The 91,856-nt window shown below is 45.7% G+C and carries 81 protein-coding genes, 9 tRNA genes and 2 pseudogenes; 60 read left to right on the top strand and 32 right to left on the bottom strand.

The window, feature by feature from the left end:
* Window positions 1-214, top strand: a pseudogene (locus L5M10_RS07690) (IS30 family transposase); the annotation flags it as partial.
* Here L5M10_RS07690 and L5M10_RS07695 read toward each other — a convergent pair.
* Complete coding sequence (locus L5M10_RS07695; protein ID WP_263255142.1) at window positions 211-945, bottom strand: ABC transporter transmembrane domain-containing protein; 735 nt, start codon at window positions 943-945, stop codon at window positions 211-213. The pseudogene L5M10_RS07690 and the gene L5M10_RS07695 overlap by 4 nt on opposite strands.
* A gap of 319 nt (window positions 946-1,264) precedes the next feature.
* Here L5M10_RS07695 and L5M10_RS07700 point away from each other — a divergent pair, with 319 nt between their 5' ends.
* The 9 genes from L5M10_RS07700 (at window position 1,265) to L5M10_RS07740 (ending at window position 11,871) form a co-directional block, all read left to right on the top strand.
* On the top strand, window positions 1,265-3,382 hold the full coding sequence (locus tag L5M10_RS07700; protein ID WP_263255143.1) for a TonB-dependent receptor: 2,118 nt from the start codon (window positions 1,265-1,267) through the stop codon (window positions 3,380-3,382).
* Window positions 3,383-3,474: 92 nt separating this feature from the next.
* Entirely contained in the window at window positions 3,475-4,185 is a 711-nt protein-coding gene (locus tag L5M10_RS07705; RefSeq protein ID WP_219234616.1) for a TetR/AcrR family transcriptional regulator, read from the top strand.
* Between the two features lie 72 nt (window positions 4,186-4,257).
* Window positions 4,258-5,199: an ABC transporter permease gene (locus tag L5M10_RS07710; RefSeq protein WP_287480675.1), complete on the top strand. Its 942-nt coding sequence runs from the start codon at window positions 4,258-4,260 to the stop codon at window positions 5,197-5,199.
* Window positions 5,196-6,146 (top strand): iron chelate uptake ABC transporter family permease subunit, encoded by a 951-nt coding sequence (locus tag L5M10_RS07715; protein ID WP_263146845.1) that lies wholly within the window; start codon window positions 5,196-5,198, stop codon window positions 6,144-6,146. The genes L5M10_RS07710 and L5M10_RS07715 overlap by 4 nt, the downstream gene beginning before the upstream one ends.
* Entirely contained in the window at window positions 6,143-6,925 is a 783-nt protein-coding gene (locus L5M10_RS07720; protein ID WP_263146848.1) for an ABC transporter ATP-binding protein, read from the top strand. Before L5M10_RS07715 ends, L5M10_RS07720 begins: the two co-directional genes overlap by 4 nt.
* Window positions 6,922-7,923 carry a siderophore ABC transporter substrate-binding protein gene (locus tag L5M10_RS07725; protein ID WP_263146849.1) on the top strand — a complete coding sequence of 334 codons (1,002 nt, stop codon included), beginning with the start codon at window positions 6,922-6,924 and terminating at the stop codon, window positions 7,921-7,923. The genes L5M10_RS07720 and L5M10_RS07725 overlap by 4 nt, the downstream gene beginning before the upstream one ends.
* A 154-nt stretch (window positions 7,924-8,077) precedes the next feature.
* Window positions 8,078-8,368 carry a DUF2607 family protein gene (locus L5M10_RS07730; RefSeq protein WP_028761491.1) on the top strand — a complete coding sequence of 97 codons (291 nt, stop codon included), beginning with the start codon at window positions 8,078-8,080 and terminating at the stop codon, window positions 8,366-8,368.
* A gap of 85 nt (window positions 8,369-8,453) precedes the next feature.
* Window positions 8,454-10,625, top strand: a complete 2,172-nt coding sequence (locus L5M10_RS07735; RefSeq protein ID WP_263255144.1) for a TonB-dependent siderophore receptor — start codon at window positions 8,454-8,456, stop codon at window positions 10,623-10,625.
* Window positions 10,615-11,871 (top strand): DUF1624 domain-containing protein, encoded by a 1,257-nt coding sequence (locus L5M10_RS07740; protein WP_263146855.1) that lies wholly within the window; start codon window positions 10,615-10,617, stop codon window positions 11,869-11,871. Before L5M10_RS07735 ends, L5M10_RS07740 begins: the two co-directional genes overlap by 11 nt.
* Window positions 11,872-11,964: 93 nt before the next feature.
* Here the strand turns inward: L5M10_RS07740 and dpsA are convergent, their stop codons facing one another.
* Window positions 11,965-12,432: a DNA starvation/stationary phase protection protein DpsA gene (gene dpsA, locus L5M10_RS07745; protein WP_263146858.1), complete on the bottom strand. Its 468-nt coding sequence runs from the start codon at window positions 12,430-12,432 to the stop codon at window positions 11,965-11,967.
* A 243-nt stretch (window positions 12,433-12,675) separates the two neighbouring features.
* On the opposite strand from dpsA, the gene L5M10_RS07750 reads away from it, so the two are divergent.
* Together L5M10_RS07750 and L5M10_RS07755 are read left to right on the top strand one after the other, a co-directional pair.
* On the top strand, window positions 12,676-13,041 hold the full coding sequence (locus L5M10_RS07750; RefSeq protein ID WP_028761487.1) for a hypothetical protein: 366 nt from the start codon (window positions 12,676-12,678) through the stop codon (window positions 13,039-13,041).
* Between the two features lie 47 nt (window positions 13,042-13,088).
* The gene (locus L5M10_RS07755) at window positions 13,089-13,676 is read left to right on the top strand and encodes a GNAT family N-acetyltransferase (protein WP_028761486.1); all 588 of its coding nucleotides are present in this window, start codon (window positions 13,089-13,091) and stop codon (window positions 13,674-13,676) included.
* A 152-nt stretch (window positions 13,677-13,828) separates the two neighbouring features.
* On the opposite strand, the gene lipA is transcribed toward L5M10_RS07755, so the two are convergent.
* The 14 genes from lipA to leuS form a co-directional block, all read right to left on the bottom strand.
* Complete coding sequence (gene lipA, locus L5M10_RS07760) at window positions 13,829-14,794, bottom strand: lipoyl synthase (protein WP_028761485.1); 966 nt, start codon at window positions 14,792-14,794, stop codon at window positions 13,829-13,831.
* A complete protein-coding gene (gene lipB, locus L5M10_RS07765; protein WP_028761484.1) occupies window positions 14,791-15,444 on the bottom strand; it encodes a lipoyl(octanoyl) transferase LipB in 654 nt (217 codons plus the stop codon). The genes lipA and lipB overlap by 4 nt, the downstream gene beginning before the upstream one ends.
* A 93-nt stretch (window positions 15,445-15,537) precedes the next feature.
* A complete protein-coding gene (gene ybeD / locus L5M10_RS07770) occupies window positions 15,538-15,804 on the bottom strand; it encodes a DUF493 family protein YbeD (RefSeq protein ID WP_006082758.1) in 267 nt (88 codons plus the stop codon).
* A 121-nt stretch (window positions 15,805-15,925) separates the two neighbouring features.
* The gene (locus L5M10_RS07775) at window positions 15,926-17,101 is read right to left on the bottom strand and encodes a serine hydrolase (protein ID WP_028761483.1); all 1,176 of its coding nucleotides are present in this window, start codon (window positions 17,099-17,101) and stop codon (window positions 15,926-15,928) included.
* Between the two features lie 141 nt (window positions 17,102-17,242).
* Window positions 17,243-18,088, bottom strand: coding sequence for a septal ring lytic transglycosylase RlpA family protein (locus L5M10_RS07780; RefSeq protein WP_212599339.1), 846 nt, complete (start codon window positions 18,086-18,088; stop codon window positions 17,243-17,245).
* Entirely contained in the window at window positions 18,072-19,142 is a 1,071-nt protein-coding gene (gene mltB / locus L5M10_RS07785; protein ID WP_263146862.1) for a lytic murein transglycosylase B, read from the bottom strand. The genes L5M10_RS07780 and mltB overlap by 17 nt, the downstream gene beginning before the upstream one ends.
* 16 nt (window positions 19,143-19,158) lie before the next feature.
* Window positions 19,159-20,265, bottom strand: a complete 1,107-nt coding sequence (gene rodA, locus L5M10_RS07790; protein ID WP_028761480.1) for a rod shape-determining protein RodA — start codon at window positions 20,263-20,265, stop codon at window positions 19,159-19,161.
* Window positions 20,262-22,118 carry a penicillin-binding protein 2 gene (mrdA, locus tag L5M10_RS07795; protein WP_131523225.1) on the bottom strand — a complete coding sequence of 619 codons (1,857 nt, stop codon included), beginning with the start codon at window positions 22,116-22,118 and terminating at the stop codon, window positions 20,262-20,264. Before mrdA ends, rodA begins: the two co-directional genes overlap by 4 nt.
* Window positions 22,119-22,179: 61 nt before the next feature.
* The gene (gene rlmH / locus L5M10_RS07800) at window positions 22,180-22,650 is read right to left on the bottom strand and encodes a 23S rRNA (pseudouridine(1915)-N(3))-methyltransferase RlmH (protein WP_006082752.1); all 471 of its coding nucleotides are present in this window, start codon (window positions 22,648-22,650) and stop codon (window positions 22,180-22,182) included.
* Complete coding sequence (rsfS, locus tag L5M10_RS07805; protein ID WP_006082751.1) at window positions 22,650-22,979, bottom strand: ribosome silencing factor; 330 nt, start codon at window positions 22,977-22,979, stop codon at window positions 22,650-22,652. The genes rlmH and rsfS overlap by 1 nt, the downstream gene beginning before the upstream one ends.
* A gap of 107 nt (window positions 22,980-23,086) precedes the next feature.
* Window positions 23,087-23,737 carry a nicotinate-nucleotide adenylyltransferase gene (gene nadD / locus L5M10_RS07810; protein WP_168822788.1) on the bottom strand — a complete coding sequence of 217 codons (651 nt, stop codon included), beginning with the start codon at window positions 23,735-23,737 and terminating at the stop codon, window positions 23,087-23,089.
* 24 nt (window positions 23,738-23,761) lie between these two features.
* Window positions 23,762-24,793, bottom strand: a complete 1,032-nt coding sequence (holA, locus tag L5M10_RS07815) for a DNA polymerase III subunit delta (RefSeq protein ID WP_198573615.1) — start codon at window positions 24,791-24,793, stop codon at window positions 23,762-23,764.
* Window positions 24,794-24,810: 17 nt separating this feature from the next.
* Window positions 24,811-25,305, bottom strand: a complete 495-nt coding sequence (gene lptE / locus L5M10_RS07820) for an LPS assembly lipoprotein LptE (RefSeq protein WP_012089938.1) — start codon at window positions 25,303-25,305, stop codon at window positions 24,811-24,813.
* 100 nt (window positions 25,306-25,405) lie between these two features.
* Window positions 25,406-27,985, bottom strand: coding sequence for a leucine--tRNA ligase (gene leuS / locus L5M10_RS07825; RefSeq protein ID WP_263146867.1), 2,580 nt, complete (start codon window positions 27,983-27,985; stop codon window positions 25,406-25,408).
* Window positions 27,986-28,106: 121 nt separating this feature from the next.
* On the opposite strand from leuS, the gene L5M10_RS07830 reads away from it, so the two are divergent.
* Window positions 28,107-28,607, top strand: a complete 501-nt coding sequence (locus tag L5M10_RS07830) for a zinc ribbon-containing protein (RefSeq protein ID WP_028761474.1) — start codon at window positions 28,107-28,109, stop codon at window positions 28,605-28,607.
* A gap of 100 nt (window positions 28,608-28,707) precedes the next feature.
* Here the strand turns inward: L5M10_RS07830 and L5M10_RS07835 are convergent, their stop codons facing one another.
* The 7 genes from L5M10_RS07835 to miaB form a co-directional block, all read right to left on the bottom strand.
* A complete protein-coding gene (locus L5M10_RS07835) occupies window positions 28,708-29,367 on the bottom strand; it encodes a class I SAM-dependent methyltransferase (RefSeq protein ID WP_263146870.1) in 660 nt (219 codons plus the stop codon).
* 188 nt (window positions 29,368-29,555) lie between these two features.
* Window positions 29,556-30,059 carry a type II secretion system protein gene (locus tag L5M10_RS07840; protein ID WP_173497498.1) on the bottom strand — a complete coding sequence of 168 codons (504 nt, stop codon included), beginning with the start codon at window positions 30,057-30,059 and terminating at the stop codon, window positions 29,556-29,558.
* 10 nt (window positions 30,060-30,069) lie between these two features.
* Window positions 30,070-31,644 carry an apolipoprotein N-acyltransferase gene (gene lnt / locus L5M10_RS07845; RefSeq protein WP_263146873.1) on the bottom strand — a complete coding sequence of 525 codons (1,575 nt, stop codon included), beginning with the start codon at window positions 31,642-31,644 and terminating at the stop codon, window positions 30,070-30,072.
* A 6-nt stretch (window positions 31,645-31,650) separates the two neighbouring features.
* On the bottom strand, window positions 31,651-32,526 hold the full coding sequence (corC, locus tag L5M10_RS07850; protein ID WP_006082742.1) for a CNNM family magnesium/cobalt transport protein CorC: 876 nt from the start codon (window positions 32,524-32,526) through the stop codon (window positions 31,651-31,653).
* 40 nt (window positions 32,527-32,566) lie between these two features.
* Complete coding sequence (gene ybeY, locus L5M10_RS07855) at window positions 32,567-33,028, bottom strand: rRNA maturation RNase YbeY (RefSeq protein WP_105251690.1); 462 nt, start codon at window positions 33,026-33,028, stop codon at window positions 32,567-32,569.
* Window positions 33,018-34,067 carry a PhoH family protein gene (locus L5M10_RS07860; RefSeq protein WP_173243248.1) on the bottom strand — a complete coding sequence of 350 codons (1,050 nt, stop codon included), beginning with the start codon at window positions 34,065-34,067 and terminating at the stop codon, window positions 33,018-33,020. Before L5M10_RS07860 ends, ybeY begins: the two co-directional genes overlap by 11 nt.
* A gap of 219 nt (window positions 34,068-34,286) precedes the next feature.
* Window positions 34,287-35,711: a tRNA (N6-isopentenyl adenosine(37)-C2)-methylthiotransferase MiaB gene (miaB, locus tag L5M10_RS07865; RefSeq protein ID WP_173243250.1), complete on the bottom strand. Its 1,425-nt coding sequence runs from the start codon at window positions 35,709-35,711 to the stop codon at window positions 34,287-34,289.
* 364 nt (window positions 35,712-36,075) lie between these two features.
* Between miaB and L5M10_RS07870 the strand changes: the two genes are divergently transcribed.
* From L5M10_RS07870 to L5M10_RS07915, 10 genes are all read left to right on the top strand, one after another.
* On the top strand, window positions 36,076-37,353 hold the full coding sequence (locus L5M10_RS07870) for an FAD-dependent monooxygenase (protein WP_263146879.1): 1,278 nt from the start codon (window positions 36,076-36,078) through the stop codon (window positions 37,351-37,353).
* 165 nt (window positions 37,354-37,518) lie between these two features.
* Complete coding sequence (gene pth, locus L5M10_RS07875; protein WP_028761467.1) at window positions 37,519-38,106, top strand: aminoacyl-tRNA hydrolase; 588 nt, start codon at window positions 37,519-37,521, stop codon at window positions 38,104-38,106.
* 132 nt (window positions 38,107-38,238) lie between these two features.
* The gene (ychF, locus tag L5M10_RS07880) at window positions 38,239-39,330 is read left to right on the top strand and encodes a redox-regulated ATPase YchF (protein ID WP_028761466.1); all 1,092 of its coding nucleotides are present in this window, start codon (window positions 38,239-38,241) and stop codon (window positions 39,328-39,330) included.
* Between the two features lie 208 nt (window positions 39,331-39,538).
* Window positions 39,539-39,615: transfer RNA gene (locus tag L5M10_RS07885), tRNA-Met, on the top strand.
* 94 nt (window positions 39,616-39,709) lie between these two features.
* Window positions 39,710-39,794 (top strand) — tRNA-Leu (locus L5M10_RS07890).
* Window positions 39,795-39,854: 60 nt separating this feature from the next.
* Window positions 39,855-39,929: transfer RNA gene (locus L5M10_RS07895), tRNA-Gln, on the top strand.
* A 24-nt stretch (window positions 39,930-39,953) separates the two neighbouring features.
* A tRNA-Gln gene (locus L5M10_RS07900) sits at window positions 39,954-40,028 on the top strand.
* 2 nt (window positions 40,029-40,030) lie between these two features.
* A tRNA-Met gene (locus L5M10_RS07905) sits at window positions 40,031-40,107 on the top strand.
* Window positions 40,108-40,182: 75 nt separating this feature from the next.
* A tRNA-Leu gene (locus L5M10_RS07910) sits at window positions 40,183-40,267 on the top strand.
* Window positions 40,268-40,307: 40 nt separating this feature from the next.
* A tRNA-Gln gene (locus L5M10_RS07915) sits at window positions 40,308-40,382 on the top strand.
* 208 nt (window positions 40,383-40,590) lie between these two features.
* Here the strand turns inward: L5M10_RS07915 and L5M10_RS07920 are convergent.
* Window positions 40,591-41,325 carry a hypothetical protein gene (locus tag L5M10_RS07920; RefSeq protein WP_263147019.1) on the bottom strand — a complete coding sequence of 245 codons (735 nt, stop codon included), beginning with the start codon at window positions 41,323-41,325 and terminating at the stop codon, window positions 40,591-40,593.
* 470 nt (window positions 41,326-41,795) lie between these two features.
* On the opposite strand from L5M10_RS07920, the gene L5M10_RS07925 reads away from it, so the two are divergent.
* The 7 genes from L5M10_RS07925 to secF all read left to right on the top strand — a co-directional run bounded on the left by L5M10_RS07925 (window position 41,796) and on the right by secF (window position 48,492).
* Window positions 41,796-42,392, top strand: a complete 597-nt coding sequence (locus L5M10_RS07925; RefSeq protein WP_212599331.1) for a PepSY-associated TM helix domain-containing protein — start codon at window positions 41,796-41,798, stop codon at window positions 42,390-42,392.
* Between the two features lie 16 nt (window positions 42,393-42,408).
* Complete coding sequence (locus tag L5M10_RS07930; protein ID WP_219251198.1) at window positions 42,409-42,921, top strand: DUF2271 domain-containing protein; 513 nt, start codon at window positions 42,409-42,411, stop codon at window positions 42,919-42,921.
* 55 nt (window positions 42,922-42,976) lie between these two features.
* Complete coding sequence (locus tag L5M10_RS07935; RefSeq protein ID WP_263146882.1) at window positions 42,977-43,795, top strand: DUF4198 domain-containing protein; 819 nt, start codon at window positions 42,977-42,979, stop codon at window positions 43,793-43,795.
* A gap of 299 nt (window positions 43,796-44,094) precedes the next feature.
* Window positions 44,095-44,571 (top strand): transcription elongation factor GreA, encoded by a 477-nt coding sequence (gene greA / locus L5M10_RS07940; RefSeq protein ID WP_028761461.1) that lies wholly within the window; start codon window positions 44,095-44,097, stop codon window positions 44,569-44,571.
* Between the two features lie 399 nt (window positions 44,572-44,970).
* Complete coding sequence (locus tag L5M10_RS07945; RefSeq protein WP_263146883.1) at window positions 44,971-45,546, top strand: hypothetical protein; 576 nt, start codon at window positions 44,971-44,973, stop codon at window positions 45,544-45,546.
* Window positions 45,547-45,772: 226 nt separating this feature from the next.
* Window positions 45,773-47,587 (top strand): protein translocase subunit SecD, encoded by a 1,815-nt coding sequence (gene secD, locus L5M10_RS07950; RefSeq protein WP_263146884.1) that lies wholly within the window; start codon window positions 45,773-45,775, stop codon window positions 47,585-47,587.
* A 2-nt stretch (window positions 47,588-47,589) separates the two neighbouring features.
* Window positions 47,590-48,492 (top strand): protein translocase subunit SecF, encoded by a 903-nt coding sequence (gene secF, locus L5M10_RS07955; RefSeq protein ID WP_028761458.1) that lies wholly within the window; start codon window positions 47,590-47,592, stop codon window positions 48,490-48,492.
* Window positions 48,493-48,581: 89 nt separating this feature from the next.
* Here the strand turns inward: secF and yhbY are convergent, their stop codons facing one another.
* On the bottom strand, window positions 48,582-48,881 hold the full coding sequence (gene yhbY, locus L5M10_RS07960) for a ribosome assembly RNA-binding protein YhbY (protein ID WP_006082725.1): 300 nt from the start codon (window positions 48,879-48,881) through the stop codon (window positions 48,582-48,584).
* 90 nt (window positions 48,882-48,971) lie between these two features.
* On the opposite strand from yhbY, the gene rlmE reads away from it, so the two are divergent.
* The 14 genes from rlmE (at window position 48,972) to rpsO (ending at window position 62,360) form a co-directional block, all read left to right on the top strand.
* Complete coding sequence (gene rlmE / locus L5M10_RS07965; protein ID WP_006082724.1) at window positions 48,972-49,601, top strand: 23S rRNA (uridine(2552)-2'-O)-methyltransferase RlmE; 630 nt, start codon at window positions 48,972-48,974, stop codon at window positions 49,599-49,601.
* A 29-nt stretch (window positions 49,602-49,630) separates the two neighbouring features.
* On the top strand, window positions 49,631-51,601 hold the full coding sequence (gene ftsH, locus L5M10_RS07970; RefSeq protein WP_263146886.1) for an ATP-dependent zinc metalloprotease FtsH: 1,971 nt from the start codon (window positions 49,631-49,633) through the stop codon (window positions 51,599-51,601).
* A gap of 211 nt (window positions 51,602-51,812) precedes the next feature.
* Complete coding sequence (folP, locus tag L5M10_RS07975; RefSeq protein WP_263146889.1) at window positions 51,813-52,646, top strand: dihydropteroate synthase; 834 nt, start codon at window positions 51,813-51,815, stop codon at window positions 52,644-52,646.
* 80 nt (window positions 52,647-52,726) lie between these two features.
* Window positions 52,727-54,064 carry a phosphoglucosamine mutase gene (gene glmM, locus L5M10_RS07980; RefSeq protein ID WP_263146892.1) on the top strand — a complete coding sequence of 446 codons (1,338 nt, stop codon included), beginning with the start codon at window positions 52,727-52,729 and terminating at the stop codon, window positions 54,062-54,064.
* A 194-nt stretch (window positions 54,065-54,258) separates the two neighbouring features.
* Window positions 54,259-55,041 (top strand): triose-phosphate isomerase, encoded by a 783-nt coding sequence (tpiA, locus tag L5M10_RS07985; protein ID WP_006082720.1) that lies wholly within the window; start codon window positions 54,259-54,261, stop codon window positions 55,039-55,041.
* Between the two features lies 1 nt (window position 55,042).
* A complete protein-coding gene (secG, locus tag L5M10_RS07990; protein WP_028761453.1) occupies window positions 55,043-55,378 on the top strand; it encodes a preprotein translocase subunit SecG in 336 nt (111 codons plus the stop codon).
* Window positions 55,379-55,389: 11 nt separating this feature from the next.
* Window positions 55,390-55,476 (top strand) — tRNA-Leu (locus tag L5M10_RS07995).
* A gap of 82 nt (window positions 55,477-55,558) precedes the next feature.
* Window positions 55,559-55,635 (top strand) — tRNA-Met (locus L5M10_RS08000).
* 173 nt (window positions 55,636-55,808) lie between these two features.
* Entirely contained in the window at window positions 55,809-56,264 is a 456-nt protein-coding gene (gene rimP, locus L5M10_RS08005) for a ribosome maturation factor RimP (RefSeq protein ID WP_006082718.1), read from the top strand.
* Between the two features lie 29 nt (window positions 56,265-56,293).
* Entirely contained in the window at window positions 56,294-57,793 is a 1,500-nt protein-coding gene (nusA, locus tag L5M10_RS08010; protein WP_028761452.1) for a transcription termination factor NusA, read from the top strand.
* 25 nt (window positions 57,794-57,818) lie between these two features.
* Window positions 57,819-60,461 carry a translation initiation factor IF-2 gene (gene infB / locus L5M10_RS08015; protein ID WP_105251699.1) on the top strand — a complete coding sequence of 881 codons (2,643 nt, stop codon included), beginning with the start codon at window positions 57,819-57,821 and terminating at the stop codon, window positions 60,459-60,461.
* 57 nt (window positions 60,462-60,518) lie between these two features.
* The gene (gene rbfA / locus L5M10_RS08020; protein ID WP_105251700.1) at window positions 60,519-60,977 is read left to right on the top strand and encodes a 30S ribosome-binding factor RbfA; all 459 of its coding nucleotides are present in this window, start codon (window positions 60,519-60,521) and stop codon (window positions 60,975-60,977) included.
* Window positions 60,977-61,942, top strand: coding sequence for a tRNA pseudouridine(55) synthase TruB (truB, locus tag L5M10_RS08025; RefSeq protein WP_113939302.1), 966 nt, complete (start codon window positions 60,977-60,979; stop codon window positions 61,940-61,942). The genes rbfA and truB overlap by 1 nt, the downstream gene beginning before the upstream one ends.
* A gap of 148 nt (window positions 61,943-62,090) precedes the next feature.
* Complete coding sequence (gene rpsO, locus L5M10_RS08030; protein WP_028761447.1) at window positions 62,091-62,360, top strand: 30S ribosomal protein S15; 270 nt, start codon at window positions 62,091-62,093, stop codon at window positions 62,358-62,360.
* Between the two features lie 188 nt (window positions 62,361-62,548).
* Here the strand turns inward: rpsO and L5M10_RS08035 are convergent, their stop codons facing one another.
* The gene (locus L5M10_RS08035; RefSeq protein WP_105251701.1) at window positions 62,549-64,603 is read right to left on the bottom strand and encodes a putative bifunctional diguanylate cyclase/phosphodiesterase; all 2,055 of its coding nucleotides are present in this window, start codon (window positions 64,601-64,603) and stop codon (window positions 62,549-62,551) included.
* Between the two features lie 195 nt (window positions 64,604-64,798).
* Between L5M10_RS08035 and pnp the strand changes: the two genes are divergently transcribed.
* From pnp to deoD, 11 genes are all read left to right on the top strand, one after another.
* Window positions 64,799-66,898 (top strand): polyribonucleotide nucleotidyltransferase, encoded by a 2,100-nt coding sequence (gene pnp / locus L5M10_RS08040; RefSeq protein ID WP_105251702.1) that lies wholly within the window; start codon window positions 64,799-64,801, stop codon window positions 66,896-66,898.
* A gap of 192 nt (window positions 66,899-67,090) precedes the next feature.
* A complete protein-coding gene (nlpI, locus tag L5M10_RS08045) occupies window positions 67,091-67,993 on the top strand; it encodes a lipoprotein NlpI (RefSeq protein ID WP_168822816.1) in 903 nt (300 codons plus the stop codon).
* A 99-nt stretch (window positions 67,994-68,092) separates the two neighbouring features.
* A complete protein-coding gene (gene prfC / locus L5M10_RS08050) occupies window positions 68,093-69,673 on the top strand; it encodes a peptide chain release factor 3 (RefSeq protein WP_105251704.1) in 1,581 nt (526 codons plus the stop codon).
* A gap of 91 nt (window positions 69,674-69,764) precedes the next feature.
* Window positions 69,765-69,968, top strand: a complete 204-nt coding sequence (locus L5M10_RS08055) for a hypothetical protein (protein ID WP_173497506.1) — start codon at window positions 69,765-69,767, stop codon at window positions 69,966-69,968.
* Window positions 69,969-69,978: 10 nt separating this feature from the next.
* Window positions 69,979-70,743, top strand: coding sequence for a TatD family hydrolase (locus L5M10_RS08060; protein ID WP_173497507.1), 765 nt, complete (start codon window positions 69,979-69,981; stop codon window positions 70,741-70,743).
* Between the two features lie 176 nt (window positions 70,744-70,919).
* Window positions 70,920-72,215 carry a NupC/NupG family nucleoside CNT transporter gene (locus tag L5M10_RS08065; RefSeq protein WP_105251707.1) on the top strand — a complete coding sequence of 432 codons (1,296 nt, stop codon included), beginning with the start codon at window positions 70,920-70,922 and terminating at the stop codon, window positions 72,213-72,215.
* Between the two features lie 347 nt (window positions 72,216-72,562).
* Complete coding sequence (locus L5M10_RS08070; protein WP_113939307.1) at window positions 72,563-73,402, top strand: outer membrane protein OmpK; 840 nt, start codon at window positions 72,563-72,565, stop codon at window positions 73,400-73,402.
* Between the two features lie 422 nt (window positions 73,403-73,824).
* Window positions 73,825-74,595 carry a deoxyribose-phosphate aldolase gene (gene deoC / locus L5M10_RS08075; protein ID WP_006086931.1) on the top strand — a complete coding sequence of 257 codons (771 nt, stop codon included), beginning with the start codon at window positions 73,825-73,827 and terminating at the stop codon, window positions 74,593-74,595.
* 184 nt (window positions 74,596-74,779) lie between these two features.
* Window positions 74,780-76,111, top strand: coding sequence for a thymidine phosphorylase (gene deoA / locus L5M10_RS08080; RefSeq protein WP_263178727.1), 1,332 nt, complete (start codon window positions 74,780-74,782; stop codon window positions 76,109-76,111).
* Window positions 76,112-76,120: 9 nt separating this feature from the next.
* Window positions 76,121-77,335 (top strand): phosphopentomutase, encoded by a 1,215-nt coding sequence (locus tag L5M10_RS08085; protein WP_263146910.1) that lies wholly within the window; start codon window positions 76,121-76,123, stop codon window positions 77,333-77,335.
* 91 nt (window positions 77,336-77,426) lie between these two features.
* Window positions 77,427-78,137, top strand: a complete 711-nt coding sequence (gene deoD / locus L5M10_RS08090; RefSeq protein ID WP_006086929.1) for a purine-nucleoside phosphorylase — start codon at window positions 77,427-77,429, stop codon at window positions 78,135-78,137.
* A 189-nt stretch (window positions 78,138-78,326) separates the two neighbouring features.
* On the opposite strand, the gene L5M10_RS08095 is transcribed toward deoD, so the two are convergent.
* Complete coding sequence (locus L5M10_RS08095) at window positions 78,327-79,361, bottom strand: YtjB family periplasmic protein (protein ID WP_263255145.1); 1,035 nt, start codon at window positions 79,359-79,361, stop codon at window positions 78,327-78,329.
* A 79-nt stretch (window positions 79,362-79,440) separates the two neighbouring features.
* On the opposite strand from L5M10_RS08095, the gene serB reads away from it, so the two are divergent.
* Window positions 79,441-80,421 carry a phosphoserine phosphatase SerB gene (gene serB, locus L5M10_RS08100; RefSeq protein ID WP_263255146.1) on the top strand — a complete coding sequence of 327 codons (981 nt, stop codon included), beginning with the start codon at window positions 79,441-79,443 and terminating at the stop codon, window positions 80,419-80,421.
* Between the two features lie 115 nt (window positions 80,422-80,536).
* Complete coding sequence (locus L5M10_RS08105) at window positions 80,537-81,523, top strand: alpha/beta fold hydrolase (RefSeq protein WP_263146915.1); 987 nt, start codon at window positions 80,537-80,539, stop codon at window positions 81,521-81,523.
* Here L5M10_RS08105 and L5M10_RS08110 read toward each other — a convergent pair.
* Window positions 81,520-83,901 carry a PilZ domain-containing protein gene (locus L5M10_RS08110; protein WP_263146917.1) on the bottom strand — a complete coding sequence of 794 codons (2,382 nt, stop codon included), beginning with the start codon at window positions 83,899-83,901 and terminating at the stop codon, window positions 81,520-81,522. The two genes, L5M10_RS08105 and L5M10_RS08110, sit on opposite strands and share 4 nt — an antisense overlap.
* Before the next feature lie 100 nt (window positions 83,902-84,001).
* On the opposite strand from L5M10_RS08110, the gene radA reads away from it, so the two are divergent.
* Window positions 84,002-85,366: a DNA repair protein RadA gene (gene radA, locus L5M10_RS08115; RefSeq protein WP_219234633.1), complete on the top strand. Its 1,365-nt coding sequence runs from the start codon at window positions 84,002-84,004 to the stop codon at window positions 85,364-85,366.
* A gap of 80 nt (window positions 85,367-85,446) precedes the next feature.
* Here the strand turns inward: radA and L5M10_RS08120 are convergent, their stop codons facing one another.
* Window positions 85,447-85,818, bottom strand: a complete 372-nt coding sequence (locus L5M10_RS08120; RefSeq protein WP_028761430.1) for a PilZ domain-containing protein — start codon at window positions 85,816-85,818, stop codon at window positions 85,447-85,449.
* A gap of 682 nt (window positions 85,819-86,500) precedes the next feature.
* Here L5M10_RS08120 and L5M10_RS08125 point away from each other — a divergent pair.
* A complete protein-coding gene (locus L5M10_RS08125; RefSeq protein ID WP_105251716.1) occupies window positions 86,501-87,853 on the top strand; it encodes an NCS2 family permease in 1,353 nt (450 codons plus the stop codon).
* Between the two features lie 62 nt (window positions 87,854-87,915).
* Here L5M10_RS08125 and L5M10_RS08130 read toward each other — a convergent pair whose 3' ends face one another.
* From L5M10_RS08130 to L5M10_RS08140, 3 genes are all read right to left on the bottom strand, one after another.
* Window positions 87,916-88,347: a CBS domain-containing protein gene (locus L5M10_RS08130; protein ID WP_113939315.1), complete on the bottom strand. Its 432-nt coding sequence runs from the start codon at window positions 88,345-88,347 to the stop codon at window positions 87,916-87,918.
* Between the two features lie 115 nt (window positions 88,348-88,462).
* A complete protein-coding gene (locus tag L5M10_RS08135) occupies window positions 88,463-90,349 on the bottom strand; it encodes a lysophospholipid acyltransferase family protein (RefSeq protein WP_263146924.1) in 1,887 nt (628 codons plus the stop codon).
* Window positions 90,339-91,436, bottom strand: a complete 1,098-nt coding sequence (locus tag L5M10_RS08140) for a UDP-2,3-diacylglucosamine diphosphatase (RefSeq protein ID WP_263178733.1) — start codon at window positions 91,434-91,436, stop codon at window positions 90,339-90,341. The genes L5M10_RS08135 and L5M10_RS08140 overlap by 11 nt, the downstream gene beginning before the upstream one ends.
* Window positions 91,437-91,755: 319 nt before the next feature.
* Between L5M10_RS08140 and L5M10_RS08145 the strand changes: the two are divergent.
* Window positions 91,756-91,856: pseudogene (locus L5M10_RS08145) on the top strand (integrase); the annotation flags it as partial.

The raw sequence follows: 91,856 nt of genomic DNA on the forward strand, positions 1-91,856 counted from the left end.
ACAGGTATATTTTGCGCACCCTTATCGTTCTTGTGAACGAGGAGCGAATGAAAACGCCAATGGATTACTGCGGCAGTACGTCAAAAAAGGGGTTGATTTGAGGCTAGTGAGTGATGAATTAATCGAATTTGCTCAGAATAGAATTAACTATCGACCCAAAAAGTGTTTGAAGTTTAAGCAGCCTGCCGTGGTGTTTCACCAGTTAGCTGCTTAATTGTCGAGTGTCGCACTTCGGGGTTGAATTCGGGCCCGCTCAAGAATATCCCCAATAAAATGTGTCGTTGCCTTTTGGTAATCGGCCATAGCACCAGTTTGTACGCCATAAATGCGAAATACAGGCGCACCACGGGCGTAGTCATCTACTGCTGCAGTGATATTTCCCATCACATTGACTCGTGCTTCCCCCTGTTTTGCTGCAAGCCTTGGGATCACCACCAAATAGAAAAGTGCGGCGACTAGACCTGGGATAAGGGCAAGTAATGCCACTAAGCCCGCACTTAAGATCAGCAAACCAATAGTGATAGCAGGGACAATGATAAAGGTCGCTAGCTCAGAGGGTAAATGCGCGATCATATGATGCAATGACGCTATGTCATCGACCATTAATCGCTTTAACTTTTCGCCCTTATATTTTGCCAAGGTACTTGGTGGCAACCTGACAAAATGCGCTGCAACATGACGCCTTAATCTTCCAGAAAATTGCGCCTCAGCATTGTGGTTAACCCAAGATGCGCCAGCTGATAGCAACGCTGACACGACCCCAAATATGAGCGCCCCCGCTAACCATAGCGAGTGATGACCAGCAATAAGTTGAATCATGCACCAGAGTGCACCTAGTGTCGTCACGCCAGCACCTGCCGCTAGCAGCATTCCGAAAGTGAGTGCGGGAATCGCCGGACGTAGGGCGAAGGCTAATGTTGAAGTGGGACTGAAAAGTCGCTGCATTTTAATGTTCACCTAAAAAATCGAAGTGGAACAGGCTGGGCTTCGGTCTGGAAAGTGTGATTAACACAAGGCCAATGAAGCGATGAAGTCTTGATATTGCAGAGTAAAAAAGAGTCTGAGTGCCAGAGTTTATGGGCAAATGAACATCCACGAGCCAAATTCCTTGTTTCATAAAAATTGAACCGCCATGAGATGGCGACCATATTAAGCGGTCATTTTTATTTATCAACACAGTGTTGATAAATGTTTTGAACGGCGATAATATAATTGATAACTATTCTCATTGGCAACAAATCTTTCGTATAAGGAGTTATTACACATGCCCCGATTTGGTAAGTTTTACCCACAATCAAAGTGGGTTATCGGTTCTCTTGCGCTGGGGCTTAGCGCTATTTCAGGCTCAACTATTGCTGACAGTGGAACTGCTCCGGATAAGCAATCCAAGCAACAAGATGCAGCGGGAAATATTGAAGTCATCACAGTTTACGGTCAGAAAATCGAGCGCACGCTGAAAGAAACGGCTAGCTCAGTGACAGTGATCACTGAAGAACAGTTGAGGAAAAATGCCGACCAATCAACGATTTCTGAAATTCTCGGCGGTACGCCAAACTTAATTTATGCCGGAAATACCGATGCGCCCATTATCCGCGGAACGGATACTAAAGAGCCTGTTGCAGCGGGTAATGCCTACTTATCTAAGCCTGTGCCTGGGGCAACTATCAGTGTTGATGGTAAATATCTGAGCCCCGCAGAACTGGATTTAGGTGCCGCAGGCGTGTGGGATGTGTCGTCTATTGAAGTCTACCGTGGTCCGCAAACGACCAGTCAAGGAGCCAACAGTATTGCTGGCGCCGTAGTCATCCATACCCATAACCCCACTTATACGCCAGAATTTGCAGCGCAAGCACTTTATGGCAGTCGGAATAAGCAGCGCTTTTCGGTCATGGCGTCCGGTGCGCTAAGTAATGACTTTGCCGCAAGAATTAGCGCAGATTACAGCGCTAGAGATACCTTTGTTGATTACGTTAACCCAGAGTTTACTGCCCATGATTTAGATTTTGAGTTTAAAAACCAAAATCTACGGGCGAAGTTGCTATGGGAACCCGAAAAATACAGCAACTTTTCCGCCATGCTGACTTATTCCTCCACTGAGGCTAAACGTCCCAGAAACGAGGTGGTATCAGAACCCTATGATGACTTAGAAAATCGTTCAATTTTTCAGGATAATCAAGAAGTCAGTAATCATGTCGGGATTTTTGATCTTGAATATGTGTTCGACAATGGGATGAAGTTGCATAACCAACTGCAGTATTCAGAAGGGCAGTTTGATTATCGCTTCGCAGCACCTTATCAAGGGATCGCAAAACGAGATAATGAAAACTTTTCGAATGATATAAGGCTGAACTTTGGTGACAAAAGTTCAGAGTTTAGTGGGGTTGCCGGTGTCTTCTACTGGGATGATAAAACCAACAACAAGCTGAACAACGTATTTGGTAATGCCGACGCAGACCTGAGGCATACCAGTTTTGCCCCCTACGGTGAAGTCATATGGCGCTTCTCACCTAAGTGGGCATTCACCAGCGCTCTTCGTTATCAGTCTGATGAAATTAGCCACGATGGTATTGCCAGCTACATCCCAGGTGTGCGCCATCAATATAAAGAAACGTTTACGGCGTTATTACCTAAGGTTGCCCTGTCCTATGATCTGACAGATAACGTCTTAGTCGGCGCTATGATCAGTGAAGGTAACATTCCTGGGGGCACAGGCATTAACTTCCGCGGCGGCGAATATTATACATTCGATGCCGAATCGGCATGGAACTATGAACTTTTTACCCGTATCGATCTGCTTGAACAACGCTTGATCATAAATAGCAATCTCTTTTACACCTGCTTTAAGGATTCACAACGTTCAGTTACTGATTACCTCGATGGGCGTCCCTTTGGTTCTGTCATTATTAATGCTGATGAAGCGCAGAGCTATGGGATTGAATTAGATTGGAACTTTAAAGTGGCCGATAGTTTTAGCCTATATGGTGGGCTGGGTTTACTTGAAACTGAGATAAGTGAATTTAATGACTACCGTGGCGAGGAGTTTGTCGGCAACGAGTTTAGTAAAGCGCCGGGATATATGTTCAATATAGGGTTTGACTATTCAATCACAGACGCCATTAAAGTGAGCGGTGATGTGCGCCATACGGATGGATACTTTTCAACGGATACCAATGAGCCAGAGTTAAGAGTGGGATCTTACACTACGGTAAACCTGAATTCTTCCTATCAAATCAACCAATATTTTGAAGCCTTTGTTTATGCACGCAATTTGCTGGATGAACGTGCACCCGTGGCAAAAATGGCTGACAGAAGTACCGGAGGCGTGGATGCATATTTACTTGAACCTCGAGAAATAGGTGTAGGCGTTAGGGCGAAGTTTTAGCGGCTAGATTCTACCCGCGGTATTGGCTATTGCCATGCAGCGGGTAGCAAGAGCGGTTAGAATGGCTTTTTTGCCTTGGAAACCTTATCGATATGACACAAGTACCGGATCAACCCACTCAAAAACGCCAGCGTGGCAGACCTAGCCGTATTTCCCGTGAGGCTATCGCCAGAGCTGCGTTGGAGATTGGGGTTGATCAAGCGACCATCCCTGCTATAGCCGCGCATTTAAAGGTCGATCATTCTTCCCTCTACCATCACGTAGCAGGTCGGAATGATGTTATCTCCATTGCTGCTGAGCTTGCAATTAATGAGCTGGACTGGCGAGCGCCAGCGGCCACAGATTGGCGGAGCGAATTGATCATATTGACCGATGCCATTTGGGCACTCTATGAGCGTCATCCTGGCCTCGCTGAGTCTATCCATCAGGCCAGTGTTACGCCGTCATCGGGTATACGTTCTTTTGCTGAATCGGTCGAAAAGCTGCAACGCAAAGGCTTCTCCCTCGATGAAGCAGTGCTGGCCGTTGATATCTTAGTTGACATGGTGGGGGAGTGCTTTTTGGGATGGTGGTCAACCACTAAACCAGAAGCCGATGGTCGGACACGTAAAGAGCGAATTATCGCAATTTGGGAAGATGAAGCCACCAAGCTCCCTGATAAAGCTGAGCAGATAAATGCGATGGTAGACATTATGAAGGTGGGCGCTCGCAAATGGTGGGAGCGAAAACGTGACTTAGTGTTAGCGGGTATTGCCGTTACCCATGCCCAAAAGGCTGGGGGATCCGATAAGGCTCAAACATAGCGCGTCGATATGAAAACCTCATAGCGGCTGCAGATTAGTACAAGATTTATTGCGTATAGGAAGTATCAGTTTGTGAAGGTGGTTTATGCACTGACGTGCTTTTTTGTGCTTTGTTTTGCCTCATTGCTGCTAGGCGCAAAGTATGCCTCTGTGGCGCAGATGCTGACGTTATCGGATGATGTTTGGTTGGTGTTATCTGCTAGTCGTCTGCCGCGGCTCTTTGCCTTGATTTGCTCAGGTGTCGGGCTCGCAGTCTGTGGCGTGATATTACAGCAGATTGTGCAAAACAAGTTTGTTGAACCTGCTACTTGTGGCGGGCTTGATGCCGCCAAACTAGGCATATTAATTTCAATCATTCATGCCCCGAGTATGGGGGTTACCGCCAGAATGTTGGGGGCTTTGGTTTTTTGCCTGCTTGCGAGCTTAGCCTTTATTCTGATTATTCGTGGTATTCGGTATAAGAGTCCGGTGCTCATTCCAATTATTGGGATTATGTTTGGCAGTGTACTCAGTGCGATAGCGGAACTTTATGCTTATCAAAACAATATGATGCAGAGTATGCAGGGATGGATGCTGGGTGATTTTTCAAAAATCGTGCAGGGCAACTACGAAATCATCTATCTGATCCTTCCCGTGGTCATACTGACCTACCTTTATGCACAGCGCTTTACCATAGTGGGAATGGGCGAAGGCTTGGCTACCACACTAGGCCTGAGTTATTTCAACCTAGTTATCTTAGGGTTAGTGCTGGTTTCCCTGACTATAGCGACCACAGTTATCACAGTCGGGAGCATTCCATTTATTGGTTTGATTATTCCTAATCTTGTCGCTATGCGTTACGGCGATAATTTAAAACGTACCTTGCCTATTATCGCCTTTGCTGGCGCAACGCTTCTGATTATCTGTGACTTGCTTGGTCGGATTATTTTGTATCCCTTTGAAATTCCTATAGGTCTAACGGCAAGCTGTTTAGGTGGACTCATATTTTTAGTTATCGTTTGGAAAATCAAATGAAAGACAGTGCATGGCGTTTTTTGAGCTGGGGGCTGCCTATTATGTTGGCAGTCACATTTTTATTGATGGGCTCAGGCTTTGATTTTGACTATGTCATACCGAATAGATTGGTGCGTTTAGCTACAATTTGCCTTGGTGGTGTCTGTATTGCGTTTTCTTCGATACTGTTTCAGACCTTAGCCGGAAATCGCATTTTAACGCCATCTATCATGGGGTATGAAGGGGTTTACTTGATTTTGCAGGCACTGTTGATCCTTATCTTAGGGACGGGCAGCAGTATTCTGATCACCGCTAACAGCAATTTTTCTGTCTCAGTCGTGGTGATGTTGCTTTACTCAATGGCGATTCACCGCTGGCTATTTAGTGGGGATCGACATGATGTGTTCTTCCTACTGCTTGTGGGCTTAGTGCTCACTGTGGTGTTAGGCAGTTTTACTCAGTTAATCCAATATTCTATCAGTCCCGGTGAGTTTTCTATTTTCCAGAGCTACAGCTTAGCGTCGTTCAACCGCGCTCAACCAGAGCAATTGCTTATCTCTCTAGTACTTGTTAGTGCCGTGTGTATTGCCGCTTGGAGAGTGCGTGCTGTACTTGATGTATTACTGATGGGGCGGGAGCAAGCTATCTCTCTTGGTATTGATTATCAAAAAGTGGTGCGCCTGCTATTGGGTCTTATCGCGGTATTGGTCGCAATATCAACCAGTTTAGTGGGGCCGACTGCTTTTATGGGGATATTTGTCGCGAATATGGCCTATGCACTGGCAAGGCATCCGTCGCACTCATTTACCTTGATAACAGGATGCGCTGTTGCTATCTCGGTTTTTCTGATCGCGCAAATGCTTGTTGAGCATCTGTTTAATTATCAAACCAGTGTTGGGCTGTTAATTAATCTATTTTGTGGCGCCTATTTCTTTGTCTTAATTCTTAAACCTCGGAGCGCAGTGTGATAACCGTCAATAACTTATATCAGTCTTATAGCGCGAAACCTGTGCTAAAAAATGTCACGGCACAATTTCCCGAACATCAGATGACTTCTCTCATCGGCCCTAACGGTGCCGGCAAAAGTACCTTACTGATGTCGATTGGTCGGTTACTGAATATCCAGCAGGGCGAGGTATTACTCAAAGGTACTGCTATCCACAATATTCCCTTGAAGGATTATGCCAAGCAAGTGGCAACCATGCGTCAGTTTAACAGCCTCAATTTACGCCTGACGGTCAGGGAGTTAGTGGCATTTGGTCGTTTTCCCTATAGCCAAGGGGCACTCACAAAGGAAGATCATCGCGCCATTGATGAAGCGCTGTCGTTTTTAGCTTTACAGTCATTAGCCAATGTATTTATTGATGAACTTAGCGGCGGACAACGCCAAATGGCTTTTCTGGCAATGGCGATTGCGCAGCAAACGGATTATTTATTGTTAGATGAACCGCTCAACAATCTGGATATGAAACATGCCGTTAGCATAATGCGGGCACTTCGCCATCTGTGTGACGATTACAAACGAACGGTAGTGTTAGTGGTTCACGATATCAATTTTGCGGCGAACTACTCCGACTATATTGTCGGTATGAAGCAAGGCGTTGTGCACTGCGCTGGACCCGTTGAAGAGGTCGTCACAGCACAAAGGTTAAAAGCACTGTACGAACTGGATCTTGAGGTGCTGAAAACGAGTCAAGGAACAGTATGTAACTATTTCAACTTCAACTTACAAGGAGAATACAAGTGACGTCGAAATGTAGAAGTGGGACTAAAGTGATAGCGATTCTGTTATTTAGCTCGGCTTTTTTGCTGGCCTGCGACAATAAAACTGAATCAGTACAACTTGCATCATTGGATACGAGTGCTTCAACGGCTGAGTTGGATTTTGCCCCGATAGAGGTAGAGCATAAGCTGGGCACTACTGTTATTACAAAACGGCCAGTACGTGTTGCGGCCCTAGATATGAATGAAGTCGACTATCTCGAACAGTTGGGTATTCCCATTGTCGGTATGCCAAAGGATTTTGTTCCTTACTACCTGAAAGACTACAGCAACAATAGTGATATTGTTGATTTAGGTGCTATCGTTCAACCCAATATGGAACGTATTTATGCACTTAAACCCGATTTGGTGCTGATGTCATCCGTTCAAGCTAGTCATTATCAAGCGCTTTCCAATTTGGCTCCGACCATTCATTTGGATATTGATTACCAAGACAGCAACAGCGATTACTTTGATATAGTCAAACAGCACTTGTTGGTGCTGGGTAAATTATTCGATAAGCAAACCTTGGCAAAACATAAAGTGGATGAACTGGAAAGTAAGATCCAAGCCGCCAGAATGGTGATTAAGGACAGGCCAGAAAAAGCCTTGGTGGTGCTACATAATAATGGCGCTTTTCGATTTTTAGGTATTCGTTCTCGGTATGGGTTCATTTACAGTGCGCTAGGGGTTAAACCCGCTAGCTTGTCAGAGCAGATGGGATTACACGGTCAACCTGTATCAAGCGAGTTTATTCTTGAAAACAATCCCGACATCATTTACGTGGTTGACAGAACCGCAGTGATGGAGCGAAGCCCTGTATTGGATAAACAATCTATCGATAACCCTCTCTTGCGTGAAACTAACGCTTGGAAGACGGGGAATGTTATTTTTGTGGATCCCGAGGCTTGGTATATCACAGGTGCGGGCATAACATCCCTTAATATCATGATTGATGATGTGTTAAAGGGTTATGTAAAGTAGCTGGCTGCAAATAGTCTATGGACGGCATAGCTAATGACTCATGAGATAAGTTACCTCTTGTAACATTTAAGCCCTACGGCTTAGGTAAATCGGTTTGCAACTTTAGTAGTGCTTAACATACAATCGCCTGCCAAATTATCTGAGGAAGTAGGGTTTGAATAGTGTGATACAAACAAGACGCACCCTAGCGATATGGCTTGCTGCCATATTGGTGCTATTGTCTGTTGCCATTGCTGTTCACAGTGTTTCTCATGCTAGTGAAGACTCTAAGGCCAATTGTTCGCTGTGCTTACATCAGCACCAGTTGCAACATGCGCTAACCAGTACACCCTTTCATTTCCAACTCGCTCAACAGGGTTATATTTCGGTTGAGTTTCAGGCAGTTTCCTTTAAGCGACCTTTTAGTCGTTTCTTCAATAGTCGTGCTCCGCCCATAACAGCATAAGTTACTGTTTATTCAATTTATCTTAATTAACTTTGAGCGCCTTGGCTTAGCTAAGGCGCCTATGCTGTTTATTTTCGGAGTGAAAATGACTTCTTTTTATGTCCCTAAGCGCACTGCGCTGTTGCTGGGCGCCTTGTTTGTGCTCAATCCTATTTCAATGCTGTTGGCCGCAGAAAGCAGTCAATCGAGTTCACAAGCTATTGATACTATGAGTGACGCAGTGCTTGACACTGATATTGAACGTTTAAGTATCCACTATCGCCAAGCCTATCGTGGCAATGTGTCCTCAACTGAACTTCCCCAAGCGATCAGTGTGTTAGACGAGCAATTGATAAAAGACGCGGGGCTGACGCGGTTTCAAGATGTACTGGACTATTCTGCCAGTGTGGCGCGGCAAAACAATGGCGGTGGTTTATGGGATAGTTTTTCCCTACGCGGCTTTCCGGGCAACGAAAACATGCCATCGGGGTATTTAATCAATGGCTTTAATGGTGGCCGAGGTTTTAGTGGTCATAGAGATTTATCAAACGTTGCCTATGTCGAGATTTTAAAAGGCCCAGGTTCGGCACTTTATGGCCGCTCGGAGCCCGGTGGCACAGTTAATATCGTCACTAAGAAACCCCAATATGAAACCAATGGTTATTTAAAAGCATCGGCTGGGAGTTTCGACCAATATCGGTTAGAAGGTGATGTGACCTCAGGTTTAACCGATAACTTGGCATTTCGGATTAATGGCGCTTGGCAGGAACACGATAGTTTTCGTGATTATGTGTTTAGCGATAAAAAAATAGTTACGCCGTCTGTGCGTTGGCAGATTTCCGAAAAAGCTTCCTTGCTGTATGAAATGGAATACCTCAAGCAGGAACAGCTATTCGATCGCGGTATTATTGTGCTCAATAACGATATTAATACCGTACCACGCTCGCGTTATTTAGGTGAGCCTAATGATGGCGCAACGGAGGTGAATGCCACTGGGCATCAGCTGACCTATGACTATGAATTAAATGATGATTGGTCATTAACTGCTGGCTATAACTATCGAGACTCTAGCTTGAAGGGGTATTCGTCTGATGCCGAGTTAGCAAAGGGGCGGCAATCGCTATTTGATGATGGTCGCACGCTGACTAGGCAGCACAGATATCGTGACTACGCCTCTGAGGATAATTCACTGCGTCTAGAGTTAAGTGGTCATGTGGATACGGGTTTTATTCGTCATAATTTGCTACTTGGTGCCGATGCCTATCACTACAATTTGAAGACGGGACTGTATCGTTATCGGGGCAAAAAAGGTGAATACGCCATCGATATCTATGCCCCTCAATACGGTGGGCCTCAGCCAGAGGTGAGTTTGTTGTATGAGAATAACGAGACTCAAAAGGCGTGGGGGACCTATCTGCAAGATCAAATGGATTTAACTGAAAAGTGGAAGTTGCACCTTGGGCTAAGGTTCGATAGTTATCAGCAAGATATCAGTGAAGTCGCGAAAGATACTCTGTCAGAGCAAACCGATAGTCGAGTCAGCCCCAAGGTGGGGCTGGTGTATTTATGGTCCGATGCCTTAAGTTTCTATAGCTCTTATTCTGAAGGCTTTTTACCGCTTTCTGGAACTGACTTTGCGGGTAAGCCCTTCGAAGCGGAAGAGAGTCAGTCGGTTGAACTGGGGATGAAGTTTAATGGTACTTGGTTAAACGATCTTCCTATAAACGGTAGTTTAGCCGTGTTCGATGCCCAAAAGAGCAATATCTTGACCTCAGATCCTATCAATGTTGGTTTTTCTGCCACCTTAGGTAAAGCTAAAAGTAGCGGGGTTGAACTCGATTTAGCCGCCGAACTGACGGAGGATTTACAAGCAAAATTATCCTATGCCTATCTTAATACCCGTACCGCCAATGACAGCTTGAATCCTGATTGGGGCGTGCTCATTCCTGCAGGCAGTCCACTGGTGAATGTGCCAAAGCATACCGCGAGTGTGATTCTGAAACAGGATTTGAATAGGCTTTCTATTGATGGTCATCTAGGGCTTAGCTGGCGTTATGTGGATTCGCGTCTCGGTGATTCTGCCGATCCGAGTTTTCAATTGCCTTCTTATCAGTTACTTGGGTTGTTTATGAACACCCACTTAAGCGACAACTTAAGCCTTGGAGTGAATCTGGATAACTTACTGGATGAACATTACATCGCGAGTAGCTATTCCGCTCTTTGGGCCGTGCCGGGTGAGCCACGTAGCATTAAAGTGAGTGTCAGCTATGAATTCTAATATCAGTGCTAATCCAGCGTTATCTTCAGGTTTTGCTGAGCAAGAACTGGGTCGTTCTATTGGCCGCACCCGGATTAATAGTATCGATATGATGCGCGGCATGGTGATGCTTATCATGTTACTCGACCATGTGCGGGAGCGGTTTTTCTTTCACATGCAGGTGAGCGATCCTATGGATTTGAGTTCGACCTCTTGGGGGCTTTTTGTGAGTCGCTTTGCCGCCCATTTTTGTGCGCCGGTCTTTGTGTTCTTAACCGGGGTTTCTGCATGGCTTTATGCCAATCGTAGCCATGGCGAGCCACGTTCAGCACGTATGTTTTTGATTAAACGCGGGCTGTTTTTAATCGCGCTGGAAATTTTAGTGATTAACTTCTCTAACCTCTCTTGGATGGTCAGCTATTACACCCTTTGGTTACAGGTGATTTGGGTGATTGGTCTGAGTATGTTAGCGCTCGCTGCGCTGATAAACCTGCCTAGACCTTGGATGGCCCTTTTAGGATTTGCGATTGTTTTTGGCCATAATCTGTTGACGCCAATTGGTTTTCAGCCCTGTGAGTGGGCTTACGGTCTGTGGACCATATTGCACGACCGCGGTTATCTCGTCAGCGAAGGTGCGCTTAGGGTTAAGGTGAGTTATCCCGTGCTGCCTTGGATTGGGGTGATTTTACTGGGTTATGTTGCAGGGCCACTTTTTAGTAATAAACCGAACGGAAGCCATTTTGATGCATCGGCTCGCCAGCAAAAGCTGCTGTTTTTAGGGATCAGCTGTTGGGTACTTTTTGCGGTGCTACGTGGGTTTAACCTTTATGGCGAAACCTTGCCTTGGCAGTCGGGAGCACATTTAGGTGAAACCTTAATGTCGGTATTCAATTTAACGAAATACCCGCCATCATTAAGCTTTTTACTGGTGACCTTAGGCGGCATGTTTTTTTGCTTAGTGGCCTTTGAGCGGTATTTTGCATCAAGTGGGAAAGTGGGTGGGAGATTAGCGCGAGTGGGCCATGGGTTGTCTGTGTTTGGCTCAGTCCCTATGTTCTTCTATATCTTACATTTGTACGTGCTGTTACTGCTTTATACTTTAGCGAAATTCATCTTTGGCGCAAACCATGGTGAGTACTTTGGCGTGAGCAATATAGGATGGGTTTGGTTCATTGCGGGCGTGTTAGCCATCGCATTATATTATCCCGTTAAGCGATTTAGCGAGTATAAAAAGCACAGCACTCAGGCTTGGATTAAGTACCTCTAATCTATTCTGTTTGATCAAGCTTTAAAGGCAAAAGTCGCCAAGTGTTTACTTGGCGACTTTTTGCTTTGGTCAGAGCAATAATCTATTTAGCGATTATTCTGCGAGTAAGCTGCGTAACATCCAAGCGTTCTTCTCATGCAGTTGGATGCGCTGGGTGAGTAAGTCCGCAGTCGCCTCATCATTCGCTTGATTCACCAGCGGATACAAGGCTCTGGCATTGCGGATTACTAGCTCCTGATCGCTTAATAGTTCGCGGATCATGGTTTCGGCTTGAGTGACACCTTGATCTTCTTTTATCTCGGTCAGTGCGGCATAGGCTGAATATGAGCCGAGTGCTCTGGCGCCTAATGCACGTACACGCTCTGCGATAAGGTCGACCGCAAGGGCAAGTTCGGTATACTGCTGTTCAAATAGCAAGTGTAAGCTAGTGAACATTGGGCCAGTAACGTTCCAGTGAAAGCTATGGGTCTTAAGGTAAAGACTGTAGCTGTCAGCCAATAGTTGGTTTAGCCCTGCGGCGATTTCTTCTCTGTTAGCTTGATTGATACCTATGTTAATCATGGCGTTTTCCTTCTATTGTCTTACTGAGTGTGTTTAGTCTAATCTTCTGATATTAAATGTAAAATGAGTAAATTAGATTTTGTAAATCTATAAATTCGATTGAACTTTCGAGTGTTAAATCTCGTAAGCGATAAAGCCAGATATCATCTCCTTTCGCCGTGCCGCAGTAACAATGCCATGGCAGAACTGCTATCCTAGCGGCATATTGTGAGTCGATACTTTAATTGAATAAAACTGACCCTAATGAATAAATCAGCCTATTTAACCGCCATGAATGTGACAACTTGGCGAGTGCGCGACACTAAGGTGAAACCTTATTTAGTTATTTGGGATGAAAATGGTGAGTTACCAGAAGCAGAGCCGCTTATTGACGCTGTGCTAACGCTTATCGACATAAAGCGGGACGAATGTGATTTTGACTGTGAGCCCCATACGGGTAAACAGATCGTTTGGGATCTGCGACGTCACAAAGTCAGGCCACGTACCGCATGGTTAGTGTCTGAGCCGTTGGCCGATTTATTGGTGGGTTGGCAGGCTAAAAGCGCGCTCTGGCAGCAGATTTACCAATGGCGCGACCAAGTTAGCGGCCAAGCGCCAAGCAAGTCTTAAGCTTTACTCGTAAATACATTAATAACCAATACTTTGGAATACCGGCGTTGAACATCCCACCAGTAGATAGTCTATTCACGACACCATTCGCAGCACAATTGACAGTAGGTTTGCCTGTTGAGCTTGTGCCCCTCACGCTTGAAGATGTTCCCCAAATGGCGCAGCTTGAATCCTTGGCCCATAGCCATCCCATGAGTGAGGGGAATCTTGCCGATTGTTTTGGTCACTTGTACCGTGTCCTAGGTTTAAAGCTGAGTGTTAACTTAGAGGTAGATGCAAATACTGAGGCAAATATTGACGTCGTTTCGGATTCAGATACTTATCACGTCGAAGGACTCTTAGGGTTTGCGATAGTGCAGCAAATTATCGATGAAGTGACTTTATTGGATATTTGCCTATTACCGAGTCAGCAGGGCAAAGGTTACGGCAAGTTATTACTTAAGGCTGTGATGATATCGGCCAAGGTATCGGGCGCTGTGGTGCTTATGTTAGAAGTGCGAGAGTCTAATCTCGGCGCCCGTGCTTTATATCAGAAGGCTGGCTTTATTGAATCGGGACGTCGCAAAGGTTACTACCCGATAGAGGGCGGTAAAGAAGATGCTATCTTGATGGATTTAGCGATAACCCAAGAATAAGCAGAGCATTAGCGTTCATGTCGTATAACGACAGCTATACGAACCACTCTTCATAAACAACAGTCATAAAAAAACAGCGCCTAAGGCGCTGTTTTTCTATTTTAATAACCCTGAACTCTACATCACTTGAGCTCTGCATCTAAGCAAGAAGGTTATTTCACTTCTTTACCTTGGGCTTGCAGGTCCGCATGGTAGCTTGAGCGCACTAATGGGCCACAGGCTGCATGGGTAAAACCTAACTCATCGGCTAAGGCTTTAAGCTCATCAAACTCTGCTGGTGGCACATAACGTTCAACCGGCAAATGGAACTTAGACGGCTGTAGGTATTGGCCTAAGGTCAGCATTTCAACTTTATGTTCACGCAGATCACGCAGTACTTGAGCGATCTCTTCGTTGGTTTCACCCAGTCCCATCATCAGACCTGATTTAGTTGGCACATTTGGATGACGTTCTTTAAAGCGTTTGAGCAGATCGAGCGACCATTGGTAATTCGCACCTGGGCGCGCTTTACGATAATGCATGGGCGCCGTTTCTAAGTTGTGGTTAAACACATCAGGCGGCTCAGTCGATAAAATATCTAAGGCAGCATCGATACGACCACGGAAATCAGGCACTAAGGTTTCGATCTTGATGTCCGGATTAAGTTTGCGGATCTCACGAATACAATCGGCAAAATGCTGGGCGCCACCATCACGTAAATCGTCACGATCTACAGAGGTAATCACCACATATTTCAGCTTCATATCGCGGATAGTTTGCGCCAATTTAACTGGTTCTTCAGCATCAGGCTTAAGCGGACGACCATGGGCCACGTCGCAGAATGGGCAACGACGTGTACAAATCGCACCCAAAATCATAAAGGTTGCTGTGCCGTGGTTGAAGCATTCCGCGAGGTTAGGGCAAGAGGCTTCTTCACAGACAGAGTGCAGGCCATTTTTACGCAGCGCTTGCTTGATGTCTAAAATGCGTTGATTCGATGCCGGCAGTTTAACCCGTAACCAATCGGGTTTACGCAACATAGTGTCGCGCTCTGATGGGACGATTTTGACCGGAATACGAGACACTTTATCGGCATCTCTTAGTTTTACTCCGGGTTGTAAACGTTCAGGCCTATTCATGACGCTGCTAATCCTTGATGATGAACTAGGTGTTGATAGCCCAGTAATTGGCTAAAAGTAATAGTAAGTTGCTCGCCCGCTTCAATCACGGTTTGTGGTCCGCCAAGTGCTTTGCATTGCACCATTTCAAGACCGGCATAACCGCAAGGGTTGATGCGGCGAAATGGTGCTAAATCCATATCGACATTAAGGGCTAATCCATGGAATGAACAGCCTTTACGAATGCGTAACCCGAGGGAGGCAATTTTACGTTCATCCACATATACGCCAGGCGCATCGGCCTTGGCATAAGCGTTAATGTCGTACTTGGCGAGCATATCGACAATGCTTTGCTCTATATGAGTAACGAGTTGACGCACGCCTACTTTACTACGTTTTATGTCGAGAAGAGGATATACCACTAGTTGTCCAGGGCCGTGGTAAGTGACTTGGCCACCACGGTCCACTTGGATCACAGGAATATCGCCAGCATTCAAAATATGCTCGCTTTTACCAGCTTGGCCTTGGGTAAACACGGGTGGGTGTTCTACTATCCACAGCTCATCTGGGCTCTCACTATTACGCGTGTCAGTGTAGTGCTGCATAGCATGCCACACTGATTCGTAATCTTGTTTTCCAAGATGCCGAATGTGCAAAGTCGTGTCTTGCAAGGGCAACCTCTCCCCTTAGAATTGAGTGGCGCTATTATACGCCTCTTGGCCATAAATGTAAGACAGATCACATTTCATGGCCTTGAGGAATATTTATAGTACGCGGCGTACGCCTTCGATGGCGGCAAGTTCAGTGTACAAAATTTCGATATGGTCTTTGCTGGTCACTGTCACGCGGATAGTAATGGAGTGATAGCTACCTTTGCTCGACGTTTTTGTCGAAGGTGAATAATCACCCGGTGCATGTTTTTGTACCACAGCCACGACTTTGTCAGTTAGCGTTTCGTGGGCTTCACCGACGACCTTAAAAGGAAATGCGCAAGGGAAATCCATCAGTTCATCAAATTTAGTGTCTAACATACTCAGTACTCTTAGCGGCTATATTGGGATATATATGGTGGCGATTATACCCGATTCAAGGGCGATGCACTCCCCAAAAAAATAAAGCCACCCTAAGGTGGCTTTATTTATGGGACTTAGCTTAGCTAAACCATCCAGAAAACATCTGCTTAAAGTAATCGACTAATTTACTAAACCAGCTACCTTCGTTGACTTCTTGCAAGGTCACCAGCGGGAACTGGGCAATGTCTTTACCATCAAGTTGGAAGAATAGACGGCCTACAGTTTCACCTTTTTTCAACGGTGCATCTAATGGCTTAGTCAACTCGAAGTTTGCTTTCAAGTCTTTACCACGGCCACGGCTGATTGTAATAGGTGTATCAGTTGCGACGCCTAAATCAACAGTGCTCTTGTCACCGTACCATATTTGTTGGGTTGTGAAGCTATCACCCGCTTTGTAAGGCGTGACAGTTTCAAAGAAACGGAAGCCATAGGTCAGTAACTTTTTACTTTCAGCTTTACGGGCTGATTCACTTTGAGTACCCAGAACCACAGAAATCAAACGCATGCCGTCTTTGGTTGCAGATGCGACTAAGTTGTAACCTGCACCAGAGGTGTGGCCTGTCTTGATACCGTCCACGCTCATGCTGTTATCCCACAACAAACCATTACGGTTATATTGTTTGATACCGTTGAAGGTATAAAATTTTTCGCTATAGATGCGGTATTCTTCTGGAACGTCGCGGATTAAGGCTGCACCTAACAATGCCATATCATAGGCAGTTGTTTTGTGGTTTTCTGAGTCTAATCCATGGGAGTTTTCGAAGTAGCTATCACGCATACCCAGCTGTTTTGTCCATGAGTTCATCATGTCAACGAAGGCGCCTTCGGTGCCAGCGATATGCTCTGCCATAGCCACACACGCATCGTTACCCGATTGGATGATGATACCGCGGTTTAAATCCCCGACTTTAACGGTAGTACCGACTTCAATGAACATCTTCGAGGAGTCAGAGAAGTTTTTAGACCAGGCATTTTTACTGATAGTCACATCATCATCGACCGAGACATTGCCCGCTTTGATTTCTTGACCTATGACATAGCTGGTCATCATTTTAGTTAGGCTGGCTGGGTTAAGGCTTTCATAAGCGTTACTCTCAGCGATAATCTGGCCCGAATTATAATCCATCAAGACGAAAGCCTTGGCGGCCACTGCTGGTGCATCAGGTGTAATAATAGGCTGCGCAGCATAAACGGGGAGAGACACACTGGAAATTAGCAGCAATGTTTTAATGGGACTTTTTACAAAATTCATCATTAACTTGGCACGTCTTTTGGTTGTATTAAATGGAAAGGATTCGAGAAGATCTCCAACAGTGTACCACTTTCTGACTGTGGGTTTTAGTGAAGGTTCCTTCATATCTATTTTTAAATCAATTCTGGTCCGAGCAAACAGTCATTACTCATGGACTATATAGCCCTCAGGAAACCCATTTTGCTGGACGTTATTGAGCAGTTTGTCTGCTAACTCGGGTTGGCCTATGGGGCCGAGCTGTAGTCTAAACATATTGTTTGCGGCTTGTACACGGGTCTTTACCTGATATTTTCGCTCCAGATTTTTCGCCATGGTATTGAGTTTGGCTTTATCTTTCGATGCGACTAACTGAATGTAATGATTACCTGTATCTTGCGCGCTGGCAATAGCCGAATTAGTGGCCGCGACACTGCCGACATACACCACATCGAGTTTGATCCGCGCGGTTCCTTTGCCGAGCATGCCGAGTTTATAGGCGGCGGCGTAGGAGACGTCGAGAATACGGTCTGAGTGGAATGGCCCGCGATCGTTGATACGAATGATCACTTGCTTATTGTTATCTAAGTTAGTGATCCGAGCATAACTTGGCAGTGGTAGCGTTTTATGGGCACCTGACATGGAATACATGTCATAGGGTTCGCCATTGGATGTCTCATAGCCATGAAATTTTTCACCGTACCATGAGGCACGGCCCGTTTCACTAAAACCTTGGCCTGTGTTCATCACAGTGTAAGACTCGCCGTAAACCGTATAGGGCTTGTTACCGCGGCGACTATAGGGCTCGTACTTAGGCTTGGCATTTGGCACATGGTCCACATTGGGTGGATTGAGTGGCAGCTTGTCATTCTTTAGCGAATAGCGCCCCTTGTTGGGGTCCATATTTTTTTTGTTTGTGCTGGAGCTAGCTTGGTTTGGGCTCGAAGAACACGCAACAAGTGTGAAGCACGCAACCAAAGCGACAAGCTGTAAAAGATTATTTTTTAGCGGCATGCTGTTCCTTTAATTGTTGGCTAAATTGATAAACGGCCATTGAATACAAAGGACTGCGATTATAGCGAGTGATTACATAAAAATTGTTTAAACCAAGCCAATAATCATCGTGATCGGCTTGTTCCAGTTTAATGAGTAAGGCTTTTTGCGAGACATCCAAGTCCCTCGCATCAGCCAAGGACAAGGTTGGCGTTAGAATATTGGCGACTTTATAATTGAGCTTTTCGCCTGCCCATACTTTCGCTTTTGGCGCTGTTTGGCTGCTATTGACCAGCGGCAAAGCAACGGGTGCATTGGCTTGCCAACCGTGTTCATGGAAATAATTGGCGACACTGCCAATCGCATCCTCTGGGCTTTGCAATAAATCGCGGTTACCACTGTTATCGAAATCGACGGCGTAATGGCGGTAACTTGAGGGAATAAACTGCCCATAACCCATGGCACCCGCATAGGAGCCTTTGAGGGTATTGATATCTAAGTGTTCTTCTTTGACTAATTTCATCAACTCACCAAATTCCTTGCGGAAAAAGGTGGCGCGAGGCGGATAGTGAAAACCTAAGGTATAGAGGGAATCAATTACAGGGTAATTACCAGTGAACTGCCCGTAGAAGGTTTCAATCCCAATAATGGCGACGATAATCTGTGGGTCGACTTGGTACTTAGCAGCGGCTTTAGCAATGGTTTTCTCGTGTTTTTTCCAAAAAGCGAGCCCAGCATCAAGACGTTTTTCTGTTAAAAAAATCGGGTAATACACATGCCAAGGTTTTGCTTCCCATGGACGGGTCATCGCATCGATAACCCCTTGGTTGTATTTTGCTTTATCGAGAAAAGCGAGCACTTCTGCCCAAGTAAAACCTTGTTTTACTTGAGCTTGGATAAACTCTTCTTTGAGTTCAGCGGGAGTGGCGGGTGCGACTTCAGCGGCCGGAGCCACTGACATGCTTGAAGCGGGTGCCTGCGCGGGTGTCGGTTCATTTGCCGTGGTGCATGCGACTAAGTATGAACTTAAACACAGTAAACCGAGTGGAGCCAAATAAGCTCGGAGAGTAGGCATAAAAAAGTCCCTAAAATTATCTATCTACGAAACGTCTATGGGTATGAATGCTCATAAGAATGCCAAACCCTGTCATCAATGTCAGCATGGAGGTTCCACCATAACTGACAAGGGGCAGTGGTACACCTACCACGGGCAGGATACCTGAAACCATGCCAATATTCACAAAAACATAAACGAAAAACGTCAGCGTGATACTGCCAGCCAGTAGACGAGCGAAACTGGTTTGTGCGCGGGAGGCGATGACTAACCCACGGCCTATGATGTAAAGGTACATAATTAACAGTAAGATACTGCCAATTAAGCCAAATTCTTCACCGATCACCGCAAAGATAAAATCGGTATGGCGTTCAGGGATAAATTCAAGCTGTGATTGAGTGCCTTCGAGCCAGCCTTTGCCCCAAAGTCCACCTGAGCCGATGGCGATTTTCGACTGGATAATGTGATAACCCGCGCCGAGGGGGTCTTGCTCTGGATCGAGCAAGGTTAATACCCGCGTTCTTTGGTAATCGTGCATCAAGAAATACCAAAGGATAGGCAGGAAGGCGAGTACTGCCGCGATAAAGCTGCCAACAATGATCCAGCTCATACCCGATAAAAACAGCACAAAAATCCCCGATGCGGCCACCAAAATTGAGGTACCTAAGTCGGGTTGTTTAGCGATCAATAGGGTTGGTACGAGTAAAATCACTCCTGCGCCAGCGAGGTAACGTTTCTTGGGGGGAAGAGGGAACTTACTGATATACCAAGCCATTGTGATGGGGAAGGCGAGTTTAATAAGCTCTGAGGGTTGGAACTCCATAAAGCCTAAGTTCAACCAGCGCTGCGCGCCTTTATTGATTTCACCGAAAAAGTGTACCCCAAGCAGCAAGACAACCCCCGCAAGATAAATGGGTAATGCCCAACGTTTAAGCGCTTCAGGATTGATTTGTGCCATGGTAAACATGATGCCTAGCGACAACACCATACGGAATAGTTGTCGTTCCATCATCTCTAAATCTGCACCGCTGGCAGAATAGATGACAAACAGGCCAAAGCCCATCACAGCTAATAGTCCGAGCAATAAAGGCAAGTCTATGTGCAAGCGTTGCCAGATGTTTTGATATTGGCTATGGGTACTCATGGTATGGGTTTCCAAGTATCTCTAAGCATATATTCATCGAGCATAGCTCGAGCGACTGGGCCAGCATTTGCGCCGCCCCAACCTGCGTTTTCCATCACGACGGCGAGGACGATTTTAGGATCCTCGAAGGGCGCATAGGCCACAACTAAAGCATTATCGCGGAAATGTTCGGCAATTTTACTGGCATCGTATTTAGTATTTTCCGCCACGCCAATGACCTGTGCAGTACCGGTTTTCATTGCGGCAGTGTAAGTGGCATCGGTAAAGCGTGACTTATTTGCAGTTTGGCGCATAGCTTCGTTGATGATATTCCAGTTACGGGGGTTTTTAAGTTCAATTGGCGGTAACTCATTGATCGGTGAGTCAATTTTGGCAGTATTGTCTTTAATGGATCTCAGCAGATGTGGCGGGAGACGGCGGCCTTTGTTGGCCATAATCCCAACGGCATTAGCGAGTTGTAATGGCGTTGCCGTCCAATAACCTTGGCCAATACCCACGGAAATAGTGTCGCCTATATACCAAGCTTGATTGTACTTTAAGCGTTTCCATTCCTTGGATGGCATGTTGCCAGCCGATTCTTCAAAGATATCAATCCCTGTATTTTGGCCAAAGCCAAATTGTTCCATAAAGCGGGCGATATGATCGACACCGACCTTATAGGCTAACTCATAGAAAAAGGTATCGCAGGATTCTACTATCGCGCTATAAACGTTGACCCAGCCATGCCCCCAGCGTTTCCAGTCGCGGTATTTACGTTCAACACCGGGAATTTGCCAAAAACCGGGATCCCACACTCGGGTACTCTCGCTAATGGCTTTCTCATCAAGGCCTAACAGTGCGAGGTGAGGCTTGATGGTAGACGCAGGTGCATATTGACCTTGAGTTGCGCGGTTGATCAAAGGGCGGGATTTATCATTGAGTAACGCACTGTAATCTTTACTATTAATGCCTTGTACAAACTGGTTTGGATCATAGCTTGGGCTCGATACCATAGCTAATACTCCACCGTCACGGGGATCGATGGCAACAATAGAACCACGCAGACCTGTGAGTAGTTCCACCGCTTTTTGTTGCAGCTTGAGATCTAAGGTGAGGTAAATATCTTGCCCCGGCTCTGGCGGAACAATTTTTAAGGTGCGAATGGCGCGACCGCGGTTGTTCACTTCTTCTTCTAAGTGTCCGGGTTTGCCATGCAGCAAAGATTCATAAAATTTTTCAATGCCTTGCTTACCAATGTCTTTGGTTGCCGCATAGTTTTTCCACAGATCGCTGCGTTCAAGTTGGGCGCGATCTCGGGTGTTAATTTTGCCTACATAGCCCAGCACATGAGTGATTTGCGCGCCGTAGGGATAGTTACGTTTAAGACCCGCTTCGACCGAAATCCCCGGAAATCTGTGTTGGTTAACACTGAAAATGGCCACTTGTTCTTCGGTGAGCTGGTTTTTGAGTGTTAGCGGTTTGAAACGGCGATGAAATTTCAGGGCGTCAGTAAAGGTTTCGCGCTCGTCATCGCTGATCTCAATTAACTTGCCGAGTTCATCTAAGGTCTCTGACATGTTACTGATTTTTTCGGGCACGAGATCGAGGGAATAAAAGGGTAAATTTTCAGCTAAAAGTATGCCGTTGCGATCGTAAATGAGACCACGACTAGGGGCAATTGGAACAACACGGATGCGATTATCATTTGAGCGAGTTGCATAATCTTTATAGGATTCAACCTGTAAATGATAAAGGTTGGTGACTAATACGCAAAATAGAGCGAAAACGCAAAAAAAAGTGAAAAGCGCCCTGCGCTTAAAAAGAGACGCCTCGGCGGCGTGATCATGCATTGTTATCCGCTTTTTTGGCGACACTTATGCTATCTCCGGCTGATCCCATGACGGGTGGTTGACACTCGTTAACATCAAGATCCCGCTATTCTCTATGGTAGGGGTGATTCGTGTTCACGCTCCACGCGCGGTACAAACTTTCGGCAACCACCACCCGTACGAGTGGGTGAGGTAAGGTTAATGCCGAAAGACACCAACTTTGGTTTGCCGCTTCTTTGCAAGCTGGCGCTAATCCTTCAGGTCCACCAATCAGTAAACTGACGTCGCGACCATCGAGTTGCCATTTAGTCAGCGCGGTTGCTAGCTCGGGGGTCGTCCAGTTTTTGCCGGGGAGATCTAAGCTAACAATATGATTGCCTTTGGGAATGGCCGCCAACATTTGTTCGCCTTCTTTTTGAAGTATCCGGACAATGTCGGCATTTTTCCCCCGCTTTCCAGCGGGTATTTCGATAAGCTCCAGCGCCATATCACGGGGAAAACGGCGCTGGTATTCTTCGAAACCACGGGTAACCCAATCGGGCATCCGTGTTCCTACTGCGATGAGCTGTAACTTCATCAGTCTTGCTTTTCTGACCAGAGCTTTTCAAGCTGGTAGAAATCACGGGTTTGATCTTGCATAACGTGCAGGATCACATCGCCCATGTCCACAAGAACCCATTCGCTGCTTTCGCGGCCTTCAACACCTAAAGGTGGAATACCGGCTTTTTTCGCTTCAACCACAAGGTTTTCGGCGATAGCTTTAACGTGAGTCTTTGATGTACCTGAACATATGACCATGTAGTCAGTGATGTTAGATTGCTTGCTGACATCCAGAACAACAACGTCTCTGGCTTTCAAGTCGTCGATCTTGTCGACAACAAACTGTTTTAATTCCGCGCTCTGCACGCTGGCGTACCTCATTAATTTTAAATAGCGCGGTAGTATACCAGTGTTGCTGCTGGGAATACATTGTCATTGGCAGTTGAGTTGGCGATATCTGCTTACGGTTCGAGCTAAGGTAAGTAAAGTCGTTGATTTTTGATGTAATCTAGCGTGACTGGCATGAGTAAATCGGCGGGAATTTCGCCTTTTGCCAGTTGTTCACGAATGAGCGTCGAGGAAATATCCTGTGGTGTAATCGCTACAGGGAAAATCTGCCCACAGTTTTTATGGACACAGCTAGTACGACCTTCGTCTGTCCCTTGGGGCGCTTGACTGCGGGCCGTCAATATCTGCTGCATAGGATGTTCTGCATCGAGCTGCCAACCCGGGCGCTGGCAGACAACGAGATGGGCAAAGTCGAATAGGCGTTGCCACTCATACCAGCTTTTTAATTGGAGGAAAGAGTCCATCCCCATGATAAAAAACAGCTCGTCTTCCGGATGTAAGGCTTTCAGTTGCTCAAGCGTCACAACTGTGTAGGAAGGCGTGTCGCGTTTAGCTTCGATGTCGCACAGTGCAAATCCGTCGAGTTGCTGACAGACATCAGCTACCATTTTGAGGCGCTGTGTTGTGGTTAAGTTCGGCTGCTGTTTATGGGGCGGAATATGGTTCGGCATCAGCAGGATTTTATCCAAGGCTAATGCTTGCTTCACTTCAATTGCGGGACGGATATGACCATAGTGTATCGGGTCGAAAGTGCCGCCTAAAATACCAATACGCATATCAAGCCTTTGGTTAATCAATGATTAGTCTATGGCTATATGCGCCAAGTGCCGATGGGCTCTAGGATCAAATAACAGACACAGGTGGCTCAGACCAGTCCAATCCTCTTTCCCCTGTTGCTTTAAGTTGAGCTCAAGTTTCGAGGCGAGGGCGAGCATATGTTCGAGTTGTTCAAGGCTGAGTCGTTGCAGTGCCGCTTGATACAGTGGTTTACGTTTATCCCAAATTCGATGTTTACCCCAGAGTGCACTTAGCGCAACGCCTTGGGCTTGCTCGCATTTCAAATTGAATAACAAACCGAGTTCTTTAAACAAGGCCCACAGCAGGATAGGTAAGGCAGTGCCTTCGCCATTGAGCTGGGCTAGCATGTGCTGCGCGCTATCCTGTTTATTATTCAGCAATGCATCCGTGAGTTGGAATACGGTGAAGCGCGACTGATCTTCAAAATAGTGGCCCAGTTCGTCGGCACTGACGGGTTTTGTTGGGCTCAGGAGTTGCAGCAACTGCATGGCTTGATCGGCAGCTAGTAAATTCCCTTCATACAGAGAATGCAGCATAGCACGGGCATCAGGCTGCAGATTGAGCTTAAAGTGCTTGATGCGGCCATCGAGCCAGCGCATAAACTGCTCGCCCTCTGGCGTAGCGCAGGGCAGATACATGCCATGGGCATCTAAGGTCTTAAACCATTTACTGTTGGTTTGCTCTGTGGCGAGCTTTGGCCCTTCGATAATCAACAGCATATCGGGATTGGGCGTCTGCAATAGGGCTTGCAGTGTGTTTGAGCCTTCGGCACCGGGCTTAGCTTGGGGAAGGGTTAGCTCAATCAAGCGTTTACTGGAAAACAGGCTCATGGCCTGCCATTCCTGAGTCAGATCGTTCCAATTAAAGCCCGTCTCTTGAATGAGTTGGACTTTTTCATCGAATCCATGACGCTTGGCGAATTGGCGGATCTGATCTTTGGTGGTTTCAATCAACCAAGGATCATCCCCAAAAATCAGATAACAAGGAAATAACTGGTTAAGGTGGCGGGAGAGTTGGTCTGGATAGACTCTCATTTAATGATAGCCCCGCATTAATTCACCTCAGTACTGGCCATTGCCTGCAGAATACGATCGGCAGCTTGGATACGCATTTCCTTCGTCAGCAATTCCATTTCACGGCTCTTTGCCAATGCGGTACGTGGATCGTCTAAGTAGTCGCGGCGAATTTCAACCTTGAAAGGTTGCGCTTCTTTGCCCGGCAGTGCCACAGCAAATTCGACTAAATAAATTAACTCATACTCGGCGACGTTACCTGTGGGGTACAAAGATAAGGTCGAGCGTTCAAGGGAGTCGGTGATTAATCTTAATACTGGAACATTATCTGCGGCGTCGACAACTTGGATATTGTTCAAGCGCAGGCGTTCACGCACCAAACGGGTGAGTTCACTGTATTCATCCACGCTGCTCAAACTCAAATGATTGAGGGCATCAGGGATCTGATAACTGCGTTGAAGCTTAAAACCGCAACCAGCGCTGGTCATAATGACTAGTGCCATGATTGCGAAGCATATGCGTTTGATTAGCATAGATTTCGCGGTTTCCTATTCGTGGTATACCCTGCTGACTTGAAGTTGCAGCTATGCTGCAACTTCATTGGCTTTGAGTATAGCGAGTTATTAGCAGCCGTTAATTGGCCACTATGCTGAGCAGTTTGCCCGGCACATAGATCACTTTACGTACTGTCAGGCCGTCTAGGTATTTGATCACGTGTTCATCACTCATGCCTAAGGCTTCTACTGATTCTTTATCAGCGTCGGCGGCCACTGTGATTTTTGCGCGAACTTTACCGTTGACTTGCACAACGATGAGCTTGCTGTCTTCAACTAGCGCAGCTTCATCAACGACCGGCCATTGGCTATCTTCGATGTTGCTTGCATTACCTAACTCGTTCCACAGGTTAAAGCTCACATGAGGAATGATAGGGTACAGCAAACGCACGATGGCGGATAAGGCTTCGCCGATAATGGCGTTGTCTTGGCCTGTCGTTTGTGGCGCCTTTTGCAGATGGTTCATCAGTTCCATCACGGCGGCAACCGCAGTGTTGAACATCTGACGGCGGCCGATATCGTCGGTCACTTTCGCGATCGTCTTGTGGACTTCACGGCGCAGCGCTTTTTGATCGGCAGTTAACTTGCTGACATCTAAGGCTTCGCTGTTATCTTGGTTCACATGCTCGTTTGCAAGCTTCCACAGACGTTTAATGAAGCGGTGTGCGCCTTCAACGCCAGATTCTTGCCATTCCAGAGTTAATTCTGGTGGTGAGGCGAACATCATAAATAGGCGAACCGTATCGGCTCCGTATTTTTCGACCATGACTTGAGGATCGATACCATTGTTTTTCGACTTAGACATCTTGCTCATGCCAGTATAAACCAGCTCGTTGCCGTCTTTGTCGATAGCCTTAGTAATACGGCCCTTGTCGTCTTTTTCTGTGGTAGCTACATCTAAAGGCGAAACCCATACACGGGCGCCTTTTTCGTTGATGTAGTAGAAAGCATCGGCCAACACCATGCCTTGGGTCAGCAGTTGTTTGGCTGGCTCGTTAGAGTTAACCAGACCCGCATCCCGCAGCAACTTGTGGAAGAAGCGGAAATATAACAAATGCATACAAGCGTGTTCGATACCGCCAATGTATTGATCCACAGGTAGCCAGTAGTTGGCTTTAGCGGGATCTAACATTTCGTCTGCATGCGGGCTGCAGTAACGGGCGTAATACCAAGAGGATTCCATAAAGGTATCGAAGGTATCGGTTTCGCGCAGCGCATCTTGGCCATTAACTTGGGTTTTTGCCCATTCTTTATCGGCCTTGATTGGGCTTTGAATACCGTCCATTACGACATCTTCTGGCAGCAATACTGGCAGTTGATCTGCAGGTGTAGGGATCACAGTGCCGTCGGCTAAGGTCACCATAGGAATAGGTGCGCCCCAGTAACGCTGACGTGAAACACCCCAATCACGTAGACGATAGTTGACTTGGCGCTTGCCTTTACCTTCGGCGACTAACTTATTAGCAATGGCATTAAAGCCCGCTTCAAAGTCTAAACCGTCAAACTCTCCCGAGTTAAACAGTACGCCTTTTTCGGTATAAGCGGCTTCGCTAATGTCCACTTCGCCATCAACTGGCTTGATCACAGCCTCAATTGCTAGACCATATTTTTTTGCAAATTCAAAGTCACGTTGGTCGTGGCCTGGAACTGACATCACAGCGCCTGTGCCATAGTTCATCAACACAAAGTTAGCTGCCCAAATCGGGACTTGCTTACCAGTGATAGGATGAATGGCGAAAAGCCCTGTAGCGACACCGCGTTTTTCCATTGTCGCGAGTTCGGCTTCTGATGTTGTGCTGTTTTTGCACTCATCGATAAAGGCGGCAAGCTCTGGATTGGTTTGCGCGGCGACTTCAGCTAATGGATGACCTGCGGCAATCGCCACATAGGTCACGCCCATTAAGGTATCTGGACGTGTGGTATAGATATCGAAGCTTTTATCGTGACCTGCGACGCCGAAGGTCATTTCCACACCTTCGCTGCGACCAATCCAGTTGCGCTGCATGGTCTTAACCTGTTCAGGCCAGCCATCTAAGGTATCGATATCGTTTAACAATTCTTCTGCATAGGCAGTGATCTTAATAAACCACTGTGGAATTTCTTTTTGTTCCACAGGGGTATCACAGCGCCAGCAGCAACCGTCTTGAACTTGCTCGTTCGCCAGTACGGTTTCATCGTTTGGACACCAGTTGACTGAAGCTGTCTTTTTGTAGACTAGGCCTTTCTCGTACAACTTAGTGAAGAACCATTGTTCCCAGCGATAATATTCAGGGGTACAAGTGGCGATTTCACGGCTCCAATCGTAACCAAAACCCAGCAATTTCAGCTGGTTCTTCATGTATTCTATATTTTCATAGGTCCATGGCGCAGGCGCAGTCTTGTTGTTAATCGCGGCATTTTCTGCGGGCAAACCAAATGAGTCCCAACCAATAGGCTGGAGCACGTTTTTGCCTTGAAGACGTTGAAAGCGTGCAACTACGTCACCTATGGTATAGTTGCGTACGTGTCCCATGTGGAGTCTGCCAGAAGGGTACGGAAACATCGAAAGGCAATAAAACTTTTCTTTGTTTGCGTCTTCAGTGACTTCGAAGGTTTTGTTGTCATGCCAGTGCTTTTGCACTAAGGCTTCAATTTCTGAGGGATTATATTGCTCTTGCATCACTCTATTTCCGGCAGTGCCGCCTATTATTGGATCTAACGCCATATCAGCGCGAGTAAGATCTGCATAGAATAAACTAGAAGCGATGCATTAAAAAGGTTCGTATGAAGGAGTATTGGTTATGAATGATAGAAGTAACGCGTTACTAGGACTGTATCAAGCCTTAATTACCGAAGTGAAATCTCAATTTGCAGAAGATAACACTATGACTGTAAAGAACTTATTCAATTCTGTCACTCAAGGTAAGGAGTATTTACGTCTTAAAGAACAGGCCGGGGAAGATGAACTCGCTTTAGTCGAACAATTCTTAAAGCGTGATATTACGAGTTTTCTCCGTGAGCAGAACGCGGATAGTTTGAGTCATAGCCCAACCGTGATTACTTTAGAGAATACGCTTTGGCATTGGCTCAGTGAAATCACCGACCGCAGCCAAGTCGAATGGCATGAGTTAACGCAAGATTTTAAGCACCAAGGCTACTACAAGAGTGGTGACATAGTGAATCAGGGCATCATGGTGTGCACTAACTGTGGCAATGAAATGAGTATTGAATTTCCAAGTCCCATCCCAGATTGTCCAGAGTGTGATCATGAAGAATTTACCCGCGAGCCGCTAACGCCTTAATTAAGGTGATGATGTTATGCAGCTAAAACGACGCCTCAGCGTCGTTTTTTTAGAGTTCTATTAGACCTAAATGGCTCATATTTGCATTAATTAGGCTGTATCAACTGTTGGTACGAGAGTAGCTGAGGATTTGACCGCCAAAGGGCGCCAATAAAAATTCAGTGTGAATGGGTTTATGTTGTGTATGTTCGTAACCTAAGGTCACCATACGTTTACTGAATTTTGCATGATTACCACGACCGGGATCGACTAAGACTACATCACAAATTGGTTTAGCATGCTGCTCAATAAATTGTGATAAGAGATCGGCATGTTCTTGTTCGTACAAGAGATCGCTGCCAATAATGAGGTCAAATAAACCTAAATTAGTTTGTGCATCTGCCCATCCTGTTCGTACAAACGGAATCGCACGACCATGATTTAAATCGACATTTTGCTTAAGGAAATTTTCCGACTCGGGGTGATAGTCGGTTGCTGTGATGTCGGCATGTCTGTGGTTTAGCACTAGACTTGCCAGCCCTATACCGCAGCCAACCTCAAGAATGCGTTTATTATCAATTTGATAATCGGCCATATGATGGGATAGCACTTGGCTAGACGGCCAAACTATGCCAAATAATGGCCAAGTAGCGGAGGAAATACCGAGCTTTTCAGCTTCGCCATCTAGGTCTTCAAATTCTTGGTTATTTCTTAGGGTTCTGACATGAATGTCGAGATCCCCAAATTCGTGGGTTTGGTAGCGCACGCGAAGCTGTGCCATAGAGTTGCCTTGACTGTGTACCTTGGTTAAGGAACGAGGTAATGGTACCAATCATATTGGCTATGCAGACACAGTTACTGTGATTGGTATAAGGCCACGTCTAATCGTTCACCTTAACGTGGAACGCGCAATCAGCCTAATGTATTCGCAGACAATTGCGGGATAACACAGGTCAACTGAGTGTCAGCCTAACAACCTTGGGTGCTGATATCATATTGCGGCGCAGTGTTGGCATCGCTGGCTTGGGTGTAGCGGAAATAGCATTGGTCATCATTCACTAAGGAATTGTTGTTAAGATCGTAACCTATGTAAGTGATATCAACGCCTTGATATTGGATGATAAGTTTATCATCTGAGGTGATCCAGTTTTCCACATCAGTATTATCGAGGTAACCCCATTTCAATCTGGTATCGGGCGTGCCATCACCATTGAGGTCGATATCAATAATATCATCGCGCCCAGCTACCGCTTGGCTTAGTAGGCTAGGCATTTGGGTTTTTGAGTAAGCAAGCATATTGGCTGTTTTAACGCTGGCTTGTACTTGGCTTAAGGTTTGTACCCGCGCTTCTTTACTTAAACCGATAAATCTAGGCGCGGCGATCACAGCCAAGATCCCAAGCACAATAATCACAACGACAAGTTCAATTAAGGTAAAACCTGCCACATCTTGTTTATTGACTTGGTAATGCATGGCCTCAATCCTATTGCGTTTTAAAACGTCGGGCAAGACCGAGTAGAACGATTAAACCACAGAGTATCAGTAGGGGCATTTGGCCTAATTTTGTAAACCAAGTTTGTCCTGTGACTAATGGAATAGTTGCACTTAGCACGCCTATTTCAAACTGTGGTAATGACGCTGTGATATTGCCATGCTCATCGACTATGGCTGTCACGCCATTGTTGGTTGTGCGTAATAGAGGCCGACCCAATTCAACCGCGCGCATTTGAGCGATTTCCATATGCTGTAATGGCCCATTTGAGCTACCAAACCATGCATCGTTAGAGACAGTTAATAGTATATCTGTCCCTTGATTAACGTTGTCGCGCAACTGTTCCGGAAAGGCTATTTCATAACAAATCGCGGGCGCGATTTTATGGCCTAGGGCGCTGAGGTTCGGCTGTTGATATTCGCCTCGTGTAAAGGACGACATGGGCAAATTAAAGAAAGGTGCTATCGGGCGCAGCAGCGTTTCAAAGGGGACAAACTCGCCAATTGGCAACAGATGGTGTTTCTTAAATTGATTGCTACCATCGCCCTCATAGTCTGGGCCTGCTTGTTGTTTCTGATTATGATTACCAAGCACAATCAATGAATTATAGAACTCATTGTTTTGATGGCTAATAATGCCTGTGATAATTGAGGTATGGTTTAGATTGGCGACTTTATTGGCGTTATCTAAAAAGTCCTGCACCATAGATTCTGGCGCTGGAATTGCTGCTTCTGGCCAAATAATGATATCGGCATCCAGATGTTCGCGGGATAAATCCATGTATTTTAACAGCGTCGGCCACAGGGCATCGGGTTCCCACTTCATGCTTTGGGGAATATTGCCTTGTACCAGTGCCACTTTAACATTTTCACCCGTAGGATGAATGTCCCAAAGTTTAGGCGCAGCCCACACGGCCAGAATGCTGAGCGGCAGTAAAAGCAGTAAGCTCTTATAACGCTTAGTAAAACAAAGCGCTAATGCACCAGCGAGCATGGCCAATACAAAACTTATTCCCAGTGTGCCTATGATGCTGGCAAGGGGTTTTAGCGGCCCTTGAGTTTGCGAGTAACCCGCCCATAACCAAGGGAAGCCTGTCATTACCCAGCCACGAGCCCATTCGGTCAAGGTCCATAACGCGGGGAATAGGGCGAGATTACGCCAAAGACCAAATCGAGTTTCACCATCATGGCTCAGCGTTTTAGTTAACCAAACCAGCGCTAAACCAGTTAGCGCGGGATACAAGGCTAAATACAAGGCTAGCAAGGCCATTAACCCAACGGAGGCAATGAGCGGCATACCACCAAAGGTATCCATGCTCACGTGAACCCAGCTGATCCCTACGGCAAAACAGCCAAATCCAAAGCTTAACCAATAGTAAAAGCTTGCCTTAGCGCTCAGCGTTCGGCTGTGCCAGAGGGCAATCGCCATGGCAAACGGATAGATTATCCAAATGGAATAAGGCGCAAATGAAAGCGCCGTACTGGCGCCAAGGGCAAATGCAAGTACGAGTCTCAAAGCACTAGGTTGGGACTGTTGTTGGGCAAAAGCCCTGATTTTTTTTAGCACGAGTGATTATTCTACGTCTTCGCCAGTATTAGGATCGGGGAGTTTAACTCTGAGTTGGATTAAACGCCTAGTGTCAGCATTGATGACTTTAAATTCTATGCCTTCAATGATGATGCTCTCGTTACGTTCTGGCAGATGGCCAAAGGCGTGTGAGACTAAGCCACCGACGGTATCAAACTCTTCATCGCTGAATTCAGTGTTGAATTCTTCGTTGAAATCTTCGATTGGCGTCAAAGCTTTAACCATATAAACCGTGTTACCAACTTTGCGGATCTCGGTTTCTTCAGTGCTATCGTGGTCGAATTCGTCTTCAATTTCGCCGACAATTTCTTCAAGAATATCTTCGATAGTCACAAGACCCGATACGCCGCCGTACTCGTCAACCACAATCGCCATATGGTAGCGTTGAGAGCGGAATTCTTTTAGCAGAACATCGACGCGTTTGCTTTCGGGCACAACCACGGCGGGACGGATCACGCGATCCAGTGAGAAGGGCTCATCACTGTTGGAGAAACCGTAAGGGATCAAATCTTTGGCAAGCAATATGCCTTCGATATGGTCTTTATCTTCGTTAACGACGGGGAAGCGCGAGTGACCTGAACCAATCACAGTCGCAAGTAACTCTTCGACCGAGTTGTCTATCTGGAGGGCGACAATTTGAGCTCTTGGGATCATGATATCCCGAACACGCATATCAGAAACGTCTAATACACCTTTTATCATCTCGCGGGTGTCTTGGGTGATCAAATCGCGCTGCTCGGCACCATCAATCACATCAACTAGATCTTCGCGATTTTGAGGTTCGCCCTGAAATAGCTGACTTACTCTATCAAACCAACCTTTCTTGTGGGCGTTCGTACTAGGGGGGATATCGTCACTCATAGTTTTCTCATTAGCTTTTGATAGGGATTATCTTAGCTAATTATTGTTCCTTATATGGGTCAGTAAAACCTAAGCTTTCAATGAGTTGAGTCTCTAATGACTCCATCTCTTCGGCTTCTTCATCATCGATGTGATCATACCCTAGCAGATGCAAGCAACCATGTACAACCATGTGTGCCCAGTGCGCTTCTAGTGGTTTTTGTTGTTCACGGGCTTCATTTTCAACGACTGCCGCGCAAATGACAAGATCTCCGAGTAAAGGAAGTTCAATTTCTGGTGGTGCTTCAAAGGGAAATGACAGTACATTGGTCGGTTTGTCTTTACCGCGATAGGTATTGTTGAGCATTTGGCTCTCGCGGCTATCGACGATACGTATGGTTAATTCAGCTTCATCCATGCTATTGCCAATTGCGGTAGTGACCCAAAGGGCGAATTGTTCGTCCGTTGGCAGCCACTCACTGGTGCTGGCATGTTGAATATCTAAGGCTAACTCAAGACTCATGTGTTGCGGCTTCCTGCTGTTGCTTTTGGTACTGGCTTTCTTTTTTGGCTTTTAAGGTTTGCTCTTTTAACTCGAAGGCTTCATAGGCTTCAACGATACGGGCAACCACAGGATGGCGCACTACATCTTGGGAGACAAAAAAGTTAAAGCTGATTTCTTCGACTTGGCTTAACACTTCAATCGCGTGACGTAGTCCTGACTTTTGATGTTTAGGTAAGTCGGTTTGAGTGATGTCGCCTGTGATCACCGCACGGGAATTGAAACCGATACGGGTAAGGAACATCTTCATCTGCTCGATTGTGGTGTTTTGGCTTTCATCGAGAATAATAAAGGCATCGTTCAAGGTACGACCGCGCATATAGGCAAGCGGTGCCACTTCTATTACATTTTTCTCGATGAGGCGTTCCACTTTTTCAAAGCCAAGCATTTCGAACAGGGCATCGTAGAGCGGACGCAAATAGGGGTCTACCTTTTGACTTAAGTCACCGGGTAAGAAACCGAGTTTTTCACCCGCTTCCACTGCAGGGCGAGTCAGCAGAATGCGGCGCACTTCTTGGCGCTCTAACGCATCTACTGCCGCTGCTACGGCAAGGTAGGTTTTGCCCGTTCCTGCAGGACCAATACCGAAGGTAATATCGTGACGCGTAATATTGGCCACATATAAGCTTTGATTCGGATTGCGTGGCTTAATGACACCGCGGCGGGTTTTGATATTAATACCGCTGTCGTCGTTAGCGTCTGCTTGCTCTAGGGCAATGGCCGCTTGAATGGCGATATGGACTTGCTCAGGCTCAAGATCGGGCGTGCTGCCTTTCACCGTTTGGGTCTCGATGTAGAGTTCTTTGAGTAAGTTGTTGGCGCTTAAACAATTGCGTGGCAGTCCGGTGATCTGGAAATGATTGTTCTTACGGACGATTTCAACGCCAACGCGACGTTCTATCTGCTTGATATTGTCATCGAATGGACCGCACAGTGAAGCCAAACGGCGTGTTTCTGCGGGTTCGATATACAGATTCATGGTAGTTAATTTACTGGACAAATAGCACTCCCAATAGCGAATAAGAAAGCAAGGTACGAGGTTGGTTAACCATCGCAAGATAATTTTAGTTTACGAGCCATAGCCGATAATTGCTAACGGAAAATAGCAATTGCCTCGGTAGACTTAAATAAAAGTGCGTTAAAGCAAAAGGGCGACTAAGTCGCCCTTCTTTATATAGGTACTGATATCGGTACTGTTTAAGTTAAGCCGATTTAACGCTTATGGCTTAAATTGAGTCACACCCAGTTCATCATCTTGCTTGCGCTTGGCCAGAATTTCTGCAGGGCGCAGGCTACGACGTAGATCCATTTCATCTTCGCCGCGAATAAAAGTACCACGCAGTGAGTTAGTGTAAACGTCGACGATTTCGACATCCACGAAAGTACCAATGTGTTTTGGCTGACCTTCGAAGTTCACCACTCGGTTGTTCTCAGTACGGCCGCGCAGTTCCATAGGATTCTTCACCGATGGTCCTTCAACCAGAATACGTTGCACTGTGCCCATCATGTGGCGGCTGTAGCGCATGGCTTGCTGGGTGATGCGGTCTTGCAGAATCGCCAGACGTTGTTTTTTCTCTTCCATATCGACGTTATCGGGTAAATCTGCCGCTGGCGTGCCCGGACGTGCGCTATAGATAAAGCTGAAGCTGTGGTCGAAACCTATGTCTTCAATTAACTTCATGGTATCGGCAAAGTCTTCTTTGGTTTCGCCAGGGAAGCCAATGATAAAGTCCGAGCTGATTTGAATCCCTTCACGGGCTTTACGCAGGCGGCGGATGATTGACTTATATTCAATCGCCATATGGCCGCGTTTCATCGCTGTGAGAATACGGTCAGAACCCGATTGCACTGGCAAGTGCAAGAAGCTTACAAGCTCAGGGGTATCTTCGTAAACGTCGATGATATCTTGTGTAAATTCAATCGGGTGACTCGTCGTGAAGCGGATACGGTCGATACCGTCGATGGCTGCCACGAAGCGCAGTAATTCCGCAAAAGTACAAATTGCGCCATCGTGAGTTGCGCCGCGATAGGCATTCACGTTTTGGCCTAGCAAGTTTACTTCGCGCACACCTTGCTCTGCCAATTGGGCGATTTCAAGGATAATATCGTCCGATGGACGGCTGACTTCTTCGCCGCGAGTATAAGGCACAACACAGAACGAGCAGTATTTGCTGCAACCTTCCATGATAGACACAAACGCGGTTGGGCCTTCGGCGCGTGGCTCTGGCAGACGGTCGAATTTTTCGATTTCAGGGAAGCTGATATCGATAACCGCTTTGTCGCCACGGCGCACTTGCTCGATCATCTCGGGCAGACGGTGCAATGTTTGTGGTCCGAAAATAATGTCGACACATTGGGCTCTGTCTTTAATGGCTTTGCCTTCTTGTGAGGCAACGCAGCCGCCCACGCCAATAATCAAATTGGGATTTTTATCTTTAAGCGTCTTCCAGCGTCCTAGCTGATGGAACACTTTTTCTTGCGCTTTTTCGCGGATAGAACAAGTGTTGAGCAGGAGAATGTCTGCCTCAGACGCTTCTTCAGTCAAGGTATAACCTTGGTATTCGCCTAACAGATCAGCCATCTTGGATGAGTCATACTCATTCATTTGACAGCCCCAAGTCTTGATATGGAGTTTCTTACTCATCAGTTGTGTCGCCCTAAGATGACCAATAAAATAGCGCGACATTTTACCTGCTGTTACGGCTGCTGACCAGCTTTGTCCACACTTTTAGCTGTTGGCTTTTGCCAAGGGCGATACCCTCACAAATGCTAGGTTTTTATTGTTCGGCTGCATTTGGGCAAGATTAATATTGTTAACAGGTTGAGCTTTCGTTATTTCCAGCAAACTATTCGGGCTTGAATGCCTATGTCTTCACGGATTTCGAATCGAAATGCGCTCAACATTTCCGTGGTATCTTGATATAAGGCATAATCAAGCGGGTTTGTGAAAAGTCGCTTAAGCAGAAATACAGAAGGGCTTAAAGGTGGTAACTAAGGTGGAAAGTAGGATGAGCCAGATTGAAGAGACACATGCACAGATGATATCCGACACCACAGATTCTAACGTGACTCATTCTGACGTTACTCATGCTGAAGGCACTCATGCTGAAAGTACTGAGTTCGACGTCATTCTTGTCGGCGGCGGCATGGTTGGTGCGGCGACGGCAATTGGATTAGCCCAACAGGGTTTGCAAGTGGCGGTGATTGAATCTTTTGCGCCAGAGGCTTATCAAGCCGAACAGCCATTAGATGTGCGAGTCTCGGCCATCAGTGTTGCTTCTGAAACGCTGCTTGAACGTCTTGGCGCCTTGGACTCATTGCTCAAGATGCGTAATGTACCTTATTTGGGCTTAGAAACTTGGGAGCTCGATGGCTGTATCACCCAATTCCACTGTTCGCAAATTGGTGCCAGCCATTTAGGTCATATAGTCGAAAACCGTTTAATCCAACTCGCCCTGTGGCAACAGATGACACTATTAGCTGGCATCACCTTATATTGTCCCGATAAAGTGGTGGCATTTGCCCGCGATAGCGACGGTGTGAGCGTGCACTTACAGTCAAATAGTAAACTGACCGCTAAGTTGTTGGTTGGCGCCGATGGTGCTCACTCGCAGGTACGTCAATGGGCGGGAATTGGCATTTCGGGTTGGGATTACGCTCAATCGGCCATGTTGATTAATATCAACACCGCACAGGGGCAACAGGATGTGACTTGGCAGCAGTTTACGCCCAAAGGACCGCGTTCATTATTACCTTTACCTGGCAATAACGCTTCGCTGGTGTGGTACGACGATGCCAATCGAATTAAGCAGTTAATGCAGCTTAATAATAAACAGCTTGCAGATCAGATAAGAGTGCATTTCCCAGCGCGTTTGGACGCTGATTTTACCGTTGAGAATAAAGGCAGTTTTGGCCTCACTCGTCGCCATGCCCAGCGCTACTATAGTCATAATGTGGTGATTTTAGGTGATGCCGCTCACACCATTAATCCCCTCGCAGGCCAAGGGGTGAACCTTGGGTTTAAGGATGTCGAAGCATTTTTGGCGGTAATAAAGGAGGCATTAACTCAAAATAACCTCTGGTGGTCGAATGAAGTGCTTGCCCAATATCAGCGCAAGCGTTATCGCGATAATCAATTGATGATGACGGCGATGGATTTGTTTTACGCCGGTTTTAGCAACGATATTCTGCCGCTAAAGCTGCTGCGTAATGGCGCGTTAAAGTTAGCAAACATCAATTCTCCGCTCAAAAAGACTGTCCTTAAATATGCTATGGGGCTTAATTAACGCTTTGTTGTTCTGTGTTCTGACCTTGTGTTCTGCTCCTGTGCGATGACGTGGCATTTGTTGACTTGGGGTTTGAGTGCTAAAATGCCGCGTTTTTAGCTGGTATGGTCAGTTCAGTCGGCTCTTTGCGCGGCTGTCATCGACGAAATAACGATATTGAGTGTCATGAGCGAAATAAAATTAATAGTTGGTCTGGCTAATCCAGGTGCTGAATATGCACACACTCGCCATAATGCGGGGGCTTGGTACGTACTTGAGTTAGCGAGAATTTGCGGCGTGACTTTAGTGGCCGATAGTAAGTATTTTGGTTTGACCGCCAGAGCCGTATTGCACGGTAAAGATGTCCGCTTATTGATCCCGACGACTTATATGAATTTAAGCGGTAAAGCGGTTGGCGCTTTGGCGAATTTTTTTCGTATCACGCCGGAAGAGATTCTGGTCGCTCACGATGAACTCGATCTGCCGCCCGGTGTGGCTAAGTTTAAGCTCGGTGGCGGTCATGGCGGCCACAATGGTCTGAAAGATATTATTGCTAAACTGGCTAACGATAAAAACTTCTACCGTTTACGCTTAGGTATCGGTCATCCCGGTGATAAAAATCAAGTGAGTGGTTACGTACTGGGAAAAGCGCCTGCTAAAGAGCAAGAACTTATCGAGGCGGCGATAGATGAAGCCGTGCGTTCTACCGAAATTTTGTTTAAACAAGACATGGTGAAAGCCATGAACAGATTACACTCCTTTAAAGCGGAGTAGGTTTTGCCTTTGGCGAGACTTAAGTGATTCAAGTGATTTAATTATTCAGTAATGTGCTGCCATAGGGCAGGACGACTAAACCTCGCTGATGAGTGTGACTTGTCAGCCAATAATCGAGAGAAAGGTAAGCATATGGGTTTTAAATGCGGCATTGTTGGTCTTCCTAACGTAGGTAAATCAACGCTTTTTAATGCGTTAACTAAGGCTGGCATCGAAGCGGCTAACTTCCCGTTTTGTACCATTGAACCTAACACTGGTGTTGTACCTGTGCCGGATCCACGTCTGGATGCGTTAGCTGCGATTGTGAATCCACAACGTGTGTTACCTACCACCATGGAATTCGTGGATATTGCGGGTCTTGTGGCTGGCGCATCTAAAGGCGAAGGCTTAGGTAACAAGTTCCTCGCTAACATCCGTGAAACCGATGCGATTGGTCATGTAGTACGTTGTTTTGATGATGACAACATTGTTCACGTTGCTAACAAGGTTGATCCTGCTGGCGATATCGAAGTCATCAACACTGAATTAGCGTTAGCTGACTTAGACAGTTTAGAGCGTGCGGTTCAGCGTCAGCAGAAACGTGCTAAAGGTGGCGATAAAGACGCTAAGTTTGAAGTGGAAGTATTAGAAAAAATGCGCCCCATTTTAGACGAAGCTAAAATGTTGCGTTCAATGGATTTATCGAAAGAAGAGCTGGAAGCGGTGGCTTATCTGAACTTCTTAACCTTAAAACCGACCATGTATATTGCTAACGTGGCGGAAGATGGTTTTGAAAATAACCCGCACTTAGATGCCGTTCGCGCCATTGCTGCGACAGAAAACGCTATCGTTGTTGCCGTATGTGCGGCGATTGAATCTGAACTGGCCGAGATGGAAATCGAGGAGCGCGATGAATTTATGGCGGATCTGGGTATCGAAGAACCAGGTTTAGATCGTGTGATCCGCGCAGGTTATGAATTACTGAATCTGCAAACCTATTTCACCGCAGGCGTGAAAGAAGTGCGTGCTTGGACTGTGCCAGTGGGTGCGAGTGCTCCGCAAGCGGCGGGTGTTATCCATACCGATTTTGAACGTGGTTTTATCCGTGCCCAAGTGATGGCATTTGATGACTTTATTGCCCACAAAGGTGAAGCTGGCGCGAAAGAAGCCGGTAAGTTACGCGTGGAAGGTAAAACCTATATCGTTAAAGATGGCGATGTGATGCATTTCCTGTTTAACGTATAACAAAGCTTATTCACGCTGTAAGTCTCGATAAATTAAGCTAAGTATGAGCAACAAGGTGTTATTTAGCACATCTGTTGCTCAGTTTGGTGAAGTAATAGCCGAACAGCTTAACCTAAGGGAAATAGCGAAAAAAAGCTGTTGACCTAGATACCTTGAATAAGCATAATACGCCCCGTTCCTCGCTGAGAGGGGCGCGTAATATCGATGTGGCAATGTAGCTCAGCTGGTTAGAGCACAGCACTCATAATGCTGGGGTCGCAGGTTCAAGTCCCGCCATTGCTACCATTTTATTTAAGATAAATTTCTTATATAAAATGAATCACGATTTTACTCTAGCATTGATTGCTAGCATCTCTTCACGATGTAAACATGAAACTGTGCGGGAATGGTGAAATTGGTAGACACGCCAGATTTAGGTTCTGGTGCCGCAAGGTGTGAGAGTTCAAGTCTCTCTTCCCGTACCATTTTTTAGATATATGAATTTAGAAACATCGGCGATAGCGGATGTTTGAAACAGAGTTAGTTGGGGTATCGCCAAGTGGTAAGGCACCGGGTTTTGATCTCGGCATTCCAAGGTTCGAATCCTTGTACCCCAGCCATTTTTTCTCAGTTTCCAAGTTGATTGGGGTATCGCCAAGTGGTAAGGCACCGGGTTTTGATCTCGGCATTCCAAGGTTCGAATCCTTGTACCCCAGCCATTGGCAATGTAGCTCAGCTGGTTAGAGCACAGCACTCATAATGCTGGGGTCGCAGGTTCAAGTCCCGCCATTGCTACCATATTTAACTCTGTTAAAGTGATTTATCAGAGAAAAATCCAAAAATGTTGAATAGACAATTTTGGTACATTTTGATGCGGGAATGGTGAAATTGGTAGACACGCCAGATTTAGGTTCTGGTGCCGCGAGGTGTGAGAGTTCAAGTCTCTCTTCCCGTACCATCAAAATGCAATCTTCGATAGAAGATTAAACACAGTTTATTGGGGTATCGCCAAGTGGTAAGGCACCGGGTTTTGATCTCGGCATCCCAAGGTTCGAATCCTTGTACCCCAGCCAAAAAGTTAAAAAGCCTGTCTTCGGACAGGCTTTTTGCTTTTTAACTTTTAACTATTTTCAGCTTAGCGTTATTTTGCTTTCAGTTTCCCTTCAATATTAGCCCTTCCAGCCTTTCCCTTGTCTCTATAATTCCCGTTGGTTGTGGCAATTCAGCTATTTTCAAAGTTAATCCACAGTGCCATTTGAGCTGGCACTGTGGTGATCCGTTTTATTGCTTTTTGACTTCAGGAGCAACGGGTGGCGATTTTATTTCTGCTGGATCCGCTGGAGCCGCTGGAGCCGCTGGAACGGCGACTTTTGCAGCTGCTTCAGTGATATTGATTGGCATTGCAGCATTCTTAATGACGGCATTCTCTGTGACCGCACTATCAATAACGGCACCTTGGGCCGCTTTAACATCACCTGTTGCAACGGCTTTGACTGCATCAGGTATTGCTAACTGTTGCTGTACTTGATTTGCGCCCGCTTCTAAGGCTTTTTGTTGTAACTTCTGTGGATCCGTATAGTCGGCTAATTCCTTCGGCCAACTTGGGACCCGTTTTTCTGCCTGATTACTGAATTGCTCAGAAATCACTAAGGGTGCACCGCCTTTCATCAGCATGACTGCCATTTGGTTGGTGTCTGAGTTCCAAACTAGACCCGCTTTTTCGGCCATTTCGGGGACCGGGGTGTAAGTTGACACTAAGTAGATGAGTGGACCTTCCTGTTGGATCTTGTCGGCCGTTTTGAGCAGGGACAGGGTGGTATCGTAATTTTTACCCAGCAATTCCTGCATACGGTTCTTGATGAGCGGTTGTTCGAATAATCCGACATCGTTCGGATCTAAACCGACAAGGGGTTTAAGCAAGGCCCACATGAGCTGGCCTTGAGGTGACATTAATAATAGTGGTGCAACACAGGCGTTGAGCATTAATGCGAGCCACACAATATGCAGGCAGCGCATTTTTTTGAGCAGAGATGTACTCAAGATGATATTTCCTTGGAAGTACCAGCAAGTCGCCGGCGGCGGATTGTAGCTGATTGGCATAAGGTAAACGAGAGGGGAGCAAAGTAAATTTTAAGCAAAAAAAATAGCCCAAATGTTGGATTTTATCCTTTTGAATTTGAAAGGTATTTACAGGTGATACAATAAATTATTTGCTGCTAATTTAATCGAGGGTAATGGTTTTTGAGTGCTAAAAACAGATTTACCCCTAAGTGCTTTATTTTTGGCACTTATTTTTCTTCTTACTTTTTAACTTCTTTTTCAGTATTGAATATGTAAAGTTTGTAAACTTTGTTCTGTTTGATAATCGATCTCATTTAATCTCGGCGCATTAAATTAGTTTAATGCAGCTCATTTCTCTCTTTAGCTGCATAGGGAAAGCAGACTCTGGAGGTATTTCTCTTCGGTTTGTTTTTGAGAGTGCATCATTGAAATTAAGAGTCAGTAAGTCGTCTTTGTCCTTTGCCCGCATTATTCATGTTTATGTGTCTATGGCTTTATTGTTGCTGATGCTGTTTTTTGCGGTGACAGGTATAACGTTAAATCATCCTAATTGGTTTTCTCAAGCTGATCAGGAACCTAAGCGGGAGCAAGTGCCAATCCCCGCCTATTTGTTACCCGTTAATGCCCAAGACTCACAATGGCGTCTGGCTGCGGGTCATTGGTTGAAAAGTGAATGGGCTATGGATATGGCGAGCGCCGATATCGATGAAGATGAAATTAGTTTAGTCAGCAAAGGGCCCGGCACTTACCGCAGCCTGACATTGGACTTACTCGACGGACAAGCCTATGTCGAAACCTTAGATTACGGTGTCGTTGCCGTAGTGAATGATTTGCATAAGGGCCGTAACACAGGCACAGCTTGGGCTTGGATACTCGATCTCAGCGCTGTGCTTATCATTTTATTTTCGCTCACTGGGGCTTATTTGTTGCTGCCTCAAACCAAGCGCCTCAAAAAGTCATTGTTATACATGGTACTCGTCAGCAGTAGTTGCGGGCTTGTGTATGTTTATTTTGTTCCATAAGGAGTGTAGGCCGAGTATGCGTCATCTTATTCGCACCATTGCGGTGAGTGCTTTGTTTGTCAGTTCTGTGGCGTTTGCGACGCCTAAAATGACAGTCGATTTAACCTTGCCTGAAATTACCGAAGGGCAATATCACAGACCTTATGTGGCCGTATGGGTTGAGGATGCCAAGGGGCAAACGGTTAAAACCTTAAGCCTTTGGGTATGGGATGAAGGCCATAAATGGTTGAAAGATATCCGTCGTTGGTGGCGTAAAGCCGGACGCGAAGATATGAGTTTTGTTGACGGAATAGCATCTGCGACACGTCCCGCGGGTCATTACAAAATCGATTGGGATTTAAGAGATGAGGCGGGAAAAGTGCTTGAACCAGCCACTTACACTGTATTTATTGAAGTGGTGCGTGAACACGGTGGTCGCGATCTTGTACGACAAAATATCGATTTAGCTGCGGGAGATTTCTCTGTGCAGTTGCCCGCCACGACAGAAACTGGCGTTATCGACATACGCTTAAGCGGCATGGCTCATTGAGTCAATCCATTACATATTTAGCCCGTCTATTAATTGTTAAACTTAAGGAAAAGGTATGAAATTACGTCTTATTGCATTACTTGGCACACTTTGTATTAGCCCATTGGCAAGTAGCCACGACAGATGGATTTTACCTAGCCACTTCAACGTTTCGGCTGAAAGTGAAGAAATTGTGTGGATTACCTCAGATGTGTCTGCCAGCAATCAAGTGTTTATGATGGATAAACCTTTTAGTGCCAGTGATGTGCGTGTATTACAGCCAAATGGAAAACCAACGTCTCCAAGTTCAAGTTACACGGGCGGACGTAAGTCGGTGTTTGATGTACAACTGATGCAAGATGGCACTTATAAGTTTGAAAAAGAAGTTTCACCTCGTTATTTTTCTCAGTATAAAGTTAAAGGAAAAGAAGGGGTTGTACGCAGCCGTATGGATAAAAAAGCCACAACTGCTGCTATGCCAAAGGGAGCCTATGAACTTGAAAGTTCTTTAAATGTGTCGCGGGTTGAAACCTATGTCACACGTAATAAGCCAACTGAGGAAGTGTTAAAGCCTAAGGGGGAATATTTAGAACTAGTGCCTGTGACTCATCCTGCAGATATTGTTGAGAACGAAGCTGCTACCCTGCAATTTGTTTTCGATGGTAAGCCCGTTGAAGGCGTTAAAGTCGCCATTATGAAAGACGGTAGCTTATATCGTAACAAACCAGAGGAAATCGAATTTACCTCAGATAAAGACGGTAAAGTTTCAATGATCTTACCTTCAGCAGGACGTTATCTCTTACATGCGGCAATTGAGCGCCCTAATTCAGATAAATCCCTTGCTGATAAAACGGTTAGCGAAATCTTTTTGACCTTTGAGGCTGGGCTTGAATAAGTGAGTTAACCTCTAATTTGAGGTTTTTGCTTTGAGTCCTAATGCCCACGGTCTAAATGGCGAGTGGGCATTTTTGTATTCATTTCGTACTAAAACGTGTGCGAAATTTCCTTAGGTATACAGATTTGAATTTGATTACTGGTAACTCTGCTTAAGGTTGGGTAAGCTGCGTCAATGCATTGTTCTTGGTGCATCAAAAGCGCATAACGATTAGAATAGCGCAATTCCACCCTCATTTGACTGTGTTGACCTTAGCGTTGGCACGGGTTGCTTTTGTTTTAAAGGAGACGAAAGAAGTTATGACTAAGGTTCCTATGACAGTTGTCGGTGCAGAGCAGCTGCGTAAAGAGTTAGATATTCTCAAGTTTGACCGTCGCCCTAAAATCACTGAAGCAATTGCTTCAGCGAGAGAGTTAGGCGACTTGAAAGAAAACGCGGAATACCATGCGGCTCGTGAGGAACAAGGTATTTGTGAAGCACGTATCCGTGATATTGAGGGTAAGTTATCTAACGCGCAAATTATCGACGTCACTAAGATGGTGAATAACGGTCGTATCATTTTTGGCGCCACTGTGACTATTTTAAATCTTGATACCGATGTCGAAGTGACTTATCGCATAGTCGGCGATGACGAAGCGAATATTAAAGAAAACCTGATTTCAGTGAATTCACCAATAGCTCGTGGCTTAGTCGGCAAAAATGAAGGTGATGAAGTATCTATTACTACGCCAGGTGGTATGACAGATTACGAAATCATCTCAGTACAGTATTTATAATCTGCTTATAATACTTTGCTTATAGTGTTGTGAGCGTGACTCATGCGATATCGCTAAAACCGTCCTAGGGCGGTTTTTTTGTTATCCGCGAATTAAGTTTGTTTACGGCTTGAGTTTAGGGCTCGAATTTAGGGCTTTAGCCAAGGATATCGATCGCGCTTCAGCGTTGAATTCGGGGTAAGATGGACAAAGTTTAATTTGTCTCTTTGTAGGTTTTTACCTAAGCTGCCATCCTAGCAAAATCAACATTGGCCAAATGTGTATTTTGTTTTTTTGCGCGAGTTTCACTTTATGGACCCACAGTTAAGCATCAAAAGCGAACAGTGAATAGGTTCATCTTTAGTTTGATAACGTTTTATAAGAGGGCACGCTTTGGTCAAACATTGGCGTACAGGATTGATGTTAGTTTGCGTGGCGATCATGTTGATTGCGCACTCGGCTAGCTATGCGCCAAAACCCTCAGTACAGCGCAGTGATGCAGCTCGCCATTATGCTCAGATGCATACTGTGAGTCTTGATAGCTCTACTCCCCATGCAAAGCGAAGCGCTGAGCCTCAAAGCTTACCCGATGCCGATGTTATCGCCCAATCTAATGCACAGTCTGATGCGCAAACCGTTGAAAGCTGCGGCTCACCGAATAGTCATGATACCGATCTAGTCAGTTCAGACTCAGAATTAGAATCACAGCCAGCACCTTGTCCGAGTTCTGACTATGTGAGTCATTCAGATGACTTAGATTTTGCCCCGATAAATTCGCCGCGATTTATCAGTCTTGCCCAGCACGATGTGCGTGAGGTCAAGCCAGTATATGTACTCGCTGTAGACTTTACTGCCGAACCGACATCCAATGTCGTTGAACCCACCGATCTTGATATCACATCAGATTGGACGCTTTCTGCTGTTTCTTCCCCCGCCCGAATTTCGGGTTGGAAAGTCTCAAATCTTCAATATCGATTTAGCCAACAAGCCGCTTAGCTCGCCTATTTAGGCATGACGTTGATAGGAGCCTAATCTTATCGATTTTTCATGCTGTTGCCTTTTTGTACTCACCGAAACTTTTTATAGCTGCTTAAGTAAGCAGTGATGATTTGAGCCTTACGAGCTTAGCCGCTGGTACTCAATCATGTGTTTCGGACTGATATCAATATGTTCGCTTAGCGATTTGATTCAAATGCTGAGCGTTAAATAGCGAGTTAATCCCATGGAAAGAAAACCCAATCAACGGCTGCTAAATCACTATTCAGCTTGGAAATACTTAGTGCTTATCGTCACTATTATCGTGATGCTATTCAGTGCTTTGCCGACATTTTACGGTGAGGATGCTGCGGTGCAGGTGGGCGCGAAGGCGGGGTTAACGCTCACACCTATTGCCCTTCGAGATAAGCTGCAAGCTGAAGGCGTGACGGTCAAACGTATCGACCAAAAAAATGGTGAAACCTTAATTGTCCTCGATGCGGATAACCAACAAACCTTAGTCAAAACTTTAGTCTCTTCTATGGTCGCAGAGCCAAAAGAATTGACTTTATCCCTTGCCAGTGCGGCGCCAAGTTGGTTACAAAACTTAGGCTTTCAGCCGATTAAACTCGGGCTCGACTTGCGCGGTGGCGTACAGTTCTTACTCGATGTTGATATTGATCCTGTTTATCAAACTCAGGCCGAGACGCTTGTTGATTCGCTACGTCAATTCATCCGTGAACAGAAAATTCGTGGTGCTAGCGTGCATTTGGACCAAAGTCATCAGTTAAACATGACGTTGCCCGATAATGACGCCCGTGCTGCCGTGCGTCAAATGATGAAAGAGTCCTATCCTAATTGGCAGCTATCCAATGCTGATGGCGCGGGTTTACTGATTAAGTTGAGCCAAGAAGAGCAAACGAAACTGCGTAACTTGACAGTGCAGCAAAACTTACAAGTGATGCGCAGCCGTATTGAAGAACTCGGTATCACTGAAGCTTTAGTGCAGCGTCAAGGGGAGCATCGAATTCGGATTGAATTGCCTGGAGTACAAGATCCTGCCGCTGCCAAGAATGTTATCGGTGCTACGGCGAGTTTGGCCTTTTTCGAGGTTAAAGAGTCTGGCTCCGTTAATGCTATGGTACTCAATGACAAGTCTGGTAAGCCTATTTATGTGAGCCGCACACCAGTACTGGGTGGCGATCATATTGTCGATGCGAGGGCGAGTTTAGGCGAGATGGGCATGGCGGAGGTGAACATTAACCTTGACCGTGTGGGCGGGCAGAAAATGTCTGACTTTTCCCGTACCAATATCGGCAAACCTATGGCGACGTCTTACAGTGAATACAGCCGTGATGAGCAAGGTAAGGCAAAGCAAACACAAGAGATTATCAGTGTTGCGACTATTCAATCCCAACTTGGAGATCGTTTTCGCATTACGGGGGCAGGCTCCTATCAAGAAGCACAACAATTAGCTCTGTTACTGCGAGCTGGCTCTATGACGGCGCCAGTGACTATTGTTGAAGAGCGCACTATTGGCCCGACTCTGGGTGCTGAAAACATTGAAAACGGTTTTGCTGCCCTTGGTTTAGGGATGGGGATCACCTTGCTGTTTATGGCGCTTTGGTATCGCCGTCTCGGTTGGGTGGCGAATATAGCGCTGATCTCCAATATGGTGATCCTGTTTGGTTTACTGGCGCTTATCCCTGGCGCTGTGTTGACCTTACCTGGTATTGCGGGTTTGGTGTTAACCGTCGGTATGGCGGTCGATACCAACGTACTGATTTTCGAACGAATAAAAGATAAGTTAAAGGAAGGTCGCAGTTTTGCGCTGGCAATTGATACGGGGTTTGATAGCGCGTTTTCTACCATTTTCGACGCCAACTTCACCACTATGATTACTGCAGTGGTGCTTTACTCCATAGGTAATGGTCCAATCCAAGGTTTTGCCTTGACCTTAGGTCTAGGTCTATTGACCAGCATGTTTACCGGTATCTTTGCTTCAAGGGCCTTGATCAACTTAGTTTATGGACGTGATGCTAGCCGTCATGTGAAGGTATAATCATGAAAAATATTAATCTAACTAAATGGCGTTATGTTTCGAGTGCTATCTCAATTTTGTTGATGCTAGTGTCATTAACCATCATCGGCGTGAAAGGTTTTAACTGGGGCTTAGATTTTACTGGCGGTGTCGTCACCGAAGTGCAGATCGATAGAAAAATTACCAGCAGTGAATTGCAACCTTTACTTAATGCCGCTTATCAGCAAGAGGTGAGTGTAGTCTCCGCCAGTGAGCCGGGACGTTGGGTGTTGCGCTATTCCGATATAAAGAGTGCCGATACAGAGCAAGGTAATATCGATATTCAGCAGGTATTAGCGCCGCTTAACTCTGAAGTGCAAGTGCTTAACAGCAGTGTTGTCGGGCCGCAGATTGGTCAAGAATTGGCAGAGCAGGGCGGTTTGGCGCTGTTAGTCGCTATGCTGGCGATATTAGGTTATTTAAGTTATCGCTTCGAATGGCGACTCGCATCGGGTGCCCTATTCGCTTTAGTGCATGACGTAGTGTTCGTGCTGGCATTTTTCGCCTTGACTCAGATGGAGTTTAATTTAACGATACTTGCGGCTGTGCTGGCGATTTTAGGTTATTCCTTAAACGATTCGATCATTATCGCTGACCGTATTCGTGAATTATTGATTGCTAAGCCAAAGCTTGCGATTCAAGACATTAACAACCAAGCAATTGTGGCGACGTTTTCTCGCACTATGGTGACATCAGGGACAACCTTAATGACGGTCGGTGCGCTGTGGATCATGGGCGGTGGGCCGCTGGAAGGATTTTCGATTGCAATGTTTATCGGTATATTAACCGGCACATTCTCTTCTATTTCAGTTGGTACCTCATTGCCTGAGTTATTAGGCTTAACGCCAGAGCATTATAAGGAACAAGTGATTTCTGAAACACCTTAGGGCTATGCTAATCGCTTAAATTAACAGCGAAAACAAAAAGGCCACTCGATTGAATGGCCTTTTTGTTAACACGATAAAATCAAGAAAAATTACTTTGCCTTTGGCAAAGCAATTTTCATTTCTGGTGATTGACGATAAATCACCAGAATATGACCAATAAGTTGCACTTTTGCGGATTGAGTTTCACGTACTATGGCATCAACGATGGCATTTTTTAGCTCTCTGTCGGCAGAGGCTACTTTCACTTTAATCAGTTCATGATAAGCGAGTGCGCTTTCAATTTCAGCGAGTACGCCTTCAGTCAATCCATTGGCACCAAGCAGCACCACTGGCTTTAGCGGATGCGCTAGACCTTTTAAATGCTGTTTTTGTTTGGTTGTTAAGTTCATTTCTACCAACTTTTGCTGAGTTACTGTTGAAAAACGGCTATTCTACCCTTATATAGCCTTTGTGTAACTCTCAATTGTTGCGGATTTTAAATGTCAGGTATAAAACGTACGGCCAGTTCTAATCGCTGGATGCTAGAACACTTTGATGATCACTATGTCAAACTCGCCCAAAAAATGGGCTTGCGATCTCGCGCTGCGTTTAAGCTTGAGGAGATCCAGCAAAAGGATCAACTGATCCGCCCAGGCATGACTGTGGTTGATCTCGGTGCCGCTCCGGGAGGTTGGTCTCAAGTGGCAGTTAAATTAGCGGGAGATAGAGGTAAAGTCATCGCCTGTGACATTTTGCCTATGGATCCCATCGTCGGCGTCGATTTTTTGCAAGGGGATTTTCGTGAAGATAAAGTCCTTCAAGCATTACTTACTCGCGTCGGTGATGCTAAAGTTGACGTTGTGTTGTCTGATATGGCACCCAACATGAGTGGTTCAGATAGTGTTGATCAGCCCCGTGCCATGTATTTAGTGGAATTGGCGTTAGATATGTGCCATCAAGTATTGGCTCCTAATGGCTGTTTTGCGGTAAAAGTCTTTCAGGGGGAGGGCTTTGACGAATACATGAAAGCGGTAAAAGCAGTGTTTAAAGTCGTTAAAACACGTAAACCAGACTCTTCACGGGCTCGTTCCCGCGAAGTCTATCTTGTGGCGACAGGGTACAAGTTGTAGTAACCTAGCGTTAATAATCGCAAGACTTAATGAGGTCTAGTAATTTGAGTGACATGGCAAAAAATCTAATACTCTGGGTTGTCATCGCCGTTGTGCTGATGTCAGTGTTTCAGGGTTACTCCCCCTCTTCTTCGTCATCGCAGAAGATGGATTATTCTACCTTCTTAGATAATGTCCGTGATGGACAGGTCGCAACTGTTGAAGTTAAGAGCGACCAACGTACTATTGAAGGTGCTAAACGAACTGGTGAAAAATTCACTACTATCATGCCGTTATATGACCAAGATTTAATTAATGATCTTGATCGTAAAGGCATCACTATGAAGGGCCAAGAAGCCGAAGAGTCAGGGTTCCTTACCCAAATCTTCATCTCTTGGTTCCCAATGTTATTGCTTATCGGGGTATGGATTTTCTTCATGCGCCAGATGCAAGGCGGCGGTGGCAAAGGCGCTATGTCCTTTGGTAAGAGCAAAGCCAAGCTGATGAGCGAAGATCAGATCAAAACTACTTTTGCCGATGTTGCCGGTTGTGATGAAGCAAAAGAAGAAGTGAAAGAGCTGGTTGATTACCTGCGTGACCCCACTAAATTCCAAAAATTGGGCGGCCGAATTCCAACGGGCGTACTGATGGTGGGTCCTCCAGGTACAGGTAAAACTTTGCTGGCGAAAGCCATTGCGGGTGAATCTAAAGTCCCTTTCTTCACTATTTCAGGTTCTGATTTCGTGGAAATGTTTGTTGGTGTCGGTGCATCCCGTGTGCGTGACATGTTTGAACAAGCGAAAAAATCTGCACCTTGTATTATCTTCATCGATGAAATCGATGCTGTCGGTCGTCAACGTGGCGCGGGTTTAGGTGGTGGTCATGATGAACGTGAGCAAACACTGAACCAAATGCTGGTTGAGATGGATGGCTTCGAAGGTAATGAAGGCGTTATTGTTATCGCGGCAACTAACCGTCCAGACGTACTCGATTCTGCGTTATTACGTCCGGGTCGTTTTGACCGTCAAGTGGTCGTTGGCTTACCAGACGTTCGTGGTCGTGAGCAGATTTTGAAAGTGCATATGCGTAAAGTACCGCTTTCTGAAGATGTGAAGGCAAGTGTGATTGCCCGTGGTACGCCAGGTTTCTCGGGTGCTGATTTAGCTAACTTAGTGAACGAAGCTGCCCTGTTTGCGGCTCGCGGAAATCGCCGAGTTGTAGGCATGGAAGAATTTGAGCGTGCAAAAGATAAAATCATGATGGGTGCTGAGCGCCGCTCTATGGTGATGTCTGAAGCCGAAAAAGAAATGACTGCTTACCATGAAGCGGGCCATGCGATTGTGGGTTGTTTAGTGCCAGAGCACGATCCTGTGCACAAGGTGACTATCATTCCTCGCGGCCGTGCGCTGGGTGTCACTTTCTTCTTACCTGAAGCTGACTCAGTGAGCCAGAGCCGTCGTAAGTTAGAAAGCCAAATTTCGGTCGCCTACGGTGGTCGTTTAGCAGAAGAGCTTATCTACGGTACTGAGAAAGTGTCGACTGGTGCATCACAGGACATCAAATACGCGACATCTATTGCGCGTAACATGGTGACTCAGTGGGGCTTCTCGGACAAGTTAGGTCCATTGCTGTATGCAGAAGAAGATGGTGAAGTCTTCTTAGGTCGCAGCATGGGTAAAGCCAAAGCGATGTCCGATGAAACTGCAACCATTATCGATGCTGAAGTAAAAGTCTTTATCGACAAAAACTACGCTAGAGCGAGACAGATATTGACGGATAACCTCGATATTCTGCACTCAATGAAAGAAGCTTTAATGAAGTATGAAACCATTGATTCACTTCAAATTGACGATTTAATGAAACGTCGTGAAGTGCGTCACCCTGCTGATTGGCAAGTAGATGACAGTGGTTCTAACGATAAAGGCAATGGTCATGGTGAACCAGCAGCGAAAGCTGAAGACAGTGTGACTGCTCCTGCTGAGCCAGAACTGAAAGATCCTGATGAATCTCCAGCTAAGTAATGTGTTGTGAAACCAAAGAAAACCCCGTAAAGGGGTTTTCTTGTTTTACCTTGTTAGCAATTTGACTGCGCTGTCATTGATACTCTCTGCCACCATTGATATTTATCTTCTGACATTGGTCTTTTCAGATAAAAAATGAAGGCTTGAAATTAATGACGCCAGTTATGCCAGTGAGTAAAATCGTAAGTGTTCGTATTACAGGAGTAAATGCGTGTTTGAACTGATTGCTGGCACTAAACGCCTCGCGTTATCTTCACCCATTGTGATGGGGATTCTTAATGTCACTCCCGATTCTTTTTCCGACGGTGGCCAATATTCTTCCTATGAGCTTGCTTGTCAGCATGCCGATGACATGGTGGCTCAAGGTGCGGGAATGATAGACATTGGCGGTGAGTCGACAAGACCTGGCGCCGCCGAGGTGAGCTTAGCCGATGAACTTGCGCGGGTGATCCCGTTGGTGAAATATGTTGCGGCGCACCATGATGTGTGGATTTCGGTCGATACCAGTAAACCTGAAGTCATGCGTCAAGCTGTTGCTGCGGGCGCACATTTGATTAACGATGTGCGTGCCCTGATGGAGCCTGGTGCGCTTCAAGCTGCTGCAGAGTTGCAAGTCCCCATATGCTTAATGCATATGCAAGGCGAACCCAAAAGCATGCAATTTTCACCGACTTACCATAATGTTATTGAAGAAGTTTCTGCCTTTTTAACTGAGCGGATTGAAGCTTGCTTGCGAGCAGGAATCCCCCGTGAATTATTAATACTCGATCCGGGATTTGGTTTTGGTAAAAGCTTAGAACATAACTATGAATTACTGGCGAAGCTCGACTGTTTTGCCCAGTTTGATTTACCGATATTGATAGGATTGTCTCGTAAGAGCATGATAGGAAACCTCTTAGCAAAACCGACCTCAGAACGTCTTGCTGGGAGCCTTGCTGGCGCTATGATAGCGGCCCAAAAGGGCGCTCATATCATTCGTGTGCATGATGTTACTGAAACTGTGGATATGCTCAAGGTGTTACAAGCGACACAAGCGTATTTTTAAGCATCGTTATGCTCTCGTTAAGCATTTAATTAATATTATGATCCCAAATCATTGGGACACATTTGAGTTTGTGGAGCGATATGAAAGAACGTAAATTTTTTGGAACTGACGGTATTCGGGGAAAAGTCGGTTCAGGTCAAATGACGCCTGAGCTCGCGCTTAAGTTAGGTTGGGCGGCGGGGCGCGTGTTATCCCGCAGTGGTACCAAAAAGGTGATTATAGGTAAAGATACCCGTATTTCGGGCTATATGTTTGAGTCAGCATTAGAAGCTGGCCTTTCTGCTGCAGGCCTTAATGTGATGTTAATGGGACCTATGCCAACGCCAGCAGTAGCCTATTTGACGCGCACGTTTCGCGCCGAAGCTGGGGTGGTGATCAGCGCGTCACACAATCCGTATTACGATAATGGTATTAAGTTTTTTTCCACCGACGGCAGTAAGTTAGACGATAACCTAGAGCTAGAAATTGAAGCCGAGCTTGAAAAGCCCCTCGTTTGTGTTGAATCGCATCTATTGGGGAAGGTATCGCGTATTGAAGATGCCCGTGGCCGTTATATTGAGTATTGTAAAGGTAATTTTCCTGCAGAACACACGTTAACTGGGCTAAAAATTGTGGTTGATTGTGCCCATGGCGCAACTTATCACATAGCGCCAGCAGTGTTTCGTGAGTTAGGCGCCGAGGTGATTGCCATTGGTGATAAACCCAACGGGATGAACATCAATGATAAAGTGGGCGCGACGTCCATGGGCAAAATTTGTGAAACCGTTCTAGCCGAAAGTGCCGATTTAGGCATCGCACTCGACGGTGACGGTGACCGTATTATGATGGTCAACAGCAAAGGCGAAGTGATCGACGGCGATCAAATTTTATATATTCTGGCCTGTGATGCGAAATCCCGTGGCGTATTACGCGGTGGTGTAGTTGGTACGTTAATGTCAAACCTTGGGCTTGATCTCGCCTTGCAAGCATTAGACATCCCCTTTGCGCGTTCGAAAGTGGGCGACCGTTATGTGATGGAACTACTTAAAGAACTCGATTGGCGCATCGGCGGTGAAAATTCAGGGCATATCCTCAATCTTGATCACGGCACAACTGGTGATGGCATAGTTGCGGGGATTTTAGTGTTAGCGGCTATGCGTCGTCAGAATGCCACGCTAGAAGAACTGACTTCTGCGATGGAAATGTTGCCGCAGGTGTTAGTCAATGTGCGCTTTGAAGGCGAGCACGACCCTCTTAAGTCAGATAAAGTTAAAGCGGCGCAGGCACAGGTTGAATCTCAACTGGGCGCGCGTGGCCGAGTATTATTACGTAAGTCAGGTACTGAACCTTTGATCCGTGTCATGGTTGAAGGTGACGATCATAGTGCAGTATTGGCGCACGCAAATTTGATTGCGGATGCGGTAAAATCGGCAAGCTAATATTTGCTAATTTTGTAATGAGTGCGGCTGATACCAATTTAAAATTAAGGTGTTAGCTGCACAAATGAACAGAAAACAGCTTTGGCGTGTAAAAAATAAGCATTCCAACCTGATATCTGAAAAAATTCGAATTTAGCTATTGTAACTTAATAAGTGGTTCGCTATTATTCACGCCGCTTTCAGAGGAGACAGTGATGGCACTCAGACGTCCTATGGTAGCTGGCAATTGGAAGATGAACGGCAGTGCGGCATTAGCCCAAGAGTTGTTCAAAAAATTTGCCTCTAAGCTCCAAAATGATTCAGCTGAAGTGGTTTTATGCCCGCCTTCTATCTATCTAGAGAGCGTTAGGCAACTGCTAGAAGCAAACAAGGAAGCGTTAGACGGTTCACTTGTTAGGATGGGCGCACAAAACCTAAGTCAACATGACTTTGGCGCTTATACCGGAGAAGTTTCAGGTCAGATGCTCAAAGATTCAGGATGTCGATATGTAATTATCGGGCATTCAGAACGTCGCCGTATGTACGGAGAGACGAGTAATATCGTAGCGGAGAAATTCGCCGCTGCACAAAAGCATGGCTTAACTCCAATTTTATGTGTGGGTGAGTCAGGTCCAGCACGTGAAGCAAGACGCACCTTTGAGGTGATTGCTGAAGAGTTGGATATAGTGATCCAGAAAAATGGCACTATGGCTTTTGATAACGCTATTATCGCCTACGAGCCGCTTTGGGCTGTAGGAACAGGTAAAAGTGCTACACCAGAGCAGGCACAAGAAGTTCATGCGTTTATTCGCAAACGCCTCTCTGAAGTGTCTCCGTTTATCGGAGAAAATATCAGGATTCTCTACGGTGGTAGTGTGACACCGAGTAATGCTGCAGATTTATTTGCCCAACCTGATGTTGATGGTGGACTGATTGGCGGTGCTAGCTTAAACTCTAGCGAGTTTTTAAGTCTGTGTACCATAGCGATGAGCGCATAATATGTATGAAGTTCTAGTAGTTATTTACTTGTTGGTTGCATTAGGTCTAATAGGCTTAGTATTAATTCAGCAAGGTAAGGGAGCTGACATGGGGGCCTCTTTTGGCGCCGGTGCATCAGGTACTCTTTTTGGTTCAAGCGGTTCAGGTAATTTCCTGACACGCAGTACGGCGATTCTTGCCATTGCGTTTTTCACTTTAAGTCTGCTTATTGGTAATTTAAGTGCAAACCACGCAAAAAATGAAGATTCATGGAAAGATTTAGGTTCAGACACTGAACAGGTTACCCAACCAGTTGAGCAAGGAACCCAAAAGTCAGAAACGAAAATTCCTGACTAGTAAAAGGTGTCGCCGAGGTGGCGAAATTGGTAGACGCGCAGCCTTGAGGTGGCTGTGACCTAACGGTCGTGCGGGTTCAAGTCCCGCTCTCGGCACCAAATATAACTAAGATAGACGAGATAAGTTCTCTCTTAGTTATTGCAAGAAATGACGATAGTCAATATACTTGCACACAGTTGACGCGGGGTGGAGCAGCATGGTAGCTCGTCGGGCTCATAACCCGAAGGTCGTCGGTTCAAATCCGGCCCCCGCAACCAGCTCCTAGTAACGAATAGTTTTTGAATTCGTTATGGTTTACAGGTTCTTGAAATTAATGACCTCGTGATTACGGGGTTTTTTGTTATCTGGGACTTTTAAATTTGTCGCATGCTTCGTATGTGGCGTTGTACTAGGGCTATTAAGCCCTTTTTTGTTTTTTCGGGGGTCAATCTTGGCAACGTTAGAATTCAGACTGGCAGAAATGCTCAAAGTACCTGTGGAAGCATTAGGCTTTCAGCTGTGGGGCATTGAATATGTTCAAGCGGGTAAGCATTCCACACTGCGAGTGTTCATTGATGGTGAGAATGGTATCAATATTGAAGATTGTGCCAATGCAAGTCGCCAAGTCAGTGCTGTACTCGATGTTGAAGATCCTATTTCTACAGAATATACCCTAGAGGTTTCTTCGCCAGGCGTAGATAGACCCTTATTTACTGCTGAGCAGTACGCGGGCTATGTAGGCGAGGATGTAAAGCTTCAATTGACTATGCCGGTTGACGGCAGTCGTAATTTAAAAGGCGCCATCACTGCGGTCGACGGGCAAATGCTCTCGCTGAAAGTGAATGGTAAAGAGTTAGTTGTCGCATTGGATAATATCCGCAAAGGCAACTTAATCGCTAAGTTTTGATGGTTTCAAGGTGAACGAGGCAAGACGAGATGAATAAAGAGATTCTGCTAGTCGCTGAGGCGGTTTCAAATGAAAAGGCCGTTCCACGCGAGAAAATTTTTGAAGCGCTAGAGATTGCTCTGGCCACAGCAACCAAGAAAAAGTACGAAGGTGATATTGACGTTCGTGTTGCTATCGATCGTAAAACCGGTGGTTATGATACTTTCCGTCGTTGGATGGTAGTTGATGACCACGGTGAAGCGTTAGAAAACCCTTATCGTGAAATCACTTTAGAAGCGGCACGTTACGAAAATCCGGACATCCAGCCTGGCGAGTTTATCGAAGACGATATCGAGTCAGTGGTGTTTGACCGTATTACCACTCAAACCGCTAAGCAAGTGATCGTACAGAAAGTACGTGAAGCTGAACGTGCGCAAGTGGTTGAGCAGTTCCAAGATCAAGAAGGTGAGTTAATCACTGGTGTGGTCAAAAAAGCAACTCGCGAGAGCGTAGTGGTTGACTTAGGTAATAACGCTGACGGCGTATTGTTCCGTGAAGACTTAATTTCACGCGAATCTTTCCGCCCTGGTGACCGTGTGCGTGCATTATTGTACTCAGTACGTCCAGAAGCTCGTGGTGCACAGTTATTCTTAAGCCGTACTAAACCTGAAATGCTGATCGAGCTTTTCCGTGTTGAAGTGCCTGAAATCGCTGACGAACTGATTGAAATAATGGGCGCTGCTCGTGATCCAGGCGCTCGCGCTAAGATCGCCGTTAAGTCGAATGATCGCCGTATCGATCCTATCGGTGCGTGTGTGGGTATGCGCGGTGCGCGTGTACAAGCCGTTTCGAATGAACTGGGTGGCGAACGTGTTGATATCGTGTTGTGGGATGATAATCCAGCACAATACGTGATCAATGCCATGGCGCCAGCCGATGTTGCCTCTATCATAGTCGACGAAGATAACCATTCTATGGATATCGCTGTTGAAGCCGATAGTTTGGCACAAGCCATTGGACGTAATGGCCAGAACGTACGTTTAGCAACACAACTAACTGGTTGGGTTCTGAACGTTATGACAGTGGAAGATATGAATAAGAAACATCAGGCAGAAAGTGCCAAGGTGGTTGATTTATTTGTTAACTCACTGGATGTCGATGAAGATTTTGCACAAGTACTGGCAGATGAGGGCTTTACGTCGCTCGAAGAAGTTGCCTATGTGCCTGTGTCTGAACTATTGGCGATTGACGGTTTTGACGAAGATCTCGTCGAAGCTTTACGTGAACGTGCAAAAGCGGCGATCTCAACTCGAGCTCTCGCTACTGAAGAAGCACTGGATGGTGTGGAGCCAAGTGAAGAGTTGCTAGCACTTGAAGGTGTTGAAAGACACTTAGCCTATGTTTTCGCTAGCAAAGGTATTGTGACTCTAGAAGACTTGGCTGAACAAGGCATTGATGATTTGATCGAAATTGAAGAATTGACAGAAGAAAAAGCAGGTGAGCTCATCATGGCAGCCCGCAATATCTGTTGGTTTGGCGAAGAAGCATAAGTCGATCAACAGGGGGATTTAACTGATGGCAGATACTACCGTAGAGAAATTGGCCACGGAAGTGGGTAAAAGTGTTGAACGTCTGATTGAGCAATTCTCTCAGGCTGGAATTAAGAAAGGCCAAGCTGATAAAGTGACTGAAGCTGAAAAGCAGCAGTTACTGGATTATCTGAAAAAGCAGCACGGTGGCGAAAATGCGCCAACGAAAATGACGCTGCAGCGTAAAACCGTATCGACCCTAAGTGTGGCCGGTAATGGTGGTCAATCTAAAGATGTTAAAGTTGAAGTTCGTAAAACACGAACTTTCGTTAAGCGTGATGCTAATGAGGCTACTCTGAAGGCTGAAGAAGAAGCGAAAGCCGAAGCAGAAGCTTTGGCAAAAGCAAAGGCCGAAGCAGAAGCTGCTGCGGCAGCAAAAGTGAAAGCTGAAGCAGATGCTAAGGCAAAAGTGGAAGCAGAAGCCAAGGCGAAAGCTAAAGCAGCAGCCGAAGTGAAAGTGGTTAAAGATATGTCACCAGAAGCAGAAGCGGCTCGTCTAGAAGCTGAACGTTTGAAAGCGGCGCAAGAAGCGGCAACCAAACGTAAGCAAGACGAAGAAGCGGCTAAAGCGGCAGAAACTGCTCGCTTACTCGCTGAAGAACATTCTAAGCGCTGGGCCGAAGAAGAGCGCCAACGTTTAGAAGCTGAGAAAAACGGTGATCATCACATCACGACATCTAAAGTAGCTCGTGCTGCTGAAGATACTTCTGATCTGGATGAAGAAAAACGCGGACGTCGTGCTCGTAACAAGAGCAACGCGAAAAAACGTGGCGGCAAAGATGCCCGTGACGGCCGTGAAAAACACATGCGTAACCGCAGTACTGCACCTGAGTCTATGGCGCATGGCTTCAATAAGCCTGTGGCAGCAGTGAGCCGTGATGTGCGTATCGGTGAAACTGTTACTGTTTCTGAACTTGCGCATTTAATGGCAGTGAAAGCGACTGAAATCATCAAACAGATGATGAAAATGGGTTCTATGGTCACGATCAACCAAGTGTTAGATCAAGAGACTGCCCAGCTAGTTGCTGAAGAAATGGGTCATAAAGTTGTGCTTATCCGTGAAAACGAGCTTGAGCACCAAGTGCTACAAGACCGTGATGATGAAGATGGCATTAAGCTAGAATCTCGTGCACCAGTTGTGACTATCATGGGTCACGTTGACCACGGTAAGACTTCGTTACTCGACTACATTCGCCGCGCTAAAGTGGCTGCTGGCGAAGCCGGTGGTATTACTCAGCATATCGGTGCATACCATGTTGAAACTGAAAATGGCATGATCACTTTCCTTGATACTCCTGGTCACGCCGCGTTTACCGCAATGCGTGCCCGTGGTGCCAAGGCAACGGATATTGTTGTACTAGTTGTTGCTGCCGATGACGGTGTAATGCCGCAAACAATCGAAGCTATTCAACATGCTAAAGCTGGTAACGTGCCATTAATCGTGGCTGTGAACAAGATGGATAAACCGGAAGCGGATATCGATCGCGTTAAGAGCGAATTGTCACAACACGGTGTTATGTCTGAAGATTGGGGTGGAGACAACATGTTTGCCTTCGTTTCAGCTAAGACAGGTGAAGGCGTTGACGAACTGTTAGAAGGTATCTTACTGCAAGCTGAAGTTCTCGAACTGAAAGCGGTACGTGATGGTATGGCTGCCGGTGTGGTCATTGAATCACAATTGGACAAAGGTCGCGGCCCTGTGGCTACGATTCTGGTTCAAGAAGGTACGCTGCGCCAAGGTGATATCGTTCTGTGTGGTCTTGAGTACGGTAAAATTCGTGCAATGAAAGACGAAAACGGTCGTTCAATCACTGAAGCGGGTCCATCTATTCCTGTTGAAATTCTAGGTCTGTCAGGCGTTCCGTCTGCAGGTGATGAAGCAACAGTCGTTCGTGACGAACGTAAAGCTCGCGAAGTTGCCCTGTATCGTCAAGGTAAGTTCCGTGATGTGAAACTGGCACGTCAGCAAAAATCTAAGCTAGAAAACATGTTTGCGAACATGACAGACGGCGAAGTGAAAGAACTGAACATCGTTCTTAAAGCAGACGTACAAGGTTCACTCGAAGCGATTACTGATTCGTTAACTGGTTTGTCTACCGACGAAGTGAAAGTGAACATCATCGCTCGCGGTGTGGGTGCACTGACTGAAACGGATGCAACCTTAGCGGCTGCCTCTAACGCTATCATGGTTGGCTTTAACGTACGTGCCGATGCACAAGCCCGTAAGACTATCGAAAGTGAAAGTGTTGATTTACGTTACTACAGCGTTATCTATAATTTGATTGATGAAGTTCGTGCAGCGATGACAGGTATGCTGTCTCCTGTGTTCAAACAACAAATTATCGGTCTGGCTGAAGTTCGTGATGTGTTCAAGTCACCTAAGCTGGGTGCAATTGCTGGCTGTATGGTGACCGAAGGTACCATCAAGCGTAGCGCGCCAATTCGCGTACTACGTGATAACGTTGTTATCTACGAAGGTGAACTCGAATCGCTACGTCGCTTCAAAGACGACGTTGCTGAAGTTCGCAATGGTATGGAATGTGGTATTGGCGTTAAGAACTACAACGATGTTCGCGTAGGCGACCAAATCGAAGTATTCGAAACCGTCGAGATTGCTCGTACTCTGTAACGATAATAAGGGCGGCTTTAGCCGCCCTTATCAATTTAAGCTATGGTAAGAAATATTATGGCAAAAGAATTCAGTCGTACTCGTCGAATCGCTCAGCAGCTTCAGCAAGAACTTGCTCAAGTGCTACAGCGCGACATGAAAGATCCTCGTATTGGCTTTGTGACTGTGAATGACGTCGACGTCTCTCGCGATCTCAGCTATGCCAAAGTGTTTGTGACTTTTTTTGAAGAAGACAAAGCTGTCGTTCAAGAAAAGCTAAACGCTTTGATCAGCGCAGCTCCTTATATCCGCACTTTAGTGGCGGGTCGTATGAAGCTGCGTGTCATGCCTGAACTGCGTTTTATCTACGATAGCTCGCTAGTTGAAGGTATGCGCATGTCTAACTTAGTTAGCCAAGTGATCAACCAAGACAAAGCGAAGCAACAGCAATTTGGCAGCGAAGACGCATCGGTTGAAGATGAAGTCTTAGGTGATGATATTGCTGATGACGCAGATGAAACGGAAGGTAAAGATTAATGGCTCGTCGTCCAAAAGGTCGTTTTATCGATGGGATAGTGCTGCTGGATAAATCCACTGGCATGAGTTCTAACTTTGCATTGCAAAGGGTAAAGCGCTTTTTTAATGCGAATAAAGCTGGGCATACGGGCGCACTCGATCCGTTAGCGACAGGTATGTTACCTGTATGCTTAGGCGAAGGGACTAAGTTTTCTCAGCATCTATTGGATGCCGATAAACGCTATTTAGTCACTGCAAAGCTTGGCGAACGGACAGATACCAGTGATTCCGATGGTGAAGTGGTGCAAACCCGCGCCATTGATTTTACCGAGGCGCAGCTATTAACTGCGCTTGATTTCTTCCGTGGTGAAACTCAGCAAGTGCCTTCTATGTATTCCGCGCTGAAATATCAGGGTCAGCCCCTGTATAAATATGCCCGTGAAGGCATAGAAGTGCCGCGTGAATCTCGCCCTATTACGGTATTTGAGCTAAATTTCATCGGTCTTGAAGGCGATGAGCTGACCTTAGACATTCATTGCTCTAAGGGCACTTATATTCGCACTATCATAGACGATCTCGGTGAGATGCTCGGTTGTGGCGCCCATGTGATTATGCTGCGCCGCACCCAAGTTGCACAGTATCCCTATGCCAGAATGGTCACTTTAGAACAACTTGAAACGCTAGTTGCTCAAGCACATGAACAACAGATAGATCCGAGCGTATTACTCGACCCTCTGTTATTGCCTATGGACACGGCCGTGGCCGATTTTCCAGAGGTGAATGTGCCGGATGCGATAGCTCCTTACTTAATGCAAGGTCAAGCGGTTCGAGTACCAGTTAATGCAGATTTGAAAACCGATGAGTTGGTACGTATCACTTTAGGTGACATTCGCCGATTTGTGGGGATTGGCACAATGAACGAAGATGGCTTATTAGCGCCGAAACGACTCATTGTTATCCATGACGAACCTGCAGAAACGCATTAGCCCGCTATCCATCGACAAATGATTAAATTAGTTGATGCATTAGTCCCCGCCTTTTATTGCGCTAGGGTGGGTTTATGGGTAAAATAGCGCGCCCTCTGGCTGAGTTAGTGATCGGCTAGAGATTCATATTATTTATTTGGAGATATACATGTCACTAAGTCCTGAAGCAAAAGCAAAAATTTTGGCTGATTTTGGCCGTTGTGAAAACGACACTGGTTCAACTGAAGTTCAAGTTGCTTTGTTAACTGCGCAAATCAACCATTTGCAAGATCACTTCAAAGAGCACATTCATGATCACCACTCACGTCGTGGTCTGTTACGTATGGTTAGCTCACGTCGTAAGTTAACTGCTTACCTGAAACGTACTGATTTAGCACGTTACACTGCTCTGATCCAAAAGTTAGGTCTACGTCGTTAATTTCGCGTCGACTAACGTGAAAAAGGAGGCTTAGCCTCCTTTTTTATTGCCTAAAATTCAACAGAATATTTATTGTGCAAACGAGAGATATACAGAAGTTACAGCCAAAATCAGTCTAACGTTTAGGTCCGTTATGCTTAGCTTAATGTGATTAAGCATCGAATTGATTAAGTGCCAATGTAAGTATCCTAAGCCCCACGTAAACCATCAAGACTACTTATTGTTGCTGTTTGTGTTGCTATATACAGCGCTTCAAATTCTGCTTGGGGTAGAGGTTGACTAAAATAGAAACCTTGGCCGACTTGGCACTGATTTTCTTTCAACCAATCCAATTGCTGCTCGTTTTCAATACCTTCGGCCACAATGGTCAAATTAAGCTGCTTTCCCAACATTAAAATGGTCGATGCAATTGCGCTATCCCCTGGTAGATCGGAAACGAAACAACGATCGATTTTCATGGTAGTGATAGGCAAATGGCGCAGGTAAGAGAGTGAAGAATACCCTGTGCCAAAGTCATCGACTGCAATACCAAATCCGGCTGATTTCAATTGTTCAAGCTTAGCGATAGCGAGTTCAATGTCGTTCATCAACGAGGTTTCAGTGATTTCAATTTCCAGCAACTCGGGTTGGATTTGATAGCGTAATGCCATCTGTTTGATATCGGGAACTAAACTAGCATCGGCAAATTGCTGTGAGGCAACATTAATCGCAATTGGGATGGCATAGTTATATTTTTTCTGCCATTCCCTAAGTACTTTACAGCTTTGCTCTATCACCCAACGACCTATAGGAATGATGATACCGGTCTCTTCCGCGACGGGAATAAAGGAAATGGGGCTGATGAGTCGTCCGTCTTTTTGCCAACGGATCAAGGCTTCACAGGCGATAACTTTGCCTGTTTGCAGATCAAGTTTCGGTTGGAAATACAGTAAAAATTCATTGTTTTTTAACGCATCATGTAAAGATGCTTCAGTGCGTAAACGAACTGCTGCTCGCTCTGTCATCTGTTGTTTGAAGAAGGCCCATTGATTCGAGCCTGCAGCTTTCGCGCTGTACATGGCAATGTCAGCGTGACGGATCAAATCTTCAGCGCTGTTACCGTCTTCGGGATAAATAGAAATCCCAATCGATGCCGCTGGATGAATTGCATGTTCATTTAATTGAATCGGGACATTGAGCTGGATCAGTAGCTTATCTACAAAATCTGCTGCTTGGTCTGGGGTGTGAACTGTATCGGCCAGAATAACAAATTCATCGCCACCTAAGCGGGAAACTGTGCCTTTATCACCAACGAATCGTTCGAGAATGCGGGCGATACGAGCGAGGAATTGATCGCCTAATGCGTGGCCAAGGGAATCGTTGATATTCTTAAAACGGTCTAAGTCGATAAACATCAATGCAAAGCTGCGTTTGTGTACTCGCGAGCGTTGGATAGTGACTGCGATGGTTTCAAGCAATAATGTGCGGTTAGGTAAACCCGTTAGCGGATCTCGGGTCGCCATTTTGCGCAGTTTGGATTGGGTTTGGCTAAATTGGATAAGAATTTGGTTGAATTTCGAGGTCACTAGGCCGAGTTCATCATCCTTGTGTGCGTTGGACATAGGTAAGAGATTTTCATCCGGAGAGTCGGGTTCGATCTTATCGATGGCCTCACTGATGCGTGCGATAGGCTGAGTCAGGAAGCGATGGAATACCACGGACAGCACTAAGGTGAGTAAGAGTGCACGAGCGAGAGTAGCAAAAAAACTAAATCTTAACTGCGAGAAGAGGGTGTTTGTTAGTTCTTGGGTATCGTAGAAAACCGTTAATGTACCAATGAGTTGCTGTTGTTGGGTACCTTCAAAATAAAAAGGCCTATACAAAGGACGAGAAATTTCTTTGAGATCATCAAATAATTTATTACTTAAACTGATAAAAGTCTGTGAGTTATTCTGCTTATTATTACTGACAGAAACAAACATTGAGCCATCGTCCAGCTCAATCACCGCCGAGCCAACATGTTCGACTTTGATGGCACCCTCTAAAGTTTGACGGGCTAAATTATCATCTAATGCCCATACGGCATTTGCTGCAGGTTGTTCAACTGAATCAAGGAGTTCTTGCTGAGTGGTCGTGAGTTGTTGTTTGGTTGATACGACGACTAAAGCGATTTCAACAATAAAAATGGCAATGGCAAAAAATAGGGCAGTAAATACGACTAGGTTAGTTTGTTTCCACGTCAGTGACTTAAAACGGCCTGTCATCGGGCGCATCCTTCATGATAATTATTCACCATCGGCGAGATTTTCCGTATCAATATAAACCGCAACTCTTTGTTGATTTAACCACTTTAGTGAAAAGTTACGTATTTGTCATCATTATCTGCTCTTTATCTATTGATCCGAATTGCAGTATACTTACGCGCGTAATTCAAGGTCATTAATTAAGGAATGGGTCACGTGAATCCTATTGTAAAGAGTTTTGAGTATGGTCAACATACAGTCACCCTGGAAACAGGTGTTATAGCGCGTCAAGCTGATGCAGCCGTTTTAGCGAGTATGGGTGACACGACAGTGTTAGTCACTGTTGTCGGTAAAAAAGATGCAGATGCAGGCCGTGACTTTTTCCCTCTGACTGTTAACTATCAAGAAAAAACCTACGCAGCGGGTAAAATTCCTGGTGGTTTCTTTAAGCGTGAAGGCCGTCCTTCAGAAGATGAGACATTAATCGCTCGTCTGATCGACCGTCCAATTCGCCCTCTTTTCCCTAATGGTTTCAAAAACGAAGTTCAAGTTATCATTACCGTAGTATCTGTCGATCCACAAATCGAGCCAGATATCATCTCCATGATCGGTACTTCTGCGGCACTGGCTATTTCTGGTATTCCATTCAGCGGTCCTTTAGGTGCTGCACGTGTGGGTTACATTGATGGCGAATACGTGTTGAACCCAAGTGTTGCACAACTTGCAACCAGCCAACTGAACTTAGTGGTTGCTGGTACTGCTGGTGCAGTATTAATGGTGGAATCAGAAGCCCAAGCATTACCAGAAGAAGTGATGTTAGGTTCTGTAGTTTACGGTCACGATCAACAACAAGTGGTTATCAAGGCGATTGCTGAATTTAAAGCAGAAGCCGGTAAACCAACTTGGGATTGGACTGCACCAACGCAAGATGCCGATTTAGTCGCCCAAATCAAAGAGCTTGCTGAAGCTGGTTTAGGTGATGCGTATAAAATCCAAGTTAAACAAGATCGTTATGCTCAAGTTTCTGTTGTAAAAGCAGCAGCAAAAGAAGCCTTGTTAGCGAGCAATCCAAGCGTTGATTTACGTGAAGTTGACAACTTACTGGGTAGCTTAGAGAAGAAAGTGGTTCGTGGTCGCATCATCCGTGGCGAGCCACGTATTGATGGTCGTGAACCAGACATGATCCGTGCCTTAAGTGTGTTAGCGGGCGTATTGCCACGTACTCACGGTAGCGCATTGTTCACTCGTGGCGAAACTCAAGCGTTAGTCACTTGTACTTTAGGTACTGAACGTGATGCACAGAAGATCGACAGCATCATGGGTGAGCGCACTAACCGTTTCATGCTGCACTATAACTTCCCTCCATACTCTGTTGGTGAAACAGGCATGGTGGGATCACCTAAGCGCCGCGAAATCGGTCATGGTAAGTTAGCATGGCGCGGTATTAACGCTGTTATGCCTTCAGCGGCTGAATTCCCATACAGCGTACGCGTTGTATCTGAAATCACTGAATCTAACGGTTCAAGCTCTATGGCGTCAGTATGTGGTACTTCTCTCGCGCTGATGGATGCCGGTGTACCTATCAAGACTTCTGTAGCGGGTATCGCTATGGGTCTAGTGAAAGAAGGCGATGATTTCGTTGTTCTTTCTGACATTTTAGGTGATGAAGATCATTTAGGTGACATGGACTTCAAAGTTGCGGGTACGCGTGATGGTATTACTGCACTGCAGATGGATATCAAGATCGAAGGTATCACTAAAGAAATCATGGATATCGCACTGCAACAAGCCTATGGTGCACGTGTACATATCCTGAACGTGATGGATCAAGCGATTGGTTCACACCGTGATGATATTTCTGATCACGCTCCACGTATCACAGTTATTAAGATCAACCCAGAAAAAATCCGTGACGTTATCGGTAAAGGTGGCGCAGTTATCCGTGCTCTGACCGAAGAAACGGGCACTACGATTGAACTGGAAGATGATGGTACTGTGAAGATCGCTTCTTCAAACGGCGAAGCAACTAAAGAAGCTATCCGTCGTATCGAAGAAATCACTTCAGAAGTTGAAGTGGGTCGTATCTACAATGGTAAGGTTATCCGTATCGTTGATTTCGGCGCATTCGTGAACATTCTGCCGGGCAAAGACGGTTTAGTACACATTTCACAAATCAGTGATGAACGTGTTGCTAACGTGTCTGATCACCTTGAGCTGAACCAAGAAGTTGCCGTTAAGGTGATGGAAGTGGATCGTCAAGGCCGCGTACGTCTGTCAATTAAAGAAGCACAAACGAAAGAAGCTGCTGCTGAATAATGAGTCTTTGACTTATTTATAGGCACACACTTTCTAAGTGATTGCATCAAAAGGAGATCAAATGATCTCCTTTTTTGTTTTGGCATTAAGAAAGTCACTATTAATCTTAATTCCCTAATAGCGGTCCTGTGGTGGGATTGCTATCATGAAGATTCTTCTGCGTATGTTGGGAATCTAAAAAGGTAGAAATGGATGAGTCTTAAAATTAGAACCGCTGTCGTTGCTGTGCTGGCGAGTGCCAGTCTGTTGTTAGCCGGATGCGCAACCACCCAGTCTCCTTTAGATAACCATAATGATGTTGAAGGTAAATTGGTTGTCGCGCCTGTCATGCCTGATTATAAAGTCGAAGTGACACTGGCAAAACTCAACGAGATTTTGGCTACGGTCGAACTGACGAATGAACAGAGAGCTAGATTTCATTACGATCGTGGTGTGATTTACGACAGTGTAGGCTTAAGACTGCTCGCACGGATTGATTTTATGCAAGCGTTAAAACTTCAGCCTGATCTCGCTGATGCCTATAATTTCCTTGGAATTTATTACACCCAAGAAGGTGAATACGACAGCGCCTATGAAGCCTTCGATGGCGTATTAGAGTTAGCACCTAATTATGATTATGCCTATTTGAATCGCGGTATTGCTTTGTACTATGGTGACCGTATTGATTTAGCGACTAAAGATATGCAGGCGTTTTATGCCGGCGATAATAAAGACGGTTATCGGGCATTATGGTTGTATTTGATTGATTTGAAAGCTGACTCCGTTGAAGCTAAAAAACAGTTAGCGCAGCATCGTCAGAATTTAGAAAATGATGCTTGGGCGACCGTTATCGTCGATTATTATTTAGGTAAAAAAAGCCGTGACGAGGTGTTTTCTGCGGCTAAAGTAGGCTTAACTTATCCGAAAGAATATGCTGAACGTTTATGCGAAGCTTATTTTTACCTTGCAAAAATGGCGATAGAAACTAAGCAATATCAAGATGCTGCAAACTATTTTCGCTTAGCATTGGCAACCAATATCTATGATTTTGTCGAACATAGATATGCGCGTATTGAACTCGCCAAAGTCAAAGGTTTGCTCGAAGCCACAAAATAACCTCTCTCAGCCCGAGTTCATCTCGGGCTTTGCCTAGCCAAGCTCGAACTGAGGCGCTATAATTTGCGCCTTTTTAGCGATACAAGTGCATAGGTTAACATGTCAGGCAATAAAGTAGAGGTCGATAAACGTCGCACCTTCGCGATCATATCGCACCCCGACGCGGGTAAAACAACCATTACCGAAAAAGTGCTGTTATTCGGAAACGCTTTGCAGAAAGCGGGTACGGTTAAAGGCAAAAAATCGGGTCAGCATGCTAAGTCTGACTGGATGGAAATGGAGAAAGACCGTGGTATTTCTATTACTACGTCTGTCATGCAATTTCCCTATGGTGGCGCCCTTGTTAACCTACTCGATACGCCTGGTCACGAAGACTTCTCTGAAGATACTTATCGTACTCTGACGGCCGTTGACTCATGTTTGATGGTGATCGACTCTGCTAAGGGTGTTGAAGACCGTACTATCAAGTTGATGGAAGTGACACGTCTGCGTGATACGCCGATTGTGACCTTTATGAACAAACTCGACCGCGATATCCGTGATCCTATTGATCTGATGGATGAAGTCGAAAGCGTGCTGAATATTGCCTGTGCACCTATTACTTGGCCTATTGGCAGCGGTAAAGAGTTCAAAGGTATTTACCACATACTGCGTGATGAAGTGGTCTTGTATCAAGGCGGTATGGGACACACGATCCAAGAGCGTCGTGTAATTAAAGGCATTAATAATCCTGATCTTGAGAAAGCGATTGGCAGTTATGCCGCTGATTTGCGCAATGAGATGGAATTAGTGCGCGGTGCGTCGCATGAATTTGACCATGCAGCTTTCTTGAAAGGCGAGTTGACGCCAGTGTTCTTCGGTACTGCGCTAGGTAACTTTGGTGTGGACCATATTCTTGACGGCATCGTCGAGTGGGCACCTAAGCCATTACCGCGCGAAAGCGATACACGCGTTATCATGCCTGATGAAGAAAAATTCACCGGTTTCGTGTTCAAGATCCAAGCAAACATGGATCCAAAACACCGTGACCGTGTCGCCTTTATGCGTGTGTGTTCTGGCCGTTACGAGCAAGGCATGAAAATGCACCATGTGCGTATTGGTAAAGATGTTAACGTTAGCGATGCATTGACCTTTATGGCGGGCGATCGTGAGCGTGCTGAAGAAGCTTACCCAGGCGATATCATCGGTTTACATAACCATGGCACTATCCGTATTGGCGATACGTTTACCCAAGGTGAAAAATTCCGTTTCACTGGCGTACCTAACTTCGCCCCTGAAATGTTCCGCCGTATTCGTCTGCGTGATCCGCTTAAACAGAAGCAACTCTTAAAAGGCTTAGTACAGTTATCTGAAGAAGGTGCTGTACAAGTATTCCGCCCAATTGATACTAACGATTTGATTGTTGGCGCTGTGGGTGTACTGCAGTTTGAAGTGGTTGTTGGTCGTCTGAAGAGTGAATATAACGTCGAAGCTATTTACGAAGGTATTAGCGTGTCTACCGCTCGCTGGGTTTATTGTAAGGATGAGCGTAAGCTTGAAGAGTTCCGCCGTAAGTGTAGTCAAAACTTAGCACTCGATGGTGGCGATAACCTAACCTATATAGCACCAACTATGGTTAACCTGAATCTTTCGATGGAAAGATATCCTGATATTGAGTTTGCGAAAACCCGCGAACACTAATAGGGTTCGGTTTAGAATAGTTGTTGAAATGGCGGTGAATTCACCGCCATTTTTGTATCTAATGAAAACTAAAAATCGGTTCTGGATGTAAATGATGGCGAATTGGATCACAAAAACATGGCAGGCTTATATTCATTGGTGCGACCGAATGGGGCTGACACCTGAAAATCGTCGCTGTTGCATGCCGCGCCTTGAAGATCCTCCATTAGCGGTAAAATGCGTTAAAGCTTTGGTGGTTGACACAACGGTATCGCCACCCGAACTTCATTCAATTGGTAAATCGACCGCAGAGTGAGGAATTTGCTGTGATTGATACCCACGCCCATTTGGATTTTGCTGAGTTTGATGTTGACCGTGACGATGTGGTGTTGCGAATGCACAGTGTTGGCGTAGATAATCTGATTATTCCTGGTGTGTCCCCGCGGCACTGGCACAAACAGCTTGCCGTTGCCGAACAATACCAAACTTATTTTGCCCTCGGTATTCATCCTTGGTTTTGTCCAGAGGATGTTGATGCTGGGATCTTAGCATTAACATCTCAAGTTTCGGCGTTACTAGAATGTCCTCGCTTTGTTGCTATTGGTGAATGTGGCTTAGATAAGCTCTATTCCTCAACGTGGTCTCAGCAGCTCGCATTTTTTGAGGCACAATTAGCTTTAGCTAAGTCCGTTAATCTGCCAGTTATTATTCATAGCGTAAAAGCACATTCAGAGGTTTTAGGGTGTTTGAAAAAGTATCAATTGCCTAGAGGCGGTGTGATACATGCTTTTTCTGGCAGTACTGAAATTGCACTGGAATATATCAAATTAGGTTTTAAGCTGGGAATTGGTGGTTTGATTATGAACCCTAATGCCAAAAAATTGCTTAAAACTGTCAGCGAATTACCACTTCAGCACTTCATACTTGAGACTGACTCTCCAGCAATGACACCGATAAATGTTACTGAAAAACGTAACCAGCCCGCTAACCTTGTTCTTTTTATAGACAAAATTGCCAATTTGCAAAAAAAATCAAGTGTTCTAATATCAGAACACTTGGTGTCGAATGCAATGCAACTGTTTGACCTTTAGCTGTTTTTAAATAAACAGGTGTAGGTCGCACTAGCATTCTGCACTAAGCGATTGAAATTAAACTCCAAAAATATGATCAAAACGACGATTTTCGACTTTGCCTCGGGTATAATCTGACTCGGAAATAGGTTGATTAACAACATAATTAAAAAGTGTTAACAATAGGGTGATGGTTAATGGATATATTAATGAGTTTAGTAGGGGTGGTCACCCTACTTGCGATAGGTTTCCTCCTATCGAATAACAAAAAAGCAATTAATTTACGTACAGTGGGCGGCGCGTTAGCTATCCAAGCTGCCTTCGGTGGTTTTGTACTGTATATTCCTGTTGGTAAAGACATTCTGAAAGGAATGTCTGATGCGGTTTCTAGCGTTATTGGTTACGCACAAAACGGTATCGGTTTCCTGTTTGGTGATTTAGCTAACTTCAAACTTGGCTTTATCTTCGCAGTTAACGTGTTACCCGTTATTGTGTTTTTCTCTTCTCTGATTGCGGTTCTATATTACTTAGGCGTTATGCAGTGGATCATCCGTATCATCGGTGGTGGTTTACAAAAAGCATTGGGCACAAGCCGTACTGAATCTATGTCAGCAACTGCTAACATCTTCGTTGGTCAGACTGAAGCCCCATTAGTGGTTCGCCCATTCATTCCAACTATGACGCAGTCTGAACTGTTTGCGATCATGGTGGGTGGTTTGGCATCAATCGCGGGTTCAGTATTGGCTGGTTACGCGCAGATGGGTGTACCTATCGAATACTTAGTTGCCGCTTCATTCATGGCAGCACCAGGTGGTCTATTAATGGCTAAACTGATGCACCCTGAAACTGAAGCAGCTAAAAATGACATGAGCGATTTACCAGAAGATCCTGACAAACCAGCTAACGTATTAGACGCCGCTGCTGCAGGTGCTTCATCTGGTATGCATTTAGCCTTAAACGTAGGCGCTATGTTGTTAGCCTTCGTTGGTTTGATCGCTATGGTCAACGGCATTATTGGTGGTGTGGGTGGTTGGTTTGGCGTTGAAGGTTTAACACTTGAACTGATCCTTGGCTATGTGTTTATGCCATTAGCATTCCTTATCGGTGTGCCTTGGAATGAAGCATTAGTAGCAGGTTCTTTCATCGGTCAAAAGATCATTGTTAACGAATTCGTTGCTTACTTAAACTTTGCTCCATATATCTCTGATGCTGCCACGGCTTGTACAGCAGTAGCTGCTGAAGTTGTTAAAGGCCTGCCGTTATGCGTTGCTGAAACTCAAGCTGTGATGACTCATAGAACACAAGCGATTATTTCGTTTGCTCTGTGTGGTTTCGCTAACTTGTCTTCAATCGCGATTCTGCTTGGTGGTTTAGGTGCTATGGCTCCTAACCGTCGTCATGATTTAGCTACAATGGGTATTCGTGCGGTTATCGCCGGCTCTTTAGCTAACTTAATGAGCGCAACACTTGCTGGTTTGTTCTTAGCTATCTAAGTAACAACAGCAGGGGGAAACCCCACTAACTGGGTCCTGACCATGCAGGGCAGGGCCTAAGTTAATTCAACCATTTTCCAGTAGTGATTCCTGTAGTGAATAGTTTCTCCAATTGAAAGACACAGAATGCAACCGAAGTGTAGCTGTCATTCTGTCTTAAATGTCGTGAGTCTACGCTTACGTTAATTAATCGTAATGCAGAAGTCGCGACTTTGTTCACAATTAAGAATTTTGTGTTTGTGATTTTACGCTAGATTATTGAGATTTTTTTTAATCTAGGTAGAATGCGAACGCCACAAAAAGAACGCTACCCTCGATGGTAGCAAACAAGATAAATGGGGTTGATGATGAAAAACGTTAAAACTTTAGCTTTAGCCGCTACTGCAGTAGCAGCAATCTCTGGCAACGCATTTGCTGCTGATCGTACTGATCTTCACGGTACTGATTATAAGTGGATGCAGTTCAACGCTATGTACTCTATTGGTGAAAAGCCAGATAACCCAGCAACAGGCGATCAACACAACTATTTAGAAATGGAATTCGGCGGTCGTTCTGGCGTATTCGATCTATACGGTTATGTTGACGTATTCAACTTAGCAAACCAATCAAGCAGCAACGGTGACAAGAACCCAGGTTCTGGCACAAGCAAAATTTTCATGAAGTTTGCTCCACGTGTGTCTATCGATGCTTTGACTGGTAAAGACTTATCTTTTGGCCCAGTTCAAGAAGTTTACTTCTCTACTCTGTTCAACTGGGACGGTCTGAATGGTGAAGGCGTTAACTCTTCATTCTGGGGTGTTGGTGCTGATGTAAACGTGCCTTGGTTAGGCAAAACAGGTATGAACCTATATGGTTTCTACGACCTGAATGCTAAAGAGTGGAACGGATATCAGTTCTCTGCTAACTGGTTCAAACCTTTCTACTTCTTTGATAACAAGAGCTTCCTGTCATTCCAAGGTTACATCGATTATCAATTCGGTGCAGATGAAGACCAAGCTGCTTTCGTACCAAAAACGTCAAACGGTGGTAACATCTTCTTCGGCCTATACTGGCATTCAGATCGTTATGCTCTGGGCTATGGCTTGAAAGGCTTCAAAGACGTTTATCTGTTAGAAGATGGTGCTGGTGCTCTAGCTCTAGAATCAACAGGTTGGTCACACTACCTGTCAGCAACTTACAAGTTCTAATCTCTTGTAATTATTGCTTGTTGGAGCCGCATTATGCGGCTCCATCTTTAGTTTTACCATGAGTCTTTATCTAAGCCTATTAGGCTAACAAGCGGGTTTATATAAAGGTTTGTGTTTTTCTCGCGCTAAAATGGATTTTTCGCGGAAAAGTAGGAGCAAGATTTTATTCGTATCCTCTCTTCCGGTCTTCAAGGATTCAAGTCGTGGTCACTTATAAGTTATTTTAAGTGTCAGGATGCCTATTGCTCTTTATGACTTAGGCAAGATTGAATACCTACAACAAGGTAGTTTGTACAAGCAAATTACTCGGCACCGCCTGAAGGCCCGGCCATATAAAAATAATCAAAATAATGCCACCTCTCAAGCGTTGCTGTTATGCGACTGATTTCTATTCATTTAATTTTTATTTTTGGAGAGCTATTATGACTGATTTAAAAAAAGCAGCACAACGCGCCATTGAGTTAATGGACTTAACAACTTTGAATGATGACGACACAGATCAAAAAGTGATCGACCTGTGCCACAAAGCGAAAACGGCTGCGGGCAATACTGCCGCTATCTGCATTTACCCACGTTTCATCCCGATTGCACGCAAGACGTTAGATGAAATCGGTGCTGAAGATATCCAAATCGCCACTGTGACTAACTTTCCCCATGGCAATGATGACATTGCCATTGCTGTGCTAGAAACTCGCGCAGCTGTTGCCTATGGTGCCGACGAAGTTGACGTGGTATTCCCATACCGCGCACTGATGGAAGGCAATGAAACAATTGGTTTTGAATTAGTTAAAGCCTGTAAAGAAGCCTGTGGTGAAGTCTTGTTAAAAGTCATCATCGAATCTGGCGTGTTAGCTGATCCTGCACTTATCCGCCGTGCATCAGAGCTTTCAATCGATGCAGGTGCTGACTTTATCAAAACCTCTACTGGTAAAGTGCCTGTAAACGCCACACTTGAAGCGGCTGAAATCATGTTAACTGTGATCAGCGAGAAGAATACCCAAGTAGGCTTCAAGCCTGCCGGTGGTGTGCGTGATGCTGCACAAGCGGCTGAATTCCTCGGTGTTGCTGAGCGTATTTTAGGTGCTGATTGGGTTTCACCACGTACCTTTAGATTTGGTGCTTCAAGTTTACTTAACAGCTTGTTACACACACTAGAATTAGCTGATGCGCCTAAGCCGACTCAAGGCTATTAATTGCAAACTATCGCTGATTAATACTATCAGCGTATAGCGAGCCTAATTAAGTGTGACCTAAATCTATTTGGCAAACTCAAAACTTCGATAGTATGAACTTGTAATATTGCTACAGTTTTGATGTTTCATTGCAAAGATAAGCACTAGCGACATGGTTGTTAGTGCTTATCTTGGAGGCAGTATCATGTTTCTAGCTCAAGAGATTATTCGTAAAAAACGTAATGGTTTAGCGCTAAGTTCCGCAGAAATACAGTTTTTTGTTCAAGGTATCACTACTAACGCAGTCTCAGAAGGTCAGATTGCCGCATTAGGCATGGCTGTGTACTTTAATGACATGAATATGGATGAAAGAATCGCTTTAACGACAGCGATGCGTGATTCTGGCACTGTACTTAATTGGCAATCATTGGGACTCAATGGCCCTGTTATCGACAAACACAGCACTGGCGGTGTGGGCGATGTGATTAGTCTCATGCTTGGCCCTATGGCTGCGGCTTGTGGTGGTTATGTGCCTATGATTTCTGGGCGTGGCCTAGGTCATACGGGCGGCACGCTCGATAAGTTTGATGCCATTCCGGGTTATCAAACTGAGCCATCAAGTGAATTGTTCCGTAAAGTGGTTAAAGAAGTCGGTGTGGCGATTATTGGCCAAACAGGCGATCTCGTTCCTGCCGACAAACGTTTCTATTCTATCCGCGATAATACCGCCACCGTTGAATCCATTTCCCTCATCACTGCGTCGATTTTGTCTAAGAAATTAGCCTGTAATTTAGATGCGTTGGCGATGGACGTGAAAGTCGGTAGCGGCGCCTTTATGCCAACCTATGAAGCATCGGAAGAATTAGCTCGCAGTATTGCAGCTGTTGCTAATGGCGCGGGCACTAAAACGACAGCTTTGCTTACCGATATGAATCAAGTGCTTGCATCTTGCGCAGGTAACGCGGTTGAAGTGAAAGAAGCCATCGACTTTTTAACGGGTGTTTACCGTAACCCGCGTTTATATGAAGTCACTATGGGTCTTTGCGCTGAGATGTTGCTTCTGGGCGGTCTTGCAAGCAATGAAGCCGACGCTCGCGCTAAACTGAATCGTGTGCTCGATAATGGTCGCGCTGCAGAACTTTTTGGCAAGATGGTGTCGGGTCTTGGTGGTCCAGTCGATTTTGTTGAAAACTACAGTAAATACCTACCGCAGTCACAAATTATTCGTCCAGTTTTTGCCGATATGCAAGGTTATGCCTATAGCATGGATACCCGTGAATTAGGTTTAGCGGTTGTGACCTTAGGTGGCGGCCGCCGTAAGCCCGGTGATGCACTAGACTATAGTGTTGGCTTAACTCAAGTGTGTGCTTTAGGCGATAAAGTAGATTCATCGACTCCGATTGCCGTTATCCATGCACAGTCTGAAGCTGCCTTCGCGGAAGCTGAACTTGCGGTGAAAAAAGCGATTCACATTGGTGAAACCGCTCCAGAAAAAACACCTGAGATCTATGCCTATATTCGTGCATCGGATCTTTAAGGAAGAATTATGAAACGTACCATTATTATGATGTTGGACTCCTTTGGAGTCGGTGCTTCTGCTGATGCAGCAAGCTTTGGTGATGTCGGTTCCGATACCTTTGGTCATATTGCTAAAGCATGTGCCGAAGGCAAAGCCGATATTGGCCGCGAAGGTCCGCTGAAATTACCTAACTTAGCGCGCTTAGGTTTAGGCCATGCAGCGATGGAAAGTACTGGCGCCTTTGCCCCCGGTTTTGGCGATAATGTTGAGCTGATTGGTGCTTATGGTCATGCACAAGAGTTAAGTTCGGGTAAAGATACGCCGAGCGGTCACTGGGAGATGGCGGGCGTGCCCGTACTATTCGAGTGGGGTTATTTCAGCGAGCACCAAAATTCTTTCCCTAAAGAACTGACGGATAAGATCTTAGCCCGTGCAGGTCTGGATGGATTCTTAGGTAATTGCCATGCCTCAGGTACAACCATTTTAGAAGAGTTAGGCGAAGAGCACATGCGCTCTGGCAAGCCTATTTTCTACACCTCTGCTGATTCAGTATTCCAAATCGCTTGTCATGAAGAAACCTTCGGTTTAGACAATCTTTATCGTCTTTGCGAAATAACCCGTGAAGAGTTAGAGCCTTACAACATAGGTCGCGTCATTGCCCGTCCATTTGATGGTACTGGTCCAAGTGATTTTGCCCGTACCGGCAATCGTAAGGATTATTCGCTCGCGCCACCTGCAAAAACTGTACTCGATAAGCTGAAAGAGGCTGGCGGTGAAGTGGTGAGTGTGGGCAAGATTGCCGACATTTATGCTTACTGTGGTATCACTAAAAAAGTGAAGGCGAACGGCTTAGAAGCACTTTTCGATGCGACCTTAGCCGAAGTGAAATCTGCGGGTGATAACACTATCGTGTTTACTAACTTCGTTGATTTCGACTCTCACTACGGTCATCGCCGTGATGTTGCTGGCTACGCCAAAGGGCTGGAATATTTTGATGCCCGTTTGCCTGAAATGCTCGCATTATTAGGTGAAGACGATCTGCTGATTTTAACGGCGGATCACGGTTGCGATCCAACATGGCAAGGTACGGATCATACTCGTGAATATGTGCCAGTATTAGCCTTTGGCGCTGGATTGAAAGCAGGTTCTATGGGTCGTCGTAATAGCTTTGCCGATATCGGCCAATCTATTGCGAGCCACTTTAAGCTTGAACCTATGGCCTATGGCGAATCGTTCCTTTAGGCAAATTAGCATTTATTTCGATTTGGCGGCTGACATTTGCCGCCAGTAAACAAAGACTTAAGTCTTAATAAAATAAACAGGGGTTATTTCGATGGCAACACCACACATTAATGCTGTAGAGGGCGCATTCGCTGAGACAATGCTGTTTCCAGGCGATCCATTACGTGCAAAATATATTGCTGAAACATTCTTAGAAAATGTTGAGCAAGTGACTGATGTTCGAAACATGCTAGGTTTTACTGGTACTTACAAAGGTAAGCGTATTTCAGTAATGGGTTCTGGCATGGGTATTCCTTCATGCTCTATCTATGCAACTGAATTAATTCGTGATTACGGCGTTAAGAACCTGATCCGTGTGGGTACTTGTGGTGCGATCAGCACTGACGTTAAAGTACGTGACGTGATCATCGGTATGGGTGCATGTACTGACTCAGCGGTTAACCGTTTACGTTTTAAAGGCCAAGATTTTGCCGCTATCGCTAACTATGAGCTGATGAATGCGGTTATCGAATCTGCGAAAGTTCGTGGCACTAAAGTTCGCGTAGGTAACATTTTCTCTGCGGACCTGTTCTATACTCCTGATCCACAAATGTTTGACGTGATGGAGAAGATGGGCGTATTAGGCGTTGAAATGGAAGCGGCGGGTTTGTACGGCGTTGCCCATGAGTTTGGCGCACGTGCCCTGTGCGTTGTGACTGTATCTGATCATATCCGCACCGGTGAAAAGACTTCTGCAGAAGAACGTCAAACCACATTCAATGACATGATCATCATGACATTAGAAGCGGCGATTACACTGTAACTGTTACGCTGTAAGAGTGTGCTACTGAAAAGGGTTCGCAATGCGAACCCTTTTTTATGCCAATTTTTAGCGGCTGTTCTATTCGACTTTGTTATTAATGGTTTGGTTATTAGAAATTACTTGTTTATGGCTTATCTAGAGCTTAGCTATCAATAGATTAGTGATTTACCTTATCTATCGAAATAGAGATTAACCTGTTGAATCTGTGTCGAGATCACTTGGTTCACTGGGTGTTTTTGGCGTCGAAGTTTCGGCCGCAGCGGCTGTTGCTTTAGTCGCGTGTTTTACCCGACGGACACTTTTTACTTTAGGTTTAACCTTAACAGGTACCGCTTGTTCCGCATCGTTTGCCGCGTTTTCAACTGCTGTATTATCCTGTAATTCCAATGATTTTTCTGACGTTTTTTCGGCCTTAGTTTGCACACTGATCTGAGTGAGCTTATCGGTATTTGCCTCTGTCACTGCTTTTGGCGCCTTAGTGGGTTTAGCCGCTTTTTCTTGTGGATTATCAGTGGTCGACACTGTTTGATCTTCGGTTAGCACTTGCGCCAAACCATTATTAACACTTTCTGATGGCTCTTCAGTTGAGGATCGTTTCTTAGGTTTTTTCGGCGCTTGACGCAACTTAACCCGAAAGCGGCGGCGGTCGAAGTCGGCACGTTTGAAAGACAAAGAGCGTGAAAGCAACATACCAATCAAGCCTGCAACCAGCAGCATGATTTGTTGTTGCTCCATGTTTAAATTATGGGCTTCTTTGATTTCGTTGAAAAATAACTTGGTATCAAGCCTGACTTCGACATAACCTAGATTTTTCCCTTCTTGGATCACGGGCTCTACATAGGGAGGATATTTGCTTAGCAGCAAATTCATTTCTTCCGAGTCAGGATCAACTACATCCTTAGTGATGCTTTGAGCGAAGGATAGCCGCATGCCTTGGTCACTGAAGATGGCGGCGGACATCACCTTAGGATCTTCCACTAAAGCGCTGGCGAGCCATTGCAACTGTTCGTCATTTTGCAGTTGTAGCGCGGGTGCGGCACCATAAGCGGTTTGCTGTACCAGTAATCTGGCCATCTTTTGAGTTTGGGACTTTAGAAGCAACTGACCTTGTAGTAGGCTTGTCTGCCACAATTGCACTAAGCCGAATATTAAGGCGAAGGCGGCGGCAATTTGGATCAGTCTACTGATTTTATGGCTTTTCTTTAGCCCTTTAAGATATAACACTTTGACCCTTAAAATGTAGAGCGCTTGCCTAATCATAATTGATTCTGAGTGAGCCCGATAGTTGGAGAATTTAAGTCCGATGGAAAGCTTGAACCAAGATGCGCTTTTTTTGTGGTTAGTCTCTAACCATTCCCCAAGGTTTGAACGCCAAGGGCAAGTGTTTGAACGTTATCAAGAGTCAGCAAACCCCGCAGGTGTTTCACGTGTGCGAATTATTTATCAAGATGCCGTGGTAGAGGCGACAATATCGGCATGGATAGCGCAATTACCTCAGTCTAACGTTATCGGTATCGCCCATATCGAACGCCAAGTTGGTTTACATTGTATCGAGTTGGCACTGGTAAATTTGCCTTCTCAGGCGCAGTTAGCGGCATTCCCGCAATCTTTAGCTGAACTGCATGTCATCAATTTTGATTTGCCTCGCTTGAATCATCCCGGTTTATTAGTGATGGATATGGATTCCACTGCGATTCAGATTGAATGTATTGATGAATTAGCGGCCATGGCAGGCGCGGGTGAGCGCGTGGCGGCGATTACTGAACGTGCTATGCAAGGTGAGCTAGATTTTGAGCAGAGTCTGCGTCAGCGTGTGGCACAGCTTAAGGGCGCCGATGCCAGTATTATCACGACATTGTGCGACAACTTGCCTTTGATGCCTGGGCTTGAGCTTATGCTTTTAGAGCTTAAATCCCATGGCTGGCGTTTAGTGGTTGCATCTGGCGGCTTTACGCCTTTTGTTGGCCATTTAAGGCAGCTTCTAAACTTAGATGCGGCCTTTGCTAATGAGTTAGTGATCACTGACGGTAAACTTGCGGGGGAAGTAACAGGTAAAGTTGTGGATGCGCAGTTTAAAGCGGATGTGGTTGAGCATTGCAGTGAGCAGTGGCAAATTCCAAAAGGCCAAAGAGTCGCGATCGGCGATGGCGCGAATGATATTCCTATGGTGATGGCAGCGGATTTTGGTATCGCTTTCCATGCCAAACCTAAGCTGGCAGCGGCGGCGGATGCCAATATTCGTCACCTCGACCTGCGAGTTCTACCTTACCTGCTACAAATCTAGGTTATTCATTTATTTAAATATAAGTCTAGATAGAGACTGAGTTAGAGTAAGGACTCTTGTCTTTTATTGATGAGCTGGTAGTTTAAGGATATTGATAAACTACCAGTGACTTATTTTGACTCAGCTCGCCCAAGGCTCAATTTCGACCATTTCACAGTCTTCAATCTACCTGCCGTACCGCGATGGTCAACTGCATCTACGCCAGTTATTACCAGCTGCGCCTGATTTTTCTAAAACGCCTATCCTCATGCTCCATGGTGCTATGTCTAACGGTCGGGTGTTTTATAGCCAGAGTGGCCGTGGTCTTGGTTGTTATTTAGCGAAGGCGGGATTTGTGGTGTATGTGCTGGATACTGCAGGAAGAGGGCTCAGCTTGCCTAAAATCGATCGTGATTTTACCTTAGGGCAGGGGGAAGTGATCCGCGAGCAGTTACCTTTAGTGCAGCAGGCGATTCTCGATTTACATCAAAAAGTCTGCCAAGAGCAGACGACTCGTAAAGCCGTGGCGCCTTCGCAGGTGCATTGGTGTGCCCATTCATGGGGCGGTGTGTTGATGGCGAGTAGTTTGGCCCGATATCCTGATTTGCAGCAAAGCGTTCGTTCACTGCTTACTTTCGGTAGCAAACGGACAATTCGGGTTAAGTCCTTCAAAAAGTGGTTAATGGTTGATGTTTTTTGGAATCGTTTAGCGCCAGGTTTAGCGATGGGCCAAGGTTACCTCGCCGCCGATAAGCTGCGCATTGGTATGGACAATGAAAGTCGCGCCTCATTAGTTCAAAGTATCGATTGGGTGCGGGGCGATTGGATCGATCACGATGATAGATTTGATTATGCGAAAGCGGCAAAGCATGCTCATTGGCCACCGGCTTGGTTTATCTCAGGGCAAAACGATACTGTGTTGGGGCACCCTGAAGATGTGGCGGATATGGTCGTAGAGTGTGGTTTTAAACGGGTTAAATCGACGCTTCTTTCTAAGGAGAATGGCTTTAAGCATGACTATGGCCATGCAGATATGCTGACGCATTTAGATGCCACCAGTGATCATTTTCCTAAGATAAGGGATTGGTATTTAAGTTTTGATCTGGCGGTATTGAACAATTAAGACTGCTTTTTATGAAGTACTGGGTATCTTAATTCGACTTCTTGGGTAATATCTAACAGTTCGCCGACACCAATCACACGCCATAACTGTTCTTCTAACTGCTTAGCTTTATGGTTTGCATGAATATTAATGTATTCCAATTCACGGCGTAGGTAGTTCATATCAGGCTTCTCTGTCGCGCCGCGATAAATGCGTAGGGCGAGGAACCTGCCTAATGCTTTGCTCTGATTGATAAAGGTTATCTGTGCTTCGACATCACCGATTTCAGTTGCAAGAGTGCACTTTAAAAAGATTTTTCCGCGAGATTGGCGAATTAACTGAATAAACACTTCAATAAAATCCATGTCCTGTTGGGGTTTCATTTGGCGGATAGGTTCGAGAATATCTCGCTTAAAAAAACCGTCTTTTAGCAGTGGCGCTAAATTATATTGCAGAGTATCTGAGGTGCCCGCGGCAAAAATATCGCTGATCTCATCCTGTTGTGTACCAACGCCTAAACAAGCGACTTGGGCAGATTTTGTCGTTTTTTCAACAAAATAGGGCACAGAATGTAAATCATGCATCAAAATATTTTTTAAACCATCGGCAAGTTCTTTGATTTCACTATTGTTTTCGGTGAGTTGCTCTAATTTTTCTTTGTTATGGGCAATAAGTTTATTTAAAAATTCGACCCCAACATGGGGCGTATGGCCCATAACGGCGGTTAAATGTAAGGTTACACCATTCTTGCGGGTACGCACTAAGCGGTAGGGGAGGTTATCTAGCTGTGTTTTGCCTGCAATGGTTTGGAGCTTTGGGAAGCTTAACAGCAGTGGTTTATTTGATGAAAAATCTGCAGGATTATCCAAGGTTAATTGCATGCCTCGGCTTGAAATATCTAAAGTAATGCCCGTGGCTTTGTGCTTGTCTTGAGTCACATTGACTAAGGTTTTAAAGGCGAAACGCGCTTCTTGGCGTCGCTCGCTAAACTGCATGGAAACTAACTTAATTTGATTGGTGGTCAGTCGTTGTTGACCAAAGGTTTTTAGGGCGTTGGCATTACTGTCGTCTTGCCAAGCTTTGTAATGGCCTCTGGTATCTTCGTTGCTGATTTCGATAAGCTGAAGTAAATGACTAAATTGCGATAATTGTTGTTCGACCAATGGGCTAAATTTTGCTTCATCTCCTGGGAGGGTCGCACGTCGATAACCCTTATCATGATAAATTTTATCTTGGGTGACTTTGAAGATCCGCCAGCTGGGCTTGGTCGATGCAAAGCCTAAAAATAAAGGCATCATGCCCTTAGCTTTAAGCTCTGCTAAGGTGGCAGAGTAAAAATATAAGCAACCTTGGGCATTATAGGTAAAGCTAAAAAATAGCCCATGGTCGGGATTTTCAGGATGATTAAGTAGCTCAGATAAACGGCTTGGTGTCAGCATGGCTGGTAACTGGCTCACATCATTTTCATCTTGAAAATAATGCACTATCTGCTGGTTGTCTCGGCTGAGTAGCATGTGGCTCAAACCTTGAGTTTGAGTATTGAAATATAAAGGTAAGTGGGGCAAATGGGGTAAATAATGACGCTCAAATCCAAGCCCTGTTGCTGTGACTATCACATCATTCACATCTACTTTGTAACGCAGTTTGTAGCCGCGGATTAAATTGCCAAGCATTTCACTTAAGGCTTCGCTGCCCCCAATACGCTTGAGTCTTAACCAAATATATTCGCCATTGGTTTGGCTATCGACAACCTCATAGTCAACACCGAGCTGGAGATCGGGATAGTAAAACTCTTCACTGAGTTCCAGTAATTTTATTTTAAGGGGATGGTCGAGATCGAAGGGATGGTTGGCTGCAAGGCGAATACGGGCACCACCTACGGATAAATCTGCAGTTATCCCTTGTATTTCACCACGGCCGGTTTGCGATGCTGCGATGCGAATACTGTAATTCATCCGCTCTTCTGTGCGGTTGAAATAACTGCCTAATACCACGCCGGGCACCATAAAAGGCTCTGACTCAGCGGCCTCTACCTGCGTGACACCTTGGCGCAACTTTAACCGACGTTGTTGGTGAGCATTGAGCACATACTCGTATACTCCCAAGGTATATTGATTGCGAAACAGTGACATGGCCTCATGCATACTGTTTTTGGCGGGTTCATCTAAAAAATGTCGCTGTTGACCTAACATCACCTCAACACAAGGAAGCTCTGATTTATCCCTGAGATCGATAATTCGCGTGCATGGTGAAGCCAAACGACTGAGTTCCATTTTCACTAGAAAACGGGTCGAATTGGTTTCATCTATCGTCAGCTGCTGGAAAATCTCTTGGAAGTTAGGTTCCATGAGCAATGGCTTGAGCTGTTCGATGAGTGCACTATGGTTATCTAGACTCATGTAGGGTTCTTTTTAATGCTTATTTTGTATTGGGCTGTTAGTCTTATGTCGGCAGTATTCGCAGTTACTTAAATTGATTTTATACAGATTTTAATGAGTTATGGCAAAGAATAAAACGGCGTACGTATGTAATGAGTGTGGACAAGACTTTCCCCGTTGGCAAGGGCAGTGTAGCGCTTGTCAGGAATGGAATACGATCACTGAGGTGAGGCTCGGTGCAGCTTCGTCTGGGCGTAGCACTAAGTTTGTCGGTTATGCCGGAGCAAGCAGCAATGAAGTGAAGACATTAGATCAAATCGATCTCAATGCCTTACCGCGGATCTTGAGTCATTTTGGCGAATTAGACCGAGTGCTCGGTGGTGGGATTGTACCAGGTTCTGCCATTTTGATTGGCGGACATCCAGGCGCAGGTAAGAGTACGCTTTTATTGCAAACTCTGTGTCATCTAGCCGAGCAAATGCCTGCACTGTATGTCACGGGTGAAGAATCGTTGCAGCAGGTAGCGATGCGCGCCCATCGCCTTGGTTTACCAACCAATAAATTGCGGATGTTGTCTGAAACCAGCGTCGAGCAAATTTGCGAAGTTGCCCTTAAAGAATTGCCTAAAGTCATCGTTGTTGACTCGATTCAAGTGATGCATATGAGTGATGTGGCATCGAGCCCAGGCAGTGTGTCGCAGGTGCGTGAATCCGCTTCTTACTTAACCCGTTTTGCGAAAGAAAATGGCATTGCCGTGATCATGGTCGGCCATGTGACCAAAGATGGCAGTTTGGCTGGGCCCAAGGTATTGGAACATTGTATCGACTGCTCTGTGATGTTCGAAGGGGATAGCGATAGTCGTTACCGCACCTTGCGCTCCCATAAAAATCGTTTTGGCGCGATCAATGAATTAGGTGTATTTGCCATGACCGAGCGCGGCTTAAAGGAAGTCGCCAATCCTTCGGCAATCTTCCTCTCTCGTGGTGAAGAAGAATCATCTGGCTCGCTTGTCATGGTGGTTTGGGAAGGCACCCGGCCCTTGTTGGTGGAGCTGCAAGTGCTGGTGGATAACTCAGCCATGTCTAACCCGCGCCGCGTGGCTGTGGGTATGGATGCAAACCGTTTGGCCATGTTGCTTGCTGTAATGCACCGCCATGGTGGTTTGCAGATGTCGGATCAGGACGTGTTTGTTAACGTGGTGGGCGGCGTGAAAGTGACTGAAACCAGTGCCGACTTAACGTTACTCTTGGCAATGGTATCGAGTTTTCGCGGTGATATTTTGCCTAGCGATTTAGTTGCCTTTGGTGAGGTCGGGCTGTCCGGCGAAATTCGTCCTGTGCCTAATGGGCAAGAGCGATTAATCGAAGCCGCTAAGCATGGTTTTAAGCGAGCAATAGTGCCCAAGGCCAATGTGCCGAAAAAGCCTCCAGCTGGGATGGAAGTGGTGGGTGTTTCTAAGTTATCCGAAGCGCTAGAAGCGATTTAGCATCAAATGCTCGCGAGTGAGTTAACACCAGCAAGCAAAACAGCGCCATGAGGCGCTGTTTGTGTTTATGAGCTGGTGTTTTAAGCTGTGATATTGTGTTTTTCGATAAACAACATGAGTTCACGATTTAGCAAAGAAGCATCACCTAGGTTCAGTTCCACCATACGTTTTAGGTGGCTGATACTATCAACATCGATAAAGTTACACTTCAAACCTAATTGGGCATTTTTTTGATGGACCAACTCAGTTTCCATACGGATCTCAATGTCAGATTCTGGTAAGGAAAAACTGAGGGTAATAGCATCACCCGAATTAATAAAATTTTGCGGTTCTTCAACCAAGGCGCCATTTAGACTCAAATCGAGAATGGTCGTCTCCCACTGTGCACCACCTTGTTGTAGATGTGCGCTCGTGGCAAATAGAATCCGCGAAAACTTACGCCTTTCGTCCATACCCAATCCTTTTTCTTTCATAGTCAGCTAAGTGTAGTCCCATCAGTGCCTCTAAGCATAAGTCATATTGATGTGACTGTAAAAGCAGAGTAATTTTTTGTTCAATAAAGCTACCAAGATCGCATATTCACGCAGGCGGTGTGAATGACGAGGTGTTCGTTACAGAAAGCGTAAGTGTGGCTCCTGAACAACAACCCTAATACGCCAAGTATCAATACACAGTATCAAGGTTTGGTTGACTTGCCATATTCTAATATCGGGAGATGAAGGAGGGGGGAAGTTAGCGTACGTTTACGCGGCACTGGCAGACTCTTATCGTGATTAATGTGATATTAAGTAGCAGTTATTACATAGGTTTAGGCGTTTTTTTAAACAACAGATTTCAGTTTTTGCCGCTAATTTTTTATCGAAGTGTAGGCGATGTCTTAGCTATCTTTGGGATATTCCAGTATCATCCGCGGCCAACAACGGCTGCGTCTACATGGTTAATGGCTTTTTAATCATCGCGAGGCATCACTGCTTGCAGATCATGGATTTTTCCCACAGTAGGAAAATGATGTGGATCTCTCACCCAAGTCTGATGGATTTGGGGCTCTAATCTGCCGCAGCCAGCGTCGCCAATTGCGTTTTAGGGTAATTGGTACCGACCCCATTTTAAGAGATCACAAGGTATAACAACATTATGTCTGAGCAATTGAGTTCAACAGCCGTATCCTCTGGTTCGTTTCTGGACCGTTATTTTTCTATTCAACAACGTGGTAGCACAGTTCGCCAAGAAGTGATTGCGGGATTCACAACCTTCCTCGCTATGGTCTACTCAGTGATTGTGGTGCCTAACATGTTAGGCCAAGCGGGATTTGATCCCGGCGCCGTGTTTATCGCCACCTGTTTAATTGCATCATTTGGTTCTTTGCTCATGGGTTTATGGGCTAACTTACCTATGGCGATTGGCTGCGCGATTTCGCTCACCGCCTTTACCGCCTTTAGCTTAGTGCTAGGTCAGGGCATGTCGATTCCGGTTACCTTAGGTGCGATTTTCCTAATGGGCGTGACGTTCACACTTGTGAGCGTCACGGGTATTCGTCAGTGGGTGCTGGCTAATTTACCTAAGGGCATTGCCCACGGTACTGGCATAGGTATCGGCTTGTTTTTACTCTTGATTGCGACTAACAGTGTGCAGTTGATTGTGGCCAATAGCGCAGGCTTACCGGTGAAGTTGGGCGATATTAACAGCTTGCCTGTTATTGCGACCGTTATAGGTTTAGCGGCAACTATCGGTTTAGAGCGCCGCGGTGTACCAGGCGGTATTTTGTTGGTGATTATCGCGCTATCGGTATTTGGTTTAGTGTTCGATCCGAGTGTTAAATACCAAGGTTTGTTCGCCTTGCCTGATTTTACCTCAGAGCATTCACTGATTGGTCAGCTCGATATTATGGGTGCCTTTAATCCTGTGGTCTTGCCTATCGTATTAGCGTTAGTGATGACGGCGATTTTTGATGCGACCGGCACTATCCGTGCTGTGGCTGGCCAAGCTAATTTACTCGATAAAGACGACAATATTGTCGGCGGCGGTAAAGCCTTAACTTCAGACTCAGTCAGCAGTATGGTGGCAGGTTTAGTCGGCGGTGCACCAGCGGCTGTGTATATCGAGTCGGCGGCGGGTACTGCAGCAGGTGGTAAGACAGGTTTAACGGCTACCATAGTTGGCGTACTGTTTTTATTGATGATGTTTTTAGCACCATTAAGCTATTTAGTGCCTGCCTATGCGACAGCGCCTGCTTTGATGTATGTGGGTTTGTTGATGCTGAGTAATGTGGCGAAACTCGACTTTGACGATAAAGTTGATGCCATGTCGGGCTTAACCTGCGCTGTGTTTATCATCTTAAGCTGTAATATCGTTACCGGTATTATGCTGGGTTTTGTGACACTGGTGGTAGGCCGTATTTGCAGTGGCGAATGGCGCAAACTGAAGTTAGGCGTGCTTGCCATCACCTTAGGTTTAGTGGTGTTTTATATGGGTGGCTGGGCGATTTAAGTTAGGCAAACTGAGTGATTTGAACTGAGTTATTGAGAACAGAAGCGAGTGCCGTCTTAGGATTAGCACTCGCTTTGATTTTGTGCTCTGTACTCACAATAGGCACGTAATAAGTCTTTCCAAGTAACAATCCCAACCAATTTACCGTCCTCTAACACGGGTAAGCAGCCTATATTGTTATCTAATAACATGCGGGTGGCCGTGTCTAAATTGATGTGAGGTGCGACGGTAACCGGATTACGCGTCATCACTTGATGTACACGTTTTTGTAGGGTTTCTAAGTCTCTTGCGGTTTCCGCGCTACTGCCCAAGTTCGGGCTAATCGCGCGCAATAGATCCCGCTCCGATAACACGCCTTCAAGTTGGTACTCATCGACGACCAACAAGTGATGAAAGCTCGCTTGGTCGAAGATTTCCTTCGCCACAGTTAATCGATCGTCCATTTCAACCGTGACGACTCGGGTACTCATAATATCGGCGATAATGATCGGCATGATGATCCCCTGTTAAGCTTGCGCATCCTAAGATGCGCTCTGTTAATGCGCAGCATTACAGTTACTTATAACAGAGTGGTGCAAGTTTAGCCAACACCCATTACAAAGTTTTAACTCAAAGATCTTGGACCTCTGGCTCATCATCCGCTGTGATTGGCATCCGCTCCGATTCGGGCAAGTGTGCGCCTATGTAGCGTTGATACTTTTTACCTTTCAGTTTGTGGGTGTCCACCAGCACTAAGCCATCGATACAATCGCCAAAGTCGGCGTCGATACCAAAGGCGAGAAACTTAACCCCATCCGCTTTACACAGTTCACCATATTGTTTGTAGAGCGTAGGTACGGCCGCCCCCATACTCGCGAGCACTTGTTTGAGTTGCTTAAAGTTACTCTGATAATCCTCGGAGAAATACAAGTCATCTAACTTAGCTTTTTGGGATTTAGATAAGCCAAAGGGTGACATGGAAACTGCCATCTGCTGCGCAGGTGCAAATTCCCGCGCATAAAAGTGCACTAGCATTTCCCTAGCACTTCCAGGCAGTTGATTACTGATGGACACTGGGCCAAATAGATAACGATATTCAGGATGCTTGGCGAGATAAGCCCCAATGCCAAACCACAGATAATCTAAACTGCGTTTACCCCAATATTTAGGCTGCACAAAGCTGCGACCGAGTTCTAACCCTTGCTTCACAAAGGGCATAAAGCTGTCGGCGTATTGGAATAGGGATTGGCTGTAGAGTGCGTTGTTGCCATATTTTGCTAAGACTTGCTCACCACTGGCAAAACGATAGGCGCCGATAATTTCAAACTGCTCTTTATCCCACAACACTAAGTGTTGGTAGTAGGAATCGTATTTATCGATATCGCGGCGCTTGCCCGAACCTTCGCCTACGGCGCGAAAGGCGATTTCCCTCAGGCGGCCGATTTCCCGCATGATGGGATTACTGTCGTGGTGTTGGTACAGATAAATCAACTTGTTATCTTGCGTTTCCCCTAGAAGTTCACATTGTTGCAGTGCCGCTTGCAGTTCACGGCGCGATTCGGGGTGGGCGATAGCGCTCTGGGTGATAAACAGAGGATCTTTATCTTTGCCAATACGATACAAGTGATTTTTAAGCAGTTTTATCTTGGTCTTGAGTGGAAAGTCCATTGAGCGTACGGCTTCATTAGAAATGAGCTCGCCAATGCGGATCGGCATATTACGTTTAGCCTGCTTGAACATTTCCTTCACTAGCAGCAGTGTCGCAAGTGGCTTGTAAATCATAGATGCGCCGTAGAAAGTGGCAGAGTTTTTGGCATCTAAAAATATTGGCAGTAGGGGCGCATTGCAGGAAATCGCCATCTTTAAAAAGCCTGAGTGCCATTGGGTATCACGCACGCCGTTAGGGCGCAGACGCGAGACTTCGCCCGACGGAAAAATCAGCACTGCGCCTTCGTTACGCAGGTGCTGGTGGATTTTTTCTAAATGCTGTTTCGGTGTGCCGCCGGTCATATTGCGCACTGGCAGTAGGATTGAGTGCAGCGGTTCCAGCGCCATCAAGAGTTCATTCGCGACGACTTTTATATCAGGGCGAACTTCACTGATGAGTTTGATGAGCGCTAATGCATCGAGTGAACCTATAGGATGGTTCGCGAATATGACCACTCGGCCTTCACAGGGAATGTTTTCTATCTCGTTGGCGGGCACGGTAAAACTAAAGTCAAAACTCGCCAGCATTTGTTCGACAAAGTCTACGCCCTGTAAATAGGTATATTGACTGGCGATATCGTTGCACTGTTTTTCATTGAGCAGGTAACGCAGCATGGCCTTGGCAGGTTTAGCGAGCCAAGGTTTGTCATTGATCGCTGGCAGATTTTGTTCAACCACATTATCAACGGTAAAAATCATGTTATTCGCCTTGAACGGCACAGTATGCTTGTTATGGCTAAGGCTGCTGTTTAGCATTTGTTCATTGTATTCCATAGCATTATGTAATTGATTCATAGTGTTAGGCAACATCCCTTGGGCGAGTTTCGCCGGTATTTATGTTTGGCATTTGCTGCGCTGCCGTTTTTTGTTGCTTGTCTTTGTGCGTCTCAGGCGGCTGTTGTACCAGCGCTATACTGTTGAGAATATCGAGCTTGAGCGTTTGCTCGTTCCAGCGGCAAAGTTGTAATTCGCCGCTTAAGGTTTCTGTGATTAAACTGCAGTTTTCGACCCAGTCACCGTCGTTGGCGTAGATGATCTGCCTCTTTTCAGGGGGACTGAGTGGTGAGTAATATTGGGCTGCTCTGGGGTGAGTCGAGAGTTCGGGCTGATGGATATGACCGCAGATCACACCGTCAACATCAAAGTGCTGGGCATAGTTGAGTACCGCTTGACGGTAATGTCCAATAGCGGCTTGAGCCTTACCCACTTTGGACTTGATATAACTTGCCAGTGACCAATAGGGGTAACCTAAGCGTTCCCGCAAGCTATGGAGATTGCGATTGAGGAACAATAATAGGTCATATAAATGGTCGCCCAATATGGCGTAGAAACGGCCGACACACACATCGGCATCAAACTGATCCCCGTGGAGCATCAAGAGTTTATGGCCGCCAATTCCGTGGTGAATATGTTGGCGGGCAATTTTAATATTCCACAGGCTTAGCTCGGCGTAGGGTTTAATCAGTTCGTCGTGGTTGCCCGGCAGATAAATCACTTGGGTGCCGTTTTGTGCCAGTTCAATGAATTTCTGCAGTACCTTATTGTGGCTATCGGGCCAGTGCAGCTTACGTTTCAACGCCCATAAATCGACTATGTCACCGACCAGATACAAGTGCTGACAACGCACGGTTTCAAGCAAGCTGAGCAGGTAGTCAGCCTTGCAATCCTTACAGCCTAAATGGATATCTGACAACCAGAGGGCGTTAACTGTGATGCTTGCTGTATGGGTTGAAGTTAATGCGGATGGGGTAATAGCGGCACAATTGGATTGATTTGAGGATGTTGGTGCTAATGTTGGCGTTTGTGTTGAGCGATTAAAGATGGGAGGGGAAAGGCTGGGGTCATTTATCTCTTCCCGCGTAGACCTCTCAAGTTTCCTGAAATTAAATCCTGTCATCTCGTATTCACCCCATTAGGCTGTTAACGAATATGAGCTTAGTGGGGGGCTTTGACCGAATGATGAAGTTTAGATGACATGCAGATGACAAAAGGTGAATTAGCCTGGACTGAACCTGCAAGATTCACATCAGGATGCAATTAGATCCGATAGGTTGGTTTAACTTACTTCTGCCCCATTATCAGTTAGACCAAATACACTACAGTTTTGAGTTTCAAATCTGTCACAATTTCCTAAATTGCATATCTATTCAACTCATTGACCTCAATCTCAAGCTAAAATAAATAAGGACATTTCTAAAGTCATTTAGGGGTCAGTTATGTGGACGAAAAAAGGCCATCGAACTGGGCAGAAAAAGCCCTTTAAGCTCGAGGATATCTGGCGTATCCGCACTAGACTCGAAATCGAAGGTAATATCAT

It is taken from the genome of Shewanella sp. SM32 (assembly GCF_025654235.1).
Lineage (GTDB): Bacteria > Pseudomonadota > Gammaproteobacteria > Enterobacterales > Shewanellaceae > Shewanella > Shewanella oncorhynchi.

Coding starts and splice junctions, on each gene's coding strand:
- rpsO (WP_028761447.1), top strand. CDS start 62,091: ATGTCACTAAGTCCTGAAGCAAAAGCAAAAATTTTGGCTGATTTTGGC.
- L5M10_RS08120 (WP_028761430.1), bottom strand. CDS start 85,818: ATGGACGAAAGGCGTAAGTTTTCGCGGATTCTATTTGCCACGAGCGCA.
- deoC (WP_006086931.1), top strand. CDS start 73,825: ATGACTGATTTAAAAAAAGCAGCACAACGCGCCATTGAGTTAATGGAC.
- truB (WP_113939302.1), top strand. CDS start 60,977: ATGGCTCGTCGTCCAAAAGGTCGTTTTATCGATGGGATAGTGCTGCTG.
- L5M10_RS07870 (WP_263146879.1), top strand. CDS start 36,076: ATGAGCCAGATTGAAGAGACACATGCACAGATGATATCCGACACCACA.
- L5M10_RS07735 (WP_263255144.1), top strand. CDS start 8,454: ATGACTTCTTTTTATGTCCCTAAGCGCACTGCGCTGTTGCTGGGCGCC.
- secD (WP_263146884.1), top strand. CDS start 45,773: ATGGAAAGAAAACCCAATCAACGGCTGCTAAATCACTATTCAGCTTGG.
- L5M10_RS08135 (WP_263146924.1), bottom strand. CDS start 90,349: ATGTTGCCTAACACTATGAATCAATTACATAATGCTATGGAATACAAT.
- L5M10_RS07830 (WP_028761474.1), top strand. CDS start 28,107: ATGAATGATAGAAGTAACGCGTTACTAGGACTGTATCAAGCCTTAATT.
- prfC (WP_105251704.1), top strand. CDS start 68,093: ATGTCAGGCAATAAAGTAGAGGTCGATAAACGTCGCACCTTCGCGATC.
- L5M10_RS07705 (WP_219234616.1), top strand. CDS start 3,475: ATGACACAAGTACCGGATCAACCCACTCAAAAACGCCAGCGTGGCAGA.
- ychF (WP_028761466.1), top strand. CDS start 38,239: ATGGGTTTTAAATGCGGCATTGTTGGTCTTCCTAACGTAGGTAAATCA.
- L5M10_RS07840 (WP_173497498.1), bottom strand. CDS start 30,059: ATGCATTACCAAGTCAATAAACAAGATGTGGCAGGTTTTACCTTAATT.
- greA (WP_028761461.1), top strand. CDS start 44,095: ATGACTAAGGTTCCTATGACAGTTGTCGGTGCAGAGCAGCTGCGTAAA.
- secG (WP_028761453.1), top strand. CDS start 55,043: ATGTATGAAGTTCTAGTAGTTATTTACTTGTTGGTTGCATTAGGTCTA.
- L5M10_RS08065 (WP_105251707.1), top strand. CDS start 70,920: ATGGATATATTAATGAGTTTAGTAGGGGTGGTCACCCTACTTGCGATA.
- rlmE (WP_006082724.1), top strand. CDS start 48,972: ATGTCAGGTATAAAACGTACGGCCAGTTCTAATCGCTGGATGCTAGAA.
- dpsA (WP_263146858.1), bottom strand. CDS start 12,432: ATGATTAACATAGGTATCAATCAAGCTAACAGAGAAGAAATCGCCGCA.
- L5M10_RS08140 (WP_263178733.1), bottom strand. CDS start 91,436: ATGACAGGATTTAATTTCAGGAAACTTGAGAGGTCTACGCGGGAAGAG.
- corC (WP_006082742.1), bottom strand. CDS start 32,526: ATGAGTGACGATATCCCCCCTAGTACGAACGCCCACAAGAAAGGTTGG.
- nusA (WP_028761452.1), top strand. CDS start 56,294: ATGAATAAAGAGATTCTGCTAGTCGCTGAGGCGGTTTCAAATGAAAAG.
- miaB (WP_173243250.1), bottom strand. CDS start 35,711: ATGAGTAAGAAACTCCATATCAAGACTTGGGGCTGTCAAATGAATGAG.
- L5M10_RS07930 (WP_219251198.1), top strand. CDS start 42,409: ATGCGTCATCTTATTCGCACCATTGCGGTGAGTGCTTTGTTTGTCAGT.
- L5M10_RS07700 (WP_263255143.1), top strand. CDS start 1,265: ATGCCCCGATTTGGTAAGTTTTACCCACAATCAAAGTGGGTTATCGGT.
- lipA (WP_028761485.1), bottom strand. CDS start 14,794: ATGAATAGGCCTGAACGTTTACAACCCGGAGTAAAACTAAGAGATGCC.
- rodA (WP_028761480.1), bottom strand. CDS start 20,265: ATGAGTACCCATAGCCAATATCAAAACATCTGGCAACGCTTGCACATA.
- L5M10_RS07740 (WP_263146855.1), top strand. CDS start 10,615: ATGAATTCTAATATCAGTGCTAATCCAGCGTTATCTTCAGGTTTTGCT.
- deoA (WP_263178727.1), top strand. CDS start 74,780: ATGTTTCTAGCTCAAGAGATTATTCGTAAAAAACGTAATGGTTTAGCG.
- mltB (WP_263146862.1), bottom strand. CDS start 19,142: ATGCCTACTCTCCGAGCTTATTTGGCTCCACTCGGTTTACTGTGTTTA.
- glmM (WP_263146892.1), top strand. CDS start 52,727: ATGAAAGAACGTAAATTTTTTGGAACTGACGGTATTCGGGGAAAAGTC.
- leuS (WP_263146867.1), bottom strand. CDS start 27,985: ATGCAAGAGCAATATAATCCCTCAGAAATTGAAGCCTTAGTGCAAAAG.
- nlpI (WP_168822816.1), top strand. CDS start 67,091: ATGAGTCTTAAAATTAGAACCGCTGTCGTTGCTGTGCTGGCGAGTGCC.
- L5M10_RS07695 (WP_263255142.1), bottom strand. CDS start 945: ATGCAGCGACTTTTCAGTCCCACTTCAACATTAGCCTTCGCCCTACGT.
- lptE (WP_012089938.1), bottom strand. CDS start 25,305: ATGCTAATCAAACGCATATGCTTCGCAATCATGGCACTAGTCATTATG.
- rbfA (WP_105251700.1), top strand. CDS start 60,519: ATGGCAAAAGAATTCAGTCGTACTCGTCGAATCGCTCAGCAGCTTCAG.
- ftsH (WP_263146886.1), top strand. CDS start 49,631: ATGAGGTCTAGTAATTTGAGTGACATGGCAAAAAATCTAATACTCTGG.
- L5M10_RS08055 (WP_173497506.1), top strand. CDS start 69,765: ATGATGGCGAATTGGATCACAAAAACATGGCAGGCTTATATTCATTGG.
- L5M10_RS08035 (WP_105251701.1), bottom strand. CDS start 64,603: ATGACAGGCCGTTTTAAGTCACTGACGTGGAAACAAACTAACCTAGTC.
- L5M10_RS07920 (WP_263147019.1), bottom strand. CDS start 41,325: ATGCGCTGCCTGCATATTGTGTGGCTCGCATTAATGCTCAACGCCTGT.
- L5M10_RS07835 (WP_263146870.1), bottom strand. CDS start 29,367: ATGGCACAGCTTCGCGTGCGCTACCAAACCCACGAATTTGGGGATCTC.
- L5M10_RS08125 (WP_105251716.1), top strand. CDS start 86,501: ATGTCTGAGCAATTGAGTTCAACAGCCGTATCCTCTGGTTCGTTTCTG.
- L5M10_RS07775 (WP_028761483.1), bottom strand. CDS start 17,101: ATGATGAATTTTGTAAAAAGTCCCATTAAAACATTGCTGCTAATTTCC.
- pth (WP_028761467.1), top strand. CDS start 37,519: ATGAGCGAAATAAAATTAATAGTTGGTCTGGCTAATCCAGGTGCTGAA.
- yhbY (WP_006082725.1), bottom strand. CDS start 48,881: ATGAACTTAACAACCAAACAAAAACAGCATTTAAAAGGTCTAGCGCAT.
- radA (WP_219234633.1), top strand. CDS start 84,002: ATGGCAAAGAATAAAACGGCGTACGTATGTAATGAGTGTGGACAAGAC.
- L5M10_RS07945 (WP_263146883.1), top strand. CDS start 44,971: ATGTTAGTTTGCGTGGCGATCATGTTGATTGCGCACTCGGCTAGCTAT.
- ybeY (WP_105251690.1), bottom strand. CDS start 33,028: ATGAGTCTTGAGTTAGCCTTAGATATTCAACATGCCAGCACCAGTGAG.
- tpiA (WP_006082720.1), top strand. CDS start 54,259: ATGGCACTCAGACGTCCTATGGTAGCTGGCAATTGGAAGATGAACGGC.
- L5M10_RS07935 (WP_263146882.1), top strand. CDS start 42,977: ATGAAATTACGTCTTATTGCATTACTTGGCACACTTTGTATTAGCCCA.
- L5M10_RS08070 (WP_113939307.1), top strand. CDS start 72,563: ATGAAAAACGTTAAAACTTTAGCTTTAGCCGCTACTGCAGTAGCAGCA.
- ybeD (WP_006082758.1), bottom strand. CDS start 15,804: ATGTTAGACACTAAATTTGATGAACTGATGGATTTCCCTTGCGCATTT.
- L5M10_RS08130 (WP_113939315.1), bottom strand. CDS start 88,347: ATGCCGATCATTATCGCCGATATTATGAGTACCCGAGTCGTCACGGTT.
- infB (WP_105251699.1), top strand. CDS start 57,819: ATGGCAGATACTACCGTAGAGAAATTGGCCACGGAAGTGGGTAAAAGT.
- L5M10_RS07780 (WP_212599339.1), bottom strand. CDS start 18,088: ATGCCGCTAAAAAATAATCTTTTACAGCTTGTCGCTTTGGTTGCGTGC.
- serB (WP_263255146.1), top strand. CDS start 79,441: ATGGAAAGCTTGAACCAAGATGCGCTTTTTTTGTGGTTAGTCTCTAAC.
- L5M10_RS08085 (WP_263146910.1), top strand. CDS start 76,121: ATGAAACGTACCATTATTATGATGTTGGACTCCTTTGGAGTCGGTGCT.
- nadD (WP_168822788.1), bottom strand. CDS start 23,737: ATGCGTATTGGTATTTTAGGCGGCACTTTCGACCCGATACACTATGGT.
- L5M10_RS08110 (WP_263146917.1), bottom strand. CDS start 83,901: ATGAGTCTAGATAACCATAGTGCACTCATCGAACAGCTCAAGCCATTG.
- secF (WP_028761458.1), top strand. CDS start 47,590: ATGAAAAATATTAATCTAACTAAATGGCGTTATGTTTCGAGTGCTATC.
- L5M10_RS07715 (WP_263146845.1), top strand. CDS start 5,196: ATGAAAGACAGTGCATGGCGTTTTTTGAGCTGGGGGCTGCCTATTATG.
- rlmH (WP_006082752.1), bottom strand. CDS start 22,650: ATGAAGTTACAGCTCATCGCAGTAGGAACACGGATGCCCGATTGGGTT.
- holA (WP_198573615.1), bottom strand. CDS start 24,793: ATGAGAGTCTATCCAGACCAACTCTCCCGCCACCTTAACCAGTTATTT.
- deoD (WP_006086929.1), top strand. CDS start 77,427: ATGGCAACACCACACATTAATGCTGTAGAGGGCGCATTCGCTGAGACA.
- L5M10_RS07750 (WP_028761487.1), top strand. CDS start 12,676: ATGAATAAATCAGCCTATTTAACCGCCATGAATGTGACAACTTGGCGA.